General features: G+C 63.2%; 90 protein-coding genes and 1 tRNA gene (1 of these 91 running past the window's edge). 35 read left to right on the top strand and 56 right to left on the bottom strand.

The genetic code is table 11. The features are described from left to right. Together ACYU7Q_RS11215 and ACYU7Q_RS11210 are read left to right on the top strand one after the other, a co-directional pair. On the top strand, positions 1–7,134 hold the 3' portion of the coding sequence (locus tag ACYU7Q_RS11215; protein WP_460609509.1) for a right-handed parallel beta-helix repeat-containing protein. It extends 1,638 nt beyond the left edge of the window; only the last 7,134 of its 8,772 coding nucleotides appear in the window; its start codon lies beyond the left edge, outside the window; the stop codon is at positions 7,132–7,134. A gap of 144 nt (positions 7,135–7,278) precedes the next feature. Then, the gene (locus ACYU7Q_RS11210) at positions 7,279–8,205 is read left to right on the top strand and encodes an NAD(P)/FAD-dependent oxidoreductase (RefSeq protein WP_460609508.1); all 927 of its coding nucleotides are present in this window, start codon (positions 7,279–7,281) and stop codon (positions 8,203–8,205) included. A gap of 26 nt (positions 8,206–8,231) precedes the next feature. On the opposite strand, the gene ACYU7Q_RS11205 is transcribed toward ACYU7Q_RS11210, so the two are convergent. Further along, the gene (locus ACYU7Q_RS11205; protein WP_460609507.1) at positions 8,232–8,786 is read right to left on the bottom strand and encodes an RNA polymerase sigma factor; all 555 of its coding nucleotides are present in this window, start codon (positions 8,784–8,786) and stop codon (positions 8,232–8,234) included. A 446-nt stretch (positions 8,787–9,232) separates the two neighbouring features. On the opposite strand from ACYU7Q_RS11205, the gene ACYU7Q_RS11200 reads away from it, so the two are divergent. Next, positions 9,233–9,940 carry an alpha/beta fold hydrolase gene (locus ACYU7Q_RS11200; RefSeq protein WP_460609506.1) on the top strand — a complete coding sequence of 236 codons (708 nt, stop codon included), beginning with the start codon at positions 9,233–9,235 and terminating at the stop codon, positions 9,938–9,940. A 95-nt stretch (positions 9,941–10,035) separates the two neighbouring features. Here the strand turns inward: ACYU7Q_RS11200 and ACYU7Q_RS11195 are convergent, their stop codons facing one another. The 8 genes from ACYU7Q_RS11195 to ACYU7Q_RS11160 form a co-directional block, all read right to left on the bottom strand. Next, on the bottom strand, positions 10,036–12,345 hold the full coding sequence (locus ACYU7Q_RS11195) for a patatin-like phospholipase family protein (RefSeq protein WP_460609505.1): 2,310 nt from the start codon (positions 12,343–12,345) through the stop codon (positions 10,036–10,038). 149 nt (positions 12,346–12,494) lie between these two features. Beyond that, positions 12,495–13,157: a response regulator transcription factor gene (locus tag ACYU7Q_RS11190; protein WP_460609504.1), complete on the bottom strand. Its 663-nt coding sequence runs from the start codon at positions 13,155–13,157 to the stop codon at positions 12,495–12,497. A 7-nt stretch (positions 13,158–13,164) separates the two neighbouring features. Beyond that, on the bottom strand, positions 13,165–14,064 hold the full coding sequence (locus ACYU7Q_RS11185; protein WP_460609503.1) for an efflux RND transporter periplasmic adaptor subunit: 900 nt from the start codon (positions 14,062–14,064) through the stop codon (positions 13,165–13,167). A 154-nt stretch (positions 14,065–14,218) separates the two neighbouring features. Then, positions 14,219–15,586 carry a sensor histidine kinase gene (locus tag ACYU7Q_RS11180; RefSeq protein WP_460609502.1) on the bottom strand — a complete coding sequence of 456 codons (1,368 nt, stop codon included), beginning with the start codon at positions 15,584–15,586 and terminating at the stop codon, positions 14,219–14,221. Positions 15,587–15,751: 165 nt separating this feature from the next. Next, entirely contained in the window at positions 15,752–16,426 is a 675-nt protein-coding gene (locus ACYU7Q_RS11175) for a response regulator transcription factor (protein WP_460609501.1), read from the bottom strand. A gap of 46 nt (positions 16,427–16,472) precedes the next feature. Continuing rightward, entirely contained in the window at positions 16,473–17,885 is a 1,413-nt protein-coding gene (locus ACYU7Q_RS11170; protein WP_460609500.1) for a sensor histidine kinase, read from the bottom strand. A 54-nt stretch (positions 17,886–17,939) separates the two neighbouring features. Continuing rightward, complete coding sequence (locus ACYU7Q_RS11165; protein WP_460609499.1) at positions 17,940–18,632, bottom strand: response regulator transcription factor; 693 nt, start codon at positions 18,630–18,632, stop codon at positions 17,940–17,942. Positions 18,633–18,768: 136 nt separating this feature from the next. Beyond that, a complete protein-coding gene (locus ACYU7Q_RS11160; protein ID WP_460609498.1) occupies positions 18,769–19,620 on the bottom strand; it encodes a hypothetical protein in 852 nt (283 codons plus the stop codon). A gap of 257 nt (positions 19,621–19,877) precedes the next feature. On the opposite strand from ACYU7Q_RS11160, the gene ACYU7Q_RS11155 reads away from it, so the two are divergent. Next, positions 19,878–21,365 (top strand): hypothetical protein, encoded by a 1,488-nt coding sequence (locus ACYU7Q_RS11155; RefSeq protein WP_460609497.1) that lies wholly within the window; start codon positions 19,878–19,880, stop codon positions 21,363–21,365. Positions 21,366–21,375: 10 nt separating this feature from the next. Here ACYU7Q_RS11155 and ACYU7Q_RS11150 read toward each other — a convergent pair whose 3' ends face one another. Next, on the bottom strand, positions 21,376–21,750 hold the full coding sequence (locus ACYU7Q_RS11150) for a DMT family protein (protein WP_342299975.1): 375 nt from the start codon (positions 21,748–21,750) through the stop codon (positions 21,376–21,378). Between the two features lie 195 nt (positions 21,751–21,945). Here ACYU7Q_RS11150 and ACYU7Q_RS11145 point away from each other — a divergent pair, with 195 nt between their 5' ends. Next, a complete protein-coding gene (locus ACYU7Q_RS11145; protein ID WP_460609496.1) occupies positions 21,946–22,860 on the top strand; it encodes an ion channel in 915 nt (304 codons plus the stop codon). A gap of 37 nt (positions 22,861–22,897) precedes the next feature. Here the strand turns inward: ACYU7Q_RS11145 and ACYU7Q_RS11140 are convergent, their stop codons facing one another. From ACYU7Q_RS11140 to ruvX, 3 genes are all read right to left on the bottom strand, one after another. Continuing rightward, entirely contained in the window at positions 22,898–23,842 is a 945-nt protein-coding gene (locus tag ACYU7Q_RS11140) for a zinc dependent phospholipase C family protein (protein WP_460609495.1), read from the bottom strand. Positions 23,843–24,023: 181 nt separating this feature from the next. Further along, entirely contained in the window at positions 24,024–24,632 is a 609-nt protein-coding gene (def, locus tag ACYU7Q_RS11135) for a peptide deformylase (protein WP_460609494.1), read from the bottom strand. A gap of 90 nt (positions 24,633–24,722) precedes the next feature. Beyond that, the gene (gene ruvX / locus ACYU7Q_RS11130; RefSeq protein WP_460609493.1) at positions 24,723–25,148 is read right to left on the bottom strand and encodes a RuvX/YqgF family protein; all 426 of its coding nucleotides are present in this window, start codon (positions 25,146–25,148) and stop codon (positions 24,723–24,725) included. A gap of 431 nt (positions 25,149–25,579) precedes the next feature. Between ruvX and ACYU7Q_RS11125 the strand changes: the two genes are divergently transcribed. The 3 genes from ACYU7Q_RS11125 to ACYU7Q_RS11115 all read left to right on the top strand — a co-directional run bounded on the left by ACYU7Q_RS11125 (position 25,580) and on the right by ACYU7Q_RS11115 (position 29,184). Continuing rightward, complete coding sequence (locus ACYU7Q_RS11125) at positions 25,580–27,253, top strand: S41 family peptidase (RefSeq protein WP_460609492.1); 1,674 nt, start codon at positions 25,580–25,582, stop codon at positions 27,251–27,253. 81 nt (positions 27,254–27,334) lie between these two features. Next, positions 27,335–28,540, top strand: a complete 1,206-nt coding sequence (locus tag ACYU7Q_RS11120) for a homogentisate 1,2-dioxygenase (RefSeq protein WP_460609491.1) — start codon at positions 27,335–27,337, stop codon at positions 28,538–28,540. A gap of 104 nt (positions 28,541–28,644) precedes the next feature. Beyond that, on the top strand, positions 28,645–29,184 hold the full coding sequence (locus tag ACYU7Q_RS11115) for a hypothetical protein (RefSeq protein WP_460609490.1): 540 nt from the start codon (positions 28,645–28,647) through the stop codon (positions 29,182–29,184). Positions 29,185–29,265: 81 nt separating this feature from the next. Here ACYU7Q_RS11115 and ACYU7Q_RS11110 read toward each other — a convergent pair whose 3' ends face one another. The 5 genes from ACYU7Q_RS11110 to ACYU7Q_RS11090 form a co-directional block, all read right to left on the bottom strand. After that, on the bottom strand, positions 29,266–29,997 hold the full coding sequence (locus ACYU7Q_RS11110; RefSeq protein WP_460609489.1) for a hypothetical protein: 732 nt from the start codon (positions 29,995–29,997) through the stop codon (positions 29,266–29,268). Between the two features lie 156 nt (positions 29,998–30,153). Next, positions 30,154–30,900 carry a hypothetical protein gene (locus tag ACYU7Q_RS11105; RefSeq protein ID WP_460609488.1) on the bottom strand — a complete coding sequence of 249 codons (747 nt, stop codon included), beginning with the start codon at positions 30,898–30,900 and terminating at the stop codon, positions 30,154–30,156. 42 nt (positions 30,901–30,942) lie between these two features. Beyond that, the gene (locus ACYU7Q_RS11100; RefSeq protein WP_460609487.1) at positions 30,943–32,505 is read right to left on the bottom strand and encodes a hydroxymethylglutaryl-CoA reductase; all 1,563 of its coding nucleotides are present in this window, start codon (positions 32,503–32,505) and stop codon (positions 30,943–30,945) included. Between the two features lie 98 nt (positions 32,506–32,603). Next, entirely contained in the window at positions 32,604–32,921 is a 318-nt protein-coding gene (locus tag ACYU7Q_RS11095) for a TonB family protein (protein ID WP_460609486.1), read from the bottom strand. 74 nt (positions 32,922–32,995) lie between these two features. After that, positions 32,996–33,259: a hypothetical protein gene (locus tag ACYU7Q_RS11090; RefSeq protein WP_460609485.1), complete on the bottom strand. Its 264-nt coding sequence runs from the start codon at positions 33,257–33,259 to the stop codon at positions 32,996–32,998. A 375-nt stretch (positions 33,260–33,634) separates the two neighbouring features. Here ACYU7Q_RS11090 and ACYU7Q_RS11085 point away from each other — a divergent pair, with 375 nt between their 5' ends. Together ACYU7Q_RS11085 and ACYU7Q_RS11080 are read left to right on the top strand one after the other, a co-directional pair. Continuing rightward, positions 33,635–34,450 (top strand): phytanoyl-CoA dioxygenase family protein, encoded by an 816-nt coding sequence (locus ACYU7Q_RS11085; protein ID WP_460609484.1) that lies wholly within the window; start codon positions 33,635–33,637, stop codon positions 34,448–34,450. A gap of 83 nt (positions 34,451–34,533) precedes the next feature. Then, positions 34,534–35,316 (top strand): SDR family NAD(P)-dependent oxidoreductase, encoded by a 783-nt coding sequence (locus tag ACYU7Q_RS11080; RefSeq protein ID WP_460609483.1) that lies wholly within the window; start codon positions 34,534–34,536, stop codon positions 35,314–35,316. A gap of 90 nt (positions 35,317–35,406) precedes the next feature. On the opposite strand, the gene ACYU7Q_RS11075 is transcribed toward ACYU7Q_RS11080, so the two are convergent. Next, positions 35,407–36,087 carry a phosphatase PAP2-related protein gene (locus tag ACYU7Q_RS11075; protein ID WP_460609482.1) on the bottom strand — a complete coding sequence of 227 codons (681 nt, stop codon included), beginning with the start codon at positions 36,085–36,087 and terminating at the stop codon, positions 35,407–35,409. A gap of 154 nt (positions 36,088–36,241) precedes the next feature. On the opposite strand from ACYU7Q_RS11075, the gene ACYU7Q_RS11070 reads away from it, so the two are divergent. Beyond that, a complete protein-coding gene (locus ACYU7Q_RS11070) occupies positions 36,242–37,582 on the top strand; it encodes a zinc-binding metallopeptidase family protein (RefSeq protein ID WP_460609481.1) in 1,341 nt (446 codons plus the stop codon). Between the two features lie 210 nt (positions 37,583–37,792). Then, positions 37,793–40,663: a M4 family metallopeptidase gene (locus tag ACYU7Q_RS11065; protein WP_460609480.1), complete on the top strand. Its 2,871-nt coding sequence runs from the start codon at positions 37,793–37,795 to the stop codon at positions 40,661–40,663. A 157-nt stretch (positions 40,664–40,820) separates the two neighbouring features. Here ACYU7Q_RS11065 and ACYU7Q_RS11060 read toward each other — a convergent pair whose 3' ends face one another. Together ACYU7Q_RS11060 and ACYU7Q_RS11055 are read right to left on the bottom strand one after the other, a co-directional pair. After that, positions 40,821–41,555 (bottom strand): hypothetical protein, encoded by a 735-nt coding sequence (locus ACYU7Q_RS11060; protein ID WP_460609479.1) that lies wholly within the window; start codon positions 41,553–41,555, stop codon positions 40,821–40,823. 81 nt (positions 41,556–41,636) lie between these two features. Beyond that, positions 41,637–42,407: a tetratricopeptide repeat protein gene (locus ACYU7Q_RS11055; RefSeq protein WP_460609478.1), complete on the bottom strand. Its 771-nt coding sequence runs from the start codon at positions 42,405–42,407 to the stop codon at positions 41,637–41,639. A 188-nt stretch (positions 42,408–42,595) separates the two neighbouring features. On the opposite strand from ACYU7Q_RS11055, the gene ACYU7Q_RS11050 reads away from it, so the two are divergent. Further along, on the top strand, positions 42,596–43,480 hold the full coding sequence (locus tag ACYU7Q_RS11050; RefSeq protein ID WP_460609477.1) for an alpha/beta hydrolase: 885 nt from the start codon (positions 42,596–42,598) through the stop codon (positions 43,478–43,480). A gap of 85 nt (positions 43,481–43,565) precedes the next feature. On the opposite strand, the gene ACYU7Q_RS11045 is transcribed toward ACYU7Q_RS11050, so the two are convergent. From ACYU7Q_RS11045 to ACYU7Q_RS11020, 6 genes are all read right to left on the bottom strand, one after another. Beyond that, a complete protein-coding gene (locus tag ACYU7Q_RS11045; RefSeq protein ID WP_460609476.1) occupies positions 43,566–44,057 on the bottom strand; it encodes a methylated-DNA--[protein]-cysteine S-methyltransferase in 492 nt (163 codons plus the stop codon). 24 nt (positions 44,058–44,081) lie between these two features. Further along, positions 44,082–45,275: an amine oxidase gene (locus ACYU7Q_RS11040; RefSeq protein ID WP_460609475.1), complete on the bottom strand. Its 1,194-nt coding sequence runs from the start codon at positions 45,273–45,275 to the stop codon at positions 44,082–44,084. A 104-nt stretch (positions 45,276–45,379) separates the two neighbouring features. Further along, on the bottom strand, positions 45,380–46,318 hold the full coding sequence (locus ACYU7Q_RS11035; RefSeq protein WP_460609474.1) for a cation diffusion facilitator family transporter: 939 nt from the start codon (positions 46,316–46,318) through the stop codon (positions 45,380–45,382). Between the two features lie 46 nt (positions 46,319–46,364). Next, positions 46,365–47,291 (bottom strand): cation diffusion facilitator family transporter, encoded by a 927-nt coding sequence (locus ACYU7Q_RS11030; RefSeq protein ID WP_460609473.1) that lies wholly within the window; start codon positions 47,289–47,291, stop codon positions 46,365–46,367. Positions 47,292–47,333: 42 nt separating this feature from the next. Further along, a complete protein-coding gene (locus ACYU7Q_RS11025) occupies positions 47,334–47,546 on the bottom strand; it encodes a hypothetical protein (RefSeq protein WP_460609472.1) in 213 nt (70 codons plus the stop codon). Continuing rightward, a complete protein-coding gene (locus ACYU7Q_RS11020) occupies positions 47,543–47,899 on the bottom strand; it encodes a hypothetical protein (RefSeq protein WP_460609471.1) in 357 nt (118 codons plus the stop codon). The genes ACYU7Q_RS11025 and ACYU7Q_RS11020 overlap by 4 nt, the downstream gene beginning before the upstream one ends. A 111-nt stretch (positions 47,900–48,010) precedes the next feature. Between ACYU7Q_RS11020 and ACYU7Q_RS11015 the strand changes: the two genes are divergently transcribed. Further along, the gene (locus ACYU7Q_RS11015; RefSeq protein WP_460609470.1) at positions 48,011–49,411 is read left to right on the top strand and encodes an APC family permease; all 1,401 of its coding nucleotides are present in this window, start codon (positions 48,011–48,013) and stop codon (positions 49,409–49,411) included. Between the two features lie 32 nt (positions 49,412–49,443). On the opposite strand, the gene ACYU7Q_RS11010 is transcribed toward ACYU7Q_RS11015, so the two are convergent. From ACYU7Q_RS11010 to ACYU7Q_RS10975, 8 genes are all read right to left on the bottom strand, one after another. Continuing rightward, on the bottom strand, positions 49,444–50,163 hold the full coding sequence (locus tag ACYU7Q_RS11010; protein WP_460609469.1) for a DUF92 domain-containing protein: 720 nt from the start codon (positions 50,161–50,163) through the stop codon (positions 49,444–49,446). Next, positions 50,163–50,669 carry a GNAT family N-acetyltransferase gene (locus ACYU7Q_RS11005; RefSeq protein WP_460609468.1) on the bottom strand — a complete coding sequence of 169 codons (507 nt, stop codon included), beginning with the start codon at positions 50,667–50,669 and terminating at the stop codon, positions 50,163–50,165. The genes ACYU7Q_RS11010 and ACYU7Q_RS11005 overlap by 1 nt, the downstream gene beginning before the upstream one ends. A 39-nt stretch (positions 50,670–50,708) precedes the next feature. Beyond that, on the bottom strand, positions 50,709–51,902 hold the full coding sequence (locus ACYU7Q_RS11000; protein WP_460609467.1) for a transglutaminase domain-containing protein: 1,194 nt from the start codon (positions 51,900–51,902) through the stop codon (positions 50,709–50,711). 101 nt (positions 51,903–52,003) lie between these two features. Further along, positions 52,004–52,990: a porphobilinogen synthase gene (gene hemB, locus ACYU7Q_RS10995; RefSeq protein ID WP_460609466.1), complete on the bottom strand. Its 987-nt coding sequence runs from the start codon at positions 52,988–52,990 to the stop codon at positions 52,004–52,006. A 96-nt stretch (positions 52,991–53,086) separates the two neighbouring features. Beyond that, positions 53,087–53,404: a hypothetical protein gene (locus tag ACYU7Q_RS10990; RefSeq protein ID WP_460609465.1), complete on the bottom strand. Its 318-nt coding sequence runs from the start codon at positions 53,402–53,404 to the stop codon at positions 53,087–53,089. Between the two features lie 291 nt (positions 53,405–53,695). Continuing rightward, on the bottom strand, positions 53,696–54,835 hold the full coding sequence (locus ACYU7Q_RS10985; RefSeq protein WP_460609464.1) for an NAD(P)/FAD-dependent oxidoreductase: 1,140 nt from the start codon (positions 54,833–54,835) through the stop codon (positions 53,696–53,698). Between the two features lie 4 nt (positions 54,836–54,839). Then, the gene (gene rocD / locus ACYU7Q_RS10980; RefSeq protein ID WP_460609463.1) at positions 54,840–56,096 is read right to left on the bottom strand and encodes a PLP-dependent aminotransferase family protein; all 1,257 of its coding nucleotides are present in this window, start codon (positions 56,094–56,096) and stop codon (positions 54,840–54,842) included. A 62-nt stretch (positions 56,097–56,158) separates the two neighbouring features. Further along, entirely contained in the window at positions 56,159–56,668 is a 510-nt protein-coding gene (locus ACYU7Q_RS10975; RefSeq protein WP_460609462.1) for a hypothetical protein, read from the bottom strand. Between the two features lie 80 nt (positions 56,669–56,748). Here ACYU7Q_RS10975 and ACYU7Q_RS10970 point away from each other — a divergent pair, with 80 nt between their 5' ends. The 9 genes from ACYU7Q_RS10970 (at position 56,749) to ACYU7Q_RS10930 (ending at position 62,461) form a co-directional block, all read left to right on the top strand. Beyond that, positions 56,749–56,931, top strand: coding sequence for a DUF5522 domain-containing protein (locus ACYU7Q_RS10970; RefSeq protein ID WP_460609461.1), 183 nt, complete (start codon positions 56,749–56,751; stop codon positions 56,929–56,931). Positions 56,932–57,017: 86 nt separating this feature from the next. Then, positions 57,018–57,257: a 50S ribosomal protein L28 gene (gene rpmB, locus ACYU7Q_RS10965; protein WP_044003635.1), complete on the top strand. Its 240-nt coding sequence runs from the start codon at positions 57,018–57,020 to the stop codon at positions 57,255–57,257. Positions 57,258–57,502: 245 nt separating this feature from the next. Further along, positions 57,503–59,128: a Xaa-Pro aminopeptidase gene (locus ACYU7Q_RS10960; protein WP_460609460.1), complete on the top strand. Its 1,626-nt coding sequence runs from the start codon at positions 57,503–57,505 to the stop codon at positions 59,126–59,128. 179 nt (positions 59,129–59,307) lie between these two features. Then, a complete protein-coding gene (rpmG, locus tag ACYU7Q_RS10955) occupies positions 59,308–59,490 on the top strand; it encodes a 50S ribosomal protein L33 (protein WP_046245291.1) in 183 nt (60 codons plus the stop codon). 8 nt (positions 59,491–59,498) lie between these two features. After that, the gene (locus tag ACYU7Q_RS10950; protein ID WP_083322258.1) at positions 59,499–59,663 is read left to right on the top strand and encodes a DUF4295 domain-containing protein; all 165 of its coding nucleotides are present in this window, start codon (positions 59,499–59,501) and stop codon (positions 59,661–59,663) included. Between the two features lie 176 nt (positions 59,664–59,839). Beyond that, positions 59,840–60,811, top strand: coding sequence for a signal recognition particle-docking protein FtsY (ftsY, locus tag ACYU7Q_RS10945; protein WP_460609459.1), 972 nt, complete (start codon positions 59,840–59,842; stop codon positions 60,809–60,811). A 92-nt stretch (positions 60,812–60,903) separates the two neighbouring features. After that, complete coding sequence (locus ACYU7Q_RS10940) at positions 60,904–61,350, top strand: hypothetical protein (protein ID WP_460609458.1); 447 nt, start codon at positions 60,904–60,906, stop codon at positions 61,348–61,350. A gap of 110 nt (positions 61,351–61,460) precedes the next feature. After that, positions 61,461–61,537: transfer RNA gene (locus ACYU7Q_RS10935), tRNA-Asn, on the top strand. Positions 61,538–61,747: 210 nt separating this feature from the next. Further along, the gene (locus ACYU7Q_RS10930) at positions 61,748–62,461 is read left to right on the top strand and encodes a GAF domain-containing protein (protein ID WP_460609457.1); all 714 of its coding nucleotides are present in this window, start codon (positions 61,748–61,750) and stop codon (positions 62,459–62,461) included. 95 nt (positions 62,462–62,556) lie between these two features. On the opposite strand, the gene ACYU7Q_RS10925 is transcribed toward ACYU7Q_RS10930, so the two are convergent. From ACYU7Q_RS10925 to ACYU7Q_RS10915, 3 genes are all read right to left on the bottom strand, one after another. Beyond that, complete coding sequence (locus ACYU7Q_RS10925) at positions 62,557–63,426, bottom strand: DNA/RNA non-specific endonuclease (protein WP_460609456.1); 870 nt, start codon at positions 63,424–63,426, stop codon at positions 62,557–62,559. A 172-nt stretch (positions 63,427–63,598) separates the two neighbouring features. Further along, positions 63,599–64,531, bottom strand: coding sequence for an NAD-dependent epimerase/dehydratase family protein (locus ACYU7Q_RS10920; RefSeq protein ID WP_460609455.1), 933 nt, complete (start codon positions 64,529–64,531; stop codon positions 63,599–63,601). Between the two features lie 8 nt (positions 64,532–64,539). Next, positions 64,540–65,631, bottom strand: coding sequence for a DegT/DnrJ/EryC1/StrS family aminotransferase (locus tag ACYU7Q_RS10915; protein ID WP_460609454.1), 1,092 nt, complete (start codon positions 65,629–65,631; stop codon positions 64,540–64,542). Positions 65,632–66,272: 641 nt separating this feature from the next. Here ACYU7Q_RS10915 and ACYU7Q_RS10910 point away from each other — a divergent pair. Then, complete coding sequence (locus tag ACYU7Q_RS10910; RefSeq protein WP_460609453.1) at positions 66,273–66,770, top strand: hypothetical protein; 498 nt, start codon at positions 66,273–66,275, stop codon at positions 66,768–66,770. Positions 66,771–66,902: 132 nt separating this feature from the next. Here the strand turns inward: ACYU7Q_RS10910 and ACYU7Q_RS10905 are convergent, their stop codons facing one another. Further along, complete coding sequence (locus tag ACYU7Q_RS10905) at positions 66,903–67,367, bottom strand: BLUF domain-containing protein (protein ID WP_460609452.1); 465 nt, start codon at positions 67,365–67,367, stop codon at positions 66,903–66,905. 624 nt (positions 67,368–67,991) lie between these two features. Here ACYU7Q_RS10905 and ACYU7Q_RS10900 point away from each other — a divergent pair. The 11 genes from ACYU7Q_RS10900 to ACYU7Q_RS10850 all read left to right on the top strand — a co-directional run bounded on the left by ACYU7Q_RS10900 (position 67,992) and on the right by ACYU7Q_RS10850 (position 90,759). After that, the gene (locus tag ACYU7Q_RS10900) at positions 67,992–69,389 is read left to right on the top strand and encodes an exopolysaccharide biosynthesis polyprenyl glycosylphosphotransferase (RefSeq protein WP_460609451.1); all 1,398 of its coding nucleotides are present in this window, start codon (positions 67,992–67,994) and stop codon (positions 69,387–69,389) included. Between the two features lie 42 nt (positions 69,390–69,431). After that, entirely contained in the window at positions 69,432–70,202 is a 771-nt protein-coding gene (locus ACYU7Q_RS10895; protein WP_460609450.1) for a WecB/TagA/CpsF family glycosyltransferase, read from the top strand. Between the two features lie 46 nt (positions 70,203–70,248). Then, positions 70,249–71,142, top strand: a complete 894-nt coding sequence (rfbF, locus tag ACYU7Q_RS10890; RefSeq protein ID WP_460609449.1) for a glucose-1-phosphate cytidylyltransferase — start codon at positions 70,249–70,251, stop codon at positions 71,140–71,142. A 163-nt stretch (positions 71,143–71,305) separates the two neighbouring features. Then, on the top strand, positions 71,306–72,412 hold the full coding sequence (locus ACYU7Q_RS10885) for an NAD-dependent epimerase/dehydratase family protein (RefSeq protein WP_460609448.1): 1,107 nt from the start codon (positions 71,306–71,308) through the stop codon (positions 72,410–72,412). A 178-nt stretch (positions 72,413–72,590) separates the two neighbouring features. Then, positions 72,591–73,142 carry a dTDP-4-dehydrorhamnose 3,5-epimerase family protein gene (rfbC, locus tag ACYU7Q_RS10880; protein ID WP_460609447.1) on the top strand — a complete coding sequence of 184 codons (552 nt, stop codon included), beginning with the start codon at positions 72,591–72,593 and terminating at the stop codon, positions 73,140–73,142. Between the two features lie 44 nt (positions 73,143–73,186). Next, positions 73,187–74,545 carry an NAD(P)H-dependent oxidoreductase gene (locus ACYU7Q_RS10875; protein ID WP_460609446.1) on the top strand — a complete coding sequence of 453 codons (1,359 nt, stop codon included), beginning with the start codon at positions 73,187–73,189 and terminating at the stop codon, positions 74,543–74,545. Between the two features lie 50 nt (positions 74,546–74,595). Continuing rightward, complete coding sequence (locus ACYU7Q_RS10870) at positions 74,596–75,801, top strand: ATP-grasp domain-containing protein (protein ID WP_460609445.1); 1,206 nt, start codon at positions 74,596–74,598, stop codon at positions 75,799–75,801. A gap of 102 nt (positions 75,802–75,903) precedes the next feature. Next, positions 75,904–80,463, top strand: a complete 4,560-nt coding sequence (locus tag ACYU7Q_RS10865) for an InlB B-repeat-containing protein (RefSeq protein ID WP_460609444.1) — start codon at positions 75,904–75,906, stop codon at positions 80,461–80,463. A 415-nt stretch (positions 80,464–80,878) separates the two neighbouring features. Beyond that, positions 80,879–85,114 carry an InlB B-repeat-containing protein gene (locus ACYU7Q_RS10860; protein WP_460609443.1) on the top strand — a complete coding sequence of 1,412 codons (4,236 nt, stop codon included), beginning with the start codon at positions 80,879–80,881 and terminating at the stop codon, positions 85,112–85,114. Positions 85,115–85,201: 87 nt separating this feature from the next. Then, positions 85,202–89,221, top strand: a complete 4,020-nt coding sequence (locus tag ACYU7Q_RS10855) for an InlB B-repeat-containing protein (RefSeq protein WP_460609442.1) — start codon at positions 85,202–85,204, stop codon at positions 89,219–89,221. Positions 89,222–89,313: 92 nt separating this feature from the next. Continuing rightward, the gene (locus tag ACYU7Q_RS10850; protein WP_460609441.1) at positions 89,314–90,759 is read left to right on the top strand and encodes a T9SS type A sorting domain-containing protein; all 1,446 of its coding nucleotides are present in this window, start codon (positions 89,314–89,316) and stop codon (positions 90,757–90,759) included. 175 nt (positions 90,760–90,934) lie between these two features. Here the strand turns inward: ACYU7Q_RS10850 and ACYU7Q_RS10845 are convergent, their stop codons facing one another. The 17 genes from ACYU7Q_RS10845 to ACYU7Q_RS10765 form a co-directional block, all read right to left on the bottom strand. Next, entirely contained in the window at positions 90,935–92,308 is a 1,374-nt protein-coding gene (locus tag ACYU7Q_RS10845; protein ID WP_460609440.1) for a T9SS type A sorting domain-containing protein, read from the bottom strand. Between the two features lie 297 nt (positions 92,309–92,605). Continuing rightward, a complete protein-coding gene (locus ACYU7Q_RS10840) occupies positions 92,606–93,613 on the bottom strand; it encodes a glycosyltransferase family 2 protein (protein WP_460609439.1) in 1,008 nt (335 codons plus the stop codon). A 95-nt stretch (positions 93,614–93,708) separates the two neighbouring features. Beyond that, positions 93,709–94,938 (bottom strand): glycosyltransferase family 61 protein, encoded by a 1,230-nt coding sequence (locus ACYU7Q_RS10835; RefSeq protein ID WP_460609438.1) that lies wholly within the window; start codon positions 94,936–94,938, stop codon positions 93,709–93,711. A 56-nt stretch (positions 94,939–94,994) separates the two neighbouring features. Next, positions 94,995–96,203, bottom strand: a complete 1,209-nt coding sequence (locus ACYU7Q_RS10830) for a glycosyltransferase family 61 protein (protein ID WP_460609437.1) — start codon at positions 96,201–96,203, stop codon at positions 94,995–94,997. Between the two features lie 50 nt (positions 96,204–96,253). Continuing rightward, the gene (locus tag ACYU7Q_RS10825; protein WP_460609436.1) at positions 96,254–97,204 is read right to left on the bottom strand and encodes a GDP-L-fucose synthase family protein; all 951 of its coding nucleotides are present in this window, start codon (positions 97,202–97,204) and stop codon (positions 96,254–96,256) included. Positions 97,205–97,266: 62 nt separating this feature from the next. After that, complete coding sequence (gene gmd / locus ACYU7Q_RS10820; protein ID WP_460609435.1) at positions 97,267–98,382, bottom strand: GDP-mannose 4,6-dehydratase; 1,116 nt, start codon at positions 98,380–98,382, stop codon at positions 97,267–97,269. Between the two features lie 324 nt (positions 98,383–98,706). Further along, a complete protein-coding gene (locus tag ACYU7Q_RS10815; RefSeq protein ID WP_460609434.1) occupies positions 98,707–101,436 on the bottom strand; it encodes an Ig-like domain-containing protein in 2,730 nt (909 codons plus the stop codon). 602 nt (positions 101,437–102,038) lie between these two features. Next, on the bottom strand, positions 102,039–103,340 hold the full coding sequence (locus ACYU7Q_RS10810; protein ID WP_460609433.1) for a hypothetical protein: 1,302 nt from the start codon (positions 103,338–103,340) through the stop codon (positions 102,039–102,041). Further along, a complete protein-coding gene (locus ACYU7Q_RS10805; protein WP_460609432.1) occupies positions 103,337–104,266 on the bottom strand; it encodes an O-fucosyltransferase family protein in 930 nt (309 codons plus the stop codon). Before ACYU7Q_RS10805 ends, ACYU7Q_RS10810 begins: the two co-directional genes overlap by 4 nt. Positions 104,267–104,372: 106 nt before the next feature. Beyond that, positions 104,373–105,212 (bottom strand): glycosyltransferase family 2 protein, encoded by an 840-nt coding sequence (locus tag ACYU7Q_RS10800; RefSeq protein WP_460609431.1) that lies wholly within the window; start codon positions 105,210–105,212, stop codon positions 104,373–104,375. Positions 105,213–105,250: 38 nt separating this feature from the next. Beyond that, positions 105,251–106,588 carry a glycosyltransferase family 4 protein gene (locus ACYU7Q_RS10795; protein WP_460609430.1) on the bottom strand — a complete coding sequence of 446 codons (1,338 nt, stop codon included), beginning with the start codon at positions 106,586–106,588 and terminating at the stop codon, positions 105,251–105,253. After that, the gene (locus ACYU7Q_RS10790; protein ID WP_460609429.1) at positions 106,585–107,625 is read right to left on the bottom strand and encodes a nucleotide-diphospho-sugar transferase; all 1,041 of its coding nucleotides are present in this window, start codon (positions 107,623–107,625) and stop codon (positions 106,585–106,587) included. Before ACYU7Q_RS10790 ends, ACYU7Q_RS10795 begins: the two co-directional genes overlap by 4 nt. Continuing rightward, a complete protein-coding gene (locus ACYU7Q_RS10785) occupies positions 107,594–108,928 on the bottom strand; it encodes an O-antigen ligase family protein (RefSeq protein ID WP_460609428.1) in 1,335 nt (444 codons plus the stop codon). Before ACYU7Q_RS10785 ends, ACYU7Q_RS10790 begins: the two co-directional genes overlap by 32 nt. A 154-nt stretch (positions 108,929–109,082) precedes the next feature. Next, a complete protein-coding gene (locus ACYU7Q_RS10780; protein ID WP_460609427.1) occupies positions 109,083–110,195 on the bottom strand; it encodes a glycosyltransferase family 4 protein in 1,113 nt (370 codons plus the stop codon). Positions 110,196–110,210: 15 nt separating this feature from the next. Beyond that, positions 110,211–111,875, bottom strand: a complete 1,665-nt coding sequence (locus tag ACYU7Q_RS10775) for a lipopolysaccharide biosynthesis protein (RefSeq protein ID WP_460609426.1) — start codon at positions 111,873–111,875, stop codon at positions 110,211–110,213. 173 nt (positions 111,876–112,048) lie between these two features. After that, positions 112,049–114,433 carry a GumC family protein gene (locus tag ACYU7Q_RS10770; RefSeq protein ID WP_460609425.1) on the bottom strand — a complete coding sequence of 795 codons (2,385 nt, stop codon included), beginning with the start codon at positions 114,431–114,433 and terminating at the stop codon, positions 112,049–112,051. Between the two features lie 56 nt (positions 114,434–114,489). Further along, positions 114,490–115,278 (bottom strand): polysaccharide biosynthesis/export family protein, encoded by a 789-nt coding sequence (locus ACYU7Q_RS10765; RefSeq protein WP_460609424.1) that lies wholly within the window; start codon positions 115,276–115,278, stop codon positions 114,490–114,492. Between the last annotated feature and the right edge of the window lie 65 nt (positions 115,279–115,343).

Raw genomic sequence — 115,343 nt, 5'->3', positions numbered from 1 at the left:
TCAACCGTAGCAGCTGGTACGACCGTGACTTACGGCGTAACCTTTACCAACGCCGGCCCTTCGACGGCCGCCGGCGTAACCCGCACGGTGAGCATTCCGGCGGGTGTGCCCAACGTTATGGCTGCGGGTGGTAATGTCACGGGCAGCCAGGCAGCAGGCTGGACCATTACCTATCCCGGCGGCAGCATCGCGCCGCTCAACTCGGTTACTTACAGCTTCAGCATCGGGGCTCCGGCTACCGGTCCCATTACCTTGACGGCAGCCACCACCACGACCACCGGCCAGGGCAGTAACACGCTGGCCGACTCGGGCACGCGTACGCTGAACGTGACGCCGGTGACCGTGAGCGGCACCGTGTACGACGACGTGAACTACGGCGGTGGCGCGGGCCGCAGCTTTGCCACGGCCAACACCTCGGCCACGGGCTCGGGCTTCGCCAACAACGCCATCGGGCGCGCGGGCGCAACGGTGGAGATTTACACCAACACTGGCGCTTTCGTGGGCACGACCACGACCGGCACCAACGGCGCGTATTCCTACAACCTGCCGGTGGCGGGCACTTATACGGTGCGGGTGGTGAACTCGACCGTGACTTCGGTGCGCACGCCGGGAGCTACCGGCGTGGTGCCGGTGCAGACCTACGTGGCCGGCAACGCGAACCGGGTGGGTGGCGAATACCCACAGTATGTTGATGCGGCTGCCAACACCGGCAGCCAGACCTTGGCTAGCCTGAGCAGCGGCAGCGTTACACCCGAGTCGATTTACACCGCATCGTTCAGCGCCGTTTCCACGACTGGAATTGACTTTGGCTTCAACTTCGATACGGTGGTAAATACCAACGACGTGGCCACCGTTACCGGCAACAACGCCCAGGGCTCGCTGCGTCAGTTCATCCTCAACGCCAACGCGCTGTCGAACATCAATTTGAACCAAGTGCCGGCCAGCACCGGCGGGGCCGACCCGGCAGCGGGTATAGAGACGAGCATCTTCATGATTCCGGACGGGCTGGGCCACCAGGGCCTCACGGCTTACAATGCCACGACCAACCCCGGCCTGATTTCAGGATTGAGTGCAAACGGGGTGGCCGTCATCACGGCTGCTAATAGCGCTTTGCCGTCCATCACCGATGCCAACACCAGCATCGACGGCACGACGCAGACGCAGAACGTCGGCAATACCAACAATACGACCCTGGGCGCGGGCGGTGCCACCGGCATAAAGGTGGGCACAGCGGCCACTACGCTGAGCCAACTCAACGGCCCGGAAGTGCAGATTGTGGGCACCCAGGGTGCGACCGGTTCCGACATCGGCCTCAACATTCTGGCCAATAGCACTACGGTGACCGGCATTGCCATCTACGGCTTCGGGAACACCGGCGGCGGTGCTGCCGGCACGGGCAACACCGGCCAAGCTGCGAACATTGTAGTGGGTGCGGGGGCCGTATCGGGCATTACGCTCACGGGCAACGTCATTGGTACGGCAGCCAACAGCTTCACCGACCCCGGCACCACGGCCCGCACCACGGCTTACGGCATCTTGTTCTCCGGCAACCCCAATGCTACGCTCACTACGGCGCTGGTCAGCAACAACCTGATTGGCTACAACGGCACGGGCGGGGTTGAAATCCGCGACCTCGCGCAGGGCAACGGCACCGCTACCGGCGCGTACGTGGCCGGCACTTCGACGGGCATTTTCGTGGAAAACAACGAAATCCGCAACGGCTCTATTTATGCGACGGCCGGTGATGGGGTATCTTCCTCGGTTGGCGGCGGCATCGTGCGCAACAACCTGTTTGCGAACAACGCCGGTCCGGGCGTTGACATTCTGGCTACTACGGCCAACATGGTGGTGTATAACAACACCATCAGCGGCAACGGCGTGGGCAACGCCGCCGGCGTGGGCCAGACCCCCGGCATTCGGGTAAACGGCTCGGGCAGCAACATTAGCCAGAACGTTATCAACGGCAACTACGGCGCTGGCGTGCTGGTGCGGCCCACGGCCTCGAACACGACCATCACGCAGAACTCCATCTTCGATAATGGCACTGTGGTGTCCTCGAACGGCACCGCAGCTTCGGGCCAGCTGGGCATCGACCTGGTACCAACCGGCGGCGACATCAATACAGGCGGCACCGCTCCGAACGTAACCGTTAACGACAACGGCGACAGCGATACCGGCGGCAATGGCCTGATTAACTTTCCCGTAATTCAGTCGGCCACCATCCGCAACGGCAACCTAATAGTAACCGGCTTTGCCACTCAGAATTCGGTGGTGGAGCTGTTCGTTGCCGACAACCTTACGACCACGAACAGCTTTGGCCAAGGCAAAACCTACCTGGCTAGCCGCACCGAAGGCCTGGCCGGCAACGACGGCGATGCCACCACGGGCAGCTACGCCCCCAACGTCAACGGCTTGAACCAGGGCACGGAGACGGGCCAGCAGCGCTTCCTGTTCACCATTCCGTTGTCTTCGCTGAGTGCGGCCCAACTGAGTGCGCTGAACACCACCAATGCCAAGCTAACCGCCACGGCCACGCTGGCCACGCTCACTAACGGCAACCAGGGCACTTCGGAGTTCTCGGGTACCGCTGCGGTGCTGCAAGCGCCTACGGCCAACAACGACTTCGCCACGACCACGGCCAACCCGGCCGCACCGGTCACCTTCAGCGCCATCGGCAACGACACCCCGGCCGACGGCTCCCTCGTGGGCACGAGCATCAACCTGAACCCGAACAACATTGCCGGGCAGTCGGCTACCACCTTCACGGTGGCCGGCCAGGGCACTTTCACCACCGCGGGCGTAGCCGCCGGCTCGGTGAAATTCACGCCGGCCAATAGCACGTTCACGGGTAACGTAACCATTCCTTATACCATCAGCAACAGCGAAGGCGTGGTATCGAACCAGGCCAATCTAACCGTGTCGGTAACGCCGGTGCTGGATTTGGTAACTGCCATCACCGGTCCTTCCAACAACAGCAGCGTGACCGCCGGTGCCGCCCTCAGCTACACCGTGACGGCCCAGAACGCCAGTGCCATTGCGGCCAGCAACGTGACCCAGACGCTGCAGCTCGTGCCCGGCCTAACCAGCAATGGCGGTACGGTGAGTTTCACCATCAATGGCACGACCAGCGGTACGCCTACTTATGATAATACGACGGGCCTCGTGAACTTCACCCCCACGCCCATTGCGCTGGCGGCCAACACCACGAACACCTACGTGGCCAACTTCACCAAAGCGCCCGCCAGCGGCCCGATTACGGCCACGGCCAACATCGGCAGCACGGCCGGCAGCAACGGCCCGGAGCTGAACCGCACCAACAATTTCGCCACGAACACGGTGAACATTACGCCTTCCTACGATGTATCGACCAGCATCGTGGGCTCGGTAGACGGCGCGGGTGCAGCGGCTTCGGTGGTTTCTGGCAGCCTTGTTACCTACCTGGTGCGCACCACCAACGCGGCCGGTGCAGCTTCGCTGGCGCCCAACGTCATTCAGACGGTGACCTTCGACGGAAACCTGACCGTGGCGGCCGACGGCTCGGCTACCGGCCTCTACATCTCGAACGGCGGCACCGCGGCTTATAACTCGGGCACCAACAAAACGGTGGTGACTTTCCCAACGCTGAGCACGCTGCCCATCGGCCAGACGGTGATGAACACCATCAGCTTCGCGGCACCGGCTATCACAGCCGGCACTTCCTACAACGCCACGGCCAACGTGCAGGCTAACGGCGCCGCCACTCCGGGCGCTTCCAACCCCGGCGATACCAATACGGGCGCCGCCTCGAACGACGCGGCTACGGTGAGCACGACGGTAATTGCCGGCGCGGGCACCCCTGCCAACGTCTACACTACTATCAGCTCGAACCAGTCGGTGACCACCGCTGGTACTACCGTAACCCTGACGGTGGTGGCTGGTAACCGCGGCGCAGGCACTGCCGCCACTGTGGTACAGCAAGTGCAGCTGCCCGCCGGCCTCACTGGCCCGGGCACCGGTGGAACTGTTGTCGTAAACAACGGCACATACAACTCGACTACGGGCATTGTGACCTTTAACAACATTGCCAGCCTCACGCCGCAGGCTACCAACCCGTCGCCCTTCACCATTCAGTTCAACGCTCCGGCCGCCGGCCCGGTGCTGGCTACCGCTACTGTACGTTCGGCCAACACCGACCCCGTGCCGGCCGATAACGTAGCCGAAGTGAAAGTGGACATCGCCACGACCACCGACGTGAGCACCTCGCTGGCCGGCCCGGCCACTGCCACCGTGGGCCAGGCCGTGACCTACGCCGTGACCACCGCCAACCCCGGGGCCAACACCGCCTACAACGTGGTGCAGACCGTGCAATTGCCCGCCGGCCTGAACGCTAATGGCGGCGTGACCTTCGCCGGTACCACCACCGGTACCTATGACAACGCGACGGGCCTAGCCACTTTTATGCTGACCAGCCCCCTGGCTGCTGGCAGCCGCCAAGTGAACACCCTCACCTTCACGGTGCCCGGCAGCGTGATTACCGACCCCTCGGCCGCCACTGCTGGCAGCAACCAGCTGGCCCTGCTGGCCGCCGTGCGCACCTCGACCACCGAGACCAGCAGCACCAACAACTCGGCTGCCACAGTGCTGGCCGTGACGCCCGCCGCTGATGTGGTAGTGGCCGTAAGCGGCCCGACCTCGGCCCTGTCCGGCAGCCCCGTGACCTATGGCGTGACGACGACCAACAATGGCCCCGTGCCGGTCGCTTCCATCATCCCAACCCTGCAATTGCCCGCCGGCCTGACCACCAGCGGCGGCACGGTACTGGTGAACGGCACCGCCGCCGGAGCCAGCTACGACAATGCGACCGGTCTCGTCACCTTCGCTACGGTAAGCAACCTGCCCAACGGCGGCAGCGTGGCCAACACCGTGACGGTGCAGATGCCCGACGTGACACAGCTGGTGCCCGTAGCCCGGGCCCAGGTCGGCAGTGCCACCATCGACACCGACCTCAGCAACAACCGCGCGGATGCGCTCACCACCATCACCAATACTGCGGTAGTGGGCACGGCTGATTTGAGCACGACCATCAGCATTGCGGGTGGCGTGAGCACGGTAACTCCCGGCACTTCGGTGACCCTCAACGCAACCTTCAGCAACCTGACGGGCGGCATCACGGCTACCACGGTGGTGCCCCGGGTGCAGCTCCCGGCCGGCCTGGCCAACGGCGGCAACGGGGTGACCGTATCCGGTGGTGCCGGTGGCGCTTACAATAACGTGACGGGGCTGGTAACCTGGAACTCGGTAAACTCGCTCGCTTCGGGCGCAGCCGCCCTCACAGGCTACAACGTGACCTTCAAGGCCCCGGCCAGCGGTTCGGTAACCGGTACCTCCTTCGTGTCCTCGGCCGTGGCCGATGCCGTAGCTAGCAACAATGCCAACAGCACGACCATCACCGTGACCTCGCAGGTTGACGTGACTACCGGTGTGAAAGGCCCCGTGGCCGCCCTGGCTGGCAGCCGCGTAACCTACGCCGTGGTGACGACCAACAACGGCCCTTCGCCTTCTGGCGTGGTGACGCAGACGGTGACCATCCCAGCTACAGCCACCAACATCAGCTTCCCGGCGGGCAGCACCCAGGCCGCGGCTTCGGGCGGTACCATCACCATCACCTTCCCGCTGATTAACACCATGAGCGTGACCCCGGGCGGCGATGTGGTGAACTACGTGTCCTTCGACGCGCCCAACGCCAACTACACGGTGTCGGCCACGGCCAGCACCCCCGGCGACACCAACGCCGGCAACAACACGGTGGCCACGCCCTTCGCTACGGCCGTCGACCAGGCTCCTACGACTTACGACGTAGTGAATACCCTACCGAGCTTCCTGACCGGTGTTATTGGCAGCACGGCCGGCCCCATCAAAATCTCGCCCCTGGTGGGCGCCGATGCCGATGCCGGCCAGACCGCCACGCTGACCTACACGCTGACCTCGCTGCCGCTTGCCACTACGGGCATTCTGTATCTGGATGCCGCTGGTACCAGCCCTGCCCAGACCGGCGTAGCTTACTCGGCTACGCAGGCTGCCAACCTGTACTTCGACCCGCGCGGCACCATCCTGCCCACGGACCCGACGTATGTCGGCAACGCTGCCTTCTCCTACACGACTACCGACACGCCTGGTCTGACTTCGCCCCCGGCCCTGTACACCATCGCGGTGGGCAAGGACGAGAAATCGACCGCTGTAACCTCTGCCACCAAAGGCCGCACGGTGAAATACCAGAATAACGACGTTGTTGCGAACCTGATTGACTTGAACACGGTGAAATACAACGCCGATGGCTCGCTGCCCTTCGGCAAGTACCTGGCCGACCGCAGCGTGAACCCAACGCCGACCAATGGCGGCCTCACCAGCGTAGTGCAGACGGGCGGTACGCTGGCCGCCGGCCTGGCCATGGATGCCGCCACGGGCCAGCTCTACGTTTCGGACCGCACCGCCCTGCGCTCGGGTACTTACTCGATAACGGTGACTACCATCGACGCCAACGGCGGCACCAATACGCTGACCTACTCCTACACCATCGGCGACTTCCCGCTGCCGGTAGAGCTGACGGACTTCACGGCCACGGCGGTGAAAAACCTCGACGCGGCGCTGCTGTGGCACACGGCCCAGGAGAAGAACAACGACCACTTCGAAGTGGAGCGCAGCCTCAACGGCACGGATTTCATGAAAATTGGTGAAGTGAAAGGCCAGGGCAGCAAAACCACCGCCACCGAGTACGCCCTCACCGATGCCGGCATCGGCCCCAAGGCCAAAGGCCTGGTGTACTACCGCCTGAAGCAGGTGGATACGGACGGTGAAACGAGCTATTCCCCCGTGCGCACGGTGACCTTCAGCACGACGCTGGTACCGGCCATCACGCTGTTCCCGAACCCCACCACCTCCGGCACTCAGCTCGACCTGACCCAGCTGCCCACCGGCCGTTACCAGGTGAGCGTGCTCGACGCCACTGGCCGCATCGTGCTCAACACGACGCTCGAAGCCGGCCTGGCCCACGCCCTGGACCTGAACACCATTGCCAGCGGTAGCTACAACGTGCTGGTGCGCGGCCAGGCCAACGGCCAGAACATCAACCTGACCAAGCGCCTCATCAAGGAATAACTGATGAGGCCCCGGCCCCCGGCCGTTGCATACAAAAAAGCCCTCCCCGCACGGGGAGGGCTTTTTTGCGTAAAACTGAAGCAGTTCCATAACCTGCGCCGCAGCATCGGGGTTAAACCAGACGGCTACCAGCTGTTGCTTGTTATGGAACTGGATTACGACGTGTTGATTATTGGCGCGGGCAGCGCCGGGCTGTCGGCGGCCCTCACGCTGGGGCGCTGCCTGCGGCGGGTATTGGTGGCCGATGGCGGGCCGCCGCGCAACGCGGCCTCGCCTGGCGTGCACGGCTTTCTCACCCGCGACGGCATCCCGCCGGCCGAGCTGTTGCGCCTGGGCCAGGAGCAGCTAGCGCCCTACGAAACCGTGGAAATGCAGTGCCTGCACATCGATACACTCACGCGGCAGGCCCACGGCTTTTGCGCCACCGGCCACGGCACCGCCGATGATGCACCCATTACGGTGACGGCCCGGCGGGTGCTGCTGGCCACCGGCGTGAGCGATATTCTGCCGCCGCTGCCGGGCTTCCGCGAGCTGTGGGGGCGGGGCGTGCTGCACTGCCCGTATTGCCACGGCTGGGAGGTGCGCAACCAGCCGCTGGCCGTGTACGGCCAGGGCCGCACCGTGACGGGCCTGGCCCTGCTGGTGAGCCGCTGGAGCCGCGACGTAATTGTGGTGACCGATGGCCCCGGCCACCTCACACCCAATGCCCGCCGCCGCCTGCGCCGCGAAAAAATCGGCATTCGGGAAGAGCCCATCACCCGCCTCATCGGGACCAAAAACGGCGACCTGCGCTGCATCGAATTTGCCAATGGCGACCAACTGGAGCGGGCGGCGCTGTTCCTGCACGCGCCCCAGCACCAGCGCACGCCGCTGGCGGCCAATCTGGGGGCGCGCCTCACCAGTAATGGCGCGGTGTGGGTCAATTCCCGGCTGCATACTTCCATTCCGGGCTTGTACGCGGCCGGCGACACCAAGCCCGGTACCCAGCAAGCCCTGCTGGCCGCGGCCGACGGCAATCGCGCCGCCATTGTCATCAACGAAAGCCTGACGCGGGAGGAATGCCCAAGGTGAGGGCGTAAGTAATTGAAAAATAAAACTTACTTCGCCATTTGGGCCAGCACCGCCAGGGCGGCGCGGGCGCGGGTTTTCACGGTGGCCAGCGGAATGCCAAGCTGCTCAGCGGCTTCGGACTGGGTGCAGCCACCGAAGTAGAGCAGGTCAATCACCTCGCGCTGCTTGGGCTTGAGCTTGAGGGTAAGCTCGCGCAGGCCAATATGCTCGGGGTTGAAGGTGGCAGGGGCCTGGGCCAGTTGCGCCCCGCCCACTTCCAGCGACTTATTGCTGCTGTTGAAGCGGTGCCGGGGGCTGCGCATAGCGTCGATGGCCTGGTTGCAGCACACCCGCACCATCCAGGTAAACAGGCGGCCACGCGTGGCATCGTAGCGGTCAATGCTGAGCCAGACTTTGAGCAAGCCTTCCTGCAACACATCCTGCGCCAGCGACTCATCGCGCACCAGACGGATGATGACTGTCAGTAAGTTGCGCGAATAACGGTCGTGTAGTACCCGTAGGGCTTGCTCGTCGCGCGCTAGCAGGCGCTGCACAAGAATTTCTTCGTCCGTTGCGGGGAGCAACGTCGGAGTGTTGTTCATACAGGGGAGGATGAAGGAACTTGGCTAATAGACCACAACCGCGGTCCAGACCAAGTGCCTGATTATCAGGATAAACGAGGAAGGATAGTAGCGTATGCGGAAATAAGCAGCAGGTTAGGGGTGAGAATTATAATTTAGTGATAAAATTTAGGATAATGAATAAATAATCGGTTAGCCGTTGAGCCAGAATCTACGGCGCATTCCCAAAGCCGGATTGCGCCAGCGCAACTGAAAAAAAACGCCGGTATCAAACCAGAACATTGTAGACTGGTTAATTCAATGGTTTTTATGCATTAACCCAGGCTTGAATCCTTGCCGGAAAAATCAGTAAAATGGCAGCGAAAGGCGCTGAATGGCAGCCTTGCATAAGCCTACCAGCATGTGCCGCAGCCGGTTTTCCAGCCGCTGCTATGGCCTCCCCGTACAGGTTAGAACCGATGTAGCTTATGCCTCCCACCATTATCGCCCTGCACTACTGGGCTGGCTCCGGCCGCGAATACGACGTGTTGCGCCCGCTGCTGCTCGGAACCAACTTCCTTACGCCGGACCTGCCCGGCTTTGGCGCGCAGCCGGTGCCGCTGGGGTTCGACTATTCGGTGCGGGCCTACGCCGACTGGATTTTCGCCTACATCCAACAGCAGCAGGTGACGGATTTTACCCTCATCGGGCATAGCATGAGCGGCAAGATGGCGCTGGCCCTGGCCGCCCGCCAGCCGGCGGGCCTGCGCCGGCTGGTGCTGCTCTCGCCCTCGCCGCCGGCCGGCGAGCCCATGTCGGAGGCCGACCGGGCCGCTTTGCTGGCCGCCTACGGCAAGCCGGAAGAAGCTGAAAAAACCTTCTGTAGAATCACCCGTCAGCCTCTTTCGGCGGTGTTGCGCGCCCACGTCATCGCCGATAACCTGCGGAGTACTGAAGCTGCGTGGGACACCTGGCTGCTAAAAGGTGCCCGCGAAGACATCAGCGCCCTGATGCCGCCGCTGAACGTGCCCTGCCACCTGCTGGTAGGCGATGGCGACACGTCCATCACGCCCGATTCGCAGCGTTGCCTCACGCTGCCGCTGCTGCCGGCCGGCACTCCGTTTGAGGTGGTGCCGAACACCGGGCACCTGCTGCCGCTGGAAGCCGCCGCCGAGGTGCGCCGGGCGCTGGGCTAAAAACGGTCATTCCGACCGAAGGGAGGAATCTGAGCAAAACATACTCAAATTCCTCCCTTCGGTCGGAATGACCGTTTTAGGTCGGATTCAACTCCCTATTCCAGCGCCCGGCTGCGGAAAAGCAGATAGCCCAGGTGCCCATAGATGCCAAATCGCTCGGCCGGGTCGTCGTAGAAGCGGGCGTGTAGGGCCAGCGGCCCCACCGGCGTCTGGAAGATGAGGCCGGTGCTGGCCGTCACGCGGGGGCGGTCGAAGCCCGACTTGCGCACGGCCTGTTGCAGGTCGCCCTGTACCAGCGGCTGGGCGTTGAGGTGCACATACACTTCGGAGCGCCACTCCAGTTTTTTGAGGAAGGGCTGGGTGTAGCGCAGGCCCACGGCGGCGTAGCGCGCCGAGCGGTAGGTATCGAGAAACAGCGTGCGCGAGTCGGGCAGCGGCGCAAATACCGGCGACATGGTTTGCGACGAGCGGAAGTTGGTGAACGTGGGCTGGCTGCTGGCCATCAGTTCGCCGAAATAGCCCCAGGCGTGGCGCTCCTTGCCCAGGGCAAAATAGCGCTCTACGGTGGCCCGGAACTGGAGCCACTCGCGGTGCTGCGAGCTGCCCGGCTGCTGAGCCGTGGAGCCCGGCGTGTAGTCCGACGAGCCCGTGACGCCGCGCAGCGTGTACACGTAGCGGTGGCCGCTGGTGGAATACTGCTTGCGGTTCAGGGTATTGCGCGCCAGGCGCAGCGCCCCGGTCACGCCCCGGAACACGGTGGCGTCGAGCACATCGGAGGAATTGATTTCCTTGGAGTTGGTGTACTCGTCCTTGGTGACGAAGGTGGCCAGGTCGAGCAGCAGCCGGCTGCGGAAGGTGGGGCTGATGCCAAATTGCCCGCCGAGCTTGGTGTCCTGCTGCCGCACCTGGGTGTTGATGACGTCGCGGCCCAGCACGCCGCCCGTGTTCTGAAAATCCCACTGATTATAAGTGATTTCGGGCTCGAAGAAGAACGGCAGCCGGGCCGGCACGTTGATGCGGAACGAGCCGTGCGCGCCGTTGTAGAAGCGGCCCAGGCTCACATCGGCCGAGGCGGTGTAGAGCAGCCGGCGCAGGTAGCGGAATTCGAGCCCGAAAAAGAGGTTGTCGATGGGCCGGTTGCTGAGCACGAAGCCCACTTCGGTGCTCACGTTGTTGTTGCGCTGCGCATCGACGCTGAAAATGTAGCCCTTGCGCGCCGCATCGTAGCGAATGCGCGGGTAGATGTTCTTGAAGTAGTCGTCGGCCGCCAGCCGGTAGTAGCCTTCCTCAATGTCATCGAGTGAATACTCGCGGCCCGAGCGCGGGAAAAAGCGTGCCGCGTACTCGTTCTGGTCGGGCCGCAGGCCGCGCACCTGCACGTCGATGAAGCGCGGCTTGGGTGCCAGCCCCTGGAAAGCCAGCCGCCGCCGCTGCAGGCTCGTCGAATCGATGCGCCGGCCGATGCGGGCCTTGATTTTGGCCATGTTGCGGCGGGCGGCCGTGTCGCCTTCGGCAATGAAGTCCTTCACGCGGTCGAAATCGCCCACGCCCATACCCTCCAAATCGGGCTGAATGTAGATGCCGTTTTTGCCCACGCTGCCCGTATCGGCCACGCTCGTGCCCAGAAAGGCTACGGTGCTGGCCAGCAGCGCATCGTCGTTTTTGGGGTATTTCTTGAAGGCCACGTCGCCCACGTTCACCCCAATGATGATGTCCGGGGCGAAGGTTTTCTTCATCGTGTTGGTGGGGAAGTTGTCGTACACCGCGCCGTCGTAGTAGTACTTGCCGTCGAGGTTGCGGATGGGCCGGAAGGCGAGCGGAAACGACATCGAGTTGCGAATGGCGTCGGACAGCGACCCGCTTTTCTGCTCCACCACCTGCCGCGTAAACACCTCCGAAGCCATGCAGCGGAAGGGCACAAACAGCTTGTCGAAATCGTAGTTGGCACTGGCCGAAGCCGGGGCCAGCAGGCGGGCCAGGGCCAGGTTCAGGTTCAAATCGTTCACCAAGTTGGTGCTGATGCGGGCCTTGAACGTGGAATCGATGGCAATGCCTAGGCGCAGGGCCGAGGGCGACGGCTCGGCCGTGAGAAAGTTGAACGTTTTGCTTTCCAAAGGCTTGCCCGAGGTCCAGCGCTGAAACTCGGGGCTTAGCACAATCTGCTCAATCTCATCGGGCGAGTAGCCGGCCGCGTACATGCCGCCAATCACCGCGCCCATGCTCGTGCCCACAATGTAGTCGATGGGAATGTGGTTTTTCTCGAGCTGCTTGAGCACGCCCACGTGCGCCAGCCCTTTGGCCCCGCCGCCGCTGAGCACCAAGCCCACTTTCTGAGCCGAAACAGTGAAAACAGAAAACGCCGTCAGCAGCAAAGCCAGCGGGAAACGGGTGCAGAAGTGACGCATAGGGGCCGGAAGTGACCAGCGCCGGAACTGCGCTGCTGCCGCTGGTACGCCGGGCCGGGCCGTGGGGTTTTTGCGGGGTGAAAGGCCGGCGGCTTTGCCCCTGGATTGGCACTGGTAGGGGCGGGGGCAAGCCCCGCTCCTACCTCTTTTTACGCGGCCTGGTAGCCGATGCCGCGCACGGTTTGCAGGAAATCGGGCGGGGCGAAGCGGGCCAGGGCCTTGCGCACGTTCATAATATGTACGTCGATGTAGTTGGAGCCATCCGTGCCTTTGCCGATGTGGGCGCCCAGCTGCTCGCGGGTGAGGGGCCGGCCCCGGTGCCGGAGCAGGTGGTGCAGCAGGTCGAACTGCGAGCGGCTCAAGTCCACCGCGTCCGAGCCGTGGCGCAGGCGCCGGGCCGCCAGGTCCAACTCAAATCCCGGCCCGAAGCTGATGCGCGGCCGGGGCCGCCCAAACCGCTGCCGGGCAATGCTGCGCAGCCGCCGCTCCAGCTCCAGCAGCGACGTGGAGCTGGCCACGCAGTCGTCGGCCCCGGCCGCGAAGCCGTGCAGCCGGTCCTCCACCGCATCGGTGGCCATCAGCAGGATAAAGGACGCTCGGGAACCGCGCCGCTGGGCGTCGTAAAGCAGCGTCAGGCCCTCGCCGTCGGGCAGGGTTTGGGCCAGGAGCACAAATTCGTAATGGCGGGCGGCCAGCTTGGCGGTGGCAGCGGCCAGGGTAGAGGCGAGGTCGGTGACGTAGCCGGCGCGCTGCAAAAAACGCTGCACGGAATTAAGGCGCTTTTCCTCGGCTTCGATGATGAGAATAGCCATGCCGTAATTAGTTGGTGGAAGTGGCCAGCACGCGCACTTGGGCGTGCATGCCGGGTTTAAGTAAGTGGCCGGGATTGGGCAGCGTGCAGCGCACCTTCATCACTTTGCTGTCGTGGTCGAGCACGTGGAAAACCTGGTTGATGCGCCCTTGCAGCGGCTTGTCGGGGTAGCTCAGCGTGGTAATTTCCACAGCCTGGCCCCGGTGTACCTGGGCCAGGTCCGATTCAAACACGTTGGCCATCACCCACACGCTGTCCAGGTTGGCCACGGTGAAAGCGGCCGGCATGTCGGCGGCGTTGAAGCGCAGGCCCGCCGCCACGTTTTTCTCGATGACGTAGCCCGAGACGGGTGCTTTCAGTTCGTATTGCCCGCCCCGGGCCATGCCGTAGGTGTCGAGCTGGCGGTGGTTGCGGGTGGCGGTGCCGGTGGCGCGGGCCAGCTCGGCGCGGGCGCGGAATACGTCCTGCCCGGCCCCCAGGCCATTTTGGAATAGCTCTTCGGCCACGGCCAGGTTCTTGCGGGCCACGGCCAGGTCGGCGGTGCCGGCGGTGCTCTGGTTTTGCAGCTCGGCAATTTCGCGGCTCTGCAACACGGCCAGTACCTGGCCTTGTTTTACCTCATCGCCCAAGTCAACGCCCACGCGCAGCACTTGCCCGCCCACCCGGGGGAATACCCGCGCCGTGCGGTTGGCATCGGCCGCGATTTCGCCGCTGAGCACCAGTTCTTGCGGGGCGGTGTTGGGGGTTGATTTTGATTCGGTTACGACTTCCTGAGGTGCGGGCTCGTCCAGAGCATCGGCATCGGAAGGAGAGCAGGCGGTGAAGGCCAGCAAGCCGAGTGCGGCCGTAAAGGCGAGGGCGTTCTTGTGGTTGCGAAGGTTTGCAGGCAGCCAGTTTGGTAGGTTCATGGAGTGCAGCAGTGGTGAAACTGCTGCAAGGCTACCGGCAAGTCATTAGAATGCGATTAGAAAAACGTAGCGCGGACTTTTATTCCGCGAGTTCACAACACAGCCAGGGAAGCAAAGGGCTGGAGCTCGCGGACTAAAAGTCCGTGCTACGTAGCTACGCCGTGGGCAGGCGCACCAGCGCGGTGGTGCCGTGGCCCAGCTGCGAAGTCAATTCCAGTTCTCCGCCGTGCTGCTCGATGATTTTGCGGGCCAGCGGCAGGCCTACGCCGTGCCCGGCCACCGGCCGTGCATTGCCGGCCCGAAAAAACGGCTGGAACACCTGCGGCAAATCGGCTTCCGCAATGCCAATGCCTTCATCGCGGATGCACAGGCGTACGCCGCCGGGCTCGTATTCGAGGTCGACGGCCACCGGCTGGTACTCCGAGTATTTCAGCGCGTTTTCGAGCAGGTTGGCGAGGGCGCGGCTGAGCAGGGCGCGGTTGCCGGTGAGCTCCAGCTGCTCGGGCTCGGCGGGCAGGCGGCCGGTGTGCAGGTGCAGGCGCGGGCGCTGGGCCGGGTCGATAGCAGCGCAGGCTTCGGCCAGCAGCTCATCCACCCGGATGCGGGTGTCGTGCTCGGGCAGCGGGGTTTCGGCCTGGGCCAGCTCCAGCAGGTGGTTGAGCAAGGCGTTGAGCTGGGTGAGGTCGGTGAGCAGGGCGTGCAGGGCGGCGCGGTAGGCGGCGGGCTCGCGCTCGCGGGCCAGGGCCAGCTGGGCCTCGCCGATGCTGGCGGCCAGCGGCGTGCGCAGCTCGTGCGAGGCATTGCGCACGAAGGCACGCTGGCCGTCGAAGCTGCTTTCGAGCCGGTCGAGCAGGCGGTTGAAGGTGTGGGCCAGGCGCGAAAGCTCATCCCGCTCGCGGCCCGAGAGGTTTTCGGCCACGCGCCGGTGCAGGTCGTGGGCCGAGATGCTGTCCATCTGGTCGTTGAGGGCCGCGATGGGGGCCAGTGCCCGGCCCGCAAACAGCCGCCCGGCCCCGTAAATCAGCAGCAGGCTGAGCACAAAAATCGTGGCCATAATCGTGGCCAGGTATTGCAGGCGGGCTTCGCCGCGAATGTTTTCGGCCCCGGCCACCACCACGTACTGGCCCTGATTGTCGCGGTAGAAAATGCCCACCGCCTCGCGCGAGCCATCTTTAAAATATTCCTCGTGGCCCTGCCGGATGCGGGCCAGCACATCGGACGGCACCTCCAGGCGGGCATCCTCGTGCACAAAGCGCACCTCGCCCCGGGCATCGTAAAGCTGAATAATCTCCTCTGGCAGCGTGCGCTGAAACTGTTTCTGGAATGCCTGGAACGCCGAGCTGCGCAGCTCATCCTTTTCCAGGTAGATGTAGGCCGCCACCACCGCCCGCTCGCGCAGGCGCTGCCGGAAATCGCGCCGGCTGTAATCGGCCTGCAACAAAAACGCCGTGGTGAGCACCCCCAGCAGAATGAAGGCCACCACGCCCACGAAGAGCCAGGTCAGGCGGTTGCGGATGGTCATTGCGAAGGATTGAGGGTTGAATGTTGAGTTTTGAATTTGTCTCTCATCCTGAGTGCAGCGAAGGACCTTATCACGTCAGCACGAAGCATGCAGGCCTGATAAGGTCCTTCGCTGCACTCAGGATGAGAGACGGATGGCAGGCAAATCCAAATGTTCACAAAAAAGCTATTCCTGCCGCAGCACGTAGCCTGCGCCCGTCACGGTATGAATGAGCTTGGTTGGAAAACCGTGGTCCACTTTTTTGCGCAGGTAACTCACATACACGTCAATCACGTTGCTGCCCGCGTCGAAAGACTCGTCCCAGCCATGCTCCGCGATTTCGCCCCGGCTGAGTACGCGGCCGGGGTAGCGCAGCAGCAATTCCAGTAGGTTAAACTCGCGAGTGGTGAGGCGCAGCGGCTGCCCGGCCCGCGTCACGGTGCGGCTGGCGGTGTCCATCAGCACGTCGGCAAAGGCCAGGCGGGCGCCGTGGGGCTGGGCGTTGCCGCGCCGGGTGAGGGCGCCCACCCGCGCCATCAGCTCCGCAAAATCGAAGGGCTTCACGAGGTAGTCATCGGCCCCGTTGCCGAAGCCCTGGAGCTTGTCCGTAGTGGTGCTCAGGGCCGTGAGCAGCAGCACCGGCACCCGCGCATCCTGCGCCCGGATGGCGGCCAGCACCTCCAGCCCGCTGCGGTGGGGCAGAATCACGTCGAGAATAATCAGGTCGAAGGGCTGGGCGAGGGCCAACTCCTGGCCGCGCTCGCCGTCGGCGGCCACGGTCACGGTCAGCTGTTCTTCTTCTAAACCTCGCTTGATGAGGGCCGAAAGCCGGGGGTCGTCTTCAACCAGTAGAATGTTCATGGGCGAAAAGGGGATGGCCGGAGCCTGCAAAGGTCGGCACCGAACCCTACGCCGGGAAACCCAGCGTCACCATCAGCCGCAGCTGCTGCTCCCGAAACTCAAGCTGCAAGCCCAGGCTGTGGGCCAGCCGCCCGGCAATCCAGAGGCCCAGGCCGGTGCCAGGGGCCAGCGGGTCGGCTTGGTACCAGGCGGTGGTGAGCTGGGCCAGATGCTCGCCCAGTGGGGCCGCCAGCTCATTTACGATGCTGATAACGGGCCCGTAGGACGTTGCAGCGGCTTGCAGGCGCAGCGTTACGCCGGTGCCGGGCCGGGCGTGCTTGCGGGCGTTGTCAAGCAGGTTCAGCAGGAGCGTGGTGAGTTGGTCGGCATCCGTTTCGATGGTGAGGGCTGCCGTTGGTTCGTCATCAGCAGGCAACTCGATGGTAAGGGCGCGACCTGCCGTACGGAAGCGCGGCAGTTCCCGGTCGGCCAGCGCCAGCAGCAGCTCATCAAGTGCAACCGGGCTGCGGTTGATGGGTAAATCAGCTCCATTACCCAACCGGCCCACCAGCAGAAAATCGTCCACGAGGCGGCCTAGGCGGGCCAGCTCGGCATCGTGGCCGGCCAGGGCGGCGCGAGTGGCGGGCGGCAGGCTGGGGTCGCGCCCACTCACGTCGAGGCCGGTTTGCAAAGTGGCCAAGGGCGTGCGCAACTCGTGGGCCGCGGCAGCCAGGAAGTTGGCCTGCGCCGTGGCCTGGCCACGCAGGCGGGCCAGCAGCTGATTCAGAGTTTCGGCCAACTCCTGCACCTCGTCGCCGGTGTTGGGTACAGGCAGCGGCGCAATATCGGTGGCCTGCTGAATGCGCTGGGCCTGCGCGGCCATGCGCCGCAGGGGCCGCAGCACCACGCCCGCCACCAGCAGTGCCAGCGCGCCGGCCAGCGCCGCGCTGCCCAGCAGGCCCAGCGCCAGCGTGCGCCGTACCCGCGCCAGAGCTTTTTCGAGGGGCGCGGCGGGGTGGGCCAGCCACAGCGTGAGGCGGCCGGTGGGCTCGGCGTAGTCGGCGCCCGGGCCGGGTGGGGCGGCCAGGCGGGCCACGGCTATTACGCGGCCGTGGTCCAACCGTCCGCCCGGCGCGGCCGGCCGCGGCAGCCCGGCCGTGTCACTTGCCGGCCACCGGGCCGAGCGGAACAATTCACGGGCTGGCTGGCCGGGCTCCTCAAACACGAGTCGCATAGTTTCGCCGCTCTGGTCGGGGAGGGGCAGCGTAGGCTCGGGGTCGAGGCTGACGCGGGCCAGCAGCTGACTGGCCCGCAGGCGCAGGCGGTCGTCGTCGGCGCGGGCCAGCAGGCGGCCCAGGCTGCGGTATTGGTAGCCACCCGCCGCCAGCGTGGCCAGCCCAAACACCAGCCCGAACACCAGCAACAGCTGTCCGCGCAGGCCCAGGCGGAAACGGTGTCTTGGGGGTGTGGTAGGGGACATTGGGAATGGGGTGAAGGAGCAGACTGACAGCCGGTGACGTTCTTTCACTCAAGACTACCCCGCCGCCCCCGGCTCGCGCAGCCGGTAGCCCTGCCCAATCACCGTTTCCAGCAAGGCCGGTGCGGGCGCAAAATCCCGGTCGAGCTTGCGGCGCAGCTGCGAGATGTGTACCTCAATCACATTCGAGCCCATGTCGTAATCCACGTCCCACACCTTTTCAGCGAGGCGGGTTTTGCTTACCACACGGCCCGCGTTGCGGAGCAGCAATTCCAGCACCGCAAACTCGCGGTTGGTCAGGCTGAGGGTTTTGCCAGCCCGTGTCACCACCCGGCCCAGCGGGTCCAGCACGAGGTCGGCTAGGCGCAGGGCGTCGGCCCCGGCCGGACCAGCGGTTTTGCGGCCGATGATGTGCAGGCGGGCCAGCAACTCATCAAACGCAAACGGCTTGCGCAGGTAGTCCACGGCCCCGGCTTCGAGGCCCTTCACCACGTGCTGCGTATCGGTGAGGGCGCTGAGGATGAGCACGGGCGTCTGAATACCGAACTCGCGCAGGTTGCGCAGCACGTCGAGGCCGCTCTGGCCGGGCAGCATCAGGTCGAGCAGCACGGCGTCGTAGGGCGTGGTGGCGGCTTGCTCCAGGCCTTCGGGGCCGGTGGCGGCCACGTCGGCCACGTGCCCGGCCTGGGTAAGGCCCTGCTGAATGAAGCCCGCCAGCCGGGCTTCGTCTTCGACGATGAGAATGCGCATGAGGGGAATACGTAGCGTGAACTCGGCGAGTCCGCGCCTGGATGAATGACTATGCAAATGCGCGGACTCGCCGAGCTCACGCTACGAAAAAACGGCGCGGAGTTTTGCTCCGCGCCGTTTACACTTTTTAACCCACCTACCGCACCAGGTATTTCACGCCACCCAGGGCCAGCGTTTGGGCGTGCACCACGCGGGGGGCGGTGGTACCGGCCACGCGGGCTTCGCCGGGCTGAGCGGTGCGCAGGTTGCCGGTGGCTTCCAGCGTCGCGCCCACGGTCAGCTTGTCGCTCAGCTGCTCCAGGGCGTGGGGTGGCAGCTGCACCACGGTCTGGTCGCTCAGCACCACGCCGCGGATGTGGCCTTTGGGGTCGCGCCGCAGTTCTTTAATGCTGCCTTTGGCTGTGGTGGTTTCCGGGGTGGGCGGGGTGGTGGGGCGCACGGGCGGCGCATCGTTAATCGTCTGTCCGCCGCTGGTGAGGCTCACGAAGCGGAAGTGGCTACGGCCGTCGGGGCCGGTGTGGCGCACGCCGCTCACCGTCACGGGGCTGCCGGGTTTGGCGGCGGCCAGCAGCTGCTGGCCCAGATGGCGCGGGAAGCGCACGGTGTCCACCGCGCCGGTTTCGGGGCGCAGAATGAAGGCATCGTACACCTGCTCATCGTTGTGGGCCACGTAGCTGCTCAGCGTGCCGCGCACGTCGGTGATGGTTTGCAGGCCGCCGCGCCGGCCGGGGCCGCCCTGGGGGCCGTGTTCTCCGTGCGGGCCGCCGTGCTCGCCACGCGGGCCACGGGGCGGGCGGGGGCCATCCGGGCCGTCGGGGCCTTCGCCCTCAGCGGGCGGCGGGGGCGGAGTGGCCAAGTTGCCGGTGGTGGCTTTGGCCGATTTCGACGTTTTGGTTTTGACTTTGGTGACGGTCTGGGCATCGGCCTGAATGGTGCCGGCCAGCAGCGCGGCAGCCAGCAGGGCCACCGAATAAAAGGGCTTGTTCATGGGATTGACGAAAAAGACAGGAGGATGAAAAGTTGGGCAGTAAGCGTCGGCGAGCTCCGGTTGCTCTTCCGACGATACAAAATTTCCATCGTGCCCTGAAGCCGGCCTTAAGGTCACATTAATTTTTCTTCAGGTGAATAATCGGCAGCGTTTTCGGCCAAAATCCGGTTAATGTTTTTCTTTCAATATATTTATCCCCAGCCGCCTACCTCGTCCCGTTCGGCCAAATTTATTCCATTCCTTCACTCCACAACCGCATGAAACACTTCTCCTCGCTGGTTTTGCTGCTGGCCGCCGGCCTGTGGGCCACCACTGCCCATGCGCAGGCTTATCGGCCGTTTCGCTTCGGGCTTACCTATCAGCTCAGCGCCGCCGCCACGCCCGGCGACACCACGCACCTGCTGCGCTTGGCCAGCCGACAGGCGCAGGGGGCAGATTCCTTGTTTCTGTTTGATAAGCGTACCAGCCGGGGCCGCGCCCTGTCCCAGCAAGGCAATTGCGGCTACTACACACAGCGCAACGACAACCTATTTGGCTCCTCGCTAACGCAGCGGCCCGGGGCCGAGTACGTCCTCACGGCCGCTAACGGCCGCACCTTCACGCTGCGCACCCGCGCCGTGCTGAACCAGGCATGGGCGGCCACTACGGGCGGCCTCACGGCCCGCGTCACGGCCCGCACGCTGGGCACGGTGCTGGGGCAGGCCGATTCGCTGGCCACCATCACCCTATCGGATGGAGCCGTGATAACGCTCGGCAAGCGCCTGGGCTGGGTGAATGGCCCGGCGCTGGGGCACTACCTCAATGCCCGACTGCCGCAAGCCGTGCTCACCCTCACCGCGCTGCCGGAACTGGGGCTGGGCATAAATCAGCTGGGAGCCTTTGCGGTGTATGACTTTCAGCCCGGCGATGTATTCCTGCGCAAAAATGTGAATCAGTACGCGCTGGGGCCGGGCGTGGTATGCCAGACTCAAATCTGGACGCGCGACAGCATCATCAGCCGTACCCTCAGTGCCAGCGGCGATGCGCTGGACTACCAGCTGCAACGCCGCACCCTCACCCGCAACTGCACCGGTGCGCCCGTGCTGAGTGCGCCCGTAGTGCAAGCGCTGCACATTACCCGTACCACCGACCATCTCGACCAACCTACCGGCTTCTGGGAGCGCCCGACTTCGACCAGCACGGCCGGGCTGGTGCACCTGCCCGCCTGGCGCACCGGCGCCTACAACGGCCGGCTCGTGCAGCAGCACGCAGGTTATATGCAGTGCGGCATTGCTACGGCCGACAGCACTTCGCTGCTCAATGCCAGCAACCTCGATGCCGGTTATGCCGTCTTCACGGCCGCCGGCCTGGGCCGCACGCAGGAGGAATACACCAGCTTCACCACCGAAACCACCGAGCTGCTCGGCTACCGCAAGGGCACCGAAACCTGGGGCCAGCTTACCACTTTCGCGCAGCTGCTGCCCGTGCGCGCCAGCCGCCCGGCCAGCACCACGGCCGCTTTCCCCAACCCGTTCGGCGCCGAAATCCAGGTGGCTTTCAGCTTGGCCCGCCCGCAGTCGGTGGGCCTGACGCTGCACGATGCCCTGGGCCGCCAGGTGCGGGAAATGGCCGCCACATCGCAGCCGGCGGGGGCACGGCAGCTCATCCTGCCCACCGCCGGGCTGCCCGTGGGCGTGTACAGCCTGCACTTGCGGTTTGCCGAAGAAGGCCGCACAGAGGTGCTGCGGGTGCTAAAAGCCGAATAGCGCTATCGGCTTACCACTTTTTGAAAATAACATACACGGCCGCCACCAGCAGGATGAAGCCTACTACGTGGTTCCAGCCCAGCTTGTCGGTTTTGAACACGAATACCGCGCACAGCGTGAATACCGTGAGCGTAATCACCTCCTGAATCACCTTGAGCTGGAATAAGCTGAACGGCCCGCCGTTTTCCTCGAACCCCAGCCGGTTGGCCGGCACCTGAAATACGTACTCGAACAGGGCCAGTCCCCAGCTCACCATGATGACGCCAAACAGGCCCAGTTTGGCAAACCAAGCCATTTTCTTGAACAAGTGCAGGTGCCCGTACCAGGCAAACGTCATAAACAGGTTAGAGATGGTGAGCAGCAGGAGGGAATAAACGCCTTTCATGAAGTGAATTGATGAACTGGTGATTCGACTGGCTTGGGCTAATACGTTGCAGGCCGGCATCTCTACTACGCAACCCGTCCAATGGTTCAGCTTTACTATTGCGGTGCGGATGATTGTTTTGTGTCGGCTTGCGGGTTGGCTGGCTCCGCCAACATTCGGCTAGTCCACGAATTCACCAATTTCCCACTCCACCTCATGCCCACGCTAGACCCCGGCATCGGCGAAAAATTCTCGCGCCGCACCAAGCGGGCCATCAACCACGACGGCTCGTTCAACGTGCGCCGGCGTGGGGGCCCGCACCGCCACGACCCGTACCAGTGGCTCATTCAGATGGATTGGTATCCGTTTATCGGCCTGGTTGTCGTGTTTTTTACGGTGCTGAACGTGGCCTTTGCCCTTGCTTTTATGGGCCTGGGCCTCGAAGACCTGCCCGGCGTGGCCGCCCCGCGGGGCGGCGTGCAGGATTTTCTAAGCGCCCTGTTTTTCTCCATCCAAACCTTCACTTCCGTTGGCTACGGGCACGTGTACCCGGGCACCAACGCCACCGGTTTCCTCAGCAGCGTGGAGGCGCTGGTGGGCGTGCTCACGTTCGCCCTGGCCACGGGCTTGCTATACGGGCGGTTTTCGCGGCCCACGGCGCGCATTCATTTCAGCCGCACGGCCATCATCAGCCGCCGGCCCGATGGCACGCCCTGCCTGCAGTTCCGCATCGCCAACCAGCGCAACAACATCCTCATCGACCTGCAGGCCCGCGTGCTGCTCAAGACCGTGAACCCCGCCACCAACGACCAGACCTACGCCCTGCTGCCGCTTGAGCGCGACGCCATCAGCTTCTTTCCCCTGAGTTGGACCATCGTGCACGACATCACCCCCCAAAGCCCGCTTTATAATCTGTTGCCCGCTGATTATGAGCGCCTCGATGTCGAAATCATTATCCAGTTGAAGGCCTACGACGACACCTTCGCCCAGGACGTGCACGCCCGCAACTCCTACACCCACGACGAGATTGAATGGCACCGCCGCTTCATCCGCGCCTACGAAGTAGGCGAAGATGGTATCGCCGTGGTCGATTTGGATATGGTGCACATGACGGAGGCGTTGGATGGTTAAAAGCTGTGCCCCTTCGCTGCGCTCAAGAGAACGGGCGTTACTCGTCGTGTCCGGGTGCGGTTGTGGCCGGTGCGCCGGCCGTTTGCTTGGCTTCCAACTCCAGCCGCTGCTGCTCTTTGGCCGAGGGGGTGTATTGCAGCTGGCGCAGGTCGGGCGAGCCGCCGTCGACCCAGCAGGTAAACCAGAAATCACCGATAAGGGCCGAAGCGTAGCGTAGCTGGCGCTCCACCTGGCCATTGAGCCGGGCGTGGTAAGCCTTGCTGAAATCGCGCGAGTACGCCCGCACCGTCTGGCTGCCGCGCTGCTCGTAGCCGTATTTCTGGTCTTCCTGATACTCGGCCGTGAGCTGTTTCTCGAAGCGCAGCACCGAATCCACCGCCGCGTGCGAGCGGATAACGGCCGACCAAATCGCGTCGCTGGGCCGCTCCAAATACTCGGCCTTGCCGCTGAACAGGTCGTAATCGGCGCTCAGCAACTCGGGCAGGCGCGATTCCCACAGCCCGTGGATGCCGCGCTGGCCCGTGAGCTGGCCGTTGTAGTTGCGGGTCGTGTGCAGCGGCACGCAGGCATCGGCCACGTAGTGCCCCAGGTCGGCCGAAAGGCTCAGAATGCGGTCCGTGTCCTTGGCCTTGAAGGCGGCGGTGAGCTGGTTTTTCATGCTCACCACGTTCCAGGGCACAATGCCGTGGCGCAGCAACGAGTCCTCGCCGTAGCGGGCCACGGCGTCGGCGTACTTGCGGGGCAGCTTAAACTCGGCACTGTCGCCGTAGCGGTCCACGTCGAGGAAATGCTTGGGGGCCTCGCCCGGCACCACGGTGCGCCGCGAATCGGGCCGCGTGGCGTTCACCGTCAGGTAATCAATGTTGGCCTTATAAAAGCCAATCATGCCCGGGGGCAACGTGTACACCGCCAGCCGGTTTAGCAGGCGATGGCCGAAAAACCCCCACGCCTGTGCCTGACGGGCAACGAAAAGTAAGGGCAAACAAATCAGAAGCAGGTAGCCGTATTTTTTCACGGCTAACAAGGTACGATTCAAGTCCGAGAATCAATCACTGCAAAGAGTTGTCTGTCATCCTGAGCGCAGCGAAGGACCTTATCACGCTAGAACATTCCAGCGTGATAAGGTCCTTCGCTGCGCTCAGGATGACAGAATTGTTGGATTGCTACCGCCGCCGGCCCTCGCCCACGAATTTCATGCGGTAGTCGTGCCGTACGTCGCCCTTGCTGATGCGGGCCAGCTTGCCCTTCAACAGCTGCTTTTTGAAGCCGGAGAGCTTATCAGTGAACAGGATACCTTCCAAATGGTCGTACTCGTGCTGGATGACACGGGCGGCCATGCCTGAAAAAGCCTCTTCGTGCACCTGGCGGTTTTCGTCCTCGTAGCGCAGCACGATATCGGCGTGGCGCGTCACCAGCTCGCGCACCCCCGGGATGCTCAGGCAGCCTTCCTCAAAGCCCCATTCCTCGCCGGTTTCGCTCACCATCTGCGGGTTGATGAAGGCGCGCTTCACGGCCGGTTCGGGCACTTCTCCCTCTTCCAACTCGGCCAGGTCTTCCTCGTCCAGCTCCACCATCGGGCCGGAATCCATCACAAACAGCCGCACGCCTTTGCCCACCTGGGGGGCCGCCAGGCCCACGCCATTGGCCGAATACATGGTTTCATACATGTCGGCAATCAGCTGCTTCAGTTCGGCGGCGGGCAGGTCGGCGGCAATGCTTTTGGCTTTGGTCTTGAGAACGGGGTCGCCGATGGCAACAATGGAGTAAATCATCTTTTTTAATGGTTAATGATTAGCGGTCAATGGTTAATGAAAACTCTGTCTTGGTGATTTATCATTCATCATTAACCATTAATCATTGATTCAGACTTCCCGCATGAGCGGCGATTCGAGAAATGATTGCAGAATAATGGTGGCGCTGATGCGGTCCACCGTCGCTTTGTCACGCCGAGCCTTCTGGCCCAGGCCGCCGGCCAGCATGGTGGCGTGGGCCATGCGCGAGGTAAACCGCTCATCGAGCTCGTGAACGGGCAATTCGGGCAGCTCACGGCGCAGCGTGCGCAGCAGGCCCACCACGGCGCTCGTCACGTCGGTTGGCTCGTTGAGCAGCGTGCGCGGCATGCCCACCACCACGGCCCGCAGGGGCTCGCGCTGGTGGTAAGACTTTACATAAGCTAGCAAATCCTTGCTGTGAATGGTTTCCAGCGGCGAGGCAATCATGCACAGCGGGTCGGTCACGGCCAGGCCCACGCGCTTATTTCCGTAGTCGATGGCGAGGATGCGACCCATGTGGTGGCGGGGTAAAACGAAAGAAGTGAAAAGAGCCAGCCGGTGCGGCCGGGTACAAAGATACGGCGGGCTGAAAGCTCCCAATCCGCCGGGCAACCCCAGCCGTATTTGCTCCGAGTTCTGACGGTGGCTGCGCTCGCACCGGAAAAAGCCCCATCCAACGGGCAAAGACCAGGGCTGAGCGAAAGGTGCCCGAAAACTTATAGGTAAAATTATAAATTGCAGCCGCTTTAAAACGACTTATCCGAGAAGATTGAATTGTAATTTGCCGATAAAAATGCCGATATTTTGCCCTTTTATTGTAAATTATTGCATAAATTTAGGAAATAAAGAAATGACTACCTTTCCGCTCTTGAAACTGGGAAAATTTCAATAGTTTTGAATCCTATTTAATATTATCCTATTGATTATTACCTCTACACTTACCGCTTATGCCCACTTCTATCCCTGCTAACCGGGCAACTGGTGTGCCCGTCGGCTTGCGGCGGCGCGGCTGGCTGCGGCAAGGCTTATTGTTAATGCTGGCTATGGGCTGCGGCGTATTGGTGGCCAACAATCCCTTCCGGCCGTCGTCGGAAAACCCCGACGCCACGGCCCGGGGCTACCTGCGCTTCAAGGAAATCCTGAGCTACGTGGACCGCGACTACGCCGACTCCGTGGACACCGAAGGCCTGGCCGACTACGCCGTGGCCCAGATGCTGGAAAAACTCGACCCGCACTCCGTCTACATCCCGGCCCGCGACCGCGAAAAAACCGATTCCTTCCTGCAAAGCGACTACGATGGCATCGGCGTCGAATTCAACACCTTCCGCGATACCGTGACGGTGGTGGCCCCGCTCAGCGGCGGCCCGGCTGAGCAGGCCGGCGTGCAGCCCGGCGACCAGATTCTGAGCATCGGCGGCAAGCGCGTATCGGGCGCTCACCTCACGTCCGGGCAGCTTTCGCAGCTGTTGCGCGGCCCCCGGGGCAGCAGCGTGGCCATCGAGCTGCGCCGCCGGCACCAGGGCCAGCCCCTGCGCCTTAGCATAGCCCGCAGCCGCATTCCGAATAGCTCCATTGACGCTGCATATTTGGTGGATGACCAGACCGGCTACATCAAGGTAAGCCGCTTTGCTTCCAATACTTACGACGAGTTCAAGGCGGCGCTGGCCGACCTGCGCCGGCAGGGCCTCACCCGCCTCGTGCTGGACCTGCGTGGCAACCCCGGCGGCTACCTCGACCGGGCCACCCGGCTGGCCGATGAGTTTATTGGCGGCTCGCGCAAAATCGTGTACACCGACGGCAAGGGCGAGCAATACGACTCGCAGACCTATGCCAAAGTAGCCGGCGAATTTGAGGAAGGCTCCTTGGTGGTGCTCGTGGACGAGGGTAGCGCTTCGGCGGCCGAGGTGGTGGCCGGCGCGTTACAGGACCACGACCGCGCTACGCTGGTGGGCCGTCGCACCTTTGGCAAAGGCCTCGTGCAGCAGCCCATTTCCCTAAGCGACGGGGGCGAGCTGCGCCTCACCATTGCCCGCTACTACACGCCCGCCGGCCGCTCCATTCAGAAACCCTACGGCGCCAACTACGCCGAATACAGCGCTGAACTGAGCGGCCGCTCGGCCCGCGGCGAGCTGCAATCGGCCGATAGCATCCACTTTTCCAACAAGCTGCGCTTCCGCACCGACCACGGCCGCACCGTGTACGGTGGCGGCGGCATCATGCCCGATGTGTTCGTGCCGCGCGATTCGGTGGCCCATTCGCTCTATTTCACCAAGCTGCTAAGCCACGGTGTGGCCCGCGCCTTCGCCCTGAACTTCTACCAGAGCCACAAAGCCGAGCTGGAAGGCCTGCGCTTCGAGCAGTTCAACGCCACCTTTCGCATTTCGGATACGCAGCTGATGAGCCTGACCACCCAGGCCGCCCAGGACGGTGTGACGGCCGACGCTGCCGCCGTGCGCCGCTGCGCGCCGCTGCTGCGCAACCAGCTCAAAGCCTACATTGCCCGCAGCGCCTACGGCACCGTGGCCTATTATACCGTGCTCCGCGAGCAGGATGCCGAATTGCAGCGCGCCCTGCACGTGGTGAGCGACAGCACCGCGCAGCTGGCGCTGCTGGGGAAATAGGGGAGAGGCTGTTATTGCGAGTGGAGTGGAGCGGAGCGCGGCAATCCGTAACTTCACGGCTCCAATCCCACCCCTGATTTTATGTCGCATTACCACCGCCTCGGCCAGATTCCGCGCAAGCGGCACACCCAGTTTCGCCAGCCCGATGGCTCCCTGTATTCGGAGCAGCTGGTGGGCACGCTCGGTTTTCACGGCGTGTCGTCGCTGCTTTACCACGTGCACCCGCCCACCCAGATAAAGCATGTGGGCACGCCCAAGCCCTTCGCCCCGAAGTTCATTAAGGACCGGCCGCTCCAGCCCGAGCACCTGCGCACGCTGGCCCAGACCAGCACCGGCGGCGACTACCTGGCCGCCCGCCAAACGCTCCTCGGCAATGCCGACGTGACCATGAGCATCTGCAATCCCACGGCCAAGCGGATGGACTATTACTACAAAAATGCCCAGGCCGACGAGGTGATTTTTGTGCACGAAGGCCGGGGCGAACTGTGGAGTCAGATGGGCAAAGTAGCCTTCGAGCCAGGCGACTATGTGGTGGTGCCACGCACCGTCATCCACCAATTGCATTTCGAAGAAGGCCCGGTGCGGCTGATGATTATCGAGTCGTTCAGCCCGGTGGAAACGGTGCGGCGCTACCGCAACCACTTCGGCCAGCTGTTGGAACACTCGCCCTACTGCGAGCGGGACATGCGCCCGCCATCGGAACTCATCACGGAGGAGTATCCCGAAGGCGACTACGTGATACACACCAAAAAAGAAGGCATGCTGCACGAGCTGACCTACGCGCACTCGCCGTTCGACGTGGTGGGCTGGGACGGCTATTTCTACCCCTACGCCTTCAGCATTCACGATTTTGAGCCGATAACTGGCCGCCTGCACCAGCCGCCGCCCGTGCACCAGACGTTTGAGGGGCACAACTACGTCATCTGCTCCTTCGTGCCGCGGTTGTTCGATTACCACCCGCTCAGCATCCCCGCGCCTTATAACCACTCCAACGTCGATTCCGATGAGGTGCTGTACTACGTGGCCGGCAATTTCATGTCGCGTAAGGGGGTTGATTTGGCGTCCTTCACCTGGCACCCTACCGGCCTGCCGCATGGCCCGCACCCCGGCACCGTGGAGGCCAGCATTGGCAAAAAAGAAACCCACGAGCTGGCGGTGATGCTCGACACCTTCCGCCCGCTCTACCTCACCGAAACGGCCCTGCCCTACGTGGACGGCCGCTACCCCATGAGTTGGAACCCGGGCTTCGTGCCCGACCCGCCCAAATCGGCGGATATGATGGATTAGGTCGCTGGTTGTAACTTTGAAGAACTACCGTAGCGGTTGCCCCCGGACTCTTTAGCGACCCGGTTACGTATACCGAGCCCTACTCATCAATAGCCCGACAATCTATGAAGAAGCTACTTTTCCTCGCCCCCGTACTGATGCTGCTGACGGTGTTCGGTTGCAAAAAGAACTTGCTTGACCAGCTCCTGACGTTTACCGTGGATGTGTCGCAGAACTCCCGAATCCCCCCGCCCAGCATTTTCTACACGGGCCTGCCCCGGCCGGTATCCATCATCACGAATTCGGAAACCTCGTTTCGCAACAACAAGACCACCCGCGACAAGGTCAAAAACGTGCTGCTCGACCAGATGCAGCTTACCCTGGTTAGCCCGGCCGCGCTCAACTTCGACTTCCTCGATACCCTGCGGGTTTACATCAATACGCCCAAGGTTAATAATCGGGTTTTGCTCGCGCATCTCTACAATCCGCCCAAGGGTGCCAAAACGCTGATGCTCATTCCAACCACCGACCGCCTCGATGACTACCTGAAGGCGGATACGTACGAGCTGACGGTGTACAGCCGGCAGCGGCCGAATTACTTTATTATGGATTCCCTCACCATCCGTTCGGACACGCGCTTTAAGGTAACGGCCGACCCACTGTAGCTGCACGCAAAATCAAAAAAGCCCTTTCCGCACGCGCAGAAAGGGCTTTTTTTTTCATGTTCTAACGTGAGTCGAAGCCCGCTACTTCACTACCGCCACGCGATTGTAGTGGTCAATCAATTTGGCCACGTCGGCGGGCTGGTCGTATTGCAGGTGCTGGGCGTTGGCAAAGGTGCTGATTTCGTTCTCGCGCTTGCCAAACAGGCGCAGCACATCGGCCTGGTTGAGGGTAATGGGGTGCAGGGGTTCGGTGGGCTCGTTGCCGACGCCGACCAGCAGCAGGGGGGCCATAGAAAGGCGGCCGGCCGTGGCATCGGCTCCTGAGGAGTAGAGGCGGGCGAGCAGCAGCGGGCCGGCATCCACGGCCGTGAGCACTTCCACGAATTCGCGGCGGGTGCCGGCGCTGCCTTCTTTCACCAGGCGGGGGCGGAAGCGGCGCAGGGCATCGGCCCCGGTGCCGCCCATTTCGCCAATGTCGAAGCCACGCAGGCTGCCTACGGGCCACAGGTGCGTCGAATCGGTGTTAATAGAATCCTGGGCTTCGAGTAGGCGCATGCCGGCGTGGAAGCGCAGGCCCGGCACGGGCCGGTAGCGGCCGTCGAAGGTGCGCAGGGCGCCCACCTTAAAGGTGCCATCGCCGAGGAAGCCGGTGGTTTGGCTCTTCAGGCCGGCTCGCAGGGTGGCGGCGGTGGGGTTGCGGTTGCTTTGGGCGTAGATGGCGCGGGCTTCAGCTTGTTCCTTAGCGGCTTGGGCATTGGCCTGCTGTGCACCAGCAAGTAAAAAAATAGTAAATAAGTAGTGGTGGAGTTTCACTAAAGTCACTAAAAAATGGTGGGCGATATAGGGGCGTCAAAAATACGATAATCGAGTCGTTGCGCACTGATGGGCCTTGTTTTCAAGCACCGTGCCAGCTTGGGATTTAAAATCCAGAGGAGCACAGGCTTTGTAGTCCGCGCTACATGATATGCCTCAAGGCTGCTTAAAGGAAAGCTGATTATAATATTCCACCATGCGCAGCACCTGGCCCAAGTCGGTGTAACTCAGGCCTTGATTGGCAGCCCAGGCAGTTATTTCGGGTGCACGCGAGCCAAATAGCTCGCTCACACTCTTTCGGTTGAGGGATATCGCCCGCAGCGGGTCTTTGGCCACCAAGTCGGTGCCAGCCAATACCGTCTGGCCGATTTCGGTACGTTCCGGTCGGGTTTCGGTGCGCAGAATGGGGTCGAGCTGGGCATCTTCGTGGTGGTAGCTGTGCTGCAGGGCCAAGACCAACGGGCTGTTATCAGACTGGGTCAGCACCTCCACAAAGTCGAGCTTGGTGCTGCCGTTGCGCACCATCTTGCTGCGGAAGTGCCGGGCCTCACCGCCCCGCCCTAGGTAGAAGCCGTCCAGGCTGCCCGGCGGCCACACGTGGCTGCCGGTCGAGTCGCGCACTTCCAGCAGGCGCAGGGCCACGTTGTATTTCAGGGCCGGCACTCGCACCCGGCGCTTGTCAAGCAGGACTAGCGTGCCCGGCTGGTCCACGCGGATGAGGTAGGCCTCCGGAGCATTCACCAAATCTTTGCGCATGCGAGCCAGGGCATCGGGCGCATTGGCCCGCTGGTAGAGGTCCATGCCGATTTCGGTGAGGTCGCGCTGGGTTTGGGCGTGGGCGGATGAGGCCAGCAGCAGGAAGGCCAGTAGCAGGCCCACTCCCGTTTTTTGGGTAGTAGTCATGGAGAAATTGGAAAGGTAGAAAATGGGCTAAGCCCGTCGCGTTTAGCGGTTGCGGCCGTATTGTTCGTGGCTGCTCACCCAGTCGGAGCTCGAAATAGCGGCACCCAGGCTCAGCTCGCCGGCCAGCACCACGCCAGCCACTATTTCGGCAAATTTGCGCACCGTGCCCCGGCCCACGCAGCCCAGCATTTGCAGGCACTCGTTTTGGGTGGCCAGGCCGGTGCCGCCGCCGTGGGTGGCCACAATCAGCGAAGGAATGGTGATGCTGATGTACAAATCCCCGTCCTTGTTCACTTCGGAATACAGGATGCCAGCCGAGGATTCGCTCACGTTGGCCACGTCCTGGCCCGTGGCGATGAACATGGCCGTGATGCCGTTGGCCGAGTGCGCGCCGTTGTTATTAGCCCCCGAAATGAATGCGCCCACATTGCTCACCTGCCCGTGGTAGGCCAGTTGCTCGGGCGTCACGCGCATGCGCTGCATCAGAATATCGCGCTTTATCACGGCTTCGGCCACTACGCGCTTGCCCCGCGTACGCATCACGTTGATTTGGGAGGCTTTTTTGTCGGTGGCGAAGTTCGATTCGAGGTAGAAGTGCTCGATTTTCGCGCCCTTGTAGTTCTCCAGAATCCAGGAGCAGGCGGCGAAGGTGGCGCGGCCTACCATGTTCTGCCCGGCCGCGTCGCCGGTGCTGAAATTGAAGCGCAGGTAGGCGAATTTGTTGCTCAGATACGTGTCGATGTACTGCAGCTTGGCCACGCTGGAGGTGCTTTCGGCCTGCGGCCGAATCTGGTCAATGGTGTCTTCTACCCATTTGCCGAAGTCCCGCGCCCCGCGCGCATCATCAAACACGAACACCGGCGCCCGCTGCATGGCATCGCCGATGACGGTGCATTTCACGCCGCCGCATAAGTTCAGCACCTGCATGCCACGGTTGTAGCTGGCTACCAGCGTGCCCTCGGTAGTAGCCATCGGAATCAGGAAATCACCCTGCGCGTGCTCGCCGTTCACGGTCAGCGGCCCGGCCAGTCCCACCGGAATCTGGGCCACGCCCATGAAATGCTCGCAGTTGCCCTGCAGCTGGTGGGCATCGAAGGAATAGTGCTTGAGGTGCTTGAATTCTTTGCCCGAAAACTGCTCGGCGAAGCGCTGGCGGGCGGCGATGGCGGCATCGGAATAGTCGTCTTCCTCGGAGCGCGGAATGCGGGGCTTGGAGTTGGCTACGCCCACAATGGCGTCTTCCACCTCTACGTGCAAGTCGCCGAAGGCATCGGTCGAAAACCACATCTGCACCGGGTGGATGCCCTCCGGCAGGGGCGGCACGTCGAGCATCACCGTGATGGCGCGGCCCACGGGCAGTTCGACGGCCTGCCCGTCGGCATCGATGGCCGTGGCAGCCCGCTGCTCGCCGTTGCCCAAATCGACCCGGATTTTATCGGCCGGTACCACCACCTCGCCCACCTGCACCTGCTTGAAACCGGTCACCTTCACGGTATCGAGCCGGTTTTTGAGGCTGAAGGCCACGCCCGCGTTTTCGGGCAGGTTGTGCAGGCTGCCGCGGGTGTAAAGCAGCTTGAGGAGCATGGGGCTGGGCGTGAAAACCATCGGGCGAAGGAAATGGAGGAAGTGGGAATTGGAAGAGGGGCGCAGAGCGGGGGTGAAGGTGCGGAATTTTGGGCGGAATGCGTAAGCAAGCCACGCAATTATTGCCAGTGAAAGGTAATGGGCATAGTGTATTTTACCCTAACTGGTTGGCCGTACTGGCGAGCGGGCGTGAAATTAGGCAAGTCCTGAACCGCTTTCACCACAGCAGCATCGACTTGGTGGTTGATGCTTTGGCGAATGCAAATGTTTTGCACAGTCCCGGTTTGCGTCACTGTAAATTCAACCATCACTCGGCTTCGCTCCGGATATTGTCCATGAAACAGCGGAAGGTGAACACCTTTCTGGATGAGGGCTACAATGACCGCATTACCGCCTCCGCCCGGTGGCTGTGGCATCTGCTCTACATAGGTGTACACCGTAGTATCAGAAACTGTAGTTGCTTTCGGGGCACTTGGTGTTTTAGGGACCTGCGCCAGCGCCTCCCGTGCCGTTAGGCCCTGGCCCACCACCAGCACCACGTCAGCGTAGGCGGGGACTGCTGTACCTGCGTGGCCCGGAAGCTGCCGCACACCCGGCCATCGGGCGCGGCGGTGCGGGCGGCGGCCAGGTCGGCTACGGGGTTTTCCGATTGGCTGAAATCCTGCACCACGCGCTGGCAGCTGTCGCAAAAATGCCCCTGCGCATGGGCGCGGAAAGCCGCCGGCCCGACGGTGCAAGGCTGTAAAACGGCATTGAAGGTGGGCAGCAGAAGCATGACTGGATGAAAAGAAGCGGGAAAAGATAGAAATTTTCGTGGTTAGCGCGGCTTATGTAACGGCCCTATTTCCCTTTTCTTGTGCGAAACAGATTCGGCGGCAGGTAGCCGGCGCGGAGACCAGCGCCGAAATACCTGCTGAGCGTTAAAGTATTGCCCTGTAATAGCCGTTGGCGCGGGTACGCGCCGGAGCGGCAGTTCACCATCTATTCACCCGTAGACTTCGTATTTGCCTTCCCAAAACTACCGTGCGGCGGCGCGGTTATAGCCGCCGTGCTGCCCGGATGCCTCCGCCCAAAAACCGGCAGGGGCCACGCCGGACGTATTACCTTTGTGTGTCGCCCGGGAATACCCGGCGGCCGCCAATTTCCTGCTATGGCCCTATCCTCTGACTATCCACGCTTCACGCTCGGCAGCACCCTCACCGCCGAGCAGCGAGCTTTTTTTACCAAATACGGTTTTCTGCATTTCCGGCCCTTTGCCTCGCCCGAATACGTCCAGCAAATCCTCAAAGCGACGGAGGAGGTGCAAGCCAAATGGCTGGCCGAAGGCGTAGAAAAAGTGAACGGTGTGCCCATTAAGTACGGCCACGACGTCGACGGTTCGCGCATTGTGCAGCGCTTCGCCTTTGCCTCCCAGCATCACCCCGTGCTGCACGAATTGCTGCAGGACGAGCGTTTTAAAGCTCTTTTTCCGCTCCTCGAAGCCGAAGGCGGCCGGGTGGGCGAGAATGAAAAAGATGGCCTCGTGGTGAACCACTACGTGAACGTGCCCGGCTCCGAATTCAGTCAGATGGGCTGGCACACCGACTCGCTGCGCGACGTGTTCTACGGCAAGCGCATCGGGCCTATGCTCAACGTAGGACTGCACCTCGACGGCACCAAGGCCACCAACGGCGGCCTGCGCGTGATTCCCGGCACCCACCGCCAGGGCCTGCACAAGATGCTGTTTCGCAAGAAATACTACAAGGACGTGTTCTACGACCCCAACGAGGTGGCCATCGAAACCGAACCCGGCGACCTCACCGTGCACGACGGCCGCATGTGGCACCGCGTGGCCCAGTCGCCGCTGGTGGGCGCGGAAAGCCGCCGCCGCGTGATGTACGTGCCTATTATTTCGGGCAAGTACCAGCCTAAGAGCGAGGACAGCCCCACGCCGTTTTACCTGCGCTTTTTGCATCTCGTTAAATAAATAATGACTGAGCGGCTGAGTGGAAGTCCATTCCGCTTTTATCTCGGCTCATTTACTCAGTCGCTCAACCACTCAGTCAATCAATGGCCTACGCCCTCGTTACCGGCGCTTCGCGCGGCATTGGCCGCGCCATTGCCCTTCTGCTGGCCCAACGCGGCTACGACCTGCTGCTGGTGGCGCGGTCCGAAGACCAGCTCACCAATCTGGCCCTCGAAATCAGCACCCGGCACAAGCGCCAGGCCCACGTGCTGGCCACCGACCTGGCTGCCCCCGCCGCCGCCGAAACCGTGGCCGCCTGGGCCATTCAGCAAGCCGAGCAGCTGGCCATATTGGTGAATAACGCCGGCTATGGCCTCTGGGGGCGGTTTGAGCAACTCAGCCTGACGGAGCAGCAGAACATGATGCAGCTAAACATGCATTTGCCCGTGGCCCTCACCCATGCCCTGCTGCCCGCCCTGCGCAAGGCCCCCAAAGCCTACATTTTGAACGTGGCCAGCACCGCCGCCTATCAGGCCGTGCCCTCGCTCTCGCTCTACGCCGCCAGCAAGGCGTTTTTGTTGAGCTTCAGCCGGGGGCTGCGCTACGAGTTGAAAACCAGTAATATCTCAGTGACTTGCCTGAGCCCCGGCGCTACCACCACCAACTTTGCCGACCGCGCCGGCATGGGCGCCGAGCTGCAAGCCACTGCCAATAAAGTCTCGATGACGCCCGAAGCCGTGGCCCAGGCTGCCGTAACCGGCCTGCTGGCGGGCGAAGCCGAAATCATCCCCGGCGTGCTCAACAAGGTATCGGCCGGCCTCACCAGCGTGGTGCCCAAGGGCATCGTGGAAAAGATTGCGGCTGGGATTTACGAGAAGTACTTGTAGGCTGTAGCGTGGACTCTGCGAGTCCGCGCTTGGACGAACATCCCGGCCACAGGAATCAACGATACGCGGACTCGCAGAGTCCACGCTACATTACTTCCGGCACACGCGCCCGGCCAGCCAGTAGGCGGCCCAGGCAAAAAACGGCGCGGCCAGCACATCGTAGGAGTAATGCACGCGCTGCACTAGTACCAGCAGGCCCACGGCCACGCTCATCAGGCCCAGCACCCAGCGCCATTTACGGCCCCGGCCGGCCAGCGTGAGAAGCACCATGGTGGCGGTGTGGCCCGAAAAAAATAGGTCGCGCACGATAGGCTGGGTGGTCACTTCAAAAATGCGGTCCATCACCGGGTCGTGCAGGACGACCAGCGTGGCGGGCGGCTCCAGGGGCAGCAGCCATAGCGTGACCATACGCATGAGCTGCAGGAAATAATAGGCCCAGAGCGCCTGCAATAGCCGTTGCGGCCGGGGCAGCAGGTAGGCCAGCGTGGCCGCAATGGCTCCGTAGATGAGCGCGAACGTGAGCACCGAAACGTCGTGCACTGGCAGCAGCTCCAGCAATGGGTCGGCCAGCCGCTGGCCGGGGCGTGCCTGAATGAAGTGGTAGAAGCCCGGCACCACCGGCAACAGCCCCATCAACCCTAGCAGCACCGCGCCGAGCCGCAGTCGGAAACTCATCGAAGCCCAGGCCGCCGGCCAGGAGCGCCGGCGAGAAGGCCGGGGCTGGTCTGCTACGGGGTGGGGCAGGGGAGAAGGAGTCAGAATCGTGGCCACAAAAAATAACTGGTCTGGATAACGGAAAGGCAATAAACCAACGCGCAAAATTACGTTCCAGCCTGAACAGTAGCGCGCTGGTTGGCAACGGCGACGTAACATTGCCAACCGGCCGAAACGTGCCGTCTGGCTTTCATTCATCACCCCCGACTTTATGACGCGCTTTTTACTTTCTGCTCTGCCGGCCGGCATCGTGCTGGCATTGGCCGCCGCACCCGCCGCGCACGCCCAGAATGCCGCCCTCGATGCCCGCATTGCCCAACTCGCCACCCAGGAAGAAAGCAAAGTCATTGCCTGGCGGCGCGACATCCACGAGCACCCCGAACTCGGCAACCAGGAAACCCGCACTGCTGGCATCATCGCCGCACACCTCCGCAAGCTGGGCCTGGAAGTGCAAACCGGGGTGGGCCGTACCGGCGTGGTGGGCGTGCTGCGCGGCGGCAAGCCCGGCCCCGTGGTAGCCCTGCGCGCCGACATGGACGGCCTGCCTCTCACCGAAAACAACGACCTGCCCTTTGCCTCCAAAGTAAAAACCACCTACCTGGGCCAGCCCGTGGGCGTGATGCACGCCTGCGGCCACGACACCCACGTGGCCATGCTCATGGGCGCAGCCGAGGTGCTGAGCCAGGTGAAAGCCGACCTGCCCGGCACCGTCAAGTTCATTTTCCAGCCCGCCGAGGAAGGCTCGCTGCCCGGTGTGGAAGGCGGGGCCAAGCTCATGGTGAAGGAAGGCGTGCTCGACAAACCCAAGGTCGATGCTGTGTTTGGCGTGCACATCAACGCTCAGACCGAGGTAGGCAATCTGGCCTATCGCCCCGGCGGCGAAATGGCCAGCTCCGACCGCTTCACCATCAAGGTGCACGGCAAAGGCTCACACGGCGCTTATCCGTGGAACAGCGTGGACCCGGTGGTAACCGCCGCCCAGATTATCGTGGGCCTGCAAACCATCGTGAGCCGGCAGGTAAAGCTGATTGACGACGCGGCCGTGGTCACGGTGGGCACCATCAACGGCGGCGTGCGCTACAACGTCATTCCGCCCGATGTGGAGATGTCGGGCACCATTCGGGCGCTGAACCCCGAGGTGCAAAAGCAAATCTGGGCCAGCATCCGCCGCATTGCCACCAACATTGCCGAGAGCGCCGGGGCCACCGCCGACGTGACCATCGACCCCTACGTGCCCGTGACCACCAACGACCCCACCCTCACGGCCCAGATGCTGCCCACGCTGCAAGCGGCGGCCGGCGCGACTCACGTTCGGGAGATAAAGGCCGTGACCGGGGCCGAGGATTTTTCCTTCTACCAGGAGAAGGTGCCCGGCCTGTTCCTCTTCGTGGGCGGCATGACCAAAGGGCAGGACCCCGCCACCGCCGCCGACCACCACACGGCCGGTTTTCGCATCGATGAAAGCGGCCTCACGCTGGGCGTGAAGACCTTAGCCACCCTGGCCGCCGACTACCTCAGCACGGGAATTGTTAGCAAAAACCAATCCAAATAATTATTCAGGTTAAAGAAATATTGCAATTTGATTAAATGCAATTGCCTCTTCATGATATGTTCATCAAACGTACAAAATTTCGGTATTATTGACAGATTCATGGCAAAAAGCTCATAAAACTGATAAAGGTTACTACGTTGCGGCTGCTTAGATGCAAAATATTTAAAATTTGCACTGGCTTCGAGTCCCACCAACAACCTATTTAGTTACATGAGAAAACAATACTCAGCTGCTGCATTACTGATGCTCGGCGGATTGGTCGCCACCACGGCCAATGCCCAGGACGCTGCCCGCGTTCAATCCAAAGTATTAGGCGAAGACAACCAGCCCGTGCTGGTACAGCTCAGCGCCGAAGCCAAAATGGCCTCCCGGGGCATGAGCGGCGACCAGGTGCTGCGCCAGCAACTGGCCCTCACCAATGCCGACCAGATGGTGCAGCGCGCCGCCGAAACCGACCAGCTCGGGTTCGTTCACCAGAAATTTGCCCAGTATTACCAGGGCATCCGCGTGGAGCACGCCGACTATACGGTGCACTCCAAAGCCGGCACCGTGGAAAGCATCAGCGGTGATTTCGAGAAAATCTCGGGCCTGAACACCACGCCTTCGCTGGGCGAAAGCGCGGCCTTGGACCGCGCCATGGCGCACGTAGGTGCGCGCCAGTACAAGTGGCAGTCCAACGAAGCCGATGCAAAATCATTCTTGCCGAAGGGCGAGCTGGTGATTGTGCGCGATGCCCGCGTGAGTTCCGAAACCGGCCCGCTCGTGCTGGCCTGGAAATTCAACGTATACGCCTCGCAGCCCATCAGCCGCGCGTTCATCTACGTGGATGCGCGCACCGGCCAGGTGGTGTTGCAGGACAACATCATCAAACACACGGCCGGCACGGCCACGTTTGCCACGGCCTACAGCGGCACCCGCTCGCTGGCCAACGAAACCACCACCGGCGGCTGGCACCTGAAGGAGTACACCCGCGGCCTGGGCATCGAAACCTATAACTGCAAGAAAAGCAACAGTTACACCGCCGCCACCGATTTCGTGGACGCCGACAACAACTGGACGGCCGCCGAATACAACAACGCCAACTACGACAACGTGGCCGGCGATGCCCACTTCGGCGCGCAGGCCACTTACGACTACTGGAAAAACGTGTTCGGCCGCAACAGCTACGACAACGCCGGGGCCAAAATCAAGAGCTACGTGCACTTCGACGACACGCCCGGCGACGGCGTGGGCTACGAGAATGCCTACTGGGATGGCGTGGAAATGACCTACGGCGACGGTGCCAGCACCTTCAAGCCCCTGACGGCGCTGGACGTGTGCGGCCACGAAATCGGCCACGCCGTGTGCGAAAAGACGGCTAACCTGACCTACGCCAACGAGTCGGGCGCGATGAACGAAGGCCTCTCCGACATCTGGGGCGCCAGCATCGAGCAATACACCACGGCGGCCCTGGGCCTCACCAAGTCGACCTGGGACATTGGCGAAGACATCATGAAAGCCGGCGGTGCGCTGCGCTCCATGAGCAACCCCAACCTCTACGGCCAGCCGGCTTACTACAAAGGCACGTATTGGGCGGCCACTACCTCGTCGCCATCCAATGCCAACGACCAGGGCGGCGTGCACACCAACTCGGGCATCCTCAACTACTGGTATTATCTGATTTCGGTAGGCAAGTCGGGCACCAACGAAAAAGGCTTTGCCTACAACGTGGGCGCCATTGGCATCTCGGACGCGGCTAAAATCACCTTCCGCATGGAAAGCGTGTACATGACGGCCGGCTCGACTTACGCCAACGCCCGCACCTATTCCATCCAGGCCGCTACCGACCTGTTCGGCGCTACTTCGACCCAGACGCAAGCCGTAACCAACGCCTGGTATGCCGTCGGCATCGGCGCAGCCTACAGCGGCGGCAGTGGCGGCACCACCTACTGCACTTCGCAGGGGGCCAGCGTGGCTTACGAGTACATCGCTCAGGTTGCCCTCGGCAGCATCAACCGCACTTCGGGGGCTGATGGTGGCTACTACGACGGCACGGCCCTGACCACGAGCATCGCCCAGGGTTCGGCCCAGACCGTGACCTACAAGGCTGGCTTCGTATCGAGCGCCTACACCGAGTACGTGAAAGTGTACATCGACTACAACAAAAACGGCGTGTTCACCGATGCTGGTGAGAACGTGGCCTCGGGCACGGTTTCTTCGGCTACGGCCGCTACTGGCAGCTTCACGGTGCCTGCTACGGCTACTGTGGGTACCACCCGGATGCGCGTGGTGCTGAGTGATAACAGCGCTACCACCAGCTGCGGCAGCTACAGCTATGGCGAAACCGAAGACTACACGGTGAACATCACGGCGGCCGGTGGCGGTGGTACGCCCACCTACTGCGCCAGCAAAGGCACCAGCGTGGCCTATGAGTACATCGACCTCGTGAACCTCGGCAGCATCAACCGCACCTCGGGCGCTGATGCCGGCTACTACAATGGAACGGCGCTGAGCACCACGGTTGCAGCCGGCTCAGCCCAGACCATCAACTTCTCGGCCGGCTTCACGGGCACGGCCTACTCGGAGTACGTGAAAGTGTACATCGACTACAACCAGAACGGCGTGTTCACCGATGCCGGCGAGCTGGTAGTGAATGCCGCGGCCAGCACGGCCGCAACCACCCGTTCGGCGTCCTTCACGGTGCCCACCACGGCTAAAAGCGGAGCTACCCGGATGCGCGTGGTGCTGAGCGATAACAGCGCTACCACCAGCTGCGGCACTTACAGCTACGGCGAAACCGAAGATTACACGGTGAACATCACCGGCGGTACCGGCATTGCGGCTCTGACGGGCAACACGGTTGCCAACGGCTCGAAGCTGCTTGCCGTGTACCCCAACCCGGCCACCGACGTGCTGAACCTGATGCTGCCGGAGAATGCCGAAATCAAGAGCGTGATGGTGACCGACGTGCGCGGTGCCCGCGTCGAAGGCCTGTCGCTGAACAACGGCGTGCTGAGCATCGGCCGCCTGGCCCACGGCATGTACACCCTGACCGTGAGCGATGGCAAGCAAGTGTACCACCAGCGCTTTGTGAAAGAGTAGTTTTCTTTCTGAGGTAATGAGAAAGGCCCGTCAGCATTGCTGGCGGGCCTTTTTTATTTCTCTCATCCTGAGCGCAGCGAAGGACCTTATCACCGCCGAACGACTTGTTCAAACGTGATAAGGTCCTTCGCTGCGCTCAGGATGACGGTCGTTATTTCTACTTCAGCGAGTAGTCCAGCTTGAGCATCACCGTGGCGAAGCCATCCTTATTGGCTGAGGCCCCGCCGAGGCGCAGGTTGATGTCGTCGAGCTCGTCGGTGGTGGTGAAGTAGTAGTTGCCTTCGAGGTTGGCGCGCAGCTTGTCGGTGAGGCGCACGCTGAAGCCGGCACCTACGGGCAAGGCCATGGCCATGGCGGGGTAGTCGTTGCGTTCGGGCGGCAGGAAGGACGTGCCTTTGGTGGCGCGCTCGGTGCCGATATAGGACTGCGGGTTGTAGAGCAACAGGCCCGCGCCGCCCTGCACGAATACCTGGAAAACCGGCGCTTCGGCCATGGAGGCCGCGAAAACGGACTCGTCGGGCAATAAATCGAACCGGAAGAAAACCGTGCCCAGGCCGTTGGTGCTGGTGAAGGCATAGCCGCGCTCCTTGGCTTTGTCGCGGGCGCCCATCTCGACGTAGGAAAATTCGCTGCCCAGGTGCAGGTGCGGCGTGAGGCGGTAGAGCACGCCTAGGCTCAGGGCCGGTCCCAGGAAATTATCGCCGGGGCTGTTGCCCAGGTCGCCATCGTAGAAAGCCGTGCCGCCGCCGAGGGTGATGTGCAGCGGCCCCCGGAAGTAGGCCCGCTCCTGGCGGTTGTAGTGCCGGACGGGGTGGTGGTATTGCGCCTGGGCAGTGTGGCTGCTAAGTGCGCCAACCGCCAGCCCTCCAAAAATCAACGAGCGAAACCGCATACTATCGGGTTAAGTGAAACAAAGACCGCCTATACGGAGCCCAACGCGCAAACCGCTGAAATCCGTTTGGCCGGGCTGGTTTTATTTGAAGGTGCCCTGGGGGTCGGGCAGTTTGGCCAGCAGGTCGGTGATGAGGTCGAAGTCGAGGCTGCTGACACTGGCGTTTTGGCCTTTGTGCACTGCGTCCCACGCTTCGGCGTATTTTTCCTGGTAGTAGAGGCCCCGGGCTAATTGTTGCCAGGCATTGGCGTTGGTGGGGTCGGCGGCGGTGGCGCGCTGCAGCAGGGTAAGGCCCATGGTGAGGTCCTTCTTCTTCTTGGTCTGGCCGTAGCGGATGAGGTAGCTCGCGCCCAGGTCGCTCATCAGCAGGGTGCTGGTGGGGGCAATGCCGAAGCCTTTGCTCAGGAGCGCAATGGCGGCATCGGGGGTGGGCTGGCCGCTGGCGATGATGCCCAGGCCGCGGTAGGCTTCAGCATTCTGAGGGTTGAGCAGCCAGGCCAGGTTGAAGCGGTAGGTGGCCGTATCGGGCTGGTTTTCGCGCAGGTACTCGTAGCCTTTGTTGGTGAAAAACGTGCTGGCTTCGGCCGTAGAGGCGAAGCTGGCGGCAATGGCTTTGAGCTGTGCCTCGCCGATAAGCTGGGTGGCCTGCGTGGGATTGAGGCCGCCGAACAGGGGCTGTAGGCGAATGGGCTTGCTCGGGGCGGCGGCCGGGGTGGCCAAGCTGCCATCCGGGTTGGCGGCGGTGCCTTTGCGCTGGGCGTAGGCGGGTGTGGTGCCCAGCAGGCCGGCCAGCAGCAGGGCGGCCAGGGCCGGCGAAATCAAACTATTCTTCAACAAAGCAGAAATCGACACGGGTACGAAATAAATAAATGAGAGAAGCCCGGCCTGGCAAAAAACCAGCCAGTAGCCGTTCTGACAAAGATAAAGCCAATGCGGCCATGGGCCGGGGCCGGCCGGGGCAAACTGCCGGCCCCGCCTGGGCGTAGGTGAAGCCCCTGTGCCGGCATTCGGCCGCAGGCCCTGCTGCTTACTTTTTGCTAATGCGTCGTTTCTTTTTGCTGACTCCCGTGGCCGTGCTGCTGATGGCCGTGGTGGTTATGCTGGCTACCGAATACGTGGTGGCCTACCCCAGCCACCGCACCAAAGACGTGGCTTATGTGCCGGCTTCGGCCCCTGATTTTGATAAGGAGCGGCACATTCTGGATGTGTATTCGCCAAAAAAAGCCGCCCCGAACGCAGCGGGCTACCCGGTGGTGCTGTTCATCCACGGGGGCAGCTGGACGAGCGGGAACAAGAACATCTACACCTTCATCGGGCGGCGGCTGGCCAAGCAGGGCGTGGTGGCCGTGGTAATTAACTACCGCCTCGCGCCGCCGGTGCACGTGCCCGAGCAGGCCGCCGACTGCGCCCGCGCCCTGGCCTGGACGGTAGCCAACATCGCCCAATACGGCGGCGACCCGGCCCGCGTGTTCGTGATGGGCCACTCGGCCGGCAGCGGGCTGGCTGCGCTGCTGGCGACGGATGATGCGCTGTTAGCTACCAACGGCCTGCCTCAGAATCCGGTGAAGGGGGCCATCATGGACGACCCGGCAGGGCTGGATATGTACTCCTACCTCAAGGAAATGAAGTATGAGGGCGACGCGCAGTACCTCGTGCCTTTCGGCAAGGACCCTGCGGGCTGGAAGGAAATGTCGCCCATCTATAAAATTAAGCCGAACCTGCCGCCGTTCATCTTCTACATCGGCGGCGAAACGTACCCGAGCATCAGCAGGAGCTCGGGGCGGTTTCGGGATAGGCTGAAGGCAACGGGGCAGCCTGCGCCGTACACGATTATTCCCGGACGGCATCACATTCCGATGGTGTTGCAGCTATACTGGCAGCACAATATCATTTATCAGGGGCTGCTGAAGCTGGTGGGGGCTTGAGGTGGAATAGTAAGCGGAATAGTAAATGGACCGGTTGGTGGAAGTCTGTGAAATCCAACCATTCACCAACCGGCCAACTTACTGCTTACCCAAACAGACCGCCCTGCCGCGTAGGCTGCTCGAATTCGAGCAGCCACTTTTTGCGGTGCATGCCGCCGGCGTAACCCGTGAGGCTGCCATCGGCCCCGATGACGCGGTGGCAAGGCCAGACGATGGCCAGCGGATTCTGGCCATTGGCCGCGCCCACGGCCCGCACGGATTTGGGATTGTTCAACAGTTTGGCGACGTCGAGGTAAGAGGCCGTGCGGCCGTAGCCGATGTTTAGCAATGCCCGCCACACCTGCTGCTGAAAATCAGTGCCGAAACCGGTGGCGTAGGTGAGGTCGAACTCGCGCAGCTCGCGGCCAAAATAGGCTTGCAACTGCTCGTGGGCGGGGCGCAGGCAGGCGGGAATGGTGGCGAGCGGCGTGGCGGCTATTTCCGCATCATTAAGAAACGAGACGGCCCGCAGGCCCGCATCGGAACCGATGAGGGCGAGCGGGCCGAGGGGCGAAGGCAGGTAAACCGTGGCGTCCATTGCCCAAAAATACGGGTAGTTGAGCTACACCAGTACGGCTCGGGGCTTGCGCACGGGCACGGCTTGGGTTATCACAGCCTGGGCGGCGAGCAGGGCTTCGGCGCTGGGCTGGTGCAGCACGCGGGCGGGACCGGGCTGGGCGAGGTCGGCATCCCAGAGGCCGGACTGGTGCCACTGGTCGAGGTGGTCCCAGTCGGGGCGGTCGATGATGGGGTAGAGGCAGATGCCTTGCAGGGGCAGGCCCTCGCGGAGGATGGCGGCGCACTCTTCGGCAATCATGCGCAGCCAGAGGGGGCGGTCGATGCCGGGGTGGCTGGTTTCAGTGAGGGCAAAGGGGCGGCGGTAGCGCTTATAGGCCGAGCGCAGCAGGTTGCGCAGGGGCACCCAGCGCGGGTCGGGCACCTGGTCGTTCCAGCCCAGCTTGTTAGGCGTGCCGTTCTGCCACTGGTTGTCGTAGTAGTAATTGAAGCCGACAATGTCGAGCAGGTCTTCGCGGCCGCCCAGCTCGGGGCACATGCGGCCGGAGAGGATGTCGGTGGCTTGGAACTGGTTGTTGTGGGCTTCGCGGGCCCAGCGGCGCTCGCGGGGCGTGGCGTGCAGCGGCGGCACAATGTGCACCAGGGGCTCGGTGCTGAGCATGCGGATGCTGGGGTCGGCCTCGCGCAAGGCGTGAGCACCTTCGATGTAGGCGCGCATTAGGCCGTATTTCACATCCCAGCCCTGGTGGTGGCAGTAGGGAGAGGTGCCCCGGGCATCGCCGCCGAGCCAGCTGATGAAGCTGACTTCGTTGATGGGCGTGACGATGAGCACGTCGTCGGGCCGTACGGAGCGGTAAAAATCGACAAAGGCGCGGCAGAGCGCGGCAAAGCGCCGGGCAAACATGGGATGCAGCGGCGTAAGGTCGTCGGGGTAGCCGAAGTGGCACAGGTCCCAAACCTGCTGGATGCCGTGGCGCTGCCCGGCGTCGAGCATGGTTTTTACGGTGCTGAAATCGTAGTGGTAGGGCGTTTTTTCAATCTGCGCCCAACGGATTCCCTCCCGCACGGTGCGCACGTTGAACGGACCGAGGGCGGTGTAATCTTCGTCAATCAGCTGCAAATGGCCGGTGAGGGGCAGGAAATCGACGCGGTGGCCGAAGGCGTTGAGCTGGTCGGTGCACTCGTAGCCGCCCCACCAGAAGGAGCGGAAGGGCGAGGCGATGGGGGTAGTAACTTTCATGTGAAGGGGCTGCGTGAAACAAGCGGCCGCCCGCGTCAGCCCAGTAGCTGTGGCGGGCGCACGCTCCCTTTACCCTAAAAACGGCATTTTTGTTAATGCCGGGCTTATTTAGATGGCATTTGCGCGGGCTGGGCCAGGTTTTTGGCTTCGATAAAAATGCGCTGCACCTCGGGGTGCTCGGCCCGGATGGCGTCTTGGAGCTGCTCGACGGCGCCGGCTACTTCGCCCGAGGTGAGGTCGTCGGCAAACTGCACGTCGAGGGCCAGAATCACGTCGTTTGGCCCCAGGTACATGGACAGGGGCGAGCGGATTTCGCACACCTGGGGCTGGGCGCGGGCAATGCGCTCCAGGTTGGCCAGCGTGGCTGCATCCACGCCGGTGCCCACCAGCAGGCCCTTGGTGCGGCCCACCAGAAAGATGGCCACCCCCATCAGCAGCAAGCCGATGGCGATGGACGCGCCGCCGTCGAAATACGGATTGTTCAGCAAGTGCCCCAGGAATACGCCGAGGCCCGCCACCGCCAGGCCCACCAGTGCGGCCAGGTTTTCCATCACCGAAGCAAAAACGGCCGGGTCGCGGCTCGTGCGCAGCATTTTGATGAAGCCCACGTTGCCGGTTGATTGGGCCAGCAGGGCCTTCACCGAGAGGTAAAAGGCGATGCCTTCAAAAAGAAAGGAGAGGCCCAGCACTACGTAGTTCCAGCCCGCGTCTTCGATGGGCTCGGGGTGCTGAATGTGCTTGATGCCCTCGTAGAACGACATGCCGCCGCCGATGGCGAAGATGAGCACGGCCACAATCAGGCCCCAGAAATACAGCTCCTTGCTGTGCCCGAAGGGGTGCTCGGCATCGGGCGGACGCTGGCTTTGGGCGGTGCCGTAGAGCAGCAGGCCGCTGTTGCCGGTATCGACGAGCGAGTGAATGCCCTCGGAAAGCATGGCCGAGGAGCCGGTGAAATACGCCGCCACAAACTTGCTGACGGCAATGGCCACGTTGGCAGCGATGCCGCCGTAGAGGGAAAGTTTGGAGGCGTTAGCGTCGGCCATAAGGCGGGATAATGACAATAGTAAAGCTCAAAGAAAAGCAGGGAGGCTACGCCGCGCGGCTCGACAGCGACTTGGCTTCGATAAAAATGCGTTTCATCTCTGGGTACTTCGCCCGAATAACATCCTGCAAGCCGTCAATAGCCTGTTCGATTTCCTCGGAAGTGAGGTGGTGGGCAAACTCCACGTCGAGGGCCAGAATCACATCGGCCGGGCCGAGATAGGAGGTAAGGGGCGGGCCTACTTGGTCGATGTTGGGCTGGGCGCGCACCAGGGCTTCGATGGCGTCCACCGTTTCATCGTCAACGCCGGTGCCCACCAGCAGGCGCTTGGTTTTGTAGATGAGAAACAGCGCCACGCCCACCAGCAGCAAGCCGATGGTAATGGAAGCCGCGCCGTCGAGGTAGAGATTATGGAGCAGATGGCCCAAATACACCCCGGCCAGCGCAATCACTAGGCCCAGCAGCGCGGCCAGGTCTTCGAGCAGAATGGCGAACACCGACGGGTCCTTGCTGCGGCGCAGGGTGTCCCAGAAACCGGCCTCGCCGCGGCCGGCATTGAAGGCTTTGAACGCCAGGAAGCAGGAGATGCCCTCAAACAGCATGGACAGGCCCAGCACCCAGTAGTTCCAGGTGGGGTCGGTGAGGGCGGCGGGGGATTTGAGGTGCTCGATGCCTTCGTAGAGCGACATGCCGCCGCCCACCGAAAACACCAGAATGGCCACAATCAGGGCCCAGAAATACAGCTCTTTGCTGCGGCCGAAGGGGTGGCGTTTGTCGGCCGGCTTCTCGGCCTGGCGCACGCCGTGCAGGATGAGCAGGCCGTTGCCGCTGTCCACGAGCGAGTGGATGCCCTCGGAAAGCATGGCCGCCGAGCCCGTGAAATACGCTGCCACAAACTTGCTGGCGGCAATGGCCACGTTGGCGGCAATGGCTCCGTAAATGGCGAATTTGGAAGAAGAACCCGGTGAACTCATGGCCCGGCTTACGCGGGGGCGGCAGCCGGGGTTGGTGGGCCGCTACCGCCGTCGGGCCCGCCGCAGCGCTGCCGCCTGCACCACCCGTACCCCAATCAGCCCCACCAGCAGCCCTGGCAGTAGTAGCAGCAACACCCAGGTATTGGCTTCGGGGTAGCTGGTGCGGGTGAGGTTGGCCAGATTGACCATGAAATCGACGCAGTACCAGAAAGCGACGTGCACCAGCCGGCCCGCCAGCTGAACGAGCGCGCTCATGCCCGCCGCTGCTTTAGCTGCCGCAGCGCCCGGGCGTTGCGCAGGGCACCGTAAATAAGCCACAGCAGCAGGATGGGAGCGAAAATCAAGTAAAACGCCACGTTGAAAAGGCTGTACAGCGCCCCGCCGCCCAGCGACAGTGCCGCGATGGTGAACCTATACAGCGGCCGGAGCCGGACATAGGCCGGACTGTTGGCCGCCGTGGCGTGTGGGCAGGCGTGGGCGTAACAGTAGCGGGTGCAGCGAGTGGCCACGTAGGCTGTGGTAGGCGGGTGCGAGGCCGTTTCATTTACCCAAAAGCCGAAGAGCAAAGGGAGGGCAGCGAGGCAGAAGGTGAGGAGAAGCGGGCGCATAGGGCAATTTAGGACTGGTGGGTAGAAATAGTCGAAAGTGGCGCGGACTTTTAGGCCACATACCGGTTCACTCACCGCCGCGGACTAAAAGTCCGCGCTACTTTCGTTCTCATGTCCGCACCCACTTTGCAGCGCCGCCTGGGCCTGGTTCAAGCTACTGCTCTTAATATGATTGACATGGTGGGTATTGGCCCCTTTGTCACCCTACCGCTCGTGATGGGCTTCATGGGGCCAAATTTCCTGCTGGCGTGGCTGGTGGGCGCGGCCCTGGCTTCGGTCGACGGTCTTATCTGGAGCGAGTTGGGCGCGGCCTACCCCGAAGCCGGCGGCAGCTACCGCTTCCTCAAGCTGGCCTACGGCGAGCAGAAGTGGGGGCGCTACATGTCGTTTCTCTACGTGTGGCAAACGCTGATTCAGTCGCCGCTGGTACTGGCGTCGGGCGCCATTGGTTTCGCCCAGTATTTCGGCTACCTCGTGCCCATGACCGAGTGGTGGCAGCCCAAAGCCGTAGCCGGCGCAGTGGTGCTGCTGCTGATAATTCTGCTCTACCGTCGCATCGAGGACATTGGCAAGCTGGGCGTTGCGCTGTGGGTGGGCGTGCTGAGCCTCATGGGCTGGCTGATTTTTGGCGGCGTCACGCACCCCAACCACCACGTCGACATTCTGCCGGCGGGTGGCTTTTCGGCGCTGCCGGGCCTGCTGATTTCGGCGGCTATGGGCCAGGCGGCGGTCAAAACCATCTATTCTTACCTGGGCTACTACAACGTGTGCCACCTCGGGGCCGAAATCAAAGGGCCGGAAAAGGTGATTCCGCGCAGCATTTTCCTGAGCATTTTGGGCATCGCGGCGCTGTATTTATTGCTAAACTGGAGCGTGGGCACGGTCATCGGCTGGGAGGAAGTGCAGGGCTGGCAGGCTAGCGCCGGCGACAAGTCGCAGTTCATCATCAGCGTGTTTATGGAGCGCCTGTATGGGCCCACGGCGGCCACCGTGGCTACGGCCATGGTGCTGCTGGTGGCGTTTGCGTCATTGTTTGCGGTGCTGCTGGGCTACTCGCGCATTCCCTACGCGGCGGCGGCCGATGGCGAGTTTTTGCCCGTGTTCGGCAAGCTGCACCCCACCAAGCAGTTCCCATATGTGTCGCTGCTGCTGCTGGGCGGCGTGGGCTTTGTGTTCAGCCTGCTTTTCCGGCTGGGCGAAGTGATTTCGGCCATTCTGGCCATGCGGATTCTGGTGCAGTTCGTGGGCCAGGCCGTGGGCCTGATGCTGCTACGCAAGCGGCGCGGCACCAGCGCGCTGCCGTTCAAAATGCCGCTTTACCCCCTGCCCGTCATCGTGGCCATCATCGTGTGGCTGTTCGTGTTCGTGGGCATCGCCCCGGCCGAGGTGACGTGGGGCGGCGTGCATTTCAAGCTCTACTTCCAGCTGGCTGCGCTGGGCATGATGGCGCTGGGCACCGGCGCGTTTCTGCTCTGGAGCCGTAGCTTGAGGCGGTGGCCATTTGCGCAGTAAGCTCGGTTTAGCTACCGCGAAATTCCCGAAATCTAGCTCAGCCAGTGCATGAGCCCGCCCGCCACGAGCGCGCCGGTCAGGGTATTGATGAAGTTGACGGCATTGTTGCTAAGTACGCCGCGCCGCTCCAGCGTAGCGCCCAGCACCGAATCGGCCAGATTACCGGCCGTGCCCGCCACCAGCAGCCACCCAAACGCCGGACCCCAGCCGAAGCCCAGGCAGTAAGCCGCCGCCAGCACGGCCGTGCCGGCCAGCCCCAGCGCCGTGCCCTCCAGGCTCACCACGCCGTTGAGGCCGCGCGTGTCGGGCCGCAGGGTGAGGATGTTGTAGTAGCGACGGCCATACAGGTTGCCCAATTCCGAGGAAAGGGTGTCAGCGGTGGCAGCGGCGAAGCTACCGGCCAGCATCAGGCAGGCCATCGGGGCGGCGGGTGGGTATTGCCAGGCCAGCAGCCCCAGCAGGCCCGCCACGCCGGCATTGGCTACTACCTGGCCGGCGGTGCGGCGTCCTTTGTTCTCTTCGGCCAGCCCGAGGCGGCGCTTGTCGGCCACGCGCCAGCCGGAGGCCGCTGTGCCCAGCCCGAAAAACAGGGCCAGCAACGCCAGTCCCGTAAAGCCGCTGCCGAGGTAAATCAGCACGCCTAGCACGCCGCCGGTTGCGGCGGCGGCCGTGGTTAGCTTGCGGGCCCGCACGCTGTAGAACATGCCCAGCCCCAGTAGCCCAAGCACCAAACCGAGCCGGAATAGCTCCATTACCCCAGCCGCTTCTCGTAGCAAAAGAACCGCAGCCCCGGCCGAAACGCCAGCGTAATCTCGCCTGCAAACCGGTAGCCCAGCTTCGGAAAAAGCCGTTGCGTGGCCGCGTTTTCAGAATTGGTATCGACGCGCAACGTGCGTAAGCCCTGCGTGATGGCTTGCTGCTCGGCTTCGGCCATTAGCGCCAGCGCCACGCCTTTGCCTTGCGTGGCCGGGTCCACGGCGAGGCGATGCGTGACAAGGGCGGGCTCGGTTACGTCCCAGTCGGCCTGGGCATATTCGGCGTCCTGGTCCTGGGTGAGGGCGGCCACGCCGACCACCGCGCCATTGAGCTCAGCCACCCAGAGGTGGTTTTGCGCAATATCAGCCGTGAATACGGCCTCGTTCGGGTAGTCGGCCGACCATTGGAAGTTGCCGCTGGCCTGCATCAGGGGCACCACGCGCCGCACGAGGGCGAGGATGGCCGGAATGTCGGTAGCGGTGGCGCGGCGGGTAGTCGGCATAAAGAGAAAAATAATGATTGAAAAACGGAATGAACGCCGCTACCGCCGTTCGTCCAGTACATTAAAACTCAGAAACAGGGCGGGCCGCAGCAGCTTGCCGGTGGCCAGGTAGCGGTCCATAAAGGTCTGGCACTTCTGCCGCTTGTCGTCGGCTTCCTGCAGTGAGGTGTTGAATTCCTTGATGCTGGCGAGCAGGGCCGGGTTCTGGCTTTGTACCGTGGCCGCCAGCTGGCGGGCCTGCGCGAAATGGGCCTGAATGGGCGGCAGCAGTTGGCGCAACTCCTCGTCGGTTTTGCGGGGCTGGAACTGCTGGTTGTAGAACTCCACGAAGGCATTCACCAGCTTCACGCCCTCATTGTATTCGTTCAATGCCTCATTGTAGGTATCGATGTGCAGGTTGTCTTCCCGGCCCCGGTTGTTGGCCAGGTAGGTATAGGTATGGCCGTTCTTGACACCGTTTTGCGCGATGCGGCGGTTGGTGGCATGTATTCGCTGCTTGGGCGTTTGCTGCGCGTACAGGGCCAGCGAATCGGCGAACGCAAAAGCCGGGTGGGGCATGGGCGGCACAACGCCCTGCTGAAACTGCTGAGGCGTGCGCGGCGCGGGCAGTAGCTGCCACAGCGGGTCAAACGGCATGTGCAGCTCAATAAAAGCCTTCGGCGGCATGCAGAAGTACGCGTTGTCGAGCGCCGCCACAAACTTGTGGTTCACAATTTGGCCGGCGGCCCAGGTGGGGTCCAGTAGCTGCCACTTGCCCCCGATGCGGCTGGCGCACCAGGCATGGCCCACCGAAGCCAGCAGGCTGGTGTAGCCGGGCACCACGTAGGTAAGCACGCCGGCCTGGTTGGCTACGGCGCTGTAGAGCTCGGCATAGTGCCGGCACACGCCCTCGCGCTTGTCCAAGGTTTCCTGCACCACTACGGCCGCGGGGCGCTCGTACTCGAGCAGGTACATATTCTCCACGTCGTACCGAATGTTTCGCGCCACCCACACGAAAGCCGCCCGCGCCCGGTCGCCCTCCGCTGGAAAAGAGGCCGTGATGAAGCGCGCCAGCCCGCCCACGGTTCGCGCCGAGGAGTCGGGCACCTGCCGCATGCGGGCATCCACTGCCTGGTACGGGGCCGCGGGCCGGGGCGTTGGTTTGGGCCTGGCACGCTGGGCCTGGGCCGGCCGGACAAGGCCAACCCAGCCCAGCAGCCCCAGCATCAGGCAACGGCAGAATGATAAACGCACGGCAATAATTAAATCAGGAAAGGAAAACGCACCAACAAAAATGGGCAAATCCGGTGGCATTGCCCCCGAATTTGCCCAAAACTGTGATTGAAAATGCCGACTTAGCCGCGCCGCAGCACAGCCGCTGCTTCCTTCGCAAAGTAGGTGAGAATAGCATCGGCCCCCGCGCGCTTGATGCTGGTGAGCACCTCCATCATGGTGCGCTCGCCATCGACCCAACCGTTTTGGGCGGCGGCTTTAATCATGGCGTACTCGCCGCTCACGTTGTAGGCCGTTACGGGCAGGTTGGTGTGGTTTTTTACCTCCCGAATAATGTCGAGGTAGCTCAGTGCGGGCTTTATCATCACCATATCCGCGCCTTCGGCTTCGTCCAGCGCCAGCTCGCGCAGGGCTTCGAGGCGGTTGGCGGGGTTCATCTGGTAGCTTTTCTTGTCGCCTTTCTTAGGCGCCGAAGACAGCGCATCGCGGAACGGGCCGTAGAAGGCCGACGCATACTTGGCCGTGTAGCTCATGATGCTGACGTGCGAGAAGCCGTTCTCGTCCAGCACCCGCCGAATCCAGGCCACGCGGCCGTCCATCATGTCGCTGGGGCCGATGATGTCGGCCCCGGCGCGGGCCTGGGCCAGGGCCATCTGGCCCAGCACTTCCAGGCTGGCATCGTTGAGGATTTCGCCCGAATCGGGGTCCACCACGCCGTCGTGGCCGTCGGAGCTGTAAGGGTCCATGGCCACGTCGGTCATGATAACGACCTCCGGAAACTGGCGCTTGATGTCGGCCACGGCTTTCAGGTAGAGGCCTTCGAGGTTGGTGCTTTCGCGGGCCATCGGGTCCTTCAGCACTTCGTTGATGTTGGGGAAGGGCGCGAAGGCTTTCACGCCCAGCTCCACGCACTGCCCGATTTCGTCAATCACGCGGTCGGCCGTGAAACGGAAAATGCCGGGCATCGACTTGATTTCCTCGGTCTGGTTCTGGCCTTCGGTGATGAAGACGGGGTAGATGAAATCGTGGGCGGTGAGGCGGGTTTCCTGCACCATGTCACGAATGACGGCGGACTTGCGGTTGCGGCGGGGGCGGTGGGTTGGGAGCATGTATTGATAGGCCCAGGCAAAGGGCTTGGGCGGGTAAAAATGAAAAGAGACGATGCTTAAAAAGCAAAACGAAGCCGTAAAGTTCGGCCCGAAACCCTACCGCCGCCCAAACGGGTCAATGTACGCCACCAGCACCGCCAGCGCCGCCGCGCCCGCCACAATGCCCCACACCAGCCCGCCACCGCTCAGCAACAGGCCCAGCAGGGCAATGGGCAGCACCACCAGCCCCAGCACGCCCAGCACCGTGGTACCCAGGCCGGCCTCGGCCGTGGCGTGGGGCCGGGCCAGTATGGGGCGTCGGTGCGGGGCGGCCGGGCGCAGCGTGGAAAGGGGAGGAATAGTTATGGTTTCAGTTGATGCCACTGCTGGTTTGGGCAGCGGCAGCGCGTGGCGTTGCTTCCGAGTTAAGGGCAAAGAAATTACCGATTGAGTACCTGGCTTAGCAGGTGCCGCAGCTAATGGCGTTGCGGCCGATTCCGACGCAGGGGCTGTTGTCGCAACCGCTTTCCCTTCCCGCACCCGCCCCGGCATCGGCTGGAACGAGAAGCTGGGGCGGGTGCTTTGGCAACCGCTGGCCAGGCCGCCAGCTACCACCAGCAACGCCAGCAAACGGGAGTGAAACAAGCGGGGGCGCGTAGCAAAAAACATAGAAAGAAGGCGGAGGTAAGGTCTGAGCAGGGCTGTACGAATATTGGCCAGTTTCCGCTACCCGGCGGCCAGCTTTTGCGCAGCCTGCCAGCCGATGCCCGCGCCCAGCGCCACACCCATGCCGTTGCAGCGCACGGCGGCCAGCACCCCCGGCCGTACCCAGTCAATAATCGGTGCCAGCGCCGGCCCAAACCCCATTACCCCGCTCCAGCGGTAGTCGATGCGCGGCTGCCGGCCGGGCACAATCACCTCGTGCAGTAGGTCCTCAAGGTACTGCTGCACCTTGGGCGTAAGGCCGGGCGCGGTGGTTTCTTCAGCCGAAAAATCCAGGTTGCGCCCGCCGCCGAGCAGTATCCGGTGGTCGGCCAGCTGGCGGAAATAGGCGTAGCCGTGGTCGTAGTGGAACGTGCCAGGCAGTTGCACGTCGGGCAGCGGCTCGGTCACCAGTACCTGCCCGCGGCCGGGCGTCACGGCCAGTTCCGGCAGTAGCTCGGTGGCGAAGGCATTGGTGGCCAGCAGCACCTGGCCCGCCGCCACGGTCGCGCCGTTGGCCAGGTGCAGTCGGTGGCCGGTGGTGCTGCTTTCCACGTTTTCTACGGCGCAGTTGGTGAGCACCGGCACATCGGCAGCCCAGGCGCGGGCCAGCAGGGCGCGCATCATGCGGCCGGCATCCAAGCTGCCCTCGTGCTCGTTTTGGAGCAGCGTGCCCACGCCGCCAAAACCAAACTGCCCGGCCTCCGCACTGGCATCGCGGAAGGTGCGGGCGTAGCCCACCACCGGCGCCAGCAGCGCATTGAAGTAGTCAATTCTGTCCCGGCAATCGGCCGCCAGCGCCGCTTCCTCGTGCCGAAAAAGCTCGTAGCCGCCCACCGGCTGGTAGTCCAGCACGGCATCGCCCAGCAACTCGCGCAGCCGCGCCAGTCCGGCCCAGCGGGCGGCCACCACGGCCTGCAAATCGCCGCGCTTTTCCTGCTCTATCAATTCCGAAATCGACCCAAAGCACGCGAAGCCGGCGTTTTTGGTCGATGCCCCACTGGGCAGCGCGCCGCGCTCCAGCACCACCACGCGCCACGCGGGCCGCTGTTGCTTCAAATAAATAGCCGCCGTGAGCCCCACCAGCCCCGCGCCAATGATGGCCACCTCGGCCGGCCCGAAGAAGGACTGGTGCTCCCAGTGAGAGAGGTTGGCCGTTGGCACTGAATTAAAACGCCAAAATCACCGCCTCAATCACGTCGCAGGCCTCGTGCAGCTGCGCTTCCGTAATCACCAGCGGCGGGGCGAAGCGGATGATGTCGCCATGCGTGGGCTTGGCCAGCACGCCGCGCTCCATTAGCGTCACGCATACGTCCCAGGCGGTGCGGCCGTCCTCGGCGGGGTTGATAACCACGGCGTTGAGCAGGCCTTTGCCGCGCACCAGGTCCACCACTTCGGGGCACTGGGCCTGCACCTTGCGCATCCGCTCGCGGAAGATTTCGCCCAGCGCAAACGCCTTTTCGGCCAGCTTTTCTTCGGTCAGCACATCGAGCGCGGCGCGCATCACGGCGCAGGCCAGCGGGTTGCCGCCAAACGTGGAGCCGTGCTGCCCGGGCTGAATCGTGAGCATGATAACATCATTCGCCAGCACCGCCGACACCGGCATCACGCCCCCGCTCAGCGCCTTGCCCAGGATGAGAATATCGGGGTCAACGCCCTCGTAGTCGCAGGCCAGCATCCGGCCCGTGCGGCCCAGTCCGGTCTGAATCTCATCGGCAATAAACAACACGTTATGGGCCCGACAAATGGCCGCCGCCTGCTTCAAATACCCTTCCGAAGGCACCATCACGCCCGCTTCGCCCTGAATAGGCTCCACCAGAAACGCGCAAACGTGCGGCTCCTTCACCGCCTCTTCCAGGGCCGCCAAATTATCATAAGGCACCACCTGGTAGCCCGGCATGTACGGCCCGAAACCGCCCGTGCTGTCGCCGTCGGTGCTGAAGGAAATGATGCCCGTGGTGCGCCCGTGGAAGTTGTGCTCGGCCACGATGATGCGGGCCATGTTCGGGGCGATGCCCTTCTCCTGATAGCCCCACTTGCGGGCCAGCTTCAGGGCGGTTTCCACAGCCTCGGCCCCGGAGTTCATCAGCAGGGCTTTATCGTAGCCAAACAGCTCGCAAAGCTGTTTCTCTGCTGCGCCCAATTGGTCATTAAAAAAAGCCCGCGAGGTAAGCGTAAGCTGCTGGGCCTGCTTGGTAAGCGCGCCAATAATACGCGGGTGGCAATGCCCCTGATTCACCGCCGAGTAGGCCGAAAGAAAGTCGAAGTACTGCTTCCCGTCCACGTCCCACAGCAGCGGGCCTTCGCCGCGGCTGAGCACCACGGGCAGCGGATGGTAGTTGTGGGCACCGTACTGGTCTTCGAGCTGCATAAGCTGCGCGGCGCGGCTGGACGTGGCGGTGGGGGAGGTGGTGGTGGCTGACATAGCAAGGGCGGGAATTGGTGAGGCCCGAAATTACGGATTTTCACCCCACCCGCCGTGCTGCCTTAGCGCAGCCGCATGCCTTCTACCTCGTGCGCGGTGTCGGTATAGCGGCCCACGTAGTTGCCTTCTTCGCGGCCGCTGGCCCGCAGCAGCGTCCAGTCCACCACGGCGGTTTCGGGAAAGGTCACCGGCGTGGGCTCGGCTGGGGTGGCAGAAGCCGTGGTCTCGGGCAGCAGCAGCGCCTGCACCGTGTTGCCGTGCCAGCCCAGCACCCGCGCCGAGGCCTGCCGGAAGCTGGTATCCGTCGCAATCACCCGCACCGACAGCAAAAACTGGTCGCCGATGGGCAGGCCGGCCAGGAATTTCTTTTTGGCCTGGGGCAGCGTGCGCAGGGCCTCGCGAACCGGGTCGGCCAAGGCTGTTTCCTCCCGAGCCAAGGCAGGCCGCACGCCGGCCGGGGCCGTAGCCGCCGTCAATACCACCGGTGCGGGCGCTTGGGCAAAAGCAGGGAATGCAAGCAATACAGCAGCCCCGGCCAGGAGCGACAACACGGAACCAATAGGCGTTTTCATAGAATGAATAGTAAATTACACTAGCACAAGGTACGACGCCCCAGCCCTTGAACGCCGTCGGCCCTAACTTTGATTCACCAATGCCCGCTCCCGTTCCCCAGCCGCTCCAGCCCGGCGATTTTTACTACACGCCCGAAGGCTACCTCGTCTTCACCGAGCAGTACCACCGCCGCCGGGGCAGCTGCTGCCAGAGCGGCTGCCGTCACTGTCCCTGGAAATTTCGGCCCAAACTAGGCACTCAGGGCGCATCCGACCGGAAATAAGGGCGGGGTGTTTGGTGAATGCCAGACTTTTGCCGATATTTGCGGCCCGTTTCCCTGCTTTGTAAATAATTTAACCCTCCGATATCATGGCCCGTGTTTGTGATTTGACCGGCAAGCGTACCCGCGTTGGTAACAACGTTTCGCACGCTAACAACAAGACTAAGCGCAAGTTCTACCCGAACCTGCAGAAAAAGCGCTTCTACATCCCCGAGCAGGATGCTTGGGTGACCCTGAAAGTTGCTACGTCCACCATCCGCACCATCAACAAGAACGGCATCATGTCGGTCCTGAAGAAGGCCAAAGAGCAGGGCTTCATCGTTTACTAGATAAAGTGATGTTGCAGCGGTAGTTGACTGAAACAGCTAGCTGTTCGCTTCAAATTTTCAAAGCCAGCGCCGATACGTTTGCCTTTCGAGGCAACTGTATCGGCGCTGGCTTTGTCTGTTGGCGGCTATCTTGGCTGATAGTCTGATTGTTCGACCAAATCATGATGCTTATGCCGCTCCGGTTCTCCTCTTGCTTCCTGTCGTCCCGGCCGTGGCCACCAGCTTCTTCAGTTGTTTTTGCCGGCTTGCTGGGCCTGCTAAGCTTCGCGGCCACGGCCCAGGCCCCCGCTTCCATCCCCGAGCCGCTGACCAATAACCCGGCCCCCGCCCGGCCCACCGATTTCCTCTCGCCCGCCTTCCACAAGCAGCGGCGCGAGCTGCTGCGGGCCCAAATGCCGCCCAATAGCGTAGCCGTGGTATTCGCCGCGCCCGTCCGTAACCGGGCCAACGACGTGGACTACATCTACCACCAAAACCCCGATTTCCACTACCTCACCGGCTATGAGGAGCCCGATGCCGTGCTGCTTCTCTTCAAAGAGCCGCGCACCGTGGGCGGCCAGCCCGGCGTGACCGAAGCCCTCTTCACCCAGCCCCGCGACCCCGCCCGTGAGTCCTGGACCGGCCGCCGCCTGGGCGCGGCCGGGGCCAAAGGGCAACTGCAACTTCAGTATGCCGCTGATAACAAGGACTTCTCCGCCGTCGGCATTAAGTGGGCCGATTTCGATAAAATTCTGGTCCCCGGCCTGCCCGCCGATACCCGCGACGACTTCTCCAACCCCGCCGATTTGCACAGCCTTGTAGCCACTTTCCGGCAGCAGGCCGGTGTGCCCGCCGACTATAACCCCGCCGTTACCGAACTCAACAACATCATCCGCCACAACGGCATTCGCAATGCCAAGCGCGTGGCCGAGTATCTGAGCGGCCAGGTGAAAGAAACGCCCGCGCTTGGCACCACGCCTCTCATCCGCGCCTACTTGGCCGCCACCAGCGATGCCGCCCGCCAGGCCGCCATCGACGCCAACCCGCCCGGCCGCTTCGACGATGCCACGCTGGGCGAAAAGCTTGGCGACCTGCGTGCCATCAAAACCCCCGAGGAGCTGGCCTTGCTGCGCCGCGCCATCCGCATCAGCGCTCAGGGCCAGCGCGAGGTGATGAAGCTGCTGCGCCCCGACATGGGCGAAATGGACGTGCAGGGACTGCACGAATACGTGTACCGCCGCTACGGCGCTGAGTTTCAGGGTTACCCCAGCATCGTGGGCGGCGGGGCCAACGGCTGCATTCTGCATTACGAAACCAACGACCGCCAGCGCCTCGACAACGACCTGGTGCTCATGGACTGCGGGGCCGAATACCACGGCTACTCCGCCGACGTCACGCGCACCGCGCCGCCCTCCGGCACGTTTAGCCCGGCCCAGCGCCAGATTTACGAGCTGGTGCTGGCTGCTCAGGAGGCCGGTTTCGCTGCCTGCCGCCCCGGCGCCAACTTCGATGCCCCTAATAAGGCCACGCAGGAGGTGGTAGCCGCCGGCTTGCAGAAGCTCGGCATCATCAAAAAGAAAGAGGAGTTCCGCAAATACTACCCCCACGGGGCCAGCCATTACCTCGGTCTCGATGTGCACGACAGCGGCAGCTACGGCCCGCTGATGCCCGGCAACGTCATCACCGTGGAGCCCGGCATTTACATCCCCGCCGGTTCGCCCTGCGACCCCAAGTGGTGGAACATCGGCGTGCGGATTGAGGACGACGCTCTGATTACGGCCACCGGCTACGAAAACCTCTCGGCCGAAGCGCCGCGTACGGTGGCCGATATCGAGAAGCTAATGGCCGAGCCCAGCGCGCTGGAAGGCTTTAAGCTGCCAGAGTTGAAGTAACTTGCAGCATAAGCTTCGGCCGATGACGAGCGCAGCGAGTTCGCTTGCTGCGCCCAATAATTGTTTTGCGCGCATTGCTCGCCATTAGCTAAAGCTTATGCTACTTAGGGGGTTGTAATTTCCAAAAATCCCCGTACCTTTGCAGTCCTAAATTTAAAAAAACACACACCCCCGTCGAGATGGCCAAGAAAGGAAACCGGGTGCAGGTTATCATGGAATGCACCGAGCATAAAAACTCGGGGATGCCGGGCACCTCGCGCTACATCACCACCAAGAACCGCAAGAACACCCCTGAGCGCATCGAGTTGAAGAAATTCAACCCCATCCTCAAGAAAATGACCGTTCACAAGGAAATTAAATAACCTGAACAATGGCTAAGAAAGTAGTTGCTACGCTGAAAACCACCGAAAACGCCAAGAACTGGGCTAAGGTGATTCGTGCCGTGAAATCGGAGAAGACCGGCGCTTACACTTTCCGCGAGGAAATGGTATTGCTCGACAAAGTGCAGGAGTACCTGGCTACCGGCAACAAATAGTTGCTGACCGGCTTCGGCTTTGTAAAAGTTTAAAAAGTCCCACCTTCGTGGGACTTTTTTAGTTGATGGGGGTATGAGAATAGGCGTTTAAGAGGGCACAAACCGTTGCCTTACGGCGTGTCCTTATCTTGTGACGCCTCCTATACTCTTGCCCTCCTACCCTCATACCCTCCCTTATGGGCCTCTTCGATTTTTTTAAAAAGGACAAGGAAACTCCTGCCCAGCAGGCCTCGCTTGATGCCGGCCTGGAAAAAACCAAAACCAACTTCTTCGAGCAGCTGAGCAAGGCCGTGGTGGGCAAAAGCACCGTGGACGAGGCCGTGCTCGACGACTTGGAAACCATGCTGGTGCACGCCGACGTGGGCATCGAAACCACGGTGAAGGTCATCGACCGCATCGAGGCCCGCGTGGCCCGCGACAAGTACGTGAGCACGGGCGAACTCGACCGCATCCTGCGCGAGGAGATTGCGGCCCTACTGGACGACAACAAGTCCGGCTCTACCGCCGTGCTGGACCGCGCCGGCAGCACCGGCCAGCCCTTCGTCATCATGGTGGTGGGCGTGAACGGTGTGGGCAAAACCACGACCATCGGCAAGCTGGCCCACCGCTTCCACTCCGCTGGCAAAAAGGTGGTGCTGGGCGCGGCCGATACCTTCCGTGCCGCTGCAGTCGACCAGCTCATCATCTGGGGCCAGCGCGTGGGCGTGCCCGTGGTGAGCCACGGCATGAACACCGACCCTGCCTCCGTGGCCTTCGATGCCGTGAAAACCGGCGTGGAAATGGGGGCTGATGTCATCATCATCGACACCGCCGGCCGCCTGCACAACAAGGTGAACCTGATGAACGAGCTGAGCAAAATCAAGCGCGTGATGCAGAAGATGATTCCCGACGCGCCGCACGAAGTGCTGCTGGTGCTCGATGGCAGCACCGGCCAGAATGCTTTTCTGCAAGCCAAGGAGTTCACCAAGGCCACCGAAGTCACGGCTCTGGCCATCACCAAGCTCGACGGCACGGCGCGCGGCGGCGTAGTGATTGGCATTTCGGACCAGTTCAGCATTCCAGTGCGCTACATTGGGGTGGGGGAGAAGATGACCGACTTGCAGTTGTTTGACCGCCACACGTTCGTCAATTCGCTGTTTAAGAAATAAGCATGACCGGTTTGCGTTGGTGACGAGCGGGCCACCGGGAATTTTGCGTCTCCGCAAACGCTTAGCAAGCCACGCATTCATCCCAATTTCCTATGCAGCGCCTCCCGCTATTCCTGACTTTGTGCTTGCTGCTGATTGTAGCAGCGTGCGGCTCGAAAAACGACGACCAGCCACTCATTCCCTACGCCCCGGTAAATCTAAGCCTGGTGCTCACCAACCAGGAATACGTGAACCTACGCGCCAACAACGGCGCCGTGACGCTGCCCGTGAAAGGCCCGGCCGGCAATGGCGGCGTGAAGGGTGTGATTGTGGTGCGCCAAAATGCCAGCACATATCTGGCCTTCGAGCGCAACTGCCCTTACCGCCCGTACGACGCCTGCGCCACCGTCAGCCTGGACCGGTCACGGCTCTTTATGCGCGATTCGTGCTGCAATTCGCAATTTGATTTGCAAGGGCAAATAACCGGCGGACCCACGCCCCGGCCGCTTAAACAGTACAGTACCAGCCTGCAAGGCAATATCCTCAACATTACGAACTGAGCGGCCACAGTTTTTTTTGAAAAAAAACGGATTGAAGCTTGTGTATCTTCAAAAGGCCGTTGTAGATTTGCACTCCGAAACAACAACAACCGGGTTTCGGACTAGAAAAAGCTTCCTTAGCTCAGCCGGTTAGAGCATCTGACTGTTAATCAGAGGGTCCCTGGTTCGAGCCCAGGAGGGAGCGCCAACAACGAGAATGCCCGCCTTAACCGGCGGGCATTTTTGCGTTTGTGCCCTGCTTTGGGGACGTTTTTGATTCAGCCCAACGGCTATTGAAGTCTATGTAGTGCCGAGGAATGAACAAAGACGGAGCGGCCCATTAAAAGTCCGTTTTTACTCTTGGCGCGCTACCGGAGTAAGTGCCTTATTTTTGTAGCCTGCCATTTGCCCTGTGCCCATGCCTGCCACTCCTGCCTCCTTGTTGCCCGCCAACGAAACCGAGCGGCTGCAAAGTCTCCGCGCCTACGATGTGCTGCCGACCCTTGCCGAGCCGTTGTTTGATGAGTTCGTGGCCCTCACCGCCCAAGTGTTCAGCCTGCCCATCTCCCTCATTGCCCTGGTGGAGGCAGACGAGGTGTATTACCCCGCCAACCACGGCATGCCCGGCAACGACCAGCAGCCCCGCGTCGAAGCGCTTTGCTCCACGGCCATCCAGCAGGCCCGTGCCGTGGTATACCACGACCTGGTGCTCGAAAGCAGCGCGACCATCACGCCCGAAGCCGCCCGCGCTGCCGAAGAGAACGAGCTGCGCTTCTACGCCGGGGCCCTGCTGCGCCTGCCCGACCAGCGCCTGCTCGGCACCCTGTGCATCATCGACCGCGAGCCCCGCACCTTCAGCGCCGACGAGCAGCAGGTGCTCGACCACATAGCCGCCGTGGTAAGCCAAACCATTGCCGTGCGGCACGCCTGCCTGGCCCAGCCGCCCGCCGGTGCGGGGCAGTGGGAGCGGCTGCGCGTCCAGCTTCAGGAAGAGCTGCGCGAGCTCACAGCATTGGTGCGCTACCTCTTCACCCGCCACGGTGTGCAAATCCCCGTGCCCGCCGACCTGCTGGCCCAGGTAGAGCGCCGCCTGTTTGACCTGCAACGCTTGCTCAATGAGCCGCACTCCTAGTCGTTTTTATTAGGTTTTTGCGCCTCGAAACCAAAACGAGCGGACCATCTGGCCCGCTCGTTTTGGTTTCGGATGTCGAAGTAAAAAAGCGCACTTCAGTTAGTGGGGCCAGTGTCGATGCGCGCCTCAATGACCTGCTGCACCGCCGTGGGCACGGCCGAAAGCAGGTCGAGCCCGGTGGCGGTTTCGATGGCGTCGACACTGGTGCGGTAGCTGCCCCACGTCGTGCTGACGGTATTGTCATTGGGCGTATCGATGGCGATGACCCGGGTGCTGGTGCTGACGCGGGCCGCGTCGTTGGTGCCGGTGGGCAGCACCACCACCACTTTCCAGCAGCGGGCCGGCACGGTCACGCGGCCTTGGTCGAGGGTGGTGGCGTAGCCGTTGGTGCCCGTGCCGCCGCGCCCGTAGCTCCCGCAGATGACGTAGACCTCGTTGTTGGAGTCGAGCAACGTGCGGCAGTAGTCCTCCAGGTTGGCCCAGGTCTGCTGGTTGTTGCGCGGGGCCTGGGGCATCATATTGGTCATCAGAAAAGTAGCCGAGTTGTCGGCCACGGTGCTGGTGCGGTCGGCGCTGGGGCAGTTGTGGCCCCGGTCGAAGCCCGAGCCGGTGTAGCTCGTGGCCTGCACTTGGTACCAGCCGGCGGGCAGGGTATTATCGGGGCGGAAGTCGTCCTGGCGGGCGGCGCTGCCGCGCCAGTCAAGGCTCAGGTGCCAGCTCACCCAGTTCGGAATGCCCCGGTCGCGGTGGTAGCTCAGGGCGTACTGCGGCTTGAGCAGGAGGTAATTAGTGGGTTGCGAGAGGTCGGCGGTGGCCCCGCTGGGGTTGCCAAGCGTCAGGTGCTCGGGCAGGTTTTGGGTAGTGGCATCGGGGCCGCTGGGCGCTACGGTTTCGCGTTGGCAAGCGGCTAATAGCAGAAACAGGGCGAGCGCGGGAAAGCGGAAATCTCGAAAGAAATGGTGCATGGGTTGGCAAGTAACAATGGCCCTTACTACGTGGATAAGGGGCAAAAAAGTCCTTGCATGCGCCAATCCAAGCGCATTTGCCGCTTTTGCTCTGGTCCTGAGGCCACTTGGTTGGTTCTAAAAGCGCTGCTTGATGGATGCGGAAAGCAATTTTAGAGCCACCCAAGCAGCCTCAGTACGGAAACACCGACTCGTAATACTTGATGGTTTCGGCAATGCCGTCCTGAAAATCGGTGAAGCGGAACAGCGGGAATACCTGCCGGAATTTGGCGTTGTCCATCACCTTTTTGGGGGCACCGTCGGGCTTGCTGGCATCCCAGCGCAGCTGGCCGTGGTAGCCAAACTTGGTTTGGATGATGCCCACCAGCTCGCGTACGCTCAGGCCATCGTTCTGCGCTAGGTTGGTGGGCTCGTCGAGGCCCGGTCGGTCGGGGTTCTGCAGCACTTCCCACACCAGGCGGGCAAAATCAGACGCGTAAAGCCACTCGCGGATGGGCAGGCCCGTGCCCCAAATGGAAAGCTCGGGCTGGCCCATTTTTTCGGCTTTCACAAACTTTGAAATCAACGCGTTGAGCGCGTGGGCTTTGTTGGGGTCGGTCGAGTCGTAGGGGCCGTACATGTTGGGCGTGAGCAGGTGCACGCTGCGCACGCCGTATTGCATCTCGAAGCACTCGGCGGTGGCCCACAGCAGGCGGCGGCTGGCCCCGTAGCTCAGCACGGAGCGGTGCAGGTGGCCGTTCCACCAGCCGCTTTCCTCAAAGATATCGGCATCGGCCGGGTAGGCGCAGTTGGCAATGGGGTTCACTACCAGGGCTTCCGGGCATTCGCGGGCCACGGCCTCGTACATGCCCAGAATCATGCGCGAGTTGTCGCAAATCACGGTGGCGGCCTGCTCGGTCACGTAGTTGAGGCTGCCCACGTGGGCCGCGCAATTCACGATGTGCGTAGGGCGATGGGTGCGCAGAAACGCGGCCGTGGCGGCGGCGTCGCGCAGGTCGAGGCCGGTGCTGAGCGACGCGCCCACGTAGGCCACGCCCCGCTGGCAGAGCTCCCGGGCCATGTTGCGGCCGGCAAAGCCGGTGTGGCCAAACAGTACGACTTTCATGGCCCGGCTCACCATCCTTGCTTGATTGTGTCCACGATATACGCCACCTGCTCGGCACTCAGGGCATCGTGCAGGGGCACATGAATCTGGGTTTCGTCGAAGCGCCGTTGCCGGGTCAGGTCGGGGCGCTTGCCCCCAAACAGCGCGTTGTGGTCGATGCCGTCGTGCACCACCGACGAGGCCACGCCTTTTGCCCGCAGCGCCCGAATGAATTCCAGCCGGTTTTCGACGTGGAAACCGAACAGCCAGTGGGCGCTTTCGCGGTCGGGCTGGTGTACGAAGTGCGTGAGGCCGGGCACTTGGCGCAGGCCGTCGCGGTACTGCTGCACGCGGGCGCGGCGCGCCGTCATGCGCTTGGCAAAGCCGTCTAGGTTGGCCAGCCCCAGGGCGGCCGCGTAGTCCGAGAGGTGGTACTTGTAGCCCACATCGGTGAGGTCGTATTCGCGCTCGCCCAGCTCATTCACCGGCGAGCTGGCCCGGTCGATGCCAAACCAGCGCCGCCGAAATACCTCACGGGCGTGTTCGGGACTGCGGGCGCACAGCGCGCCGCCATCGCCGGTGGTGAGGTGCTTGATGGCCTGAAACGAGAAGCAGGTAAAGTCCGAAATGGCCCCGATGGCCTGGCCCCGATAGCTGGCGCCGGGGCTGTGGGCCGCGTCCTCAATCACCACCAGCCCGTATTTGTCGGCAATGGCCTGGATTTCGGCCAAATCGCAGGGGTAACCGCCCCAGTGCACCGCCATGATGGCCTTGGTGCGCTCCGTGATGCGGTGCTCAATGTCGGCCGGGTCGATGTTGCCGGTTTCGTACTGGATATCGGCAAACACCGGCTTGGCCCCCACCTGCACCACCGTCAGGGCCGTGGCAATGAAGGTTTGCGGGGCCATAATTACCTCGTCACCCGCCCCGATGCCGGCCACTTCCAGGGCCAGGTGCAGGGCGCTGGTGCCCGAGTTCAGGGCTGCCGGGTGGCGCATGCCCAGCTCGGCGCTCAGCCGGGCCTCAAATTCCTGCACCAGCTTGCCCTCGCTCAAATAGGTGCTGGCCAAAACTTTGCCCACGCGCCGGGCTGCCCGGGGGTGCACAAAGGTGCTGAACATTGGTAGCAATTGGCCCGTTGCGGGAGCCGGAGTCGTAGACCCAACGAGTGGGGTGGATAGGTAAGGATTGACCATCGCAGTAACGTTAAGAAATGTGGCTTAAATATAATAATATCTTTGCATATTTATTTGTCCTTTTTGATAATAAGTTTTTTTGAGGAAAAAATAGTGGCCTGCTGTGAATGTGGGGCAGTTGACACGGCGCCGAACAATGCCTGGCCGAGCCCCGCAACTGGCCGGCGCCGGCGTGCCCTTAAGGCGTGTTCTGGCCGGCTAATGCCGGCCGCTACCGGTGAAACCGTGCCGGCAGCTATTCAATAGCAAAAACCGATTTAAAACAAAACCAATATTGGCCTGGGGGTAGTAAGGACTGGATTGCCAAACAGCCAGGTTTTATATTTGTAATATGCTGCAATAGAGCAATTTTATGCAAGTTTATTCAATGTGATTTTACAAATAGAAAATTCTAATAATAGTCTTTTTCCGCGAAGAGCTGAACCAAAATAAAACGGCAAAAGTTAGGCTCCCGAGTATCGGATATAGTCCTGATGCTGGATTTGAATGCTTGCCCATTAAATAACTATATGTTTCACTATGCTCGCTCCGGGTTCGGGGCGGCGTAACCCCCAAAAGTTGTTTGCATGAAAAGAATGCCCCTGTTCCTGGGTGTGGCCCTCGCCGCGCTGACTTTAGCCTCCTGCGAAAAAGAGCTCGAGCAAGTAAATAGCTCTCCCCAATCGTCCTCGGCAGCCTCCACGCTGGCTAAGCCGGACTTGCTCACAACTGGCCCCTGGCACCAGACCGGCCTGACCGTAAGCACCGCCGGCGAAGGCACGGCCCCGGCCGCTACCTCCGACCTGTTTGCCCAAGCCAAGCCTTCTATGCTGGTGCAGAGCGCCGTGTATAAGTCGGACGGCACCTACACGCTGCTGCGTGGCCCGCGCCCCGGCAAGCAAACCGCCGAGCCCGTGAGCGGCACCTGGCGTCTGACGGCTTCGGCCGACTCGCTCATCCTCACGCAAGCCGACCGCACCCGCCGCTTCGCCGTGGCCGAACTGACTGCCACCACGCTGCGCCTCAGCCATTCGGAAGGCGCTGCCGGCAAGGGCTCGGTGTATACCTCGGTGTTCTCGCGTTAAGCACACCAAGCTTACTTCCTGGGCATGCTGCACCGCCCGGCCACCATGGCCGGGCGGTGTTTTTTTGCACGGCAGGTACGTAGCGCAAACTTTTAGTTCGCGGCTCCGAACATCAACGTTCGCGCTACCTTATTAGCGCCGGCTGCCAATCATGCTTTCGGCCAGGGGGCTGTCGTCGTAGCCAGCCGTGAAATCAAGGAGCAGGCGTTTCAGCTCGGGCGGAGCCTTGGGCAGGTTGCTCACCCGGAAGTAGGCCGCGCTCGGGGCCAGGTAGCCCGGCAGTGACAATGGCCCCGTGCCCGAGCGAAAACTCATGCTCCAGTCCGGAAACATGGGCGCGGTGCTGGGGCCTTCGCTTAGCACCACCAGGTGCTCGTGGCGCGGGTCGGTGGCAATGCGGTGGTAATACAGGTGCTGCACGGCGCCCTTTTCGCCTTCCAACAGGTGCAGGAACTGGCCGTTGGGGGCGTGCAGCAGAATGCCGGTGATGCCCTGGGCGGCATTGTGCGCGCGGGATTTTTGCAGCAGCTCCAGCAGTTCGGACAAGCTGAAGCTCGCCAGGGCCAGGCTCTGATATAGAAGGTGATACAAGCCCATGACGGGGAGGCGACTGAAGCCGCGGCGGCGGCTGTAAGAAATGCGAACGAGAGGCTTGCCAAAAAAAGCGGTGCGTGGCTGCCAGCAGCACTGGCCGTGGTGGCGCGGAGAGCCGTCGGCAGCCAGGATGCCCGGAGCGAGCCGGGCTGGGATATACTGTGGCCGGAGCTAAAGGGCCACAGCTACTTAAGCTGGCAAGTTGCTCAAATATACATGTAATTTTAATCATTACATATTGCATATTAATTTGATTCAAAAAATAGGATATACTATATGATGTCGTAGGCGCGGCAAACCCGGCGCGGGCAATGCCCTGCCCACAGCGGTGGCAGCTCATTGATGCAAGGGAGCGAGTAGCCCCGATAGCTGCGCCGGCCCGGTACGATAAAAATGAGGCAGAATGGAAGTAAAGATTTTATATATTAAATAATGAATATTATAAACATTAACAGCTTGTGATTCAGTCGCAAGTATTATGATTATTTCACTGAGGAAAATGACTCGAAAAATATTTAATCATATTAAATATTGATAATTAAATATTAAATCTATAACTTACTTCCATATTCATTCCGGGGCAGAAGCCTGCGGGGGTGCAGTAAGCAACTTGTTACTTCCTGAGCTATGGAGCGTTATGTACGATATTCGGATACTTCCCGCTTTATTCTGATGGCCGTAGATGGCGGCCTCATCTGGCTAGCCTTTCACCTGGCCGAGCTCGTGGTATGGCACTCGTGGTCGATGAAGGGCGAGACGCCTTTTTTCATCATTGCGTTTGCGCTGCTGTGGTGGCTGCTTTCGCGGCAATACGCCAACGTGTACCGGCTCGACCGGCGCATTACCTACGGCGAGAAGCTGCGCAACTTGCTCAAGGCGTTTCTGATACACGGCGTGCTGGTGGTAGGCACGGTGGTGGCGCTGCGCATCAACTACCTCTCGACGCGTTACCTGGCGGCGGTGTATGGCTTGGCGGTGGCAGGCGTGGTGGTGGGCCGGTTTGCGGTCACGTTTTGCTACCGCGCCTGGCTGCGGTATTTTGCCCGGGCCCACAACCGCTTTGTGATAGTAGGGGCCAGCCAGAGCGGACAGGAGCTGTACCACGCCCTCACGGCCGACGACTCGGGCACCTACCAGTTCAAGGGCTTTTTTACGGATGAGCCGCTGCCCACCTCGCTGCGGGCGCACCGGCGCGGTGCCGTGGCCGACCTGATGAACTACTGCCTGAGCACGCCGGTGGACGAAATCTACTACGCGCTGCCGCTCGACCGGCACGACTTGATTGAGGAATTGTCGCGCTTCGCGGAGGACCATTTCCTGGCCTTTCGCATCGTGCCCGACTACCAGGGCACGGTGGGCAAGGACGTGGGCGTGTATTTCCACGACCATCTGCCCATTCTCGTGGTGCGGCAGGAGCCGCTGGGCTTCCGCACCAACCAGGTGCTGAAGCGGATGTTCGACCTCGGGTTTTCGCTGTTCGTGATTCTGGGGCTGTTTCCCATTATTCTGCCGGTGCTGGCGCTGCTTATTAAGCTCGATTCCCCGGGCCCGGTGTTTTTCAAGCAGATGCGGCCGGGCAAGCGCAACAAGCTATTCCCGTGCTACAAGCTGCGCACCATGCGCGCCGACCACCGCCAGACCGAGCTGCAAGCCACCAAGGCCGACCCTCGGGTGACCCGCGTGGGCAAGTACCTGCGCAAATACAATCTGGACGAATTGCCGCAGTTTTTCAACGTGCTGCTGGGGCATATGTCGGTGGTGGGGCCGCGGCCCAATATGGTGTCGCAGCTGGAGGAATACTCCAAGCGCAGCCGCACCTACCAGCTGCGCCACGCCGTGACGCCCGGCATTACGGGCTACGCGCAGGTGAACGGCTTCCGGGGCGAAACCCGCGCCCCCAACGCCATGGAAAAGCGCGTGGAGTACGACCTGAAATACGTGCAGAATTGGTCGTTCGGGCTCGATTTGCAAATCATCGGCAAGACCGTGCGCAACATGGTGCGCGGCGAGGAGAATGCCTATTAGAGGACCGAAACGAGAGTTTTAGCACTTCAACCCCAGTCTGCCATGTTACCCAAACACGCTGTTCTGCACGCCAATATCTCGACGGGGCGCACCGCTGATTTCATTGATACCATTCTGGGATTGGGTGCGGCGCGGGCGTCGGCCTACGTGTGCTTTGCCAACGTGCACATGCTGGTGGAAGCCGAGCGCAACGCCGAGTTCCGGCAGATTGTGAACAACGCCGCCGTGGCCGCGCCCGATGGCAGCCCGGTAGCGGCGGCCGTGCGCTGGTTCCAAGGGCCGGCGCAGGAGCGCATGGCGGGCATGGACCTGCTGCCCGAGCTGCTGCTCCGCGCCGCCGAGCGCGGCCAGTCGGTGTACTTCTACGGCACTACCGATGAGGTTTTGCAGGCCATGGTATGGCGGGCGCGCTGGGAATTGCCCACGCTGCGGGTGGTGGGGGCCTATGCGCCGCCGTTCCGCCCGCTCACGGCAGAGGAAGATGCCGACGAGGTAGCCGCCATCAACGCGGCCGACCCGGACTTGCTTTTTGTGGCGCTGGGCTGCCCGCGCCAGGAGCGCTGGATGGCGGCCCACCAGGGGCGCGTCCGGGCGTGCATGCTGGGGGTGGGGCAGGCCTTCCGGGTGTATGCCGGCCTGGAGCCGCGCCTGCCGGCGTGGGCCCGCAAGCTGTGGCTGGAATGGGCCTTCCGGCTGTGGCAGGAGCCGCGCCGCCTGGCCCGCCGCTACTTCGTCACCAACACCCGCTTCGTGTACCTGATGGCCCGCGCCACGCTCGAAAACCTGGCCAGCCGGCTGCCCGCCGTGGCCTGAGCAGGCCATTCACCCATTCGACCCTTCACCAATTCACCCATTTAATATGAAAGCAGTGATACTAGCGGGCGGCTATGGCACCCGAATCAGCGAGGAAAGCGGCGTGCGGCCCAAGCCCATGGTGGAAATCGGCGGCAAGCCCATTCTGTGGCACATCATGAAGATTTACGCCCACCACGGCATCACCGATTTTGTGATTTGCTGCGGCTACAAGGGGCACATGATTAAGCAGTATTTCTCCGATTATTTCCTGCTGAACTCGGACGTGACCTTCCGGATGGACCGCAACGAAATGCAGATTCACCGCAACAACGCCGAGCCCTGGACCGTGACGCTGGTGGATACTGGCCTGGAAACCATGACCGGCGGCCGCCTGCGCCGCGTGCAGAAATACCTGGACGATGAGACGTTTTGCCTGACCTACGGCGATGGCGTGAGCAACGTCGACATCACGGCCAGCATCGAATACCACCGGGCGCAGGGCGTGCTGGCCACGCTCACGGCGGTGCGGCAGCCGGGCCGCTTCGGGGTGTTCAACCTGAGCGAAGGCGACAGCCACGTGAGCAACTTCATGGAAAAGCCCGAGGGCGGCGAAACGCCTTGGATTAACGGCGGCTTCTTCGTGCTGGAACCGGGCATCTTCGCCTACCTCGACCACGACCAGACCGTGTGGGAAAAAGCCCCGCTGGAGCGCTTGGCCGCCGCCGGGCAACTGGCTGCCTACCGCCACGCCGGCTTCTGGCAGCCCATGGACACGCTGCGTGACCGCAACATGCTGGAGGAGCTGTGGCAGGCCGGCAAGGCCGAATGGAAGCTCTGGGACCAGGCCCCCGCCGCCCCCGTGACCGCGCCCGTGCTCGAAACCATTCTGGCCGCGCCGCTGGCCGCGCCGGCCGGACGCGGGCGCGCGGCAACCACCAAACTGATGCCCAGCGACTGAAAACACCTGCCCCGAACGCCGTGCTGAGCGCCGCCAGCGCATTGCCGCAGCTCCGTTGAGATAGAACGGAGCCATTCCCACGGCCGCGGTGGGTTGGCGCGCCCGGCATGGCATTCTGGTTGATTGATGACTGTAAGAAACCTCACTTCTAATGGAATACCGCATGAAACCCTCCCGCATTCTCATCACCGGCAACATGGGCTACGTGGGGCCCGGCGTGGTGCGCCACCTCCGACAGACCTACCCCAACGCCGAGCTGATTGGCTACGACATGGGCTTTTTCGCCCACTGCCTCACCGGAGCCACCCGCCTGCCCGAGTCGCGCCTCGACCGTCAGGTGTTTGGCGACGTGCGCACGCTGCCCTCGGGCCTGCTGGCCGGCGTGGACGCCGTGGTGCACCTGGCTGCCATTTCCAACGACCCCATGGGCACGGCCTACGAGGGCGTGACGATGGACGTGAACTACCGCGCCGGCATTGCGCTGGCCAAGCGCGCCAAAACCTACGGCGTGAAAAGCTTCGTGTTTGCCAGCTCGTGCAGCATGTACGGGCTGGGCGGCGAAGACGCCAAAACCGAAACCTCCACCCTGAACCCCCTCACGGCCTACGCCCGCTCCAAGGTGGCCAGCGAGCGCGACCTGGCCCCGCTGGCCGATAATAATTTTCGGGTGACCTGCCTGCGCTTCGCCACGGCCTGCGGCTGGAGCGACCGCCTGCGCCTCGACCTGGTGCTGAACGACTTCGTGGCCGGGGCGGTGGCTACCGGCGAAATCAGCATCCTGAGCGACGGCACGCCCTGGCGGCCGCTCATCCATGTGCTGGACATGGCCCGCGCCATTGGCTGGGCCGTGACGCGCGAGGCCAGCAACGGCGGTGCCTTCGTGGCCGTGAATGCCGGGGCCAACAGCTGGAACTACCGCGTGCGCGAATTGGCCGAAGCCGTGGCCGCCGCCATCCCCGGCACCCAGGTGCGCCTCAACCCCGACGCCGCCCCCGACCTGCGCTCGTACCGCGTCGATTTCAGCCTCTTCCGCCGCCTTGCGCCCGACCACCAGCCCATCCACACCCTGGCCGATACCATCGGCGAGCTCCAGCGCAAGCTGGTGGAAATGGGCTTCCGCGACCCCAATTTCCGCGCCTCCCGCCTGATGCGGCTGCGCGTGCTGGCCGCCCTGCGCGAGCAGGACGAGCTGACCGAGGACCTGACCTGGGCGCCCGGCCCGGCCAAGGCCACCGTGCCCCTCTACCGGCCCGAACTAGTGGTAGTCTGAGACTTCTGAGCTATGAAAACGTCAATCAAAAGACCGTCCTGCTGAACGCAGCCGAAGCATCGCTACCGCGCAACGCAATTCATTCGATTCACCGAAGCGCTAGCGATGCTTTGGCGGCGCTCAGCAGGACGGCCAGAAGTCAACATCCCAACTTACCCTTCACCTTGCTTTTAATGCGATGAAATTTACCGAAACTGCCCTTGCAGGGGCCTTCATTATCGACGTAGACCGGCTGAGCGATGAGCGCGGCTTTTTTGCCCGCTCCTGGTGCGAAGACGAGTTTGCCGCCCACGGCATTGCCATGCCGCCGCAGCAGGCCAACCTGTCGTTCAACCCGCGCCGGGGCACGCTGCGCGGCATGCACTATCAGCTGGCCCCCTACGAAGAAACCAAGCTGGTGCGCTGCACCCGGGGCGCCATTCTGGACGTGATTGTGGACCTGCGCGAGGAGTCGCCCACCTTCGGCAAGTGGATAGGGGTGGAGCTGACGGCCAATAACTACCGGATGCTGTTCGTGCCCGGCCGCTTTGCCCACGGCTTCCTCACCCTCGAAGACAACACCGACGTGTGCTACCAGGTGTCGGCCAAGTACACGCCCGGCGCCGAGCGCGGCCTGCGCTGGAACGACCCCGCCGTCGGCATCCGCTGGCCTTTTCAGCCTTTGCTCATTTCGGCGAAAGACCAGGCGCACCCCGATTTCCAGGGGCTGGCCGTGCCGATGGCAATGTAGCGTGGACGCTGTAACCCTGCTTTTCTCACCTTTTTTTCTGCATTATGATACTTGTTGACAACGCCTTGAAGAAGCGCCAGCAAGCCGGCCAGCCCATTCGGGTGGGCATGGTGGGCGCGGGCTTCATGGGCCGGGGCGTGGCCCTGCAAATCTGCCGCTACGTGCCCGGAATGGAGCTGGTAGCCATTGCCAACCGCACCATCAGCCAGGCCCGGCGGGCCTACCACGAGGCCGGTGAGCTCGGAACCACCGAGGTAAGCTCGGTGCACGCGCTGGAAGCTTGCATTCAGCGGGGCGAGCGCGCCATTACCGACGATGCGCTGCTGCTGAGCCGCGCCGAGGGCATCGACGCCATCATTGAGGTGACCGGAGCGGTAGAGCACGGCGCGCACGTGGTGCTGGAGGCCATCCGGCACGGCAAGCACGTGGTGCTGCTGAACGCCGAGCTCGACGGTACGGCCGGGGCCATTCTGAAAGTGTACGCCGACCGCGCCGGCGTGGTGTACACCGTGAGCGACGGCGACCAGCCCGGCGTGACCCTCAACCTGGCGCGCTTCGTGCTGGGCCTGGGCGTGAAGCCGGTGCTGTGCGGCAACATCAAAGGCCTGCACGACCCCTACCGCAACCCCACCACGCAGGAGGGCTTTGCCCGGCAGTGGGGCCAGAACCCGAGCATGGTGACGAGCTTCGCCGACGGCAGCAAAATCAGCTTCGAGCAAGCCGTGATTGCCAACGCGCTGGGCATGGAAGTGGCCCGGCGCGGCATGTACGGTCCCACCGTGGCCCCGGGCACGCCCATCAGCAAGGCCGCCGAGTGGTACCCCACCGAGCGCCTGCTCGACGGCGGCCCCGGCATCGTGGACTACGTGGTGGGGGCCGAGCCCGGCCCCGGCGTGTTCATCCTGGGCACGCACGACGACCCCATTCAGCAGCACTACCTCAAGCTGTACAAGCTGGGGCCGGGGCCGCTGTACTGCTTCTACACGCCCTACCACCTGTGCCATTTCGAAACGCCGACGTCGGTGGCGCGGGCGGTGCTCTTTGGCGATGCCTGCCTGGCTCCGGCCGGCGCCCCCAAGGTGGAGGTAATTACGGCCGCCAAAATTGACCTGCGGGCCGGCGACACGCTCGACGGCATCGGCCACTACATGACCTACGGGCTGGCCGAGAACTACACCACCGCCCGGGCCGAAAACCTGCTGCCCATCGGCGTGGCCGAGGGCTGCCGCTTGCTGCACGACATTCCCAAAGACCAGGTGCTGACCTACAACGACGTGGCGCTGCCGCCCGGTCGCCTCATCGACCAGCTGCGCCGCGAGCAGGAAGTCCACTTCAACCCGCCCGTGCTGGCCGCCACCGCCGAGCCGCTCGTGCCCGCCGATTTCGCCCTGGCCAACCTCTAACTCAGCCAAAACTGCCTTTTTCTTCCTAATTACCCCGAAGCTACGTCGCCATGAATCCCACCCTGGTTGAGTTTCTGAAGCATTCCGACCCGCTATCCACGCGGCAAAATGCCCCCGCTGCACCGGCCGAAACAACGGCCCCGCGCCCCGCTACGGCGCCGCTCACGGTGCTGGTGCTGGAGGGCGAGTACCGCCTCACCGGGGCGGTGCTGTTTTGCCTAAGCCGGCAGGCCCGGGTGCGGGTGCATTTGCTCTCGCGCGATGCGCGGAGCCCGTACCGGTTTTCGAGCTACGTACACTCGTTTCATGTGCTCTCGCCCGACCGGCCGGCGGAGGTGTTCGTGGCCTTTATCCAGAATGCCGCCCGGGCCACCGGGGCCGAGGTGCTGCTGCCCGTGGACGTGCCCGGCATGCGCTTTGTGATTGCGCACCGCACGGCGCTGGCCGCCGCCACGCACCTGCTGCCGCTGCCGGCCGCCGCGTACTACGAAATTGCCACCGACAAGGGCCTGCTGGGCGCGTTCATGCAGGAGCACAACCTTCCCGCGCCCGATACCATCGTCGATATCCGCCACAACCTAGCGGCCAAGCTGAAAAACTTTACTTTTCCGGTGCTGCTGAAGCCCATTGAGGGAGCCGGCGGCCGGGGCATTGTGCGCTACGCTACGCCCGAGGCGGTGCTGGCCGCCGTGGCCGCGCTGCCCAATAGCAGCCGCTACATCATCCAGACCTGCATCGAGGGCTACGACATCGACTGCAATGTGCTGTACCAGAACGGCCAGCTCATTGCCCATTCCATTCAAAAGGGCTTGGTGGCCACGGGTGATGAATACGCCCCCACCGAAGCCATCGAATTTGTGCATCACGACGCCGTGCTGGCCGTGGTGGACCGCCTGATGAAGGCCCTGCGCTGGAACGGCGTGGCCCACCTCGACCTGCGCTTCGATGTCCGCACCGGCGAAATCAAGGTCATCGAAATCAACACCCGCTTCTGGCTCACGGTGGTGGGCTCGGCGCTGGCGGCGGGCGTGAACTTCCCGGTGCTGGCCTGCCAGGTGGCAGCCGGCCGGGCAGTGGTGCCCGCGCCGTTCCGCGAGGGGCGCTACATCCCGTTTGCCAACTACCTCAAGTACCGCTACGGCCGCCGCGTGCGCCGGCCCGACGACGTGCAGTTTTCGCTGCGCGATACCAGCGTGGGCGCTTTTCTGGGCGACCCCATGACCAAGATTTACCGCTTCCTCACCGACGAGGACTAGGCCGTCATCCGGCTGAGGCCGGGCCTTGCGACGGCCATCGAACTGCATTTATTCCATTATCCACCTCACACTTATACCCGATGCATCCGCACCCCTTCCGTCATGAAAAACGTTTTTATGGTCATTTTTTGCGCCTTGCTACTGGTGGGCGGCCAGCCGCTGCGGGGCCAGACACCTCCTGCGGGCTTCACGTCCACTGTTGTATCCTCAGGCTGGAATGAAGCTGTCGGATTTGCTTTCAATAGCAGCGGCAGCAAGATGTTTGTCTGGGAACGCCCGGGCAAAGTATGGGTGGTGGTGAACGGCCAGCGCCAGCAGCTGATTGACATCACCGAAGAAGTAGGGGCCTGGGGCGACCACGGCCTGTTGGGCTTCGCCCTCGACCCGAATTTCGACACCAACGGCTACATGTACCTGATGTATGTGGTGGACCGGTACTATCTGCTAAACTTTGGTACGGCCAGTTACGACCCGACTGCCAACGACTATTTCAGCGCCACCATTGGGCGCATCACGCGCTACACGGCCACGCCGGCCGGCACGGGCTACACCGTGAACCCGGCCAGCCGTAAAATTCTGCTCGGGGCCACCAAAACCACGGGCATTCCTTCCGTTCACGATGGCCACTGCACCGGCTCGCTGGTGTTTGGCAAAGACGGTACTTTGCTGGTTTCAACCGGTGACGGGGCCCACTGGGCGCCGGATTTAGGCAGCTACAACGAAACCTACTACGCGGAGGCGTTGGCCGATGGCATCATCACCGCCAAGGAAAACGTGGGCGCCCTGCGCGCCCAGCTGGTAGACTGCCTAAGTGGTAAAATCCTGCGCCTGGACCCTGCCACCGGCAACGGCGTGCCCAGCAACCCGTACTACGACGCGGCCAACCCCGCCGCGCCTCGCTCCCGGGTGTGGGCCCTGGGCCTGCGCACGCCCTTCCGCATGAGCCTGCGGCCCGGCACGGGCAGCACCGACCCCACCCAGGGCAACCCCGGCACGCTCTACGTGGGCGTGGTGGGGGCCTCTACCTGGGAAGAAGTATCGGTGGTGGACCGCCCCCGCGTGAACCTGGGCTGGCCGCTGTTTGAGGGCCTGACGCCCTATGCGGCGTTCACCAACTCGAACGTGTATAACCGCGACGCGCCCAACCCGCTCTACAACACGGGCGGCTGCACCCAGCAGTATTTCTACTTCCAGGACCTCATCAAGCCGGCTACGCCCACGGGCACGGCCACCTTCCCCAACCCGTGTAATACCTCGCAAACGATTCCGGCCAGCATTCCCACCTTCGTGCACACCCGGCCGCTGATTGACTGGACCCACAACCCCAGCGGACCGTCGCGCACGGGCACGTTCAGCGGCAGTACGCCTACCACTATCAACATCGGGGCGGCGGGCTCGCCGGTGAGCGGGCCGCAGTTTGGCGGTAATTCGGTGACGGGTGGGGTTTTCTATCCCTACACCGACTTCCCGGCCCCGTACGCCAACTCGTATTTCTTCGGCGACTACGTGGGCGGCTGGATTAAGAGCATGACCGTGAACGCCAGCAACCAGCCCAGCGCCGTGCGCAACTTCGTGGACAGTGGGGCTGTGCCGGTATTCTTCGGCACCAGCCCGGGCGAAACGGGCTTGTTCTATGTGAATTTCTACCCTTCGGAAATCCGCAAAATCAGTTACGTGACCACGGCCAGTCCGCCGGTAGCCGTGGCTTCGGCCAACAAAACCTACGGCCCCGGCCCGCTTACGGTGCAGTTCACCGGCAGCAACTCCTCCGACCCCAACGGCGGGGCGCTGACCTACCGCTGGAACTTCGGCGACGGCACGGCGAATAGCACCAGCGCCAACCCCAGCCACACGTTTTCGCCGCCTACTTCAGCGCCCACCAACTACACCGTGACGCTGACCGTGACCAACCCGCAGGGCCTGACCAACCAGACCACGGTGCAGATTTCGGCCAACAACACCCCGCCGCAGGTCACCATCACCAGCCCGGTCAACAACAGTACCTACCCCCTCACGGGCAACACCACCTACCAATTGCGGGCTACCGTGACCGATGCCGAGCAGAGCGGCCATTTGCTGAGCTACCAGTGGCAGACCATTCTGCACCACCTCACGCACCAGCACCCCGACCCCGTGGATACCACCCGCGTAACCAGCACCATCATCGGCCCTTACGGCTGCGGGGCCGAAACCTACTACTACACCATCTCGCTGACGGTGACCGATGCCGGGGGGCTCTCGACTACTCAGGAAGTGCGCCTCAACCCCGACTGCTCTACGCCCAGCTTCACGCTGGTGAATGCCGATGCTACTACCGACGTCGACATTCAGCCCCTGACCAATGGCGCCATTCTCGACCTGGCCACCCTGCCTACCCGCAACCTCAACATCCGGGCCAATGCCGACCCGGCCACCACCGGCAGCGTGGTCTTCGCCCTCACCGGCCCGCAGAACCAGAACCAGACCGAAAACGTGGCCCCGTACGCGCTGTTTAGCGACGTAAACGGGGTCTACAACCCCTGGACGCCGCCCGTGGGCAACTACCAGCTCACGGCCACGGGCTACAGCGGGGCCAATGGCACCGGCACTGCCCGCCCGCCCCTCACCATCAGCTTCACTGTAACGGATTCGGGCACGCCCACCACCAGCTACACGCTCACCACCAGTACGGTGGGCAGCGGCACGGTGACGAAGAACCCGAACTCGGCCACCTACGCCAGCGGCAGCACCGTGAGCCTGACGGCCGCCCCGGCCGCTGGCTACACCTTCACGGGCTGGAGCGGCGACGCCTCGGGCAGCACCAACCCGCTCACCGTGACGATGACCGGCAACAAGAACATCACGGCCACCTTCACCGCTACTACGACCACCAGCTACACGCTCACGGTGAACACCACGGGCACCGGTACGGTGAGCAAGAACCCGAACCAGGCCACGTACGCCAGCGGCACGAATGTGACGCTCACGGCCACGCCGGGAGCGGGCTACACTTTCTCGGGCTGGAGCGGGGATGTCACGAGCACGGCCAACCCCTTGTCGGTAACCATGAATGCTAACAAGAACATCACCGCCACCTTCACGGCTACCTCGGGCGGCGGGGGCGGCTACACCTTCTACCGGGCCATCAACCTGGGCGGGCCGGCCCTCACGCTGGATGGCAACGCCTGGGGCGGCAGCACAGCGGCCAACTACTCCACCAACGGCACGGCCTTCGAGAACCAAGCTGTGACGCTGATTCCGGCCACGGATGCCACGCGGGCGGGCATGATTCGGGCGGCGGTGTTCGGTCCGAGCCTGAGTGTGACGCTCTCGGCCGTGCCGGCGGGCAGCTACCAAGCCTACCTCTACGTATGGGAGGACAACAGTCCCGAGGTAATTGACCTGTCCCTGAACGGGCAGCTTGTGCGCGCCAACTACAACACCGGCCCGGCCGGCACCTGGGCGCGGCTGGGGCCCTACAACGTGACCCTGGCGGCCACGGGCACGGTGGCGTTCACCAGCACCGGCGGCTGGCCCAATTTCTCGGGGGTCGAACTCTGGCAGCAAGGCGCCGGCACGCCCACCAGCTACACACTCACCACCAGTACGGTGGGCAGCGGCACGGTGACGAAGAACCCGAACTCGGCCACCTACGCCAGCGGCAGCACCGTGAGCCTGACGGCCGCCCCGGCCGCCGGCTACACCTTTACGGGCTGGAGCGGCGATGCCAGCGGGACTACCAATCCGCTCACCGTCACGATGACGGGAAATAAGAACATCACGGCCACCTTCACCGCTACTACGACCAGCTACACGCTCACGGTGAACACAGTGGGCACCGGTACGGTGACGAAAAACCCAAACCAGGCCACGTATGCCAGCGGCACGAATGTGACGCTCACGGCCACGCCGGGGGCGGGCTTCGCCTTCTCGGGCTGGAGCGGCAGCGCCACGGGTAGCACCAACCCCTTGACCGTGGCCATGACAGCCAACAAGACCATCACGGCCACCTTCACGGCTACCTCGGGCGGGCAGCAGCTCACCGGCTATGTGTTGGTCAATGCCACGAATGGCACCGACATTCAGCCCCTGACATCGGGCGCGACGCTGAACCTGGCCACGCTGCCCAGCAGCAGCCTCAACGTGCGGGCCACCACCAGCCCAGCCACGGTGGGCAGCGTCGTTTTCGCCTTGTCAGGAGCTCAGACCCAAAACCAGACCGAATCAGTGGCTCCGTACGCGCTATTTGGCGATAACGGCGCCGGCACCTACAACGCCTGGACGCCGCCGGTGGGCAGCTACACGCTCACGGCCCGGCCCTACACCGGCGGCGGGGGCAGTGGCACGGCGGGCACGCCGCTCACCATCACCTTCAGCGTGAGCAACGCCGCTGCGCGCGTGGCGGCGGCCACCACCGGCTCCTCCGGGGTGGCGCTGGCCGTGGCCTACCCGAACCCCTCGCCCAACGGGCACTACCGCCTGCTGCTGCCGGCCACCTTCACCGGCGCGGTGCGCTACCGCCTCCTGTCGGTGCTGGGCCAGACGCTGGCCAGCGGCACGCTGCCGGCCGGGGCCCAGGCCGCCGAGCTGGATTTCGCCCAGCCGCTCTCGGGCGCCAGCCTGGGCTACCTGCTGCTCGACGACGGCCGGCTGACCGCCCGAATCAAACTCCTGCGCCAGTAGCCCCGGCTTTGGCCCGCTTCACGCTAACGTATTTCCACAAGCTCTACCACCCTGCAATCCCTGACCATTCCTTTCCAGCTGGTCATTCTATTGGCATGTTGCCTGCCGGTACGGTCCCAAATGCCCCCGGCAGGCTTCAAGGCCAACAAGTGCCGTTGACTACTGGCCGGCTGGCTCAGCAGCAATCCGGTTTTGCCTGCGGGCACCTTTAGCCGCACTGGAGCGGCTACGGCGAATCCTGGAGCGGCCGGTTTGCCGCTCATCATTCGGAGGCAGTGCCTCCACAGGCGGCGCGCTTTATTCCTGTCTGCTTGTCCCGGAAGCTGACTGCTCTGGTCCACACTCCTAGGCCGGGCATAAGACGGGTTTAGGGTGAGAATTATCCTGTGGGAATAATTTTTAGAAAATAAACGCTATGAAAACGTCATTTCTTTTTTTACTGCTGGCCCTGCTGTGGGCCTGCGCCCCGCCATTGCGGGCGCAGGCCCCACCCTCGGGCTTTACCAATACGCTCGTGTCTTCGGGCTGGAATGAACCCGTGGGCGTGGCCTTCAATAGTACTGGCAGCAAGATGTTTGTGTGGGAGCGGCCGGGCAGGGTGTGGGTGGTGGTGAACGGCCAGCGCCAGCAAATTCTGGACATTTCGCCCGAAGTGGGGGGCTGGCACGACCACGGCCTGCTGGGCTTCGCCCTCGACCCCAACTTCGACACCAACGGCTACATGTACCTGATGTACCTGGTAGACCGGCATTACTTATTGAACTTCGGCACGCCCAGTTACGACCCCAACACCAACGACTATTTCAGCGCTTCCATTGGGCGCATCACGCGCTACACGGCCACGCCCAGCGGCACGGGCTACACCGTGGACCCCGCCAGCCGCAAAATCCTGCTGGGCACCACCAAAACCAACGGCATCCCGTCCACTTCCTACTCGCACCTCACCGGCTCGCTGGTGTTTGGGGCCGACGGCACGCTGCTCGTTTCGACCGGGGATGGGGCCGACCCCGCCCCCGATTCGGGGAGTTCTCCGGATTCCTACTATGCCCAGGCCCTGGCCGACGGCATTCTCACCACCAAGGAAAACATCGGCTCGCTGCGGGCCCAGCTGATTGATTGTCTGAATGGCAAGATTCTGCGCCTGGACCCTGCCACCGGCAACGGCGTGCCCAGCAACCCCTTCTATGACGCGGCCAACCCCGCCGCCGCCCGCTCGCGGGTGTGGGCCCTGGGCGTGCGCAACCCGTTTCGGATGAGCCTGCGGCCCGGCACGGGCAGCACCGACCCCAGCGCCGGCAACCCCGGCACGCTCTACATCGGCGATGTGGGGTCGTGCTGCTGGGAGGAGGTGGATGTGGTAGACCATGCCGGCGTGAACCTGGGCTGGCCCGTGTTTGAAGGTCTGTTGCCTAACGATGACTTCTACACCTCAACGGTTTACAACCGCGACGCGCCCAACCCGCTCTACAACGTGGGGGGCTGCACCAAGCAGTTTTTCTACTTTCCCGACCTCATCAAGCAGGCCACGCCGAGCGGCACGGCTTCGTTTCCAAATTCCTGCAACACCAGCCAGCAGGTTCCGGCCAGCATTCCCACCTTCGTGCACACCCGGCCGCTGATTGACTGGGGCCACCCCGACGGGCCGGCGCGCACGGGCACGTTTAGTGGCAGTACGGCCACCGCCACCAATATCGGGGCGGGGCCGGTGAGCGGGGCGCAGTTTGGCGGCATTGCCTCCGTGGGCGGCGTGTTTTATCCCTACTCCGATTTCCCGGCCCCGTACGCCAATTCGTATTTCTTCGGCGATTATGGAGGTAGCTGGATTCGGAACCTGACCGTGAACGCCAGCAACCAGCCCAGCGCCGTGGGCACCTTCGTGAACAGCGGGGCCGCGCCGGTATTCTTCGGCACCAGCCCCGGCGAAACGGGCCTGTTCTACGTGAACTTCTCCGCTGGCGAGGTCCACAAAATCAGCTACATCAACGTGAATGGCCCGCCGGTAGCGGTGGCCTCCGCCAACAAAACCTACGGCCCCGGGCCGCTCACGGTGCAGTTCACGGGCAGCGCCTCCACCAACCCCAGCGGCGGCACCCTCACCTACCTCTGGGATTTTGGCGATGGCACGGCCACTAGCACGGCCACCAACCCCAGTCACACGTTTTCGCCGCCCACCTCGGCCCCGGTCAAGTATACCGTGAAGCTGACCGTGACCAACACGGCGGGCCTGAGCAACCAAACCTCGCTGGTGATTTCGGTGAATAATACGCCGCCGCAGGTCACCATCACCAGCCCGGCCAACAACAGTACCTACCCGCTCAGCGGCAACACCGTGTACCAGCTGCGGGCCACCGTGACCGATGCCGAGCAGAGCGGCCATCTGCTCGCGTATGCCTGGCAAACCATTCTGCACCACAACACCCATGAGCACCCCGACCCGATAGATACCACCCGCCAAACCAGCACCACCATTGCGCCGCTCGGCTGCGGGGCCGAAACGTATTACTACATCGTCCGGCTCACCGTGACCGATTCCGAAGGCCTCTCGACCACCCAGGAAGTGCGCCTCAATCCCGACTGCAACACGCTCAGCTTCACGCTCGTGAAGGCCAATGCCACCACCGATGTAGACATCCAGCCCCTGCTGAACGGGGCCGTGCTGAACCTGGCCACGCTGCCCACCCGCAATCTCAACATCCGGGCCAATGCCAACCCCGCCACCACCGGCAGCATGGTCATGAACCTGAGCGGGGCCGAAACGCGAAGTCAGACCGAGAATGTGGCCCCCTACGCGCTGTTCGCGGATTTGAACGGCGTCTACAATTCCTGGACCCCGACCGTGGGCAGCTACACGCTCACGGCCACGCCCTTCAGCGGGGCCAATGGTACCGGCACGGCCGGCCCGCCGCTCACCATCAGCTTCAGCGTGACAGATGGCGGCACCGCGCCCGGCCCTTTCACGCTCACGGTGAGTACCACGGGCAGCGGCACGGTGACGAAAAACCCGAACCAGGCCAGCTACGCCAACGGCAGTACCGTGAGCCTGACGGCCGCCCCGGCTGCCGGCTACACTTTCACGGGCTGGAGCGGCGATGCCACGGGCACCACCAACCCGCTCACCGTCACGATGAATGCCAACAAGAACATCACGGCCACCTTCACGGCCACCGCGCCGGGCCCCTTCACGCTTACGACCAGCGTAATAGGCAGTGGCACGGTGACGAAAAATCCGAACACGGCCACCTACGCCAGCGGCAGCACCGTGAGCGTGACGGCCACCCCGGCGGCGGGCTTCGCCTTCACGGGCTGGAGCGGGGCGGCCACGGGCAGCACCAACCCGCTCTCGGTGCTGATGAACGCCAACAAGAGCCTGACGGCCACTTTCACGGCTATCTCGGGCGGGCAGAGCGTGAGCAGCTTCACCCTGGTGAATGCCGATAACACCACCGATATCCAGACCATAACGGCCGGGGCCACGCTGAACCTGGCCACGCTGCCTACCCGCAACCTGAACGTGCGGGCCAACACCAGCCCCGCCACGGTGGGCAGCGTGGTGATGTCGCTGACCGGCGCGGCCACCCGCGACCAGACCGAATCGGTGGCACCCTATGCGCTGTTTGGCGATAACGGCGCGGGCACCTATAATGCCTGGACGCCGGCGGTGGGCAGCTATACGCTCACGGGTACGCCCTTCACCGCCGCAGGCGGCACGGGCACGGCCGGCTCCCCACTCACCATCAGCTTCAGCGTGACAGATGGCGGCACCACGCCGGGTCCCTTCACGCTTACGACCAGCGTAATAGGCAGTGGCACGGTGACGAAAAATCCGAACACGGCCACCTACGCCAGCGGCAGCACCGTGAGCGTGACGGCCACCCCGGCGGCGGGCTTCGCCTTCACGGGCTGGAGCGGGGCGGCTACGGGCAGCACCAACCCGCTCTCGGTGCTGATGAACGCCAACAAGAGCCTGACGGCCACTTTCACGGCTACCTCGGGCGGACAAAGCGTGAGCAGCTTTACGCTGATAAATGCCAGCACGGGAACGGATATCCAGCCCCTGGCGAACGGGGCGACGCTGAACCTGGCCACCCTGCCCACCAGCAACCTGAACGTGCGGGCCAACACCAGCCCCGCCACAGTGGGTAGCGTCGTTTTCGCTCTCAGCGGCGCCCAAACTCGAAGCCAAACCGAAACGGCCACGCCCTATGCGCTATTTGGCGATAACGGCGCGGGCACCTATAATGCCTGGACGCCGGCGGTGGGCAGCTATACGCTCACGGCCCGGCCCTACACCGCCGCAGGCGGCACGGGCACGGCGGGCACGGCGCTCACCATCAGCTTCAGCGTGAGCAACGCCGCTGCGCGCGTGGCGGCGGCCACCACCAGTTCCGGCCAAGCGCTAGCCTTGGCCGTGGCCTACCCGAACCCCTCGCCCAACGGGCACTACCGCCTGCTGCTGCCGGCCACCTTCACCGGTGCGGTGCGCTACCGACTCCTTTCGGTGCTGGGCCAGACGCTGGCCAGCGGCACGCTGCCGGCCGGGGCCCATGCGGCCGAGCTGGATTTTGCCCAGCCGCTCTCGGGCACCAGCCTGAGCTACCTGCTGCTCGACGACGGCCGGTTGACGGCCCGAATCAAGCTCCTGCGTCAGTAGGACCGGTTTGGACGACCCGACCGTTCTTTTTAATTCCGCTTTTAGTCCCGCCTTTTTTCTGCAAACCTTTTTCCCATCCCAAGTCACATGAAATCTTCGCTTACCTGTTTTCTGCTGGCTGTTTTGCTGGCTTGCTGTTGCGGCCGGGCGCAGGCCCAGACACCGCCCACGGGCTTCACGTCCACCACCGTGTCTTCGGGCTGGAACGAGGCGGTGGGGCTTACATTTAATAGCAGCGGAAGCAAGATGTTTGTGTGGGAGCGGCCGGGCAAAGTATGGGTGGTGGTGAACGGCCAGCGCCAGCAAATTCTGGACATCACCGAAGAAGTAGGGGCCTGGGAAGACCAGGGCCTGCTGGGCTTTGCCCTCGACCCCAACTTCGACACCAACGGCTACATGTACCTGCTGTATGTGGTGGACCGGCACTACCTGATGAATTTCGGCACGGCCAACTACAGCGCCACCACCAACGACTACTACAGCGCCACCATCGGGCGGCTCACGCGCTACACGGCCACGCCCAGCGGCACGGGCTACACCGTGAACCCGGCCAGCCGCAAAATCCTGATTGGGTCGAGTAAAACCAACGGCATTCCGTCCACTTTCAACGGCCACGTCACGGCGGCCCTGCAGTTCGGCTCCGATGGCACGCTGCTGGTGGCCACCGGCGACGGGGCCCACCCGTACCCCGATTTCGGGGCCTGGACGGCCACCTACGCGCCCCAGGCCCTGGCCGATGGCATCATCAAAGCCAAGGAGGACGTGGGCTCGCTGCGCTCGCAGCTGGTGGACTGCTACAACGGCAAAATCCTGCGCCTCGACCCCAGCAACGGCAACGGCGTGCCCAGCAACCCGTACTACGACGCGGCCAACCCCGGCGCACCCCGCTCCAAGGTGTGGGCGCTGGGCTTCCGCAACCCGTTTCGGATGACGCTGAAGCCCGGCACGGGCAGCACCGACCCCACGGTGGGCAACCCCGGCACCATTTACCTGGGCGACGTGGGCGCGGCCAGCTGGGAAGAGGTGGACGTGGTGACCGGCCCCCGCCAGAATTTCGGTTGGCCCTTGTTTGAGGGCCTGACGGCCTACGACGCCTTCACCACCTCCAACGTGTACAACCGCGACGCACCCAACCCGCTCTACAACGTGGGGGGCTGCACCAAGCAGTTTTTCTACTTCCAGGACCTCATCAAGCAGGCCACGCCCACGGGCACCGCTACGTTCCCCAACATCTGCAACACGGCCCAGACCGTGCCCGGTACCATCCCCACTTTCGTGCATGTGCGGCCCCTCATTGATTGGGGGCACCCGGCCACGGGGCCGTCGCGCACGGGCACCTTCAGCGGCAGCACGGCAACTACCACCAACCTGGGCGCGACGGGCTCACCGGTGGCGGGCTCGCAGTTTGGGGGCAGCGCGTCCACGGGTGGGGTGTTTTATCCTTACACCGACTTCCCACTGCAGTACCGGAATACGTACTTTTTTGGCGACTACGTGGGCGGCTGGATAAAGAGCATGACCGTGAACGCCAGCAACCAACCCAGCGCCGTGCGCAACTTCGTGGACAGCGGGGCCGTGCCGGTATTCTTCGGCACCAGCCCAGGCGAAACAGGGCTGTTCTACGTGAATTTCTACCCTTCGGAAATCCGCAAAATCAGTTACGTGACCACGGCCAGTCCGCCGGTAGCCGTGGCTTCGGCCAACAAAACCTACGGCCCCGGCCCGCTCACGGTGCAGTTCACCGGCAGCAACTCCTCCGACCCCAACGGCGGGGCGCTGACCTACCGCTGGAACTTCGGCGACGGCACGGCGAATAGCACCAGCGCTAACCCCAGCCACACGTTTTCGCCGCCTACTTCAGCGCCCACCAACTACACCGTGACGCTGACCGTGACCAACCCGCAGGGCCTGACCAACCAGACCACGGTGCAGATTTCGGCCAACAACACCCCGCCGCAGGTCACCATCACCAGCCCGGCGGCCGGCACGCTCTACCCGCTCACCAGCAACACGACTTACCAGCTGCGGGCCACCGTGACCGATGCCGAGCAGAGCGGCCACCTGCTGAGCTACCAGTGGCAGACCATTCTGCACCACCAGAGCCACGAGCACCCCGACCCCGTGGACACCACCCGCCAGACCAGTACCACCATTGTGCCCTACGGCTGCGGGGCCGAAACCTACTACTACCGCATCCTGCTCACGGTGACCGATGCCGGGGGGCTCTCGACTACTCAGGAAGTGCGCCTCAACCCCGACTGCAACGCTACCAGTTTCACGCTGGTGGATGCCGATGCCAACGTGGACATTCAGTCACTCACCAATGGTGCTATCCTGAATCTGGCCACGCTGCCCACCCGCAACCTCAACATCCGGGCCAATGCCAACCCCACCACCACCGGCAGCGTGGTGCTGGCCCTGAGCGGGGCGCAAACCCAGAACCAGACCGAATCGATAGCGCCCTATGCGCTGTTTGGCGATAACGGCGCCGGCAGCTACAACCCCTGGACGCCGCCCGTGGGCAACTACTCGCTCACGGCCACGCCGTACTCGGGCAGCGGCGGCACGGGCACGCCGGGCGCGGCGCTGTCCATCAATTTTTCGGTGACGGATACCGGCACGCCGGGACCGTTCATGCTCACTACGGCCGTGTTTGGCAGCGGCACCATCACCAAAAGCCCTGACCAGAGCACCTACGCCAACGGCACGAGCGTGACACTTACGGCCACCCCAGCGGCGGGCTTCGCCTTCACGGGCTGGAGCGGCGGAGCCACCGGCACCACCAACCCGCTCACCGTTACGATGACGGCCAACAAGAACATCACCGCCACCTTCACGGCGGTCACTTCTGCACAGCAGGTCACGAGCTATACGCTGGTGAATGCCGACAGTAACGCTGACATTCAGACCCTGGCGGCCGGAGCTACTCTGAATCTGGCCACGCTGCCCACCCGCAACCTGAACATTCGGGCCAACACCAACCCGGCCACCGTGGGCAGCGTCGTTTTCGCCCTCAGCGGTACCCAAACCCGAAGCCAGACCGAATCGGTGGCGCCCTACGCGCTGTTTTCGGACAATGGCGGGGCCTATAATCCCTGGACGCCGGCAGTGGGCAGCTATTCGCTCACGGCTACGCCCTTTGCCAGTGCCGGGGGCGCCGGCACGGCTGGCACCCCGCTCACGCTGGCCTTCAGCGTTATTGACCAGGCTACGACCACCTACACCCTCACCACGGCCGTGGTAGGCAGCGGCACGGTAACGAAGAACCCGAACACGGCCACCTATGCCAGCGGCAGCACCGTGAGCCTGACGGCCACCCCCGCCGCCGGCTACCAGTTCAGCGGCTGGAGCGGTGGGGCCACCGGTACCACCAACCCGCTTACGGTGACGATGACGGCCAACAAGTCCATCACGGCCACCTTCACCGCCAATGGCCAGAAAGTGACGGCCTTCACGCTGGTGAATGCCGATACCGACCTCGACATCCAGGCACTGACCACCGGCGCGGTGTTGAACCTGGCTAGCCTGCCCACGGTCAACCTCACCGTGCGGGCCACTACCAGCCCGGCCACGGTGGGCAGCGTGCTCTTTGTGCTGGGCGGTGCGCAAACCGTGAATCACAACGAAAACCTGGCCCCTTACGCTCTATTTGCCGATTCTAACGGCGACTACTACCCTTGGATGCCGGCCATCGTCGTGGGCAGCTACACCCTCACGGCCACGCCCTACACCGCCGCCGACAACGGCGGCACGGCCGGCACACCGCTCAGCATCAGCTTCACGGTGACTAACCAGGCGGCCCGCGTCGCGGCGACTACCGCGGCTGCGCCTCCCGCCCGGCAAGGCCTCTTTCAGGCTGTCGCCTACCCCAACCCCTCCGCCGACGGCCGCTTCTACCTGCGCCTGCCCGATGCCTTCCAGGGCGCGGTGCACTACCGGCTGCTCACGGCGCTGGGGGCCACGGTGGCCACCGGCACACTCCCGGCCGGTGCCGATGCCGCAGTGCAGCGGCTCGATTTTTCGCACGAAATCAACGCGACCGGCCTCTACTACCTCCTGCTCGAAAACAGCCACGCCGCTGCCCGGCTCAAGCTGCTGCGGCAGTAGCTGCCGTGGCTGAATTCTGTTCCCTCGTGGCCCGGCCGGGCCACGAGGGCTTTTTTCGCCCCATTTTATTTCTCCCTCATCGGTCTTCTGGTATGGTGCATCGCTTACACTACTTCTGGCTGCTGAGCTGCTGGGCCGGGCTGCTGGCCGGGCCGGCTACCGCGCAAACGCGCATTCTATTCGTTGGCAACAGCTTCACGCACGGCCGGTCGGCGCCGGTGCTGAACTACAACGCTGCCGCCGTCATCGACGAAAACTATGGCCTGCCACCCAGCAGCCCCCGCTACCAGGCCGACCCCACCATGCCCGGCCCCTGGGGCGGGGTGCCGGGCATTTTCAAGCAGATGGCCGACCAGGCCGGCCGGAACTATGACGTACACATCGAAGTGATAAGCGCGGCTACGCTCACCTACCACTACACCAATGCCTTGGCCGTGATGCAGCAGGGCCCCTGGAACCAGGTGGTGTTGCAGGAAAACAGCACCCAGCCCCTGCCCGTGGCCCGCACCGGCCATCCGGCCGACTTTCTGACGTATGCCACCCGCCTTGAGCAAGCCGTGCACGTCAATAGTCCGGCGGCCCGCATTTACTTGTTCCAGAACTGGGCCCGCGCCGATATGACGTATCCGGCCGGCCAGCTGTACTCGGGCTTGCCCATCGATACCATGGCGCAGGACTTGCGCCGGGCCTACGCCTACTTGGCCGCTCATAATCCGAACTTTACTGCCGTGGCTCCTGTGGGGGATGCTTGGCTGCGAGCCATTCAGGCGGGCATTGCCGTACGCAACCCGTACAACCCCAACCCCAGCCAGCTCGACCTCTGGGACACCGACAACCTGCACGCCAGCAAATGGGGCTCGTACCTGGCCGCCAGCGTGCTGTTTGCCCAGCTCACCGGCCTCGACCCGCGCATGCTGGGCCCTGCCGAGAAGGCTGCCGTGGCCCTCGACATCACTGGCCCTACTGCCGTGGCCTTGCAGCAAATTGCGTTTCAGCAGGTGTTCGGGGCCGGCGGGGCGCTGCCCGTGGTGCTCACCGCGTTTGCCGCCCAGCGCCAGCCCGACGGGGTGCGCCTGCGCTGGGCCACCGCCAGCGAGCAGCAAAACGCCTATTTCGAGGTGCAGCGCAGCCCCGACGGCGTGGCCTTTGCCACCATTGCCACCGTGCCGGGGCGCGGCACCTCATTCCAACCCACAACCTACACTGCCCTCGATGCGCTGGCTCCGCCGGCCGCGCTCTACTACCGCCTGCGGCAGGTAGATGTGGACGGCGCGGGCACTTTCTCGCCGGTGGTGGCGGTGGGGCCGGCGGCCGAGCCAGTGTCATTTTATCCCAATCCGGCCCGGGAGCGGCTCATCATCGCGGGGGCGGCCGCCACGGCCTACCACGTGCGCAACTCCCTGGGGCAGCTGCTGCGGCAAGGCTTCATGCCCGCCGGGCAGGCCACCGTAGAGCTGGCCGGCCTGCCCGGCGGCCTCTACCTGCTAGAGCTGGAAACGTCCGCCGGGCGCGTGCGGCGCACGTTTGTGCGCGAATAGGTTCTGAGATTGGATTGCCGCCGCGAGGATGTCCGGGAGGTTTTAAGCACTCGGTCATCCCGAGCGCAGCGAAGGACCTTATCACGGCGGAATGGCGTGCTTTTATGGCGACTCCATCCGTGATAAGGTCCTTCGCTACGCTCGGGATGACCGGTTTTCTTGCTTTTTTAGACCGCTACGGCAGCACGAAGCGCCCCGCGTAGCGGCCGCCCGCGTTCACGAGGTGTAGCACGTAGGTGCCGGCCGCCAGCCCGGCCACCGGTACCGTGCCGCTGCCCGAGGCCGCCAGCGGATACCGCCCCAGCCGCTGCCCCATAATGGAATACAGCACCAGCTCCTCGGCACCGGTGGCCGGGCCGGCGAAGGTGTAGTGCAGCAACCCATCGGGCGGCGTGGCCACGTAGGCCTGGAGCATGGCCGGAGCTGCCCCGAGCACTACGTCTACTACCCGCACCGGCGAGTAGGTGCTCGTGCCGTCCACATCCACCTGCTGCAGCCGGTAGTAGAGCTTGCTCAGGTTGGCCGGCAGCTGCTTGTCGGCGTACTGGTAGGCTTGCGGCAGCGTGGTGTTGCCGTGCCCGGGCAGGTGGGCCAGGCCAATGAAGTCCTTGCCATCGGTGCTGCGCTGCACCACAAATTCCTTGTTCTGCTCCTCGGTGGCGGTGTTCCAGCGCAGCTGCACGGCGCTGGGGCCCAGCGGCTCGGCCAGAAACGCCGTGAGCCGTACCGGCAGCGGCGGGGCCACCACCACGAAGCTGATGGTCAGCCCCGAGCCCTGCGTGCCGCCGCCCTGCGCCGCGTCAAACGTAGTGGCCGTGAGCGTGTAGGTGCCGTTCAGTGGCGTCCAGGCGGCATAGTCCCCGTTCAAATCGCTGAACAGGGCATACGGAGCCTGGTTTTCGATGCCAGCGTGGGTTTCGGGGCCGCTGAGGTCGAATGTTACGCTGCCCACGATGGCTGGGGTCGTGTTGGCCCGAATGTTCAGGTTGCGGGTGGGCAGCGCGGCCAGGGTGAGGGTTGTGCCGGACGTCAGGGTCTGGATGTCGAGGTCGGTATCGGCATTCACCAGCGTGAAGCTCGTAATGCCGCCCACCGAATTCACCACCGTGAAGCTGAGCGTGAGGGGCGCGCCGCTATTGCCCGTGCCGCCCGGGTCGTCAAAGGGCGTGGCCAGCAGCGAGTAGCTGCCCACGGGCGGCGACCACGGAAAATAGTCGCCCATATAGTCACTGAACAGCGCGTAGGGCGCAAAATCCTGCGTTTCGTTGCGCGTTTGGGCCCCGGTCAGGTTCATGACCACGCTGCCCGGCAGGGGCAGGTCGGTATCGGCCCGGATATTGACGTTGCGGGTGGGCAGCGTGGCCAGGTCTATGACTATGCCCGGCGTCATGGCAAAAAGGTCGGTGTCGGTGTCGGCATTCACCAGCGTGAAACCGGTGATGGAGGCCGCCGCTGCCCTGGAGCCCGTGCCCGTCACCCAGCCGGGTAGTAGTGTATTGGTCCAGGCGAAAATGCTGATTAACAATGATAAGTAGAACTTGATTTTCATAACAGGGAGGCGTTAAAGTGGACACTTCATCGGCTCGCCTGGAGACTGGCAATCAGGACCAGTATCCACAGATGAGTTATAACAAATATAATATATATAATTAAGTAAAAAACATGAATTTTCTCATAATAGTGTTTTGTTCGTAGCACTTTTTGAGGTGGCTGGCTTGGTGGTGGCGAGCCCGCTGCGCACCAACCACGTCCTGCCAGGGCACACCGTAGCTCATCAACCCGTGGTTTGAGTAATTGCTATGATAAACAGTCTATTAGTTGGATGAAAAAGAGGCTGCGCCCGCCGCTAGACAGCAGCCGACGCGGGAGCGGGCTGCCGGGCAACCGGGGTAGCCGGCGTTGTTGCCGGCCCCGGTTGCTTCGCCCGCGCCTGCACAAGGCGCCGCGTGGCCCAGATGCCGCCCCAGTGCTGCCACACATAGCGGTAGGCGCGCAACGAGGGCCGCTCCAGCAGCAGGCAGTAGAGCAGGATGCCGAGCTGCCGGGGCAGCGCCCGCAGCCACAGCGCCGGCAGCTGGCGGGCGGGCGGGTTCTTGAGCAGCAGCAGCCACTGGTTTTTCACGGCATCGGCCTTAATGGTGCCGTTCAGGCGCAGGCGGCGGCGCAGGTCGGCGGGCCGGAACTCGCGCGGGTGCAGGGCCCGGCAGGCGGGCTCAAACCAGGTGCTCCAGCCATAAAGGCGGCCGCGCCAGGCAATGTCCCAGTCCTCCTTGTGGGCGAAAAAACGCTCGTCGAAAAACTGTCCGTCCACCCGCAAGTCATCAATAAAAGCGCGGCGGTAGAGGGGCAGCGCGCCATCGGCCCCGTCCACCGGGCCGGCAATGAGGGGCGTTTCGGCCAGCAGATGGCCGTGGTGGCGCAGCCGGAAGCGGCCGTCGGGCAGGGCCTCCAGCCCGGTGCTGTCGATGCGTGGGGTGGCGCCCGGGTTTTGCAGCAGCAGGCCGCACACCGTGCCCGCGCTGGGGTGGGCGCGCAGGGTGGCCATGGCCCGGCCCAGGTAGTTCACGGCCATTTCAATGTCGGGGTTCACCAGCAGCACGGCTTCGGAAGTGGTGCGGTCGAGGGCGTAGTTGTGGCCGCCACAGAAGCCGGTGTTGCGCGGCAGCGGGTGCAGGCGCACGCGGGCATCGGTGGCGGCCAGGGTGGCCACGCGGGCGCAGGTGTCGTCGGCCGAAGCATTGTCCACCACCCACACCTCAAAATCGGCATACGTCTGGGTCAGTATCGAGCGCAGGCAGGCTTCGATGACATCGGCGCTGTTCCAGGTGACGACGGAAATCAGAACGGAAGGCATGGCAGTTGGAGTGAGTTGCACTGTTATCCAAAACGTCATGCAGAGCGCAGCGAAGCATGACGGACTTTAGTTTGACGTTCTTGAAGGCCAGTACCTCACGCACTCACCGGCTGGCGCAGGGCCATTTCCACGGCTTGGCGCAACGCGGTTAGGTCGACGGTGAGGTCGTCTTGGCGGTCGGCGGTGGCGCGTTGGGCCGAGGCTGATTCCAAGGCGCAGATAATGGGGTAGTGCGGCATGCCCAGGCGGGCAGTGAGGTCGAGGTAGTCGGGCACCACCAGGTTGCGCGGGAGCAGCTCAATGAGCGACGTGCCTTCGGTGCAGAACAGGATGTTGGCCAGGCCCGCGCCCACCGGCCCCACCACGACCCGCGCTCCAGAAAATAAAGCCGCTTTCTCGCGGAAGCTCAGCTCGGTAAGGGCGTAGCTCTCGAAGCCGTATTCGGCCAGCAGGGCTTCCACCTCGGCTTCGTTGCGCACGCGGCGGAAGGCAGCATCGCGCCGGCTCACGTACACCAGCGGGCTGAAGCGGGAGGCCCGGGCCGCGGCGGCCGTCATGGTCCGGTAGGCATCCTTCATGAACTCGCCCACCCAGCGCGGGGCGTGGCGGCCCGTGCCCCGCACCGGCGAGGTGAGCAGCAGGCGCTGGGCCCGCAGGTGCGTGGTGGTTTGCAGGTCAATAATCTGCTCGTTGCGAATGCCCAGGGCCAGCAGCGTTTCCATCACGAAATGCTGTTCGCGGTCATAAATCAGGAAGTAATCGATTTGGTCCCACAGGCCGGCTTCTTCCACCAGATGCAGGCGAGGCAGCGAATCGAGCAGCCAGTGGTAGTAGTTGCCCATGGCCGCGCCGCCGCCCGACAGCAGGCTGCACACCGTGCCCGACACCTGGCCCGGCGCCCGGAAGTAGCGCTGCCGGAAAATGGGGTTTTCGGCCGGCGGGGCCACCGCAAAATTGCCCGCCGAAAACTGCAGCGACACATCGCCCACCAGGTGGTTATCGGCCGCTATCACGGCCAGACTTCCAAAATGGTCGGCGTTGATGCGGGCATCGGGCAGCAGCAGCACAAAAGCCGCCCCCACCTCTTCCTGCTCGGCAATGCGGTCGTAATAAGCCGGGGCGAGGGCCACAAACTCGTTGGGCACGGTGAGGTGCGAGGTGTAGCCGGGGTACACTTCCACGTAGTGCGCGCCGCTGCCGGGGCGGGCGGCCAGGGCTTTGGCGGTGGGATGCACGCCGGTGGGGCGGAGGTGCTCGTTGTGTGGCACCAAGTCCCGCAGCAGCCGGCCGGTGCGCCGTTGGGCTCGGGTAAAGAGGTCTTGCATAGTTCAGAAAGGTTAGTTGGTGGGAGGGGTAAGGCCCCAATGAGGGTGGCCCGGCATCAGAGCACCTGGTGCAGGCAGCTGCTGAGGGCGTGGAGGTCGACGGTGAGGTTTTCGCGCCAGCCGTCGCGGCGCGAGGTAAGGGGGCCATCGGCGGCATCGGCCACCAGGTAGCGGTGGCGCAGGCCCAGGCGGTAGCACAGCTCGGGGTATTCCACCACCGTGAAGTGCTTAGGGAACAGTTCGACCACCGGCGTGCCGGCCGGGGCAAACACCAAATTGGCCAGGCCCGCGCCGGTGGGCGCCACCACGGCCCGCGCCCCAGCAAACAGCGCCAGCTGCTGCTCAAAGCTGTAGTCGCTCAGCACGTGCGTCTCGAAGCCGTAGGGGCGCAGCAGCGCTTCCACATCAGGCTCGTTGAGGACGTGGCGAGCGGGGGCGTCGCGCCGGCTCAGGTACACGTAGGGGCTGAAGGTTTGGGGGGCGGCGGCAGCGCGCAGCTCGTTGCGCAGGAAGGAGCAAGCCCACTGCGGCGTGTGGGTGCCCGCGCCGCGCACGGGCGAGGTCACCAGCAGGCGGTCGGCCACGAAGTGGCGGTGGGTACGCAGGTCGAGCACCTGCTCGGGCCGGATGCCCAGGGCGCGGAGCGAGTCGGCCACGAAGCGCCGCTGCCCATCGTACACCAGAAAATAGTCGATTTCATCCCAAAAACCCGCTTTTTTGAGCAAACGCAGGCGCGGCAACGAGTCAATCAGCCAGTGGTAGTAGTTGCCCACGGCCGCCCCACCGCCCGAGAGCAGGCTGGCCACCGTGCCGCGCACCCGTTGCGGCTCCGAGAACCAGCGCTGGGCAAACACGTTGTTTTCTTCGGGCCGGGCCAGGTCCGAGCGCAGCGGGTCGTACTGAAACGAGGCATCGCCCACCAGCCGGTTGTCGGGGCTGATAACGGCCACGCTCAGGGCGTTGTCGGCCAGCAGGCGGCCTTCTACCAGGCTTAGCACGAAGGCGGCCGGGGCCTGCTCCACGCGGTTGGGCTTGGCGTGCAGGCCGCCGTAGTCGGTGGTGTGGGCGTAGAGGTCGGGGGTTACGCTCAGGTACGAGACCTGCGCGGGGTACGCCTCGGTATAGCTGGCCCCGCTGCCGGGCCGGGTGGCCAAGCTGCGGCTGCTGGGGTGCACGCCCACGGGGCGAAAGTGCTGGCGGCGGGGCAATAGCTCGCGCAGCAGGCGGCCCGCCCGCTGCCGCCCCCGGTTCAGAATGTCAGGCATTTTCACAGCAGAAAAAGGCTAAAAGCGAAGAATGAGGGTGTGGCGAGGGGCTACTCCACGGGCACGCCCTGGCCTGAGGCCTGCCACTCGGCCGAGGCCAGCACCTGGCGCAGGCCAGCTTGCAGCGAGATGCGGTGCCGCCAGCCTAAGGCGTGGATTCGGCTCACATCGAGCACCTTGCGCATGGTGCCGTCGGGCCGCGAAAAGTCGAAGTGGATTTCGCCCGCGAAGCCGGTGAGCTCGGCAATCAGTTCGGCCAGCTCGCGGATGGACAGGTCCTGGCCGGTGCCCACGTTCACGGGGCTGGCCTCGTTGTAGTGGTCCATCAGGTAGAGGCAGGCCTCGGCCAGGTCGTCCACGTGCAGGAACTCGCGGCGCGGGGTGCCGGTGCCCCACACGTCCACGCGGGGCCGCTTGTGCTGCACGGCTTCCTCAAACTTGCGCAGCAGGGCGGCCATCACGTGCGAGCTTTCCAGGTCGTAGTTGTCGTTGGGGCCGTAGAGGTTGGTGGGCATCACCGTGATGAAATTGCAGCCGTACTGGTCGCGGTAGGCCTCGCACATCTTCACGCCCGCTATTTTGGAAATGGCGTAGGGCTCGTTGGTGTGCTCCAGTGGGCCGGTGAGGATATACTCCTCCCGAATGGGCTGCGGGGCCAGCTTGGGGTAGATGCACGACGAGCCCAGGTACAGCAGCTTGCGCACGCTGGAGCGGTGGCTTTCGTGCAGCACGTTGGCCGTAATCATCAGGTTTTCATAGATGAAATCGGCCCGTAGGGTGTTGTTGGCGTGGATGCCGCCCACCTTGGCGGCGGCCAGCAGCACGTATTCGGGCCGGGTTTCGGCAAAAAAGCGGGCCACGGCGACCTGGTTGGTCAGGTCGAGCTCGGCCGATGAGCGGGTGATGAGGTTGGTGTAGCCCCGGCGCGTGAGTTCGCGCAGCAGGGCCGAGCCCACCATGCCCCGGTGGCCGGCGATATAGATGCTGGAATTCTTTTCCATGAGTAAAAAGGCGAAGTCGGAACGGTGGAATGGCGCGGCAACTCAAGGCCCGCGCCGGCCGGCTATTCGTCGTGGTAGCTGAGCACGGCATGGCCGGCTTCCAGCAGCACGGTATCGCGCCGGAACAGCGTCAGGTCGCTCTGCACCATGTCGCTCACCAGGCCGGCCAGGTCGTAGCTCGGCACCCAGCCAAGCTCGGCCCGCGCCCGGCTGGGGTCGCCGATGAGCAATTCCACCTCCGTGGGGCGGAAGTAAGTGGGGTCTACGGCCACCACTTGCTGGCCGGCCCGCAACTGGAAATCGGGGTTGTGGCAGGCCACCACGTAGCCCACTTCGGCCACGCCCTCGCCCGCAAAGTCTACTTCAATGCCGAGCTCGGCAAAGGCCAGCCGCACAAACTCGCGCACCTTAGTCGTCACGCCGGTGGCAATGACGTAGTCGCGCGGCTCGTCCTGTTGCAGCATGCGCCACATGGCCTCCACGTAGTCTTTGGCGTGGCCCCAGTCGCGCTTGGCGTCCAGGTTGCCCAGGTACAGGCGTTCCTGCAGCCCCAGCGCGATGCGCACCACGGCCCGCGTAATCTTGCGCGTGACGAAGGTTTCGCCCCGGCGCGGGCTTTCGTGGTTGAACAGGATGCCGTTGCAAGCGTACAGGCCGTAGGCTTCGCGGTAGTTGACCGTAATCCAGTAGGCGTAGAGCTTGGCCACGGCGTAGGGCGAGCGGGGGTAAAAGGGCGTGCTTTCGCGCTGCGGCACTTCCTGCACCAGCCCGTACAGCTCGGAGGTGCTGGCCTGGTACAGCCGGGTTTTCTTGCCCAGGCCCAGAATGCGGATGGCTTCCAGCAGGCGCAGGGTGCCCAGACCATCCACATCAGCCGCGTACTCGGGCGTGTCGAACGAAACCTTGACGTGCGACATGGCCCCGAGGTTGTAAATCTCATCGGGCTGCACTTCCTGCACGATTCTAATCAGGTTGGTGGCATCGGACAAGTCGCCGTAGTGCAGCTTGAAGCGCACGTCTTTCTCGTGCAAGTCCTGGTACAAGTGGTCAATGCGGTCGGTGTTAAACATCGACGAGCGGCGCTTGATGCCGTGTACTTCGTAGCCTTTACTCAGCAGCAGCTCGGCCAGATAGGCCCCGTCCTGGCCCGTAATTCCAGTAATTAATGCGCATTTCATAAGCAGCGGTTAAAATGAGGTAAGAGATGACGTGCAGGTACCCCGAATAGAGTAGGTGATAGCAAGATAGTAATTTATATCAACATTCATATATTGTTCATTGATTAATTTATTTTTTTGACAAATAAAACCCGTTATTCTACCGAGGAGCTATTGTAGCGCGGCCTTTATGGTCCGCGTCTCTGCTCCATGAGAACTGCTCTGACGGCGCGCAGACGCGGACCAAAAAGGCTGTGCTACAGCGAATCGGCCCGAAACCAAAAAAGCCTGGCCGCAGGGGCCAGGCTTTTGAGCAGGTGCGCGTTGCGCAATTGAGCGAACCGACTAGGGCAGCGGGGTAGCCTGCTTCCAGAGCTCGATGCCCGAGAGGTTGGCCATGCCGCCGGTGGTGTTCACGTTCACGGTGCCATCGGTCACGTTGGCCGTGAAGGGGCCGAGGCGGTCCCAGTGGCCGGCCGAGCCGCTGTTGTAGCCGCTCAGCACGGTCTTGCCTTCGAGCGAGATGTTGAAGGTCTCGGCGTTGTTATCCTCCCACACGTAGAGGTACACGCTGTAGGTGCCGCTGGCCACGCCGCTCAGGGCAATGCCGGTGCTGCTGCCGTACATCGAGGCGCGAATCATGCTGGCACGAGTGGCGTCGGTGGCGGGCGTCAGGGTCACGTTCTGGTTAGCAAAGGCGCTGAGGCCCGTGGTTTTGAAGTTGGGGGCGCTGGCGCTGGCAGCCCAGCTCTTGCCATCGAGGGTGATGGCGCCACCGCCCAGGTTCACGGCCCGTACGAAAGTGGGCGCGGTGGTGGCGGGCGGCGTGGTGGTCGTAGCAGCGCTTACCGTCACGCTAGCAGCCGTCGAAGTAGTGGCCGCGCCGGCGTTGTTAGTAGCGCGGGCGGTGAGGCTGAGGGTGCCGGCCGCGGTGGGCGTGTAGCTGAAGGTGTAAGGAGCGGCCAGGTCTTCGCCGAGCTTGGTGGCGCCGTTGAAGAACTCCACTTTCGAGATGGTGCCGTTGGCGGCGGCGGCCGAAGCCGTCAGGGTCAGGGCCGTGCCCACGGTGCCGGTGCTCGGCGCGCTCAGGCTAACGGTCGGGGCCGAAGGAGCGGTCGGAGTCGTAGGAGTGGTCGGAGTCGTGGGCGTGGTAGTGCCCGCGTTCTGCTTCCAGATTTCGATGCCCGACAGGTTGTTGTTGTTGCTGCTCGAAGTACCGATGTTGATGGTGCCGTTGGTCACGTTGGCCGTGAAGGGGCCGAGGCGGTCCCAGTGGCCGGCCGAGCCGCTGCTATAGTTCGACTGCACGGTCTGGCCCTGGAGGCTGATGTTCAGGGTCACGGGGTTGTTATCCTCCCACATGTAGAGGTATACGCTGTAGGTACCGTTGGCCACGCCGCTCACGGAAGCCGCAATGTTGGGGTCGTACACGGCGTCACGAATCATGGTGGCGCGGGCCGCGTCGGTGGCCGGGTTCAGCGTCACGCTCTGGTTCGAGAAGGGCGAGCCGTTGATTTGGAAGTTGGCAGCGCTGGTGCCGTCTTCAAAGTTCAGGCCGTCGACGGTGGCAGCCGCGCCGCCTACGTTAATAGCCCGCACGAAGGTGGCGTTAGTCGGCGTCGTGCCGCTAGGCGTGCCCGTGGTGGGCGGCGTGGTAGTCGTAGCAGCCGTTACGGTTACCGAAGAAACAGCCGTGGAAGTAGCAACACCGGCGTTGTTAGTAGCGCGGGCGGTGAGGCTGAGGGTGCCGGCCGCGGTGGGCGTGTAGCTGAAGGTGTAAGGAGCGGCCAGGTCTTCGCCGAGCTTGGTGGCGCCGTTAAAGAACTCCACTTTCGAGATGGTGCCGTTGGTCGAGGCGGCCGAAGCCGTCAGGGTCAGGGCCGTGCCCACGGTGCCGGTGCTCGGCGCGCTCAGGCTAACGGTCGGGGCCGAAGGAGCCGTGGGCGTGGTGGGGGTAGTCGTGCTGGTGCCGCCCACGCCAAGCGTGATGCCGTTCTGCGACAGCTTCTGCTGCCAGAAGGTCCATTCGGCCTGCTCATCGGCCAGCGTCAGCGGGCGGTCGGCAATGTGCGTGATGCTCGTGCAGGTGGGGCAGGCACCGGGGCTGGTGTCCTGGCGGTTGGTGTAGGGCGTGTTGCCGCCCTGGTAGTAGAAACCAATGAAGTTATTGGTCATGTCGTTGTTGAAGAACACCGAACCCGACTGCTGGTAGGCGTTCCAGAGGCCGGCGGCGGCGTAGCCGGCGGGCATCTTCGAGCCGTCGGGTAGCAGGCCGCAGGTCACCATGCGGTTGTTGTAGTAGTGGTTGTCGTGGCCCGAAGCAATGTTCATGGCCGCGCAGGTGCTCACCAGCTGGTTGTTGTAGCCATTAATAAAGGCTGTGGCACCGCTGGCCGTCTGGGCGTCGCCGTCAATCGTGATGCCCGAACCCGTGTAGCTCGACCCCGTGGCGGGGTAGGGGTAGGCGCCCTGCACGTAGTTGTCGTGCAGCTTCAGGGGGCTGCTGGCCGTGCCCGACGAGTTGTAGAAGTTAATGTTGTCCTCCACCAACGACTGGTTGGGCTCGTTCAGCACCTCGTTCCAGGCAATCTCGGCTCCCACTAGGCCCAGCGCGCCGTTCATACCCAGGAAGTTGCAATAAGTGCCGCCGCCGTTGCGGTAGCGGCCGTCCAAGTTTTTCGACTGGTTGTAGCGGATAGTCAGCGTCTGCGAGGCCGTGCCATTGCCGCCCCACTGATAAATGTCGATGCCCGTGGTGTGCTCGAAGTAGTTGTGCTCAATGACAATCGACTTCGCCGAGTTGGCTTCGAGGAAGCGGCCGTGGCGGGTGTTGTCGGCGCTCTGGGCCAGGCCGTAGCCTTTGTTGTTGCGCACGATGAGGTTGTCGCCACCGTTTTTGGCGTCAATCAAATCGCCGGCACCGGCCAGCACGCAGTTTTCGATGATGACGGGCTGCGTGGTCTGAATCGTGATAACCGGCACGTTGGAGTCGGTGCTGCGGTAGTTGCCACTATAGGTACCGCCCTGCGTAATAGTGAGCGGACCGGAATAAGTAACGTTGGGAGCTTGCGCCATAGCCGGATTCAGACCCGGTGCTACCGTAAGGAAGCACCCGAGGGCCGCAGAAAGAATACCGGTAAGAGGACGCGATACAGGGGAAAGAGCGAAGGTGTGCTTGAGATTTTTTTGCATTCTTGAAAAACTTGAAACGAAAAAAATGATTGGCAATGGCCCCTTCAACCCAGCCAAAAATCTATTTGTTCCAAGCCTTCTGATGGAATTTGTTATATATCATAAAATGCAATTTAAAATTGCCTGTTAGCACCATTGCCGCTGTGGGACAGGTTTCCCAGAATGAGAGTAGTGCTTCGGTACGCCATTGCCGGGCAAGCAAACTTCATCAAAGTTGCCCCTATAAAGCGCATTTAAACATAATTGGAGGCCTTTGCCTATCGGCGGCTGGCGCCGGGAGGCGCTGGGACAGCGGCCGGCATATTCACCTAAAAACGCCTTTGCAGGGTTGATATAACCACTATATATACTTAGTCAAACTAATTATTTGAGCTTAATAAAATATGTGTAGCTTGACAAAGTGCAATATGAGTGAAGGGTAAATATTAAAAATATTAAATATTTAGTATTGGTCTTTAAATGGGCAATACCCAATATTAGTTGGATTAATTCTGGTTGGCCTCTCCAACGGACTTTGGCCGAAATGAAGTCATTATGCTCCTTGGAGACCCACTATCAGCACTGTGAGACTGTTGATGGCGCATTTTGGGCTGGCCCGGGGCCGAAGCGGGTCCTACGTGCAGGTGCTGCTGCCGCAGCTTGTGCTGCCACAGGTTCCACTCGTCCTGCTCCGTTTGCAGCGTGATGGGGTTGGGTAGGTGCACGGTGCCGGTGCAGGGCGCGCAGGCATCGGGGCTTAGGTCCTGGCGGTTGGGCAGGGGGCGGCTGCCGCCCCAGTGCACGAAGCCGACCACATTATTGCTGACCTGATTGTGGAAAAACACGGTGGGCGGCTGCTTATAGGCATTCCAGACGCCAATGCCGGCGTAGTTGGCCACTAGCTTGGTGCCGTTGGGCAGCAGGCCACTGGTCACAATGCGGTTGTCGTGAAAGTGGTTGTCGTGGCCCGAGGCGATGTTCAGGGCCGCGCAGGTACTCACCAGCTGGTTGTCGTAGCCCTCCACCCAAGCCGTGGTAGTGATGGGCGCACGACCGGTGCCGTCCAGCGTGATGCCCGAGCCGGCGTAGGTGGCGCCAACGGCCGGGCAGGGGTAGGCCCCCTGAATGTAGTTGTCGTGCAGGCGGGCCGGGCTGGTGCGGGTGCCGCCCGAGTTGAAGAAGTTGATGTTGTCCTCGACCAATGATTGGTCGGGCTCGTTGATGACCTGGTTCCAGGCTACTTCGATGTTGGCCAGGTTGGGCAGGCCGTTCAGGCCCAAGAAATTGACGGGAGTGCTGCCGCCATTGCGGTAGCGGCCGTCGATGTTGCGGGCCGAGTTGTAGCGCACGGTGAGGGTTTGGGCGGGGGTGCCGTCGCCGCTCCACTGATAGATGCTGATGCCGCTGGTGTGCTCGAAGTAGTTGTGCTCGACGCGCACGGATTTGGCCGAATTCGCTTCCAGAAAATGCCCGTGACGGATGTTGTCCACGCTTTGGGCCAGGCCGTAGCCCTGGCAATTGACCACGGTAAGCTGCGCCCCGCCCCGGGTGGCCTCAATCAGGTTGCCGGCCCCGGCCAGCACGCAGCCGCTGAGCGTGACGGGCTCGGTGGTCTGAATGCTGATGCAGGGCAAGCTGGAATCGGTGCTGCCGAAAGTGCCCGTGTAGGTGCCGCCGTGGCGGACGATGAGTTGGGCCGGGCCGCTGGGGTGCCGCCCGCAGCCCGCCGGCAGGCCCGCGCCGGTCAGCGCCGCCAGCATAAGGACGCCGCGGGTCGCCGGGCGCGGCCAGGAAGTGGGCGGCCTCATGCCAGGGCCACTTTTTCCGATTCCCAGCGCACGGTTTCCTGGTCTTCGAACACCACGAACTGGTCAAGGGAGTTGATGGGATGGTCGGGCCGGTGCAGGTGGCAGAGCGGCACACGGCCGTAGAAAGACGCCCACATCGAGTATGTGCTCAGCGGACCGATGATGTAGTTGCAGCCGGCCAGGGCGTACAGGTCTTCGAGCGGGTGGTCGGTGGAGCGGCCGGTGTCAAATTCCGCAAAGTCCTCGGCGGGGATGGGCTCGTTGGAAAACAGTAGGAAGCGTACCCTCGCCTCGGCGGGGAACAGGGCGCGCATTTCGCGCATGGCCCGCACGTAGGTGGCATTAGTATAGAGGTAGGCGCCGCCGTACCAGCCGGCGTAGTCGCCCCGCCGGATGTGCACGCCCACCAGCACGTCGGCGTGGGCGCGGTTGGTGGTCAGCACTTGTGCCACGGCATCGCGGTGCGGCTTGATGGGGCGGAAGAAGCGCCGCAGCAGGTCGGCGTGGCGGGCGAAGTTGGGTTTGTCGCGGTATTGCCAGCCGTGCACCATCAAATGGCGCGGGCCGTGGGCCTGGGCCAGGTAGTCGGCACTGTTGAGGTCGACATCGCCGGTGGGCCGGTCGCCCACGAGGTGCACGCCCAGCAGGCGAGGCAGCCAGGGCAGGCGCATGAGCACGGGAGCGCCCAAGCGCCATTGCAGCACGCGATGTAGTAGGTCAGGCACGGGCTGGCCAGGGTAGAGGCGCACCGGCAGACGACCGAAGAAGTTGGTGCGCTGGCCCACCGTGCCTTCAAAATAGGCTGCATAGTTCTCAAAAACCGGAATAGCCAGCTCGTAGTCGTGCTCCACGGCATTCACCAAGAAGTGCGAAGTGAGCAGCAGGCAGTTGCCGAAGCCGTTGGGGTCCTGGGTCAGAATAACCATAGCGGGAGGAAGGAATTGAGAGTGAAGGGAAATGAGTTTTGTCGGAATAGCGCATTCCTACTGTTAGGTGGAGGTAGGGTGCGACCCCGCACCCTACACCGTACATCTAATGCAGGAAATACCCGGCCAGCCGGCGGGCGTAGCCATTTAGCAGGAAGTAGGGCAGGTAAGGCCGGGGGCAATTTTTGAGGGAGAAATGCGTGAAATTGCGCAGATTGCCACCGCCCCGGATGCCAAACAAATGCTGCAAATACCCGCGCAGTGTGCGCTGACGGCGGGTTTGCTCCTGGCCGCTCTCGTCGGGGTAGGTGCTGAGGCGGGCGTCGTAGTTGCAGAACACCGGAAAGCCGTGGCGGCGCGCTACGCTGGTATAGTCGAAATCGGCGAGGTAGTGGGGCAGGCGCTTTTCATCGAAGAGGCCGATGGCTTCAATCACGGCCAGCGGGATGAGCAGGCCCCGGCCGGGCAGGTACGTAACGGGGTGCAGGCCGTGGCGCTCGGCGGGCGTGAGCTCCTTGAGCAGGTCGTGGCGGGTGTTGGTGCTCCAGTCCAGGCGCTCGCCGCCGTACACGGGCTCGCCGGTGGCGGCGTCGAGCTCCAGCGCGCCCAATATGGCGGTGGGGTGCTGGTCGGCGTAGGCCAGCATTCGCTCGATGAAGTCGGGCAGGGCCAGCACGTCATTGTTCATCGTGAGCACGCGGGTGGCGCCCAGGGCCAGGGCCCGGCGGATGCCCGCATTCACGCCGGCCGTCCAGTAGAGGTTACCGTCGCCGGTCACTACTTCCACCTCCGGAAACTCGTTGGCTAGGACCTCCGCCGTGCCGTCGGTCGAGCCGTCATCAACCACCACGATGCGGAAATCAGTGCGGGTTTGCTGCCGAAGTGAGTTCAGGCAGGCGCGGGTGTAGGGCAGGCGGTTGAAAACCGGAATGACGACGTACAGCATAAGAAGGCTTGCAGAAGAAAGGATGGAAAGTGCGGTAATCAGGCCGATAAGCGGGATTGCACGGCCTCGGGGCGGCGCTTGCGGCGGCGCAGGCGCGAGAGCGGCAGCCTGCGCCGCCGGCCGAGCGTGAGGGAGTGGCCGGCCGGAGCCAGGTTCAGGTCGCGCAGCATGGTCAGGAGGCGGTCGAGGCGCTGGGGCCAGGTTTGGCGCAGGGCAAACTCGTAGCCGGCGCGGCCCATGGCGCGGCGCGCCTCGGGGTGGTCATATACGTATTCCACGGCCCGGGCCATGGCAGCAGTGGCCACGGCCGGCGACTCCACCGATACTTTGATAGCGGCGGCATCGGGCAGGAAAGTGCGCGCCCCCTGGTGGTTGAGCGTGATGATGGGCAGCCCCGTGGCCAGCGCTTCCATAAACTGCGAGGCGAACGAATCGCGCAGCGAGCCGAACAGGAACACGTCGCTGCTGAGCATGGCGGCGTGCACTTCGGCCCATGGCACGCTGCCGCGCCAGGTCACGCGGCCCACCAGGCCGTACTGGGCAATCCAGCCGGGCACGAGGTCGCGCATCGGCCCATCGCCCAGCACGGTGAGGTGAAACCGCACCCGCTTATCGACCTGCGAAAGCGCATCAAGCACCAGCGGCAGGGCTTTGTTAGGGTACAGCCGGCCCACCCACAGCAACTGTAGCTCGGGCCGCGCCGGCCGCTCCGGAAACTCGGCCGCCCGGAAGGCTTCCGACAGACCGGTGTCGAGGAAAAGCTCTACCCGTTTGGCCCCCAGCCGCCGGGCCAGGTTGGCCGATTCATCATTGGAAGCCAGCACCAGCGCGGCGTGGCGCAGGTTTTGGCGCAGGTTGTAGTCGAAGGTGGTGAGCACCCAGGTGAAGGCCGAGCGCAGCGTTTCGGTCTGGAACCAGTCGGGCAGGTACTGGCGGAAGGCGATGGGGGCTTTCTGGGCACCGCCCACCGGGCCGTACACCAGCGGCTTGCCCAGCCGCCACAGCCAGGAGCCCATTTTCAGGCTGCTATAAGTGGCATGATGCACCAGGTCGAAGTTGACCTCTGCGTCCAGCCGCCGCGCCAGCCGCCAGGCCGTGTACTGCCAGATGAAGTAGTGCAGGTACACCCCAAACTGCCAGCGGTACAGAAACTGCACCCACCCGGGTACCTTCGGATACAGAAACTGAATGCGGCCGGCCGCGCTCTCGTGGGCATTATTAGCAAGAAAAGTGGCGATGCCCAGCCGGCCATACGGCGTGGTGAGGCACCACACGCGGTGGCCGCGCTGTGCCATGCCCCAGGCCCAGTGGAAGCCGTTGCCGCACTCGCCGCCCTGGGCGGGGTTGCAGGCGTAGGAGGAGACGAGAACATTCATAACGATAACGCAGAAACAGGGTGAGGATGAGCAACCGGGGCCGCTACGGGCTTGGGCGGCGGGGCAGGGACGGTGTTGGTCGTCGGGAACAGCCGGGCCAGCAGCCGCCGCACCGTGGCCCAGGCGCGGCCAGCCAGGTGCTCGCGGAAATGGCGGGCATCGCGGCGGGCGTCGCGCAGCACGGCGGGCGGGTGGCGCAGCGGGAAATCCAGCTCGTGCGCGGCGGGGTGGGCGTCCTGGTCGTGCGGGTCGAAGGTGTGGGTGGCCTCGTCGCCAAAGCCGATGTTGGTGACCAGATTCACGGCCGGGATGACGGTAAGACCGCCGTTGCAGGCCACCGCGAAGTGCCACTGGTAGTCCCAGATGTGGGGCGGCTGCGGGCCCAGGCGCACGGCCTCAAACTTGCGCAGCCAGTACTGCCGCTCCAGCCAGGCGGGGTAGATGTTCTCCAGCTCGCCGCGCCGCCGCAGCTCGGTGAGTAGCGTGAGGTGAAGGTCGAAGTGTCGCCAGGCGCGCCGCCAGGTGGCCCAGCCCCAGCTGTGCACCCGCCCCGAGAAGTGGTAGGAGTCGGCCGCGACCGGGGCGGGCAGCCGGGCCTCGCGGGAAAGATTGTTGCCGCTGATGTGCATCACGCGGCTATCGTAGCGGTAGCGACGTAGCAGCTGCTCGCAAAAGCTGAAAAAGCTGGCCGTGGGCAGGCAGTCGTCTTCCAGAATAATGCCCTCCGGCTCTTGCCGAAAAAACCAGTCGATGGCCGAGGCAGGCCCCAGGCCGCAGCCCAGGTTTTCGTCCCGAAACAGCGTCTGAACGGTGCAGGGCCAGTCGACTTCGGCCGTTACCAAGGCACGGGTTTCGGCGCAGAGGGCCATATCGGCGGGGCGGCCGGGGCGGGGGCCATCGGCCGCTACGTAGAGGCGGGCCGGCTGAGCCTGGCGCAGAGCGGCCAGCACCTGCCGCGCCGCCTGCGGGCGGTTGAACACGATGAGCAGCACGGGCGTGCCCAGCTCAGGGGCGGGCGAGGTTGGGAGCGTGGGCATGGCGGGCGGTAGCGAATGAATCGAATTGGGGCAGACGTTGGCGGGATGGCTGTGGAATGGCCGGGGCGGGCACGGGCACCCGGCCGGGCTCGGCCGCCGCGGCCAGCGAGAGGCCCAGCAGGCCGAAGAAGTACAGGGGCCAGTCGTAGGAAATGCTGTAGACCAAGGAACTGATGCTGTACACGATGAGCACCGCCGAAGTGGGCGGCAGCGGGGCGCGGCTCAGCAGGCGGCGGCCCAGCAGCAGCAGCGGCACCAGCACCGTGAGCAGCAGCCCGAGAATGCCGAAATAGAACAGCCGGTCGACGTAGAAACTGTGGAAATGGTGGCCCGTGCCGTCGGCCCACACCTGCACCTGGCCGCCGCCGTCCTCGGCCAGGGTGTAGAACTGCACCGGCAGCTCAAAGCCCTTCAGGCGCATGCCGGCAATGGGGTATTCTTCCAGAAAAGGCTTATAAGCCTCGAACTGCTTCAGGCGCCAGCTGCCGGTGCCCTGCTTGTCGGGGTGCATGATGTCGCCTATGCTGGTTTCCAGCTTTCTCACCACCTTGGGGTCGCTGAGGGCCACCAGGCCGCCCGAAATCAGCACAAACAGCGGCAGCAGCACCATGGGCAGCAGCCGGGCCGAGCTCAGGCGGGCACCCTCCACGCGGCCGAACAGCAGCAGCACAGTGTTCAGGGCCAGCGCCGCGCCCATGGCCACCCACACCGAGCGGTGCTGCAAAAAGATGACCAGCGCCGCCCCCATAAAAAAGAGCAGCAGCCGCATCATGCCGCCCCGCGTCAGGTATTGGTTGAGGTAGTAGAGCGTGGGCAGCAGCAACATCATGGCCGACGTGGAAGCAAAGCCACGCTCATTGTCCAAGAAGGCCGAGAGGCTCAGCGCATCGGGGTGGTACACGGCCAGGTCGGCCAGCAGGCCCAGCATCACGGTGCCCATCAACAGGCCAAACGGCGGCGGCCCAAACCGACGGTAAAACGCATACAGGCCAAATACATGGCTCAATATCAAAAGCTTGGCAAAAACGTGCGGATACACCGCCCATGAGCCCCAGCCGGCATACGATTCCAGCGCCAGCCCGCCCAGCGCGGCCACCACCACCATAAACCAGCGCCGCATCAGCGGCTGCATGTACCGGAAATACAGCACCGAAAAGCCGCACGAAGTAGCCAGCAGCAGCAGCCCAAACTTGGCCAGCACAGGCGAGCCTTCATCGGCCAGCGCAAACTCCGTGAAGGCCCGGTCCGTGATGAGTACCCCCAGCACCGGCAGTACGTACAGAAACCGTAGACTTAGCTTCATTTTAAGGAGTTTTGGTAGGTTATTTAGCCCGTCATGCAGAGCGCAGCGAAGCATCTTTACCGCTTCGTTGCAGGAGTCCGATTAGTGACTGCGGGCAAGATGCTTCGCTGCGCTCTGCATGACGGGGTGCTATCTGATGTTCTTTCAAACAGCCTCAGCAAGCCACCATCGGCGAGTCTTCCCGGGCCTCTTCGTACACGCGGTGCGTCTCGGCCACGGTGCGGTTCCAGGTAAAATCGCGCACCCGGTCTTGGCCCCGGCGGGTGAGAATCTGGCGCAGAGCGCGGTCGTAGAGCACGCGGTCGAGCTGCTCGTGCAAGTCGTTGGCATCGTGCGGGGCGAAGTAGAGGGCCGCATCCTGCGCGATTTCCGGAAAGCACGAGGCGTTGCTCAGCACCACCGGGCAATGCTGCCCGAAGGCTTCGAGAATAGGAAACCCAAACCCCTCATACAGCGACGGAAACACGAAAGCCCGCGCCCGGTGGTAGAGGTGGTGCAGCTGGCCGTCGGTGAGGTAGCCGAGCTGGTGGACGCGCCCAGCCACGCCGGCCTCGCGCAGCTGGGTCATTTCTTCCTCGGTGAAGGGGCCGCCGCCGGCGCACATCAGGTGCAGGCCCGGGTATTCGGTGTGCAGCATCCCAAAGGCCTTCACCAGGCAGCCGAAATTCTTGTAGGCCCGGCGACTGCCGATAAACAGCAGGTAGTCGTCGGGGGCCACCACGGTATCCTCGTAGGGGTAGTGGCGCACGGCGTGGCCGTGGTGCACCACGGTCACGTGGTCAGGCGGCACGGGCAGCAGGCGCAGCACGTCGGCCCGCGTGTTTTCCGATACCGTGATGATGCGGGTGGCGCGGCTGGCCAGCGTACTCAGCTCCGTGCCCGGGCGCTGGTAGTATTCGCTGAACAGGGCCGGAATCATGTCGTGAATGGTGATGACAAACGGCTTCTGGCCCAGCAAATCCAGGAACCAGGTCTGGTCGTTCACGGTGGGGTGAAACACGTCGAACTTCTGCCGTTGAATGGCTTTGCACGAGGCCCGGCGATTGGCGTACTGCATCATGCGCCACAGGCCCGGTACCTGCACGCCGGGCAGCAGGCCCAGGTGGCGGGTGTGCTTCCGGTCCTTCAGGTAAATGTTGTTGCTGAGCACCACGGGCAGCTCGCAGGACACCTCCGGCCCGGCGTGGTCGATGAGCTCGTAGAAATAGCGGGAAACGCCGCCCACATCCTGGATGGAAAACGTTTCGGGTTCGTACAGGATTTTCATAGCCGGGGCAAGGAGCTAGGCAAGCTCGGTTTCAGCGGTGGAGAAATGGGTGGGTTGGGTCTCGGCCGGGGTGTCGGCGTCCAGTTCGATGGCAATAGCAGTAGGAGGGGCGGGCACCGTGGCCGGCGCATCGCCGGCCTGCCGGGCCAGGCGGGCGGCCATGGCGTGCAGCAGGCGCGGTATCAGGCGGTTGGTAGCCGTGGCGTGCGTGCCCGTGAGGCGGGCCAGCAGGGCGCGCATCACGTTGCGCAGCTGCACCGGTGGGCGCACCAGCACTAGGCCGGCCAGTACCACGGCCCCGGTCAGCACTTCGGCCACCAGCACAGCCAGGGCGGGCGCGTGCAGGGCCAGCAGCCCCAGGCGCACCACCGCAATGGCCCCGGCTGCCACGGCCCCGGCCAGCACGCCCGGCCCGTAGGCCCCCAGCACTGCGAAGGGTGCCGCGCCGAGCTCACGCCGCATGATGTTGGAATACAGTGCCGTGCGCAGCAGCTCGCAGCCTACCATGGCCCAGGCCACTCCCACCAGCCCAAACTTGCTGCCCACAAACAGCAGCACGGCCAGCGCCCCCAGGCACACCAGCGTCAGCAGCAGCTTGTGGCTGAGGGCGGCCGTGGCATCGCACACCACGCCCGCAAACATGGTGATGGCACTCAATACATACGTCACGCTGATGACTTGCAGAATGGGAACCGCAGCCAGCCATTTCTCGCCCAGCATCACGTGCACGATTTCCGGGGCGGCCACTACCGCGCCGGCGCACACCGGCGTGATAATCATGGCCACCAGCGTGATGCTACTCAAATAAACCTCGCGCAGCCGTGCCCGGTTGGCCTGCACCTGGCTGAAAGACGGAAACACCACCTTGGCCACGTTGCTCGACAGCAGGTACACCGGCAAGCCAATCAGCAGCCCGCCGCGGGTATAGATGCCCAGCGCCGCCGGCCCCAGCAGCCGCCCAATCAGCAGCGTATCCAGCGACTGCGTCACAAATTCCACGAAGCTGATGGCCGACATCCGGCTGCCGTAGGCCAGCAGCGGCTTATAGGCCTCCCAGCTAAATAGCGGCCGCAACGTGTGCCGCACCGCACCGTAGGCCAGTATGCTCATTATCAGTCCCTGGCCCAGCGTGGCGCTCACCAGTGCCCACACCCCAAAGCCCTGCCAAGCCAGCACCATGCCCAGCCCCAGGTAGCTTATCAGGAACGAAGCCATCTCGAAAATAGCCAGCGCCCGAAAGCGCATGGCGCGGTGCAGCAAACTCATGGCCGTGCCGTTGAGGCCGCTAAAGAGGATGCCCAGCGCCAGCGCCCGCACCACGGGCACCACTTCGGGCTGGTGCACGATGGTGGCCGCCAGCGGCGCGCCTGCCATCAGTAGCCCCGCAAAAAACACCCCCAGCACCACCGACGACGTGAAGGCTGCCCGCACATCACGCTCCGTCAAATCGGGCTTCTGAATGATGGCCCGCTCCATGCCCATCTTGGCGAAGTACACCCCGAAGCGCAGAATTACGCCCGCCAGCGCCACCAGCCCGAAGGCGGCTGGGCTCAGCAGGCGCGCCATCACGGCGGTGTAGCCCACTTGCAGCACCGAGTTGACGATGGTGGCCGTCATCGTCCACTTCACACCATTGACGGTGGCCACGGTCAGGTTTTGAGGTTCGTTGGGGGAGGCCATTTTGGGGGTGGTGGGTATTTCTATTATAAGTCTGTAATCATCAGGCCGTCATGCCGAGGGCAGCGAAGCATCTTTACCCCTGTGGTAATTCCTGTCGATTGGATTAGTGGTGGTGGGCAATATGCTTCGCTGCCCTCTGCATGACGGCCCGCCTTCGTCCTGTTTCCAGTCGCTCAATACCCATAAGCATAAGCCTTCTGCTTATACCGGTACTCGTAGTTGCGGCTGAAGTGCATGTCGTTAATAATCATGTAGAGTTGCTTGATGCGTTGCGACTGATGCAACTCGTTTATCTGGTTCACCAGGGTGCGCTCGGTGTAGTTGTGGCGCACCACGTAAATGTTGGCGTCGAGAAAGCGCACCAGCACGAAGTATTCGGCCACGAAGCCCACCGGCGGCGTGTCGAGCACCACGTAGTCGTACTCGGCGCGGAGCTGGGTAATGAGCTCGGCCATACGCGGGCGCTCCAGCAGTTCGGTGGGATTGATAGGTATCTGGCCGCAGGTTATCACGTCGAGGTGGGCAATGCCGCTGGGGCGGCAGGCTTCTTCCAGGGTGCTTTCCTCGCGCAGGTAGCTGGCCAGCCCGTGGGCCGGCGTGGGGTCGAGGTCGAAGTAGCCGGCCACGGTGGGGCGGCGCAGGTCGGTTTCCACCAGCATCACGCGGCGGCCGGCCATGGCCAGCTCGGTGGCAATGTTCACGGCGCAGAAGGTCTTGCCCTCGCCCGGAATCGACGACGTGACGCCCAGCACCTTCTTATCGAGCCCCGCCGCCAAGTACTGCAAATTGACCCGAATGGAGCGAAACGACTCCGCAATCGGCCCTTTGGGGTCCTGCAGCATGGTGGCTTTGTCGGTTTTTGAGCCGTGCGCCACCACGCCCAGCAGCGGAATGCTCGTGACCTCAGCCAGGTCCTCGCGGCCCTGAATGCGGCGGTTGGCCTTATCCAGCAGCAGCACCAGGCCAGTAGGCAGCAGCACGCCCGCCAGCGCGGCCATCAGCCAGGCCAGCATCGGTTTCGGCGACTCCGGGCCGGCGCTGGTTTGCTGCGCGGGGTCGATGATTTTCTTGTCCGTTGCATTCGTGGCTAGCGCAATGGCGGCCTCGTTGCGCTTATCAACCAGGAAATTGTAGTTCTTTTCATTGAAATCGCTGGCGCTTTTCAGCGAAGTCAGCTGCCGTTCGCTCTCGGGCATCTGGCTCATCTGGCCGCGCACCTGGCCCAGCTGGCTGTCGAGGTCGCGCAGGGCAATGTCGTTGGCCCGGCTCATGTTGGCCAGCGTCTGAATCAACGATTCCTTGGTGTTGCGGATGCGGCCGTCGAGCACCGTCAGCAGCGGGTTTTCGCCGCTGGCGGTGGCGCTCAGCTCGGCCCGCTTCTCGTTCAGATTGCTGAGCTGCATTATCAGGCTGTTGAGCACGGGGTCCTCGATTCCGGCGCTGCTGGGCGAGGCCACCTGGCTGGCGTTGCGGTTGGCGCGCAGGTAGCCCAGCATGTTCTGGTAGTACTTGCGGCGGGTGGCCACCTGGGCGCGTTCGGTTTCGAGCCCGCTCAGCCGCTGGATGCCGGTGCTCGACTGTGCGGCCACGTCCAGCACCCCGCGCGTGGACCGGAAGGTGGCCAGGGCCTCGGCCGACTGCCGCCGCTTGCCGGAGAGCTTGTCAATTTCCTGGTTCAGAAAGGCCAGCGTTTTGCGGCCAGTCTGGTCCTTTTCGCGCAGGTCTTCGGCGATGTATTGCGCCATCAGCGTGTCCAGAAACTGCGTGCCCTTGGCCGGGACCGTGTTTTTGGTCGTCAGCTCAATGATGCGCGACTCGTGGTCGATGGGCCGCACGGCCAGACTGCCCTGGTACTGGCCGGCCGCGCCGTTCAGGTCATTCAGCACGAAATAATAGGCCGCCGGCTCCTGCCCAAACACCACGCCCGGCTCCTTCTGAATAACGGCCGTGAGCAGGCGCGTGCGCACGGTGTCGCCCCAGGCGGCGGTCTGGTCCACATTCACATCGGATATATCGGAAATGCGCTCACTGGTCGGCAGACTGAACAGAGCGCCTTTTTTGGCCGTGGCGCGCAGCCGGAAGCGGCCCGGCCCGGCCGGCTCCACGTAAATAGGAACACCCGTGAGCTGCGGCGACTGCAAATCGACCCACACCCGAAACGGCACCGCGCCCGCGGCCCGCTCGCGCACCTGCAGCGGCCGTACCTTGTTCAGCCAGGTGGTGGGCTGGGCGTAGTAGCTCACGGCGTAGGGCAGCCGGGCCACGGCCTGTCGCACAAACTCGGCCGAGGTGAGCACGCCCACTTCGTCCTCCATTTTCGGGCCTTTTTCGTGCACCTGCAGCAGCTGGAGCAGCTCCTGGGCCTGTTTCGAGCCGGTACCCTGGTCGCCGAGCAGCATGGTGGAGCGGAAGGCATATACCGGGGCCTTCACCTGCAAATACAGGTAGGCGCAGCTGCCCGCCAGCACCAGCGCCAGCACAAACAGCGGCCACCGGGTGCGCAGCTTAAAAAACAGCGCGTGCAAATCAATCTCATCAGGAGCGGGCCGGGTTTCCATAGTCAGAAGCAGAAAAAGGATGGGGCGACCTGGCGCGGGCGTACCGCCCAGGCGCATCAGTGTGACCGGATAAAACTCAGTAGTAGAATAATGGTCGATAAGCCGGCGAACACCAACCCGAGGTTGTTGGCGTTGCCGCGGCTGGTGCGGGCCTTCAGCGGCTCCACATACAGGGCGTCGTTGGGCAGCAGGTAGTAGTATTTCGAGCGCAGCAGGTTGGGGTCGGTCAGGTCCAGGAGCACCACTTCCGAGCCCTTTGGCGTCTGCCGAATCAGTTTCACGTTGGTGCGGTTGCCGAATTCGCCCACGTCGCCGGCCAGGCCCAGCGCCTCCAGCACCGTGGCCTGCGAGTTGTACACGAAGTAGCGCCCGGGAGCACGCACCTCACCTAAGATGGTCAATTTGAAGCTAGTGAGTTTTACCAGCACGTTGGCCTCGCGCATGAAGCGGGCCACTTCCTTTTGAATGAGCTGTTGGGTTTCTTCTACCGTGAGGCCGGCAACTTTCAGCCGGCCTGCCGTGGGCAGGTTGATGCTGCCGGTGTCATCGACGGAATACCCGGAGGCGAAAATGTTGCCCGGGTCGCCGCTCTGAATGTTCTGCCCGCTGGTCACGCTGAACAGGTCGTTTAGGGCCGGCTGCACGCTTTGCACCCGGATGCTGAGCACGTCGCCCGTCTGCAGCCGGTACACCTGCCGCTCATTCTCTACCTGCACTGCTGCCCGGGTCGAGTAGTCCTTCCCTTGCAGGTAAGGCAGCTGCTGCTGCGACACGCACGAGCTCAGCAACGTCCCCGCCATCAGCAACCCCAAAACCCAAGCGCGGAAGTAAACCAATGAGCTCATAGACTGGCCGTAGCGAGGCAATAATCCAGGCCGAAGCAGCGTCTTGCGCGCCATATTCAGCCATC

This window comes from Hymenobacter terrigena, from assembly GCF_054776515.1.
Note: the sequence above shows the minus strand (reverse complement) of the source record. Positions and strands in the feature narration are given on the sequence as shown.

Bases quoted from the DNA above. Each gene is read 5' to 3' on its own strand.
- ACYU7Q_RS11210 (WP_460609508.1), top strand. From the start codon at position 7,279: ATGGAACTGGATTACGACGTGTTGATTATTGGCGCGGGCAGCGCCGGG.
- ACYU7Q_RS11205 (WP_460609507.1), bottom strand. From the start codon at position 8,786: ATGAACAACACTCCGACGTTGCTCCCCGCAACGGACGAAGAAATTCTT.
- ACYU7Q_RS11200 (WP_460609506.1), top strand. From the start codon at position 9,233: ATGCCTCCCACCATTATCGCCCTGCACTACTGGGCTGGCTCCGGCCGC.
- ACYU7Q_RS11195 (WP_460609505.1), bottom strand. From the start codon at position 12,345: ATGCGTCACTTCTGCACCCGTTTCCCGCTGGCTTTGCTGCTGACGGCG.
- ACYU7Q_RS11190 (WP_460609504.1), bottom strand. From the start codon at position 13,157: ATGGCTATTCTCATCATCGAAGCCGAGGAAAAGCGCCTTAATTCCGTG.
- ACYU7Q_RS11185 (WP_460609503.1), bottom strand. From the start codon at position 14,064: ATGAACCTACCAAACTGGCTGCCTGCAAACCTTCGCAACCACAAGAAC.
- ACYU7Q_RS11180 (WP_460609502.1), bottom strand. From the start codon at position 15,586: ATGACCATCCGCAACCGCCTGACCTGGCTCTTCGTGGGCGTGGTGGCC.
- ACYU7Q_RS11175 (WP_460609501.1), bottom strand. From the start codon at position 16,426: ATGAACATTCTACTGGTTGAAGACGACCCCCGGCTTTCGGCCCTCATC.
- ACYU7Q_RS11170 (WP_460609500.1), bottom strand. From the start codon at position 17,885: ATGTCCCCTACCACACCCCCAAGACACCGTTTCCGCCTGGGCCTGCGC.
- ACYU7Q_RS11165 (WP_460609499.1), bottom strand. From the start codon at position 18,632: ATGCGCATTCTCATCGTCGAAGACGAAGCCCGGCTGGCGGGCTTCATT.
- ACYU7Q_RS11160 (WP_460609498.1), bottom strand. From the start codon at position 19,620: ATGAACAAGCCCTTTTATTCGGTGGCCCTGCTGGCTGCCGCGCTGCTG.
- ACYU7Q_RS11155 (WP_460609497.1), top strand. From the start codon at position 19,878: ATGAAACACTTCTCCTCGCTGGTTTTGCTGCTGGCCGCCGGCCTGTGG.
- ACYU7Q_RS11150 (WP_342299975.1), bottom strand. From the start codon at position 21,750: ATGAAAGGCGTTTATTCCCTCCTGCTGCTCACCATCTCTAACCTGTTT.
- ACYU7Q_RS11145 (WP_460609496.1), top strand. From the start codon at position 21,946: ATGCCCACGCTAGACCCCGGCATCGGCGAAAAATTCTCGCGCCGCACC.
- def (WP_460609494.1), bottom strand. From the start codon at position 24,632: ATGATTTACTCCATTGTTGCCATCGGCGACCCCGTTCTCAAGACCAAA.
- ruvX (WP_460609493.1), bottom strand. From the start codon at position 25,148: ATGGGTCGCATCCTCGCCATCGACTACGGAAATAAGCGCGTGGGCCTG.
- ACYU7Q_RS11125 (WP_460609492.1), top strand. From the start codon at position 25,580: ATGCCCACTTCTATCCCTGCTAACCGGGCAACTGGTGTGCCCGTCGGC.
- ACYU7Q_RS11120 (WP_460609491.1), top strand. From the start codon at position 27,335: ATGTCGCATTACCACCGCCTCGGCCAGATTCCGCGCAAGCGGCACACC.
- ACYU7Q_RS11115 (WP_460609490.1), top strand. From the start codon at position 28,645: ATGAAGAAGCTACTTTTCCTCGCCCCCGTACTGATGCTGCTGACGGTG.
- ACYU7Q_RS11105 (WP_460609488.1), bottom strand. From the start codon at position 30,900: ATGACTACTACCCAAAAAACGGGAGTGGGCCTGCTACTGGCCTTCCTG.
- ACYU7Q_RS11100 (WP_460609487.1), bottom strand. From the start codon at position 32,505: ATGGTTTTCACGCCCAGCCCCATGCTCCTCAAGCTGCTTTACACCCGC.
- ACYU7Q_RS11090 (WP_460609485.1), bottom strand. From the start codon at position 33,259: ATGCTTCTGCTGCCCACCTTCAATGCCGTTTTACAGCCTTGCACCGTC.
- ACYU7Q_RS11085 (WP_460609484.1), top strand. From the start codon at position 33,635: ATGGCCCTATCCTCTGACTATCCACGCTTCACGCTCGGCAGCACCCTC.
- ACYU7Q_RS11080 (WP_460609483.1), top strand. From the start codon at position 34,534: ATGGCCTACGCCCTCGTTACCGGCGCTTCGCGCGGCATTGGCCGCGCC.
- ACYU7Q_RS11070 (WP_460609481.1), top strand. From the start codon at position 36,242: ATGACGCGCTTTTTACTTTCTGCTCTGCCGGCCGGCATCGTGCTGGCA.
- ACYU7Q_RS11065 (WP_460609480.1), top strand. From the start codon at position 37,793: ATGAGAAAACAATACTCAGCTGCTGCATTACTGATGCTCGGCGGATTG.
- ACYU7Q_RS11060 (WP_460609479.1), bottom strand. From the start codon at position 41,555: ATGCGGTTTCGCTCGTTGATTTTTGGAGGGCTGGCGGTTGGCGCACTT.
- ACYU7Q_RS11050 (WP_460609477.1), top strand. From the start codon at position 42,596: ATGCGTCGTTTCTTTTTGCTGACTCCCGTGGCCGTGCTGCTGATGGCC.
- ACYU7Q_RS11045 (WP_460609476.1), bottom strand. From the start codon at position 44,057: ATGGACGCCACGGTTTACCTGCCTTCGCCCCTCGGCCCGCTCGCCCTC.
- ACYU7Q_RS11040 (WP_460609475.1), bottom strand. From the start codon at position 45,275: ATGAAAGTTACTACCCCCATCGCCTCGCCCTTCCGCTCCTTCTGGTGG.
- ACYU7Q_RS11035 (WP_460609474.1), bottom strand. From the start codon at position 46,318: ATGGCCGACGCTAACGCCTCCAAACTTTCCCTCTACGGCGGCATCGCT.
- ACYU7Q_RS11030 (WP_460609473.1), bottom strand. From the start codon at position 47,291: ATGAGTTCACCGGGTTCTTCTTCCAAATTCGCCATTTACGGAGCCATT.
- ACYU7Q_RS11025 (WP_460609472.1), bottom strand. From the start codon at position 47,546: ATGAGCGCGCTCGTTCAGCTGGCGGGCCGGCTGGTGCACGTCGCTTTC.
- ACYU7Q_RS11020 (WP_460609471.1), bottom strand. From the start codon at position 47,899: ATGCGCCCGCTTCTCCTCACCTTCTGCCTCGCTGCCCTCCCTTTGCTC.
- ACYU7Q_RS11015 (WP_460609470.1), top strand. From the start codon at position 48,011: ATGTCCGCACCCACTTTGCAGCGCCGCCTGGGCCTGGTTCAAGCTACT.
- ACYU7Q_RS11010 (WP_460609469.1), bottom strand. From the start codon at position 50,163: ATGGAGCTATTCCGGCTCGGTTTGGTGCTTGGGCTACTGGGGCTGGGC.
- ACYU7Q_RS11005 (WP_460609468.1), bottom strand. From the start codon at position 50,669: ATGCCGACTACCCGCCGCGCCACCGCTACCGACATTCCGGCCATCCTC.
- hemB (WP_460609466.1), bottom strand. From the start codon at position 52,990: ATGCTCCCAACCCACCGCCCCCGCCGCAACCGCAAGTCCGCCGTCATT.
- rocD (WP_460609463.1), bottom strand. From the start codon at position 56,096: ATGTCAGCCACCACCACCTCCCCCACCGCCACGTCCAGCCGCGCCGCG.
- ACYU7Q_RS10975 (WP_460609462.1), bottom strand. From the start codon at position 56,668: ATGAAAACGCCTATTGGTTCCGTGTTGTCGCTCCTGGCCGGGGCTGCT.
- ACYU7Q_RS10970 (WP_460609461.1), top strand. From the start codon at position 56,749: ATGCCCGCTCCCGTTCCCCAGCCGCTCCAGCCCGGCGATTTTTACTAC.
- rpmB (WP_044003635.1), top strand. From the start codon at position 57,018: ATGGCCCGTGTTTGTGATTTGACCGGCAAGCGTACCCGCGTTGGTAAC.
- rpmG (WP_046245291.1), top strand. From the start codon at position 59,308: ATGGCCAAGAAAGGAAACCGGGTGCAGGTTATCATGGAATGCACCGAG.
- ACYU7Q_RS10950 (WP_083322258.1), top strand. From the start codon at position 59,499: ATGGCTAAGAAAGTAGTTGCTACGCTGAAAACCACCGAAAACGCCAAG.
- ftsY (WP_460609459.1), top strand. From the start codon at position 59,840: ATGGGCCTCTTCGATTTTTTTAAAAAGGACAAGGAAACTCCTGCCCAG.
- ACYU7Q_RS10940 (WP_460609458.1), top strand. From the start codon at position 60,904: ATGCAGCGCCTCCCGCTATTCCTGACTTTGTGCTTGCTGCTGATTGTA.
- ACYU7Q_RS10930 (WP_460609457.1), top strand. From the start codon at position 61,748: ATGCCTGCCACTCCTGCCTCCTTGTTGCCCGCCAACGAAACCGAGCGG.
- ACYU7Q_RS10925 (WP_460609456.1), bottom strand. From the start codon at position 63,426: ATGCACCATTTCTTTCGAGATTTCCGCTTTCCCGCGCTCGCCCTGTTT.
- ACYU7Q_RS10920 (WP_460609455.1), bottom strand. From the start codon at position 64,531: ATGAAAGTCGTACTGTTTGGCCACACCGGCTTTGCCGGCCGCAACATG.
- ACYU7Q_RS10915 (WP_460609454.1), bottom strand. From the start codon at position 65,631: ATGTTCAGCACCTTTGTGCACCCCCGGGCAGCCCGGCGCGTGGGCAAA.
- ACYU7Q_RS10910 (WP_460609453.1), top strand. From the start codon at position 66,273: ATGAAAAGAATGCCCCTGTTCCTGGGTGTGGCCCTCGCCGCGCTGACT.
- ACYU7Q_RS10905 (WP_460609452.1), bottom strand. From the start codon at position 67,367: ATGGGCTTGTATCACCTTCTATATCAGAGCCTGGCCCTGGCGAGCTTC.
- ACYU7Q_RS10900 (WP_460609451.1), top strand. From the start codon at position 67,992: ATGGAGCGTTATGTACGATATTCGGATACTTCCCGCTTTATTCTGATG.
- ACYU7Q_RS10895 (WP_460609450.1), top strand. From the start codon at position 69,432: ATGTTACCCAAACACGCTGTTCTGCACGCCAATATCTCGACGGGGCGC.
- rfbF (WP_460609449.1), top strand. From the start codon at position 70,249: ATGAAAGCAGTGATACTAGCGGGCGGCTATGGCACCCGAATCAGCGAG.
- ACYU7Q_RS10885 (WP_460609448.1), top strand. From the start codon at position 71,306: ATGAAACCCTCCCGCATTCTCATCACCGGCAACATGGGCTACGTGGGG.
- rfbC (WP_460609447.1), top strand. From the start codon at position 72,591: ATGAAATTTACCGAAACTGCCCTTGCAGGGGCCTTCATTATCGACGTA.
- ACYU7Q_RS10875 (WP_460609446.1), top strand. From the start codon at position 73,187: ATGATACTTGTTGACAACGCCTTGAAGAAGCGCCAGCAAGCCGGCCAG.
- ACYU7Q_RS10870 (WP_460609445.1), top strand. From the start codon at position 74,596: ATGAATCCCACCCTGGTTGAGTTTCTGAAGCATTCCGACCCGCTATCC.
- ACYU7Q_RS10865 (WP_460609444.1), top strand. From the start codon at position 75,904: ATGAAAAACGTTTTTATGGTCATTTTTTGCGCCTTGCTACTGGTGGGC.
- ACYU7Q_RS10860 (WP_460609443.1), top strand. From the start codon at position 80,879: ATGAAAACGTCATTTCTTTTTTTACTGCTGGCCCTGCTGTGGGCCTGC.
- ACYU7Q_RS10855 (WP_460609442.1), top strand. From the start codon at position 85,202: ATGAAATCTTCGCTTACCTGTTTTCTGCTGGCTGTTTTGCTGGCTTGC.
- ACYU7Q_RS10850 (WP_460609441.1), top strand. From the start codon at position 89,314: ATGGTGCATCGCTTACACTACTTCTGGCTGCTGAGCTGCTGGGCCGGG.
- ACYU7Q_RS10845 (WP_460609440.1), bottom strand. From the start codon at position 92,308: ATGAAAATCAAGTTCTACTTATCATTGTTAATCAGCATTTTCGCCTGG.
- ACYU7Q_RS10840 (WP_460609439.1), bottom strand. From the start codon at position 93,613: ATGCCTTCCGTTCTGATTTCCGTCGTCACCTGGAACAGCGCCGATGTC.
- ACYU7Q_RS10835 (WP_460609438.1), bottom strand. From the start codon at position 94,938: ATGCAAGACCTCTTTACCCGAGCCCAACGGCGCACCGGCCGGCTGCTG.
- ACYU7Q_RS10830 (WP_460609437.1), bottom strand. From the start codon at position 96,203: ATGCCTGACATTCTGAACCGGGGGCGGCAGCGGGCGGGCCGCCTGCTG.
- ACYU7Q_RS10825 (WP_460609436.1), bottom strand. From the start codon at position 97,204: ATGGAAAAGAATTCCAGCATCTATATCGCCGGCCACCGGGGCATGGTG.
- gmd (WP_460609435.1), bottom strand. From the start codon at position 98,382: ATGAAATGCGCATTAATTACTGGAATTACGGGCCAGGACGGGGCCTAT.
- ACYU7Q_RS10815 (WP_460609434.1), bottom strand. From the start codon at position 101,436: ATGGCGCAAGCTCCCAACGTTACTTATTCCGGTCCGCTCACTATTACG.
- ACYU7Q_RS10810 (WP_460609433.1), bottom strand. From the start codon at position 103,340: ATGAGGCCGCCCACTTCCTGGCCGCGCCCGGCGACCCGCGGCGTCCTT.
- ACYU7Q_RS10805 (WP_460609432.1), bottom strand. From the start codon at position 104,266: ATGGTTATTCTGACCCAGGACCCCAACGGCTTCGGCAACTGCCTGCTG.
- ACYU7Q_RS10800 (WP_460609431.1), bottom strand. From the start codon at position 105,212: ATGCTGTACGTCGTCATTCCGGTTTTCAACCGCCTGCCCTACACCCGC.
- ACYU7Q_RS10795 (WP_460609430.1), bottom strand. From the start codon at position 106,588: ATGAATGTTCTCGTCTCCTCCTACGCCTGCAACCCCGCCCAGGGCGGC.
- ACYU7Q_RS10790 (WP_460609429.1), bottom strand. From the start codon at position 107,625: ATGCCCACGCTCCCAACCTCGCCCGCCCCTGAGCTGGGCACGCCCGTG.
- ACYU7Q_RS10785 (WP_460609428.1), bottom strand. From the start codon at position 108,928: ATGAAGCTAAGTCTACGGTTTCTGTACGTACTGCCGGTGCTGGGGGTA.
- ACYU7Q_RS10780 (WP_460609427.1), bottom strand. From the start codon at position 110,195: ATGAAAATCCTGTACGAACCCGAAACGTTTTCCATCCAGGATGTGGGC.
- ACYU7Q_RS10775 (WP_460609426.1), bottom strand. From the start codon at position 111,875: ATGGCCTCCCCCAACGAACCTCAAAACCTGACCGTGGCCACCGTCAAT.
- ACYU7Q_RS10770 (WP_460609425.1), bottom strand. From the start codon at position 114,433: ATGGAAACCCGGCCCGCTCCTGATGAGATTGATTTGCACGCGCTGTTT.
- ACYU7Q_RS10765 (WP_460609424.1), bottom strand. From the start codon at position 115,278: ATGAGCTCATTGGTTTACTTCCGCGCTTGGGTTTTGGGGTTGCTGATG.